This is a genomic window from Parasphingopyxis marina (assembly GCF_014237875.1).
GTDB classification, from domain to species: Bacteria; Pseudomonadota; Alphaproteobacteria; order Sphingomonadales; family Sphingomonadaceae; genus Parasphingopyxis; species Parasphingopyxis marina.
Map to the genome: position 1 here is coordinate 1,171,587 of NZ_JACJVJ010000001.1, position 115,343 is coordinate 1,286,929.

101 protein-coding genes, 2 tRNA genes and 1 pseudogene (2 of these 104 cut by a window edge) are annotated in these 115,343 nt (G+C 62.6%); 55 read left to right on the forward strand and 49 right to left on the reverse strand.

The genetic code is table 11. The annotated features are described in order from the left end of the window. Positions 1–1,763, reverse strand: partial view of an ABC-F family ATP-binding cassette domain-containing protein gene (locus H6P80_RS05850; RefSeq protein ID WP_185800369.1) — the 5' portion only. The gene continues 112 nt to the left of window position 1, outside the view; only the first 1,763 of its 1,875 coding nucleotides appear in the window; it begins with the start codon at positions 1,761–1,763; its stop codon lies beyond the left edge, outside the window. Between the two features lie 78 nt (positions 1,764–1,841). Beyond that, positions 1,842–2,750: a LysR family transcriptional regulator gene (locus tag H6P80_RS05855; protein WP_185800370.1), complete on the reverse strand. Its 909-nt coding sequence runs from the start codon at positions 2,748–2,750 to the stop codon at positions 1,842–1,844. A gap of 107 nt (positions 2,751–2,857) precedes the next feature. Between H6P80_RS05855 and H6P80_RS05860 the strand changes: the two genes are divergently transcribed. From H6P80_RS05860 to H6P80_RS05890, 7 genes are all read left to right on the forward strand, one after another. Then, a complete protein-coding gene (locus tag H6P80_RS05860; protein WP_235973815.1) occupies positions 2,858–3,790 on the forward strand; it encodes a peptidyl-alpha-hydroxyglycine alpha-amidating lyase family protein in 933 nt (310 codons plus the stop codon). A gap of 137 nt (positions 3,791–3,927) precedes the next feature. Further along, positions 3,928–5,430 carry a glucose-6-phosphate isomerase gene (gene pgi, locus H6P80_RS05865; protein ID WP_185800372.1) on the forward strand — a complete coding sequence of 501 codons (1,503 nt, stop codon included), beginning with the start codon at positions 3,928–3,930 and terminating at the stop codon, positions 5,428–5,430. A 123-nt stretch (positions 5,431–5,553) separates the two neighbouring features. Then, a complete protein-coding gene (gene gor, locus H6P80_RS05870; protein WP_185800373.1) occupies positions 5,554–6,903 on the forward strand; it encodes a glutathione-disulfide reductase in 1,350 nt (449 codons plus the stop codon). Positions 6,904–6,942: 39 nt separating this feature from the next. Further along, on the forward strand, positions 6,943–7,440 hold the full coding sequence (locus H6P80_RS05875; RefSeq protein ID WP_185800374.1) for a hypothetical protein: 498 nt from the start codon (positions 6,943–6,945) through the stop codon (positions 7,438–7,440). A 110-nt stretch (positions 7,441–7,550) separates the two neighbouring features. Beyond that, positions 7,551–7,775 carry a hypothetical protein gene (locus H6P80_RS05880; RefSeq protein ID WP_185800375.1) on the forward strand — a complete coding sequence of 75 codons (225 nt, stop codon included), beginning with the start codon at positions 7,551–7,553 and terminating at the stop codon, positions 7,773–7,775. 70 nt (positions 7,776–7,845) lie between these two features. Continuing rightward, a complete protein-coding gene (locus H6P80_RS05885; RefSeq protein WP_328804936.1) occupies positions 7,846–9,165 on the forward strand; it encodes a class I SAM-dependent methyltransferase in 1,320 nt (439 codons plus the stop codon). 2 nt (positions 9,166–9,167) lie between these two features. After that, the gene (locus H6P80_RS05890; protein ID WP_185800376.1) at positions 9,168–10,718 is read left to right on the forward strand and encodes a sulfatase-like hydrolase/transferase; all 1,551 of its coding nucleotides are present in this window, start codon (positions 9,168–9,170) and stop codon (positions 10,716–10,718) included. A gap of 88 nt (positions 10,719–10,806) precedes the next feature. On the opposite strand, the gene H6P80_RS05895 is transcribed toward H6P80_RS05890, so the two are convergent. Both H6P80_RS05895 and H6P80_RS05900 read right to left on the reverse strand, forming a co-directional pair. Next, complete coding sequence (locus tag H6P80_RS05895; protein WP_185800377.1) at positions 10,807–11,712, reverse strand: sulfotransferase domain-containing protein; 906 nt, start codon at positions 11,710–11,712, stop codon at positions 10,807–10,809. Positions 11,713–11,777: 65 nt separating this feature from the next. Continuing rightward, entirely contained in the window at positions 11,778–12,914 is a 1,137-nt protein-coding gene (locus H6P80_RS05900; RefSeq protein ID WP_185800378.1) for an NAD(P)/FAD-dependent oxidoreductase, read from the reverse strand. A gap of 145 nt (positions 12,915–13,059) precedes the next feature. On the opposite strand from H6P80_RS05900, the gene H6P80_RS05905 reads away from it, so the two are divergent. The 3 genes from H6P80_RS05905 (at position 13,060) to H6P80_RS05915 (ending at position 16,845) form a co-directional block, all read left to right on the forward strand. Next, entirely contained in the window at positions 13,060–14,604 is a 1,545-nt protein-coding gene (locus H6P80_RS05905; RefSeq protein WP_221892884.1) for a tannase/feruloyl esterase family alpha/beta hydrolase, read from the forward strand. A gap of 89 nt (positions 14,605–14,693) precedes the next feature. Beyond that, positions 14,694–15,710, forward strand: coding sequence for an SDR family oxidoreductase (locus H6P80_RS05910; protein ID WP_185800380.1), 1,017 nt, complete (start codon positions 14,694–14,696; stop codon positions 15,708–15,710). 73 nt (positions 15,711–15,783) lie between these two features. Next, a complete protein-coding gene (locus tag H6P80_RS05915) occupies positions 15,784–16,845 on the forward strand; it encodes a cupin-like domain-containing protein (protein ID WP_185800381.1) in 1,062 nt (353 codons plus the stop codon). Here the strand turns inward: H6P80_RS05915 and H6P80_RS05920 are convergent. Further along, a complete protein-coding gene (locus tag H6P80_RS05920; protein ID WP_328804937.1) occupies positions 16,842–17,678 on the reverse strand; it encodes a sterol desaturase family protein in 837 nt (278 codons plus the stop codon). The two genes, H6P80_RS05915 and H6P80_RS05920, sit on opposite strands and share 4 nt — an antisense overlap. A gap of 72 nt (positions 17,679–17,750) precedes the next feature. Between H6P80_RS05920 and H6P80_RS05925 the strand changes: the two genes are divergently transcribed. Then, a complete protein-coding gene (locus tag H6P80_RS05925) occupies positions 17,751–18,458 on the forward strand; it encodes a Crp/Fnr family transcriptional regulator (protein ID WP_235973730.1) in 708 nt (235 codons plus the stop codon). Between the two features lie 45 nt (positions 18,459–18,503). On the opposite strand, the gene H6P80_RS05930 is transcribed toward H6P80_RS05925, so the two are convergent. Both H6P80_RS05930 and acs read right to left on the reverse strand, forming a co-directional pair. Then, positions 18,504–19,016, reverse strand: coding sequence for a DUF421 domain-containing protein (locus tag H6P80_RS05930; protein ID WP_185800384.1), 513 nt, complete (start codon positions 19,014–19,016; stop codon positions 18,504–18,506). After that, complete coding sequence (gene acs, locus H6P80_RS05935; protein WP_185800385.1) at positions 19,016–20,959, reverse strand: acetate--CoA ligase; 1,944 nt, start codon at positions 20,957–20,959, stop codon at positions 19,016–19,018. The genes H6P80_RS05930 and acs overlap by 1 nt, the downstream gene beginning before the upstream one ends. A gap of 188 nt (positions 20,960–21,147) precedes the next feature. On the opposite strand from acs, the gene H6P80_RS05940 reads away from it, so the two are divergent. The 11 genes from H6P80_RS05940 to H6P80_RS05990 all read left to right on the forward strand — a co-directional run bounded on the left by H6P80_RS05940 (position 21,148) and on the right by H6P80_RS05990 (position 33,613). Next, positions 21,148–21,924: a type II secretion system protein N gene (locus H6P80_RS05940; protein WP_185800386.1), complete on the forward strand. Its 777-nt coding sequence runs from the start codon at positions 21,148–21,150 to the stop codon at positions 21,922–21,924. A 180-nt stretch (positions 21,925–22,104) separates the two neighbouring features. Next, entirely contained in the window at positions 22,105–23,676 is a 1,572-nt protein-coding gene (locus tag H6P80_RS05945) for a hypothetical protein (RefSeq protein WP_221892885.1), read from the forward strand. Positions 23,677–23,753: 77 nt separating this feature from the next. Continuing rightward, positions 23,754–26,504: a TonB-dependent receptor domain-containing protein gene (locus H6P80_RS05950; protein WP_185800387.1), complete on the forward strand. Its 2,751-nt coding sequence runs from the start codon at positions 23,754–23,756 to the stop codon at positions 26,502–26,504. Between the two features lie 169 nt (positions 26,505–26,673). Beyond that, the gene (locus H6P80_RS05955) at positions 26,674–27,684 is read left to right on the forward strand and encodes an SPFH domain-containing protein (protein ID WP_185800388.1); all 1,011 of its coding nucleotides are present in this window, start codon (positions 26,674–26,676) and stop codon (positions 27,682–27,684) included. A 51-nt stretch (positions 27,685–27,735) separates the two neighbouring features. Further along, a complete protein-coding gene (locus H6P80_RS05960; RefSeq protein ID WP_185800389.1) occupies positions 27,736–28,407 on the forward strand; it encodes a DUF4178 domain-containing protein in 672 nt (223 codons plus the stop codon). Then, complete coding sequence (locus tag H6P80_RS05965; RefSeq protein WP_185800390.1) at positions 28,400–29,800, forward strand: DUF4178 domain-containing protein; 1,401 nt, start codon at positions 28,400–28,402, stop codon at positions 29,798–29,800. The genes H6P80_RS05960 and H6P80_RS05965 overlap by 8 nt, the downstream gene beginning before the upstream one ends. 24 nt (positions 29,801–29,824) lie before the next feature. Beyond that, on the forward strand, positions 29,825–29,992 hold the full coding sequence (locus H6P80_RS05970) for a hypothetical protein (protein ID WP_185800391.1): 168 nt from the start codon (positions 29,825–29,827) through the stop codon (positions 29,990–29,992). Between the two features lie 50 nt (positions 29,993–30,042). Then, on the forward strand, positions 30,043–30,249 hold the full coding sequence (locus H6P80_RS05975; RefSeq protein WP_185800392.1) for a DUF350 domain-containing protein: 207 nt from the start codon (positions 30,043–30,045) through the stop codon (positions 30,247–30,249). 31 nt (positions 30,250–30,280) lie between these two features. After that, positions 30,281–31,774, forward strand: coding sequence for a polyamine aminopropyltransferase (locus H6P80_RS05980; protein ID WP_235973731.1), 1,494 nt, complete (start codon positions 30,281–30,283; stop codon positions 31,772–31,774). Next, the gene (gene speD, locus H6P80_RS05985) at positions 31,764–32,144 is read left to right on the forward strand and encodes an adenosylmethionine decarboxylase (RefSeq protein WP_185800394.1); all 381 of its coding nucleotides are present in this window, start codon (positions 31,764–31,766) and stop codon (positions 32,142–32,144) included. The genes H6P80_RS05980 and speD overlap by 11 nt, the downstream gene beginning before the upstream one ends. A gap of 134 nt (positions 32,145–32,278) precedes the next feature. After that, positions 32,279–33,613: a spinster family MFS transporter gene (locus H6P80_RS05990; protein WP_185800395.1), complete on the forward strand. Its 1,335-nt coding sequence runs from the start codon at positions 32,279–32,281 to the stop codon at positions 33,611–33,613. On the opposite strand, the gene H6P80_RS05995 is transcribed toward H6P80_RS05990, so the two are convergent. Continuing rightward, positions 33,610–34,977, reverse strand: a complete 1,368-nt coding sequence (locus tag H6P80_RS05995; RefSeq protein ID WP_185800396.1) for an MFS transporter — start codon at positions 34,975–34,977, stop codon at positions 33,610–33,612. The two genes, H6P80_RS05990 and H6P80_RS05995, sit on opposite strands and share 4 nt — an antisense overlap. Positions 34,978–35,099: 122 nt before the next feature. Between H6P80_RS05995 and H6P80_RS06000 the strand changes: the two genes are divergently transcribed. The 9 genes from H6P80_RS06000 to H6P80_RS06040 all read left to right on the forward strand — a co-directional run bounded on the left by H6P80_RS06000 (position 35,100) and on the right by H6P80_RS06040 (position 45,600). Further along, complete coding sequence (locus H6P80_RS06000) at positions 35,100–36,398, forward strand: FAD-dependent oxidoreductase (protein WP_185800397.1); 1,299 nt, start codon at positions 35,100–35,102, stop codon at positions 36,396–36,398. A gap of 39 nt (positions 36,399–36,437) precedes the next feature. Further along, positions 36,438–37,013 (forward strand): MarR family winged helix-turn-helix transcriptional regulator, encoded by a 576-nt coding sequence (locus H6P80_RS06005; RefSeq protein WP_185800398.1) that lies wholly within the window; start codon positions 36,438–36,440, stop codon positions 37,011–37,013. Between the two features lie 116 nt (positions 37,014–37,129). Further along, positions 37,130–38,419, forward strand: coding sequence for an aconitase X (locus tag H6P80_RS06010; RefSeq protein WP_221892886.1), 1,290 nt, complete (start codon positions 37,130–37,132; stop codon positions 38,417–38,419). Continuing rightward, on the forward strand, positions 38,416–38,856 hold the full coding sequence (locus H6P80_RS06015) for an aconitase X swivel domain-containing protein (RefSeq protein ID WP_221892887.1): 441 nt from the start codon (positions 38,416–38,418) through the stop codon (positions 38,854–38,856). Before H6P80_RS06010 ends, H6P80_RS06015 begins: the two co-directional genes overlap by 4 nt. Before the next feature lie 159 nt (positions 38,857–39,015). Next, positions 39,016–39,630 (forward strand): beta/gamma crystallin-related protein, encoded by a 615-nt coding sequence (locus tag H6P80_RS06020; protein ID WP_221892888.1) that lies wholly within the window; start codon positions 39,016–39,018, stop codon positions 39,628–39,630. Between the two features lie 161 nt (positions 39,631–39,791). Then, positions 39,792–42,344 carry a TonB-dependent receptor gene (locus tag H6P80_RS06025; protein ID WP_185800400.1) on the forward strand — a complete coding sequence of 851 codons (2,553 nt, stop codon included), beginning with the start codon at positions 39,792–39,794 and terminating at the stop codon, positions 42,342–42,344. 77 nt (positions 42,345–42,421) lie between these two features. After that, positions 42,422–43,333 carry a TauD/TfdA dioxygenase family protein gene (locus tag H6P80_RS06030; RefSeq protein ID WP_185800401.1) on the forward strand — a complete coding sequence of 304 codons (912 nt, stop codon included), beginning with the start codon at positions 42,422–42,424 and terminating at the stop codon, positions 43,331–43,333. A gap of 16 nt (positions 43,334–43,349) precedes the next feature. Next, positions 43,350–44,021 (forward strand): nitroreductase, encoded by a 672-nt coding sequence (locus H6P80_RS06035; RefSeq protein ID WP_185800402.1) that lies wholly within the window; start codon positions 43,350–43,352, stop codon positions 44,019–44,021. Between the two features lie 52 nt (positions 44,022–44,073). Next, the gene (locus tag H6P80_RS06040; protein ID WP_185800403.1) at positions 44,074–45,600 is read left to right on the forward strand and encodes an acetyl-CoA acetyltransferase; all 1,527 of its coding nucleotides are present in this window, start codon (positions 44,074–44,076) and stop codon (positions 45,598–45,600) included. Between the two features lie 12 nt (positions 45,601–45,612). Here H6P80_RS06040 and H6P80_RS06045 read toward each other — a convergent pair whose 3' ends face one another. Then, the gene (locus tag H6P80_RS06045; protein ID WP_185800404.1) at positions 45,613–46,107 is read right to left on the reverse strand and encodes a flavin reductase family protein; all 495 of its coding nucleotides are present in this window, start codon (positions 46,105–46,107) and stop codon (positions 45,613–45,615) included. A gap of 156 nt (positions 46,108–46,263) precedes the next feature. Between H6P80_RS06045 and H6P80_RS06050 the strand changes: the two genes are divergently transcribed. Both H6P80_RS06050 and H6P80_RS06055 read left to right on the forward strand, forming a co-directional pair. After that, entirely contained in the window at positions 46,264–47,145 is an 882-nt protein-coding gene (locus tag H6P80_RS06050; RefSeq protein ID WP_185800405.1) for an amidohydrolase family protein, read from the forward strand. A gap of 222 nt (positions 47,146–47,367) precedes the next feature. Further along, a complete protein-coding gene (locus H6P80_RS06055; protein ID WP_185800406.1) occupies positions 47,368–48,126 on the forward strand; it encodes a hypothetical protein in 759 nt (252 codons plus the stop codon). Between the two features lie 25 nt (positions 48,127–48,151). Here H6P80_RS06055 and H6P80_RS06060 read toward each other — a convergent pair whose 3' ends face one another. From H6P80_RS06060 to H6P80_RS06070, 3 genes are all read right to left on the reverse strand, one after another. Continuing rightward, entirely contained in the window at positions 48,152–49,303 is a 1,152-nt protein-coding gene (locus H6P80_RS06060) for a cobalamin-independent methionine synthase II family protein (RefSeq protein WP_185800407.1), read from the reverse strand. A gap of 167 nt (positions 49,304–49,470) precedes the next feature. Next, positions 49,471–50,016, reverse strand: coding sequence for a VOC family protein (locus H6P80_RS06065; RefSeq protein WP_185800408.1), 546 nt, complete (start codon positions 50,014–50,016; stop codon positions 49,471–49,473). Between the two features lie 31 nt (positions 50,017–50,047). Beyond that, positions 50,048–50,833 (reverse strand): citryl-CoA lyase, encoded by a 786-nt coding sequence (locus H6P80_RS06070; protein ID WP_185800409.1) that lies wholly within the window; start codon positions 50,831–50,833, stop codon positions 50,048–50,050. A 511-nt stretch (positions 50,834–51,344) separates the two neighbouring features. Between H6P80_RS06070 and H6P80_RS06075 the strand changes: the two genes are divergently transcribed. Continuing rightward, complete coding sequence (locus tag H6P80_RS06075) at positions 51,345–54,164, forward strand: TonB-dependent receptor domain-containing protein (RefSeq protein WP_185800410.1); 2,820 nt, start codon at positions 51,345–51,347, stop codon at positions 54,162–54,164. Between the two features lie 120 nt (positions 54,165–54,284). On the opposite strand, the gene H6P80_RS06080 is transcribed toward H6P80_RS06075, so the two are convergent. The 4 genes from H6P80_RS06080 to H6P80_RS06095 form a co-directional block, all read right to left on the reverse strand. After that, entirely contained in the window at positions 54,285–55,097 is an 813-nt protein-coding gene (locus H6P80_RS06080) for an IclR family transcriptional regulator domain-containing protein (RefSeq protein WP_185800411.1), read from the reverse strand. Between the two features lie 71 nt (positions 55,098–55,168). Then, positions 55,169–56,314 carry a CaiB/BaiF CoA transferase family protein gene (locus H6P80_RS06085; RefSeq protein ID WP_185800412.1) on the reverse strand — a complete coding sequence of 382 codons (1,146 nt, stop codon included), beginning with the start codon at positions 56,312–56,314 and terminating at the stop codon, positions 55,169–55,171. A gap of 216 nt (positions 56,315–56,530) precedes the next feature. Next, positions 56,531–57,805 (reverse strand): cytochrome P450, encoded by a 1,275-nt coding sequence (locus H6P80_RS06090; protein WP_185800413.1) that lies wholly within the window; start codon positions 57,803–57,805, stop codon positions 56,531–56,533. Next, positions 57,802–58,467 (reverse strand): hypothetical protein, encoded by a 666-nt coding sequence (locus tag H6P80_RS06095; RefSeq protein WP_185800414.1) that lies wholly within the window; start codon positions 58,465–58,467, stop codon positions 57,802–57,804. Before H6P80_RS06095 ends, H6P80_RS06090 begins: the two co-directional genes overlap by 4 nt. Positions 58,468–58,717: 250 nt before the next feature. Between H6P80_RS06095 and H6P80_RS06100 the strand changes: the two genes are divergently transcribed. Continuing rightward, a complete protein-coding gene (locus H6P80_RS06100; protein WP_185800415.1) occupies positions 58,718–60,019 on the forward strand; it encodes an MFS transporter in 1,302 nt (433 codons plus the stop codon). A gap of 73 nt (positions 60,020–60,092) precedes the next feature. On the opposite strand, the gene H6P80_RS06105 is transcribed toward H6P80_RS06100, so the two are convergent. From H6P80_RS06105 to H6P80_RS06130, 6 genes are all read right to left on the reverse strand, one after another. Next, positions 60,093–61,433, reverse strand: coding sequence for a PepSY-associated TM helix domain-containing protein (locus tag H6P80_RS06105; protein WP_185800416.1), 1,341 nt, complete (start codon positions 61,431–61,433; stop codon positions 60,093–60,095). Then, positions 61,430–62,005 (reverse strand): hypothetical protein, encoded by a 576-nt coding sequence (locus tag H6P80_RS06110; protein WP_221892889.1) that lies wholly within the window; start codon positions 62,003–62,005, stop codon positions 61,430–61,432. Before H6P80_RS06110 ends, H6P80_RS06105 begins: the two co-directional genes overlap by 4 nt. Next, on the reverse strand, positions 62,005–64,098 hold the full coding sequence (locus H6P80_RS06115) for a TonB-dependent siderophore receptor (protein ID WP_185800418.1): 2,094 nt from the start codon (positions 64,096–64,098) through the stop codon (positions 62,005–62,007). Before H6P80_RS06115 ends, H6P80_RS06110 begins: the two co-directional genes overlap by 1 nt. Positions 64,099–64,362: 264 nt before the next feature. Continuing rightward, on the reverse strand, positions 64,363–64,887 hold the full coding sequence (locus H6P80_RS06120) for a MarR family winged helix-turn-helix transcriptional regulator (RefSeq protein ID WP_185800419.1): 525 nt from the start codon (positions 64,885–64,887) through the stop codon (positions 64,363–64,365). Positions 64,888–64,930: 43 nt separating this feature from the next. Then, on the reverse strand, positions 64,931–65,464 hold the full coding sequence (locus H6P80_RS06125) for a nuclear transport factor 2 family protein (protein WP_235973821.1): 534 nt from the start codon (positions 65,462–65,464) through the stop codon (positions 64,931–64,933). Positions 65,465–65,489: 25 nt separating this feature from the next. Beyond that, a complete protein-coding gene (locus H6P80_RS06130; protein ID WP_185800421.1) occupies positions 65,490–66,467 on the reverse strand; it encodes a hypothetical protein in 978 nt (325 codons plus the stop codon). Positions 66,468–66,711: 244 nt separating this feature from the next. Between H6P80_RS06130 and H6P80_RS06135 the strand changes: the two genes are divergently transcribed. The 3 genes from H6P80_RS06135 (at position 66,712) to H6P80_RS06145 (ending at position 71,280) form a co-directional block, all read left to right on the forward strand. Then, positions 66,712–67,677, forward strand: coding sequence for a helix-turn-helix transcriptional regulator (locus tag H6P80_RS06135; RefSeq protein WP_185800422.1), 966 nt, complete (start codon positions 66,712–66,714; stop codon positions 67,675–67,677). A 290-nt stretch (positions 67,678–67,967) separates the two neighbouring features. After that, complete coding sequence (locus tag H6P80_RS06140) at positions 67,968–70,157, forward strand: TonB-dependent receptor (RefSeq protein ID WP_185800423.1); 2,190 nt, start codon at positions 67,968–67,970, stop codon at positions 70,155–70,157. A 4-nt stretch (positions 70,158–70,161) separates the two neighbouring features. Beyond that, positions 70,162–71,280 carry an alkene reductase gene (locus H6P80_RS06145; protein ID WP_185800424.1) on the forward strand — a complete coding sequence of 373 codons (1,119 nt, stop codon included), beginning with the start codon at positions 70,162–70,164 and terminating at the stop codon, positions 71,278–71,280. 175 nt (positions 71,281–71,455) lie between these two features. Here H6P80_RS06145 and H6P80_RS06150 read toward each other — a convergent pair. The 4 genes from H6P80_RS06150 to H6P80_RS06165 all read right to left on the reverse strand — a co-directional run bounded on the left by H6P80_RS06150 (position 71,456) and on the right by H6P80_RS06165 (position 75,066). Further along, a tRNA-Thr gene (locus H6P80_RS06150) sits at positions 71,456–71,531 on the reverse strand. A gap of 25 nt (positions 71,532–71,556) precedes the next feature. After that, complete coding sequence (locus tag H6P80_RS06155) at positions 71,557–72,438, reverse strand: hypothetical protein (RefSeq protein ID WP_185800425.1); 882 nt, start codon at positions 72,436–72,438, stop codon at positions 71,557–71,559. Continuing rightward, positions 72,439–73,689, reverse strand: a complete 1,251-nt coding sequence (locus H6P80_RS06160; RefSeq protein WP_185800426.1) for a mechanosensitive ion channel — start codon at positions 73,687–73,689, stop codon at positions 72,439–72,441. It lies immediately after the preceding gene. Between the two features lie 69 nt (positions 73,690–73,758). After that, the gene (locus H6P80_RS06165; RefSeq protein ID WP_185800427.1) at positions 73,759–75,066 is read right to left on the reverse strand and encodes a replication-associated recombination protein A; all 1,308 of its coding nucleotides are present in this window, start codon (positions 75,064–75,066) and stop codon (positions 73,759–73,761) included. Between the two features lie 284 nt (positions 75,067–75,350). Here H6P80_RS06165 and H6P80_RS06170 point away from each other — a divergent pair, with 284 nt between their 5' ends. Then, on the forward strand, positions 75,351–75,803 hold the full coding sequence (locus tag H6P80_RS06170; RefSeq protein ID WP_328804939.1) for a PadR family transcriptional regulator: 453 nt from the start codon (positions 75,351–75,353) through the stop codon (positions 75,801–75,803). Beyond that, positions 75,800–76,141, forward strand: a complete 342-nt coding sequence (locus tag H6P80_RS06175) for a DUF2218 domain-containing protein (protein WP_185800428.1) — start codon at positions 75,800–75,802, stop codon at positions 76,139–76,141. Before H6P80_RS06170 ends, H6P80_RS06175 begins: the two co-directional genes overlap by 4 nt. 3 nt (positions 76,142–76,144) lie before the next feature. On the opposite strand, the gene H6P80_RS06180 is transcribed toward H6P80_RS06175, so the two are convergent. From H6P80_RS06180 to rpoB, 3 genes are all read right to left on the reverse strand, one after another. Further along, positions 76,145–77,326: a glycosyltransferase family 4 protein gene (locus tag H6P80_RS06180; RefSeq protein WP_185800429.1), complete on the reverse strand. Its 1,182-nt coding sequence runs from the start codon at positions 77,324–77,326 to the stop codon at positions 76,145–76,147. A gap of 112 nt (positions 77,327–77,438) precedes the next feature. Then, a complete protein-coding gene (gene rpoC, locus H6P80_RS06185; protein WP_185800430.1) occupies positions 77,439–81,632 on the reverse strand; it encodes a DNA-directed RNA polymerase subunit beta' in 4,194 nt (1,397 codons plus the stop codon). Between the two features lie 55 nt (positions 81,633–81,687). Further along, positions 81,688–85,851 (reverse strand): DNA-directed RNA polymerase subunit beta, encoded by a 4,164-nt coding sequence (gene rpoB / locus H6P80_RS06190; protein WP_185800431.1) that lies wholly within the window; start codon positions 85,849–85,851, stop codon positions 81,688–81,690. A gap of 421 nt (positions 85,852–86,272) precedes the next feature. Between rpoB and H6P80_RS06195 the strand changes: the two genes are divergently transcribed. Beyond that, on the forward strand, positions 86,273–87,292 hold the full coding sequence (locus H6P80_RS06195; RefSeq protein ID WP_185800432.1) for a hypothetical protein: 1,020 nt from the start codon (positions 86,273–86,275) through the stop codon (positions 87,290–87,292). Between the two features lie 90 nt (positions 87,293–87,382). Here the strand turns inward: H6P80_RS06195 and rplL are convergent, their stop codons facing one another. The 10 genes from rplL to H6P80_RS06245 all read right to left on the reverse strand — a co-directional run bounded on the left by rplL (position 87,383) and on the right by H6P80_RS06245 (position 96,891). Then, entirely contained in the window at positions 87,383–87,760 is a 378-nt protein-coding gene (rplL, locus tag H6P80_RS06200) for a 50S ribosomal protein L7/L12 (RefSeq protein ID WP_185800433.1), read from the reverse strand. A gap of 61 nt (positions 87,761–87,821) precedes the next feature. Further along, on the reverse strand, positions 87,822–88,337 hold the full coding sequence (gene rplJ, locus H6P80_RS06205) for a 50S ribosomal protein L10 (RefSeq protein WP_185800434.1): 516 nt from the start codon (positions 88,335–88,337) through the stop codon (positions 87,822–87,824). A gap of 307 nt (positions 88,338–88,644) precedes the next feature. Beyond that, the gene (locus tag H6P80_RS06210; RefSeq protein ID WP_185800435.1) at positions 88,645–90,261 is read right to left on the reverse strand and encodes an FAD-dependent oxidoreductase; all 1,617 of its coding nucleotides are present in this window, start codon (positions 90,259–90,261) and stop codon (positions 88,645–88,647) included. Positions 90,262–90,421: 160 nt separating this feature from the next. Beyond that, entirely contained in the window at positions 90,422–91,117 is a 696-nt protein-coding gene (rplA, locus tag H6P80_RS06215) for a 50S ribosomal protein L1 (protein WP_185800436.1), read from the reverse strand. Positions 91,118–91,120: 3 nt separating this feature from the next. After that, positions 91,121–91,552: a 50S ribosomal protein L11 gene (gene rplK, locus H6P80_RS06220; protein WP_185800437.1), complete on the reverse strand. Its 432-nt coding sequence runs from the start codon at positions 91,550–91,552 to the stop codon at positions 91,121–91,123. 95 nt (positions 91,553–91,647) lie between these two features. Further along, on the reverse strand, positions 91,648–92,184 hold the full coding sequence (nusG, locus tag H6P80_RS06225) for a transcription termination/antitermination protein NusG (RefSeq protein WP_185800438.1): 537 nt from the start codon (positions 92,182–92,184) through the stop codon (positions 91,648–91,650). 23 nt (positions 92,185–92,207) lie between these two features. After that, positions 92,208–92,405: a preprotein translocase subunit SecE gene (gene secE / locus H6P80_RS06230; protein ID WP_185800439.1), complete on the reverse strand. Its 198-nt coding sequence runs from the start codon at positions 92,403–92,405 to the stop codon at positions 92,208–92,210. A 157-nt stretch (positions 92,406–92,562) separates the two neighbouring features. Continuing rightward, positions 92,563–92,638, reverse strand: a tRNA-Trp gene (locus tag H6P80_RS06235). 85 nt (positions 92,639–92,723) lie between these two features. Further along, positions 92,724–95,057, reverse strand: coding sequence for a putative bifunctional diguanylate cyclase/phosphodiesterase (locus tag H6P80_RS06240; protein ID WP_185800440.1), 2,334 nt, complete (start codon positions 95,055–95,057; stop codon positions 92,724–92,726). A 100-nt stretch (positions 95,058–95,157) separates the two neighbouring features. Beyond that, complete coding sequence (locus H6P80_RS06245) at positions 95,158–96,891, reverse strand: fatty acyl-AMP ligase (protein WP_235973733.1); 1,734 nt, start codon at positions 96,889–96,891, stop codon at positions 95,158–95,160. 156 nt (positions 96,892–97,047) lie between these two features. Here H6P80_RS06245 and H6P80_RS06250 point away from each other — a divergent pair, with 156 nt between their 5' ends. The 6 genes and pseudogenes from H6P80_RS06250 to H6P80_RS16475 form a co-directional block, all read left to right on the forward strand. Beyond that, a complete protein-coding gene (locus tag H6P80_RS06250) occupies positions 97,048–97,581 on the forward strand; it encodes a regulatory protein RecX (RefSeq protein ID WP_185800442.1) in 534 nt (177 codons plus the stop codon). Positions 97,582–97,652: 71 nt separating this feature from the next. After that, positions 97,653–98,249 carry a cold-shock protein gene (locus tag H6P80_RS06255; RefSeq protein WP_235973734.1) on the forward strand — a complete coding sequence of 199 codons (597 nt, stop codon included), beginning with the start codon at positions 97,653–97,655 and terminating at the stop codon, positions 98,247–98,249. 7 nt (positions 98,250–98,256) lie between these two features. Then, positions 98,257–98,787, forward strand: a complete 531-nt coding sequence (locus tag H6P80_RS06260) for a DUF192 domain-containing protein (protein WP_185800443.1) — start codon at positions 98,257–98,259, stop codon at positions 98,785–98,787. A 50-nt stretch (positions 98,788–98,837) separates the two neighbouring features. Further along, the gene (locus tag H6P80_RS06265; protein ID WP_185800444.1) at positions 98,838–99,221 is read left to right on the forward strand and encodes an NADH:ubiquinone oxidoreductase subunit NDUFA12; all 384 of its coding nucleotides are present in this window, start codon (positions 98,838–98,840) and stop codon (positions 99,219–99,221) included. After that, complete coding sequence (mlaD, locus tag H6P80_RS06270; protein WP_185800445.1) at positions 99,218–99,727, forward strand: outer membrane lipid asymmetry maintenance protein MlaD; 510 nt, start codon at positions 99,218–99,220, stop codon at positions 99,725–99,727. Before H6P80_RS06265 ends, mlaD begins: the two co-directional genes overlap by 4 nt. 179 nt (positions 99,728–99,906) lie before the next feature. After that, positions 99,907–100,155: pseudogene (locus H6P80_RS16475) on the forward strand (DUF2155 domain-containing protein); the annotation flags it as partial. Between the two features lie 35 nt (positions 100,156–100,190). Here the strand turns inward: H6P80_RS16475 and aat are convergent. The 7 genes from aat to aroQ form a co-directional block, all read right to left on the reverse strand. Next, entirely contained in the window at positions 100,191–100,895 is a 705-nt protein-coding gene (aat, locus tag H6P80_RS06280) for a leucyl/phenylalanyl-tRNA--protein transferase (protein ID WP_185800446.1), read from the reverse strand. A 59-nt stretch (positions 100,896–100,954) separates the two neighbouring features. Continuing rightward, complete coding sequence (locus H6P80_RS06285) at positions 100,955–101,686, reverse strand: ParA family protein (RefSeq protein WP_185800447.1); 732 nt, start codon at positions 101,684–101,686, stop codon at positions 100,955–100,957. Between the two features lie 79 nt (positions 101,687–101,765). Beyond that, positions 101,766–102,116, reverse strand: a complete 351-nt coding sequence (arsC, locus tag H6P80_RS06290) for an arsenate reductase (glutaredoxin) (RefSeq protein WP_185800448.1) — start codon at positions 102,114–102,116, stop codon at positions 101,766–101,768. 8 nt (positions 102,117–102,124) lie between these two features. Further along, positions 102,125–102,529: an ACT domain-containing protein gene (locus H6P80_RS06295; RefSeq protein ID WP_185800449.1), complete on the reverse strand. Its 405-nt coding sequence runs from the start codon at positions 102,527–102,529 to the stop codon at positions 102,125–102,127. After that, positions 102,529–103,896, reverse strand: coding sequence for an acetyl-CoA carboxylase biotin carboxylase subunit (gene accC / locus H6P80_RS06300; RefSeq protein ID WP_185800450.1), 1,368 nt, complete (start codon positions 103,894–103,896; stop codon positions 102,529–102,531). Before accC ends, H6P80_RS06295 begins: the two co-directional genes overlap by 1 nt. A 9-nt stretch (positions 103,897–103,905) precedes the next feature. Then, entirely contained in the window at positions 103,906–104,394 is a 489-nt protein-coding gene (accB, locus tag H6P80_RS06305) for an acetyl-CoA carboxylase biotin carboxyl carrier protein (protein ID WP_235973735.1), read from the reverse strand. A 61-nt stretch (positions 104,395–104,455) separates the two neighbouring features. Next, a complete protein-coding gene (gene aroQ / locus H6P80_RS06310; protein ID WP_185800451.1) occupies positions 104,456–104,896 on the reverse strand; it encodes a type II 3-dehydroquinate dehydratase in 441 nt (146 codons plus the stop codon). A gap of 81 nt (positions 104,897–104,977) precedes the next feature. On the opposite strand from aroQ, the gene thiS reads away from it, so the two are divergent. Beyond that, positions 104,978–105,973 carry a sulfur carrier protein ThiS gene (gene thiS / locus H6P80_RS06315; RefSeq protein ID WP_185800452.1) on the forward strand — a complete coding sequence of 332 codons (996 nt, stop codon included), beginning with the start codon at positions 104,978–104,980 and terminating at the stop codon, positions 105,971–105,973. A 101-nt stretch (positions 105,974–106,074) separates the two neighbouring features. After that, on the forward strand, positions 106,075–106,257 hold the full coding sequence (locus H6P80_RS06320; protein WP_185800453.1) for a CsbD family protein: 183 nt from the start codon (positions 106,075–106,077) through the stop codon (positions 106,255–106,257). A 241-nt stretch (positions 106,258–106,498) separates the two neighbouring features. Here the strand turns inward: H6P80_RS06320 and H6P80_RS06325 are convergent, their stop codons facing one another. Beyond that, a complete protein-coding gene (locus H6P80_RS06325; RefSeq protein ID WP_185800454.1) occupies positions 106,499–108,166 on the reverse strand; it encodes a thiamine pyrophosphate-binding protein in 1,668 nt (555 codons plus the stop codon). Between the two features lie 50 nt (positions 108,167–108,216). On the opposite strand from H6P80_RS06325, the gene H6P80_RS06330 reads away from it, so the two are divergent. Continuing rightward, positions 108,217–109,134, forward strand: coding sequence for an SMP-30/gluconolactonase/LRE family protein (locus H6P80_RS06330; RefSeq protein ID WP_185800455.1), 918 nt, complete (start codon positions 108,217–108,219; stop codon positions 109,132–109,134). Positions 109,135–109,150: 16 nt separating this feature from the next. Continuing rightward, entirely contained in the window at positions 109,151–110,251 is a 1,101-nt protein-coding gene (locus tag H6P80_RS06335; protein ID WP_185800456.1) for a DUF2855 family protein, read from the forward strand. Positions 110,252–110,258: 7 nt separating this feature from the next. On the opposite strand, the gene H6P80_RS06340 is transcribed toward H6P80_RS06335, so the two are convergent. Further along, entirely contained in the window at positions 110,259–111,161 is a 903-nt protein-coding gene (locus H6P80_RS06340) for a CmcJ/NvfI family oxidoreductase (protein ID WP_185800457.1), read from the reverse strand. Between the two features lie 158 nt (positions 111,162–111,319). On the opposite strand from H6P80_RS06340, the gene H6P80_RS06345 reads away from it, so the two are divergent. From H6P80_RS06345 to H6P80_RS06355, 3 genes are read left to right on the forward strand one after another with little or no spacing between them, the layout of a single operon-like run. Continuing rightward, the gene (locus tag H6P80_RS06345; protein WP_185800458.1) at positions 111,320–111,808 is read left to right on the forward strand and encodes a GlcG/HbpS family heme-binding protein; all 489 of its coding nucleotides are present in this window, start codon (positions 111,320–111,322) and stop codon (positions 111,806–111,808) included. 13 nt (positions 111,809–111,821) lie between these two features. Beyond that, entirely contained in the window at positions 111,822–112,475 is a 654-nt protein-coding gene (locus H6P80_RS06350; RefSeq protein ID WP_185800459.1) for an HAD-IA family hydrolase, read from the forward strand. Further along, positions 112,472–113,737: a cyanophycinase gene (locus tag H6P80_RS06355; protein WP_185800460.1), complete on the forward strand. Its 1,266-nt coding sequence runs from the start codon at positions 112,472–112,474 to the stop codon at positions 113,735–113,737. The genes H6P80_RS06350 and H6P80_RS06355 overlap by 4 nt, the downstream gene beginning before the upstream one ends. Here the strand turns inward: H6P80_RS06355 and H6P80_RS06360 are convergent. Further along, the gene (locus tag H6P80_RS06360) at positions 113,734–114,537 is read right to left on the reverse strand and encodes a universal stress protein (RefSeq protein WP_185800461.1); all 804 of its coding nucleotides are present in this window, start codon (positions 114,535–114,537) and stop codon (positions 113,734–113,736) included. The genes H6P80_RS06355 and H6P80_RS06360 overlap by 4 nt on opposite strands. Before the next feature lie 181 nt (positions 114,538–114,718). Here H6P80_RS06360 and H6P80_RS06365 point away from each other — a divergent pair, with 181 nt between their 5' ends. Continuing rightward, positions 114,719–115,343, forward strand: the 5' portion of a protein-coding gene (locus tag H6P80_RS06365) for a CoA transferase subunit A (protein WP_185800462.1). Its footprint extends 80 nt past the window's final position; the window shows 625 of its 705 coding nt (coding positions 1–625); it begins with the start codon at positions 114,719–114,721; its stop codon lies off the right edge, out of view.

Consider the following 115,343-nt stretch of genomic DNA (forward strand, 5'->3'; position numbering starts at 1 on the left):
TTCTTGAGCGGGCCCTCGGCGGCGGCGGGTTCGAACATCGCGCGGTCGATGGCGCTGCGCTCGTCCGCCAGCTTCGCAATAGCCGCCTCCGCCTCGCGGGCGCGCTTGCGCAAGGCCTGGGTCTTTTCGCGCGCTTCGGCGGCGGCCTTGCGCGCTTCCTTCTTGCTGACCTTGGCCGCGCCCTTGTCACTGCCGGCCGCAGGCTCCTTGGCGAGCACGAAGGCGATATAGTCGTCGAGCGTCCCGTCGAACTCGTTCGCTTCGCCCGAATCGACGAGCACGAGCCGGTCGGCGGTCATTTCCAGCATGTGCCGGTCATGGCTGATGATGATCACGGCGCCGCCATAATCGTTCAGCGCCTGGACGAGGGCCTCGCGCGCATCGACGTCGAGATGGTTGGTCGGTTCGTCGAGGATCAGCAGGTGCGGCGCGTCGCGCGTTATCAGCGCCAGCGCCAGCCGCGCGCGCTCGCCGCCCGATAGCTTGCCGACCTTGGTCGTCGCCTTGTCGCCGGAAAAGCCGAACCGGCCCAATTGCGCGCGCACGACTGCCGGTTTCTCGTCGCGCATCTGCGCGGTCATGTGCTGGAGCGGCGTATCGCCGGGGTCCAGCTCCTCGACCTGATATTGGGTGAAATAGCCGACCCGCATCTTGCCGCTCGCATTGACCTCCCCCTCCATCGGCGCAAGCTGCGCGGCGAGCAGGCGCGCGAGCGTCGTCTTGCCGTTGCCGTTGCGGCCGAGCAGCGCGATCCGGTCGTCGGGATCGAAGCGCAGGTTGAGCCGTTCGAGAACGGGCTTTTCGCCATAGCCGACGCTGGCGAGGTCGAGCGTGATCAGCGGCGGGCGCAGTTCCTCGGGGTCGGGAAAGCCGAAGCTGAGCGAGGGATCGTCCACCAGCGCCGCGATCGGCTGCATCCGCGCGAGCGCCTTGGCGCGGCTCTGCGCCTGTTTCGCGGTCGATGCCCGGGCCGAATTGCGCGCGACATAATCGGCAAGCTTGGCCCGCTGCGCGTCCTGCTTTGCCTTGGCCGCTTCCTGCTGCGCCTGCCGTTCGGCGCGCTGCTTTTCGAAGGCGTCATAACCGCCCGGATACAGGGTCAGCTTGCCGCGTTCGAGATGCAGGATATGGTCGACGACATTGTTCAGGAAATCGCGCTCATGGCTGACGAGCAGGATCGTCGCCCGGTAGCTTTTGAGGAAATCCTCGAGCCACAGCACCGCCTCGAGATCGAGATGGTTGGAGGGTTCGTCGAGCAGCAGCAGGTCGGGCGCGGAAAAGAGCAAGGCGGCGAGCGCGACGCGCATCCGCCAGCCCCCCGAATAGCTGTCGAGCGGCGCGTGCTGCGCGTCTTCGTCGAAGCCGAGGCCTGCCAGGATGCGCGCGGCGCGGGCCGGGGCCGAATGCGCCTGGATCGCGTTCAGCTTTTCGTGGATTTCCCCGAGACGGTGCGGGTCGGCGCCGGTTTCGCTCTCGGCCATCAGCGCTGCGCGCTCGGTATCGGCGGCGAGAACGGTTTCGAAGGGCGTCGCGCTGCCGGCCGGCGCTTCCTGCGCGATATAGCCGAGCCGCGCGCGCCGGGGCATTTCCGCGGATCCCGTATCGGGCTCCAGATCGCCGCTGATCACTTTCAGCAGCGTCGACTTCCCCGCGCCGTTGCGGCCGATCAGCCCGATACGGCCGCCCGGCGGCAGCGCCGCCGTCGCGCCGTCGAGGATGGTACGCCCGCCAAGACGCACGGTTATGTCGGTCAGATTGAGCATGTGCGCGCGGCCTCTAGCATCGGTTGAGGCGAAGCGCGAGACGCTGTTTTCAACCGCGCCTCTCTGACGGTCGGCAGCCTAGCTGTTCGAAGCCGAACCGGCGCGTTCGAGATGATCGAGAAAAGCGTCGAGCTTCGGCGAAAGCTCGCGTCTCTGGTGATAGAGGGCGAAGATATTCTGAACCGGCAGTTCGTAGTCCGGCAATAGCGGGCAGAGCGTTCCGGACTCCAAATCTGCCCCGGCGAGATAGGCGAAGACATTGGCGATGCCGACGCCATCGCGCGCACCCTGCACGATCGTCATATAATTGTTGCTGATGAAAGCCGGTTTCACGCGGACGCGCGCGGCCTTGCCGTGGCGCGTCAGTTCCCACCAGTCGAACAGCTTGTTGCCCTTGAACACCAAGGCGGCGTGATCGGCGAGATCGGTCGGTGCCTTGGGCACGCCCCGCCGTTGGAGATAGGAAGGGGCGGCGACCAACAGGCGGCGTTGCTGGCTTATGCGTTTGCTGAACAGGGCGGAATCGTCGAGGATCGGCGTGCTGCGCAAGGCGAGGTCGATGCCCTCCGAACGGATGTCGAGCAACGCGTCGGTCAACCGCAACTCGACGCTGATATCCGGATAGGCTTCCATGAAGGCCGGCAGCACCGGGCCGATCAAATTCTGGCCGACCGCTACCGAGGCGGTGATCGTGAGCCGCCCTTTGGGCGTTTCGCGAAAGCTTCCCACCGCGCTGCGCACGGACGCGAGCCGTTCGTTCAGTCTCGTGCCTTCGCGATAGAGATATTCGCCCGGCTCGCTGAGGCTCATGCTGCGCGTCGATCGCAATAGAAGCTTTACGCCCAATTCCTCTTCAAGCTTGGCAACCGCCTTGCTGACCGAGGGCGATTTCGTGCCCAGCGCCTGCGCGGCGCCCGTGAACGACCCCTCCCGCACCACGGTGCAAAAGACCTGCATCAAATAGGCGAAATCGGAGCCGCGCCGCATATTCATTCCTAAAAGGAAAAAGAGAAATCATATCTTCGATACATATTTCCGGAGACCAAAGAAATAGGAGGCGCGCATCGACACGATAGGGAGATCGACCGGTGACTATGCGGCGAAAACTGGCGGGAGCGGCTCTCGCATTCCTTCTCATTCACATGGGGCCTGGCAATCCTGTCCTTGCCCAGGATGCGGTGCCTCTCGAGGCCAGCGAACTGGTGCTCGGCCTTCCCGAAGGCTGGTATCTGGGCGAGGTCGCCGGGCTCGAGCTGAATTCGAGCGGTCATATATTCGTCTTCCATCGCGGCAGTCATTCGCTGCTGGAATTCGATGACAACGGCGTTTTTGTCCGGGAGATCGGCCAGGGCCTGTTCCGCGTGCCGCACGGCCTGCGCATCGATGGCGACGACAATATCTGGACGACCGACCAGGAAACCCACCAGGTGCTGCAATTCAGCCCGGACGGGCGAGTGCGCACGATATTGGGAAGGCGCGATATATCGGGGACCGGCTGGTATGATCGGGGATACAGCGTTGCGCTCCTCAATGCCCCCAGCGATGTCGGTTTCGACAGCCAGGGCAATATCTATGTCGCGGACGGCGGGAACTTCCGCGTCGTCAAATATTCCCCGCACGGCGAATTCATCCGCAGCTGGGGAAGCCGGGGCGATCGTCCCGGCGAGTTCGATTTTCCCCATTCGATCGTCGTCGACGGGGAAGACCGCATTTACGTCACCGACCGGGAAAACGGGCGGATCCAGATATTCTCGACCGATGGCGAATTTCTCTCGCAATGGCAGGGGTTCGGGAATCCCTATGTGATCCAGCTGGGGGCGGAGGGCAGTTTCTGGCTTACCGATGCGCGGGCGGGCCGCCTGCTGCATCTCGATGGCGAGGGCCGGCTATTGGGCAGCTTCGGGGAATGGGGGAAAGAAATCGGCGATTTCGGCTTTCCCCACGGCTTCGATTTCGCGCCCGACGGCAGCATCCTTGTCGGAGAGATCCTGAACTGGCGTGTTCAACGTCTGCGGTTGCGGCAATAACCGGCCCGCTAGCGGCGGATCAAGGGCGGGGCTTCCAGCAGCGGCGCCGGCGCCGGATAGACGGCTCGGTTCCACCGGAAGCCAACACCCGTTAAAGCTGGCGGATCTCCGATTCCCCGCTCAGGACAGCCGCGCCCATGACCGATCCCTGGACCGCCATCGAAACGGCAAAGCAGCCCCGTCTTACCGAGCTTTTCGAAGCCGATCCGGACCGGCTGTCCAAATTCTCGCTCGAGGAAGGCGGGCTGTATTTCGATTTTGCGAAAACGCATCTCGATGACGGGCTGCTCGAAGCTTTTGAAAAGCTGGCCGAGGCGCAGGACCTGGCAGGCAAGCGCGAGGCGCTGTTCGCGGGCGAGGCGGTCAATATCAGCGAAGGGCGCGCGGCCGAGCATATGGCGCAGCGCGGGCAGGGCGCGCCGGACAGCGTGGCGCTTGCCACATCCTTCCAGGCGCGGATGCGGGCGCTGATCGAGGCGATCGGCGCGGGCGCGCTCGGCGATATCCGTCATATCCTCCATCTCGGCATCGGCGGATCGGCGCTGGGCCCCGATTTCGTGATCGACGCACTGGCACGCGAAAGCGAGGAGGGGCTCTACAATGTCGCGATCGTTTCCAATGTCGACGGGGCGGCGCTTGAGGGGCCGCTGAGCTTTTTCGAGCCGGAGCACACCTTGCTGGCGATCGCCTCGAAAAGCTTCACGACCAGCGAGACGATGCTCAACGCGGAAAGCACGCTGCAATGGATGCGCGAAGCCGATGTCGCCGATCCCTTCGGCCAGATGGTGGCGCTGACCGCCGCGCCCGACCGCGCGATTGCCTTCGGTATCGACGAAACCCGCGTGCTGCCTTTCCCGGAGACGGTGGGCGGGCGGTATTCGCTCTGGTCGTCGATCGGGTTTCCGATCGCCGCCGCGCTGGGCTGGGGCGCCTTCGAACGGCTGCTGGAAGGGGCTGCGGCGATGGACCGGCATTTCCGGCTCGCCGACTGGCGGCAGAACGCGCCGGTGCTCGCCGCCTTCGCCGATCTCTATTACACCCAGGCGCGGGGCGCGGAGACGCGCGCCGTGTTCGCCTATGACGAGCGGTTGCGGCTACTGCCCGATTATCTCCAGCAGCTGGAAATGGAATCGAACGGCAAGGCGGTGACCGCGGACGGCAAGCCGCTGGGCCGTCCTTCCGCGCCGATCACCTGGGGCGGGGTCGGCACCGATGCGCAGCACGCGGTATTCCAGCTGCTTCACCAGGGGACGCACCTCGTGCCCGCGGAATTTATCGCGGTGGCGGAGGCGGGGGACAAGCTCGACGACGCGCATCACGAGCAATTGCTGGTGAACTGTTTCGCGCAGGGGGCGGCGCTGATGGCCGGGCGCGACAATGACGATCCGGCGCGCGCTTTTCCGGGCGACCGGCCCTCGACGACGATCCTGATGGAACAGCTCGATCCGGCGAGCCTCGGCGCGCTGATCGCCTTTTACGAGCACCGTACTTTCGTCAATGCGGCGTTGCTCGGCATCAATCCGTTCGATCAGTTCGGGGTCGAGCTTGGCAAGGATATAGCCCGCGCCATTGCGGCCGACGACGAGGAAGCCCTGGCGCTCGATCCGTCGACTTTGGCGCTGATCGAAAGGGCGTTGTGAGGGAACGCTATAGCCGGGCGATCACAGTGATCAGATTTCCTTGCTTGCGCGTAACCATTGCCGCCACCAGATCGAACCCAAGGACAAATTCACCCCAATATCGGCAAGAAACAGAGGCTTTCCATGGCGGACTATGATTATGATCTCTTCGTGATCGGCGCGGGTTCCGGCGGCGTGCGCGCGGCGCGCGTGTCGGCGGCGCACGGCGCGAAGGTGGCGATTGCCGAGGAGCACAAGGTCGGCGGCACATGCGTCATTCGCGGCTGCGTGCCAAAAAAGCTGCTCGTTTACGGCGCGCATTTCGCCGAGGATTTCAAGGACGCCAAGCGCTTCGGCTGGGAAGTGCCGGAAGAGTGCGGCTTCGACTGGCCGACCCTGCGCGACAATGTGCTGGCCGAGGTCGACCGGCTGAACGGCCTCTATATCAACACCCTGGAAAGCCATAATGTCGAGATCGTCCACGAGCGCGCGACCGTCGCCGGTCCGCATGAGGTGAAACTCGCCAGCGGCAAGACGGTCACCGCCAAATATATCCTCGTCGCGGTCGGCGCCTGGCCGCACAAGCCCGAATTCCCCGGTGTCGAACACACGATCAGCTCGAACGAGGTCTTCCATCTCGAAAAATTCCCCAAGCGCGTGCTGATCGCCGGTGCCGGTTATATCGCCAACGAGTTCGCCGGCATCTTCAACGAATTTTCCTGCGAAGTGACGCTGATCAACCGTTCCAGCGTAATCCTGCGCCAATATGACGAGTCCATCCGCGACCGGCTGATCCAGATCTCGATGCACAAGGGCATCGATTTCCGTTTCAACTGCGAAATCGAATCCATCGAAAAGAACGAAGACGGCTCGCTCCACGTCGAAATGGGCGGCCATTCGGCGATGGACGTCGATATCGTGCTGATCGCCACGGGCCGAGTGCCGAAGACCGAAGGGCTGGGACTCGAAAATGCCGGGGTCGAACTCGACGACAAGCGCGCGATCAAGGTCGACGAATATTCGAAGACCAATATCGAGAGCATCTATGCCGTGGGCGACGTAACCGACCGCGTGCAGCTGACCCCGGTCGCGATCCGCGAGGGCCAGGCCTTCGCCGACACCATCTTCAACGACAAGCCGACGACCGTCGATTACAGCATGATCCCGTCGGCCGTGTTCAGCCATCCGCCGCTGGCCTCTGTGGGAATGACCGAGGCCGAGGCGAAGAACACGCTCGGCGGCGTCAAGGTCTATACGTCGGATTTCCGGGCGATGAAGAATGTCCTGGCGGGCCGCGACGAGCGCGCGCTTTACAAGATGGTTTGCGATGCCGCGACCGACAAGGTCGTCGGGCTCCACATGATCGGGCCGGATTCAGCTGAAATTTTGCAGGCCGCGGCGATAGCGGTGAAGGCGGGTCTCACCAAGGCCGATTTCGACGATGTCGTCGCGCTCCACCCGACCATGGCCGAAGAGCTTGTATTGCTGAAGTAATACACTATAACACAAGCTCTCGTGTAGCGGAGGTAGGACATGCACAGATTTGCAATGCCGTGCCTGGCTGTCGCCGCCGCCCTTGTTTCGACGCCAGCTGCCGCGCAATCCGTCACTTTGCCCGATACGATCGTCTTCGGCACCTCGCATGACGCGTTGGCCGAAGGGCTGGAGGCGCATTGCACCGAGGCCCGTAGCAGGGTTATCGATCCGCCCTTCCTGCCCGGGGTCGAGGCTGAACAGCTCCAGATCGATTGCGACGGGTTCGCATTCATGGGCGAGCCGCGCTTCGCCGAGTTCGTGATCCGCGACGACAGCCTCGAAATGATCTGGATTCTTGTCGATGAAGACGATGAGGATCGGATCATCGCCGCGATGCGCGAAGCCTATGGCGAGCAGGGAATCGAGGCCGGCGGCATGATCGCCTTCCCCGAACATCGGACGGCCTGGCGGTTCGAGCCGCCCGAAATTCTCTTTTATTCCGAAGCGCTTGCGCCGCTGATGGAAGCCGCGATCGCCGCCGATTCCAGCGAGTAGAGCGCGATTGGGCGACGGCACGGATCGCTGCCATTTTCGCCCACCCATTTATCCATTTCTTAACGATATTCCTTCAATCCTTTCTGCCTGGAACACAGACGGAGGGTTTAATGGGGATTTCGGGACGACATATCGGCGCTTTCGCCGTTCTCGCCGGGCTCGGCACGGCGCCGGCTTTTGCGTATCTCGATCCGGCCACGGGCAGCATGATCATTCAGGCTGTGGTCGGCGCGATCGCGGGCGGGCTGCTCTACATGAAACTGTTCATGCACAAGGTGAAGGCTCTCTTCTCGCGCAAGAACAGCGACACCACGTCCGACAACGCCGAAAACTAGGACCATGATCTCGCCTGATCCGGGTTCTTTCCGGGACCCCGCGGGTCGCGTTTATATACGCGACGACCGCGTGCTTCGCGCCGTCTACGAGATGGGCCGCGAAAATTTCGAAGCCGCCGATAAAGCGGGCGTACTTGATGCGTTGATCGCCAAGGATCTGCTCATCGGGGCGACCAAGACGCGTTCGAAGCTCGTCAAGGAGCTCGATCCGGAGCCCTGCCATGTGCTTTCGCATCCGCTCATCCCGTTCATTTCCTATCCCTATGAATGGACCTTCTCGCAGTTGAAGGCGGCGGCGCTGCTGCACCTCGAACTGCATCTGGAGGCATTGAAACTCGATTTCACGCTCTGCGATGCGACGGCGTACAACGTCCAGTTCCAGGGCACGACGCCGATATTCATCGATCACCTCTCGATCGTTCCCTATGAGGAAGGCGAGATCTGGGCCGGCCATCGCCAGTTCTGCATGCAGTTCCTCAATCCGCTGATCCTCTGGGCGAAGCGGGGCGTGGTGCCCAATAGCTGGTATCGCGGTTCGGTCGAGGGGATTCCGCCGGAAGATCTCGCCGCCGTGCTCAAATGGCGCGACAAGCTGTCCTTCACCGTGCTCGCGCACGTCGTGACGCAGGCCAAGGTGCACAGTCACGCGCTGAAGACCGAGACCAAGGAACGGGTCGTTTCGGCGCGCAAGCTGCCCAAGCGCTCGCTCGTCGCGATGCTCGAAGGGCTCAAGGATTATATCAAGGGGCTGGAATTGCCCGGCGGGCGTTCGGTCTGGTCCGAATATGCCGACGACAACAGCTATAACGCCGACAAACGTGCCGAGAAGCACGAATTCGTCGCCGCCATGGCTTCCAAGGTGAAGCCCAAGATGATGTTCGACATCGGCTGCAACAGCGGCGACTTCACCGCCACGGCGCTCGACGCCGGTGCCAAATCGGTTGTTGCCTTCGATTTCGATTATGGCGCGCTCGAACAGGCCTATTCGCGTTTCTCCCAGTCGAAACAGCCGGTTATGCCGCTCTGGCTGGACGCCGCGAACCCGAGCCCCGCACAGGGCTGGGCCAATGCCGAACGTGCCAGCCTCAATGATCGCGGCAATGTTGACGCGATGGTGGCGCTCGCCGTGATCCACCATATCGCTATCGGCCGCAACGTTCCGCTGGATATGGCGGTCGACTGGCTGATCGGGCTCGCGCCGCAGGGCGTGATCGAGTTCCCGAACAAGGACGATGTGATGGTCCGCAAGCTGCTGGCCAACCGCAAGGATATCTTCCCCGATTATACCGAGGAAGCCTTCCTCCACCATGTCGGCGAACGCGCGAAGATCGTGAAGCAGAAGAAGCTCGGTGAGGACGGCCGCCTGATCGTCCGCTACCGCCGGAACTGACGATGCTCGACCGGCTGGCAAGGAGCCCGTTCGCGCGGCTGCCGCTGGCCGGCTTCGTGATCCCGTGCATCATCTTCTTCAGCCTGTGGCGGAGCAATGCCAATCGCCTCGGCTATGAAGATGCGCTGCCGACTGGCCTCGCGCTGCTGGCGATATTGCTGGTTTTGCTGATCGGCCTGCGCTTCTGGGCGAAGTCCTGGGTGCGGGCGAGCATGATGCTCGGTATCCTCGGTGCCTATATCTTCTATGCGCCGTCGCTGACGCAGATGATTTCCTCGCCCTGGCTCGAGGGCGCGGCGCTCGCCTTTGCCGGGCTGATCGCGCTCGATCTGATGCGCCGCATCCCGCCGCATGACGGCCAGCTCGAACGCACCAATATGATGGTGAACATTGCGGCGTTGCCGCTGATCCTCGTTTTCGCGGGGCAGGCGGCGATGGACCAGCGCACGCTCGAAAGCGGACGGCCGGACGTCTCTACGCCGTTTCCGGCCTTCGAGGCGCAGGCCGACGAGAACAGCCCGGATGTCTGGCATTTCGTGATGGACCGCTATGGCAATCGCGAAACGCTGGCGCAGGTTTACGGCTACGACAATACGCCATTTCTGAATGCGCTGCGCGAGCGCGGCTTCGTTGTCGATGACAACGCTTTCGCCAACTACCAGCGCACCGGCCATTCGCTGGCCTCGACCCTCAACGCTTCCTATCTGGAACCCCTGGCCGAGAACGAACAGCTGATGGGCGGCGATTGGGTGCCGATCTACCGTGCGATGCGCGACAACCGGGCGATCGAGTTTTTCAATGAGGCGGGCTACACGACCGTTTTCGCGGGCACCTGGTGGAACCCCTCGCGCCGCAACCCCGGCGCCGCCGAAAATATCAACCTGCGCGACATGCCCGAACTGGCGCGGCTGCTTGTCGAGCAATCGGTGCCGGGCCGCGTCCTCGATCTGACCGATCTTCCCTATGGCAATGCGCGCCACGATCAATGCCTTCGCGAAGAGCATAAATTCGAAGCGCTGCAGGAACTGGCATCGCGCGACGAGCGCAAATATATCTTCGCGCATTTCCTGCTGCCGCACCCGCCCTATGTGATCAACGCCGATGGCAGCTGCCGGCCGCTCGCGGACGCCGAGGCTGCGACCCGGCGCGACAATTATATCGGTCAGCTGGACTATGCGAACCGCGAACTGCTGGCAACGATCGACGCGATCCTTGCGGGGCCGCGCCCGGCAACGATCATCCTCCAGGCCGACGAAGGCCCTTGGCCCGCGCCGCATTTCGGCGACGAACGGTTCATCGGCCGCGATCCGGTGGAAGTGGATTGGGACAATCTGGACCGCGCGGCGATCCGCGAGAAGATGGGTATTCTCTTCGCCGTCCGCCATGCCGACGGCTCGACCGCCAACATCCCGGCAAGCCCGATCAACATCTATCCCGCGATCCTGCGCCAGAGCTTCGGCTCGGCGATGGAAAACCTGCCCGACCGGCATCTCGTGTTCGTTTCGAACGGGGAGCTATACGACTATGCCGACGTCGACGCGCTCCTAGACTGAGGCGCAAGCCTTTCCGGTTGCGCTATCGCTGCCATTGCGCGGATCGTATCGGAAGCACGGCCCGTCACCGGGTCCGCCGCATCGTCGATCACGCGCCCTCGCCGGTCTTCAGCCAATGAGCGCAGGACTCGCCCAGCTCTTCGCGCGCCCTCCTTTCATATTCCTCGCACTCCTCTTGCGTGAGGATGTCGCGCCAACGGCCGTTGACGCCCTTGTTGATGAACGTCTTGCCGCCTCCTTCCCATGGCATGCCGCCGAGCGGAGCGGCTTTATCGCCATTGATCTTCATATAATCGAAGCTGCAATGCTCGAGGAGTACCGGCCACAGCTCCTCCTCGATCGCGATTTCGAGAAAATCGGCGATGGCACGCATCTGGCCCTCGAGGTCGGCCTTCAAATGGCTGAAATGGAGCAGCTTGACGTTGGGAAGATCCCGAATATCCCACCAGCTGCGGATATTTTCCCAATAGGCCCAGAAGGGCGCGCCATCATTCTCGATCCACTCGCGCCACACGTCGTGTACATTTTCGGACAGTCGCGGCATCGGTGGACCGACGAGCCCGGGCGTGTCGTTGACCATTTCGTAGAGAAAGTCGCTCGCATTCACCCAGTGGTTGTGGAAGCTCCAGACGACGTCGCGCCCGTCGCGCGCGACATAGAGATATTTGGCCTTGGGGCTGAATACGAGTGCGTCGACGGGCAGATGCGTCTTGAGAAAGCGGCGGTTGGTCTGTGCCTCGATCATCGCCAGCTTCTCGGCCTTCGGCGGAGCGCGCAGGTCGACCCAGGGTGAGAGATCGGCGACCGGCACATCCTCGTCGCCGCGAAAGAGGAGCTGGCCGACGATCTGCTGGAGCCAGGTCGTGCCCGATTTGGCGTAGGTGCCGATGACGATGTCGTCGTCGCGGAAGACGAAGTCATTCCAGACGGTCGAATCCATGTGATGATTGTGTAATTCCCGTCTTTTCACGGGCCATTCGATCTGGGCCTGCATCGTACGCACTCCCTTCCTCAAATCGCGCTGAGTCGCGCGTGACGGCGATTTATCACATCCCTAGTTCAGGCCGTGAATCTTTTCGCAGACAGCGTTTCGGGGGAAATGCCATGGGCTGCCAGCTCTTCTGGCCAGTGTAAGCCGGTCGCCAGCGCTTCGGCGGCCATCGCCATGGCGGGCGAGGTCTGGAGGCCGAAGCCGCCTTGCCCCGCGAGCCAGAAAAAGCCCGGCGCATCGGGCGCATAGCCCGCGACCGGGTTCTTGTCGGGCGCGAAAGTGCGGAGGCCCGACCATTTATGTTCAATGCGTCTGATCTCGATATCTGTCGCCTGTTCGACCCTCCAGGCGGCGAGCGCGACCGTCTCTTCGTCGGGCTGCGCATCGCAGGGTTCGGACGGGGTTTCGTCCTGCGGAGAGGCGAGCAGGCGGCCCGATCCTTCGGGCAGCATGTAGAAGCCCTCTTCGCTGACCGTTTTGGTGAATGGCCAGCCGGATACGTCGATGCCCTCGGGTGGGCGGATGACGATGATCGTGCGGCGGAGCGGCTGGAGGCCGAGCGGCGCGACGCCGGCCATTTCCGCGATCACGTCCGCCCAGGATCCGGCGGCGTTGACGATGCGTTTGGCGGCATAGCTTTCGCCGGGCGTGTCGACGATCCAGTCTTCGCCCCCGCGCCGGATCGCGTTCACAGGCGCGTCGGTGACGAGGCTTCCGCCCGCTTCCCGCAGCGCGCGGATATTGGCCTGCAGCATCGCATCGGAATCGAGCTTGTAGGCATCAGGATCGAGGATGCCCGCACCGAAGCCGTCCGCGCCGGTCCTCAGCACGGGCACGATATCGCGCAGCGCCTCGCCCTCGATCCGCCGGGCGCCGGGCGAATGGGCGAGGGTCGTCGCTTCGAGCGTATCTAGCTTCTCCATCTCGTCGGCGCGCGCGATAAACAGCGCCGCCATACGCCGGGCGAGGGGCGGGTGATCGCCTTCGGGCGGCGCGGCAAAGGCAGTCTTGCTGATGGCAGTAAGCTTGTGGACGAGACCGCCGCCGATGCCGAAATGGCAGAAGGTCGCACTGCGGCCGGAGCTGTGATAGCCGGGCGCGCTTTCGCGTTCGAGCACCACCGTCTCGCCATGCCGCGCGATCCGCGCCGCAGCCGAGAGCCCCGCGATCCCAGCTCCTATAATGATGGTGTCGAGCTTGCGCATGACGGCCATCTGGTCATGGCGGGCGGGAAAGTCAAAGCGGGTAGGGTATCTTGCCGATCGGCCGGTCTTGCGGCACATTGACGCTAACAAAAGTTAGACTCGAAAATGAGGTCGGGCGAAAACTGGACAGGGGAGATGTCGGATGATGGGTCGTTGGATTCCTGCCATGCTGGCGATGATCATGGTCGCGAGCGTTTCGAGTGGCGCCAGGGCGCAATCTGTCGCCGAGGATCGCGCGGCAAGCTGCGCCGCGCTTGCCGGGTTTGAGCGCGAAGACCTGACGATCGAGACCGCGGAACAGGTCAACCCGCCGCCGCGCTGGGCCTTTCCGCCCTCGCCCTTCAACTTCTTTGCCGGGCCGAACCCGGGAACCGGGCAGGAATTCTGCCGGGTTGCGGGGATCGTCGAGGACGAGATCCGCTTCGAGCTGTGGCTGCCGGTGCAGTGGAACGGCCGCTACCAGCAGGTCGGCAATGGCGGCTATTCGGGCGCGATCAACTATCCCGCGCTCTCGGAGGGGCTCGATGGGGGCTATGCAGTGGCCTCGACCGATACCGGCCACCAGACGCCCGACAATGTGTTCGAAACCGGCTGGATCGACGATGCCCATCCCCGGCGCGTCGAGAATTTCGGGCATCGCGCCCATCACCTCGTCACCCATGCCGCGCGTGCCCTTACGACCGAATATTATGGCGAAGAACCGCGCTACAGCTATTTCAACGGCTGCTCCTCAGGCGGCTGGCAGGGGATGAGCGAGGCGCAGCTCTACCCCGAAGATTATGATGGCATCCTTGCCGGCGCGCCTGCCAACAATTTCGTCCGGCTGCAGATGCGCGGATTCTGGCTCGACCGGCTGGACCGCGACAATCCCGGCGGCGCTTTCAGCATGGAAATGTCGCAGCTTATTGCCCAGCGCGCGACCGCCTATTGCGACCCGCGCGACGGCGTGACCGACGGCATCATCAGCCATCCCGAACAATGCGATTTCGATCCCGCGATGCTCGCCTGCGGGGATGGCGAAGAGGGCCTGTGCCTGACGCCGGCACAAGTCGAACGCGCGCGTCTCGTCTACGGTCCCGTCACTAGCGTTGGCGGGCAAAGCATGTATCCGGGCAATGCCGTGGGCGTGATCGATCGCTTCTTCCTGCCGGCGCCGCCGGGCGAGGAAAGCCTGCCGATGATCGCCTATCTGATCCCCGGCGCGATACTGGAACGGTTACAGACGGCTTTCGACTTCGACCGCGATACGCCGGAACTGTTCGATCGCTTCTCGGCCATGCTCGGCGCCTATGATCCCGATCTCAGCGCCTTCGCGGCGCATGGCGGCAAGATGATGGTCTATCACGGATGGACCGACGCCCTGCTCTCTCCCTATAACAGCATCGACTATTTCGACCGGGTCGGCGATGCGATGGGCGCCGATGCGCGGGCGCAATTCTACCGTCTCTATATGGTGCCGGGCATGGATCATTGCCGGGGCGGTGTAGGGCCCGATCGCTTCGACATGCTGTCCGCGCTCGAACGCTGGGTGGAGCAGGACAATCCGCCCGACCGGATCACCGCCGAGTATCGCCGTCCGGGCGAAGCGTACCGCACCCGGCCGCTTTGTCCGCATCCGCAGATCGCCGTCTATAGGGGCGAAGGGAATAGCGACGACGCGGCGAGCTTTGCCTGCCGGTTGCCGGAATAGCCGTAAGGCAGGCCGTCCCCGCGCTTGATTCCGTTTCATATTACAACTAATTTGGGAGGCAGGGACAGGCGCGGGAGAGGGAGGAGTGCATGGCAGGCACGGTTCTGGTCACGGGCGGCAGCGGTTATGTCGCGAGCTTCACAATCCGGCAGCTGATGGAACAGGGCTGGACGGTTCACACGACGATCCGGTCGCTGGCGAAGGAAGCACGGCTTCGCGAAATCCTCGCCGTCGACAATGAACGCCTGACGGCTTTCCAGGCCGACCTCGCCGACGATGCCGGCTGGGCCCCGGCCGCGGCCGGGTGCAGTCATGTCGCGCATATCGCCTCACCCTTTCCCGCCAGCGCCGTGAAGGACGAGAATGAGCTGATCGTTCCGGCGCGGGAAGGCGCGCTGCGGGTATTGCGGGCCGCGAAGGCGGCGGGCGTCACCCGCTTCGTGATGACGTCCTCGGCGGCGGCGATCGCCTATGGCCACCCGCGCGGCGATTATACCTTCACCGAAGCCGACTGGACCGACATCACCCATCCGGACGTCTATCCCTATATCAAATCGAAGACGATCGCCGAGCGCGCTGCGCGGGACTGGGTGCTGGCGGATGGCGGCGAGATGGAATTCTGCACGATCAATCCGACGGCGATCCTCGGGCCGGTGCTGAGCGACGATATCTCGGCCTCGATCGAACTGGTGAAGCGGTTGCTGACGGGTTCGCTGCCCGGCTGCCCCGATTTCGGTTTCGGGATCGTCGATGTCCGCGATGTCGCCGATATCCATGTCCGCGCGCTCACCGCGCCGGATATGGCGGGCGAGCGGTTCATCGCCTCCGGGCCGTTCCTCAAGATGATCGAGGTGGCGCATATCCTGAAGGAACAGCTCGGTCCGGAAGCCCGCAAGGTGCCGACGCGCAAGCTGCCGGACTGGATCGTCAAGCTCGTATCGCTGCTCGATCCGGCCGTGCGGCAGGTTTCCGGCGAACTCGGCAAGACGCGCAACATGGATGCGAGCCATGCGAAAGCGGTGCTCGGCTGGGAACCCCGCAGCGAGGCCGAAACCATTATCGCCACGGCGCGCAGCCTGATCGATCTCGGCATCGTCGAGGTCTAGCGCGCAGCACCGCCGCCGCTGTCACCGAATTGTCATCTGGCGATCCTAATCTTCGCGGCAAAGGAGTTTCCCGATGGCTGCGAATCCACCCACCTTGTCAGGTCTCGCCCCGCTGCGCCTCTCGACCCAAAGCGCCTCGGTGATGACCGAAGAACTGCGCGCCGAAATCGCCGACCGGCTGCTGCAGGGCCAGGTGCCCGACGATGTCAGCCGCTGGCTCTCGATCAAGGGCCTTGCGCCGCAGATCATCCGCGAGGAGATGAATATCGCGACCCGCGATCCTTTTTATCGCGGCACAATCCGGCTCCAGCAGCGCCAGCTGAAACGCGACTGGCAGCTCTCGCTTTTCCGCCGGCTCGTTGAGCTCGATCCAGCGCAGCAGGCGGTGCCGGTCGAAACGGCGATCGCGCCGGAAGATTTTCGCAGCCGCTATTATGCCGCCAACCGCCCCGCGCTCTTGAAAGGCGTGATCGACGATTGGCCTGCGATGATGAAATGGTCGCTCGATTATATCGAAGGCCTTGTCAGCGATGGTACGGTTTCGGTGCAATGGGGGCGCGAGGCCGATCCCGATTATGAGCGCAGCAAGGCGGCGTTCAAACGGATCATGCCCTTTGCCACGGTCGCCGAACGGCTGCGCAGCGGCGAGCCGAGCAACGACTATTATGTCACCGCCAGCAATGACGACGAGAATGATGCGCTGCTCGCGCCTTTATGGAAGGATATCGGGAGCTTGCCGGGCATCCTAGCGCCGGAGAAGGAGCGCGACGGCTTTTTCTGGATGGGCCCGCAAGGCACGATCACGCCCTTCCATCACGATCTCACCAACAATCTTCTCTGCCAGATCGCCGGTCGCAAGCGCGTGAAGCTGGTCGCGAGCTGGGACGCGGAACTGATGAAGAACGACCGGCATTGCTTCAGCCAGTGGCAGGGCGAGGAGCTGCCCGCCGGTCCGCCGAAAAAGAACAAGCCGCGCGTGCTCGAAGTGGTTCTGGAACCGGGCGACGCGCTCTTCCTGCCGGTCGGTTGGTGGCATCATGTCGAGGCGCTCGATTTCACCATCGGCATGAGCTTTACCAACTTCGCCTGGCCCAACGACCATGCCGAGGATTATCGGGCCTTCGGCAACTTCTAGGCGCTGGCGGGCTCGGCCGTTTCCGGCACCGTCGATCCGCCGGTCGTGATCAGCGGCCAGAGCAGCTGCTCGCCCAGCGAAGTCTCCGGCAGATTCTCGACCCCGAAGCTCGGCGGATAGCGCCGCGTGATCTTGGCGGTGCCGAACAGCACGTCCCAGAAGAACAGCAGGTTTCCGAAATTGCCTTTATAGTTGGTGACGCCGTCCTCGGCATGGCGGCCGTGATGGGCGTGGTGGGTTGCCGGCGTCGAGATCGTCCGCTCGACCACCCACATGACGGGCGAGAGCCATTTCACCCGGTAGAGCGGCTTGTCCCAGGCGACATCGCTATGCGCGCCGATGATCACCGCCAGCTTGACGACGATATAGCCGGCATAGACCCAGCCGAGCCCGAGATAGATGAGCACGCCGGAAAACCAGATGCCGGGCATCGTCAGATAGTAGAAGATGTTGTTCCGGTAGACGAGCCGCACGCTCATATAGCGGCCATTATGGTGCGGCCGGTGGAGCTTGTAGAGTAAGGGGAAGGTGTGCGCCGCCCGGTGCCACCAATATTGCATCATATCGTCGAAGACGAGGAACAGGAGGATCGCGGCGAAAACGTTCAGCCCGGCCAGCGCGCCCGCATATTGGGGGATCAGCAGGCTGGCGAGGCCCATGGACGAGAGCAGCACGATCGGCTGGGTAACGAAGAGCAGCACCACCGTGCTCACCAGCTCGACCACCCAGTCGGCGCTGGTCTGTTCCTTCTTGCGGAACAGGTCGCTGCGCCACAGCTCGATCAGCCCGAAGGCGAGATAGATTGCGAGTATCGCGATGGTGCTGGTCTTCACGGCCTCTCTCCCTTGCCCTGATCGCCGATTCGTAGCAGAGAGGCGGCGGACAAACTGCAAAGAAGTTGGCAATTGGATCTGTCGCCGCTCTCGCCGCCGCTCGGGCTTTTCATCGGCCGGATGCCGCCGGAGATGCGCGCGGCGGTCGAGGCGGCGGGCGTGCTGCATCGCTTTTCCGATGGCGCGACGATCCAGCAGCGCGGCCAGCATAAGCCCGGTCTGTCGATCATCGCCGAGGGCAGCGTGCAATTGAGCGCGACCGATGCCGAGGGCGAGCGCACGAGCTATACCGTGCTGCGCCCGGGCGACTGTTTCGGGGAGATGACCTTGCTGCTCGATATCCCCCGCACGCTCGACGCGACGGCGCTCGGCGAAACCGCGATCCGCGAGGTGCCGCGCGATCGCTTCTTCCGACTGCTCGACGATCAACCCGCGCTGCGCGATCACCTGCTGGTCGGGCTGGCGCGGCAATTGTCGCAGGCGCTGCAACTACTCGACGACCAGCGGCGGCTGCCAGCGGAGGTGCGGATGGCCAAGGCGCTGGCGGCGCTTGCCCGGACGGAAGGGGAGGGGCATGTCGTTCGCGCGAGTCAAACGGCCCTTGCCGAGGCGATCGCGACCAGCCGGGTGACGGCGGGCAAGGCGCTGCAGGCGCTTGCGGCCGACGGGTTGGCCGAGACCGCCTATGGCCGCGTCCTTATTCCCGATATCGCGCGGCTGAAGGCGTGGATCGCAGGGCATAGTGCGCTGGCCCCGGTCGCGAATTTCGGCGGCGCCTGAGATCGGTGCACCGAAAGCCTGGCCGGCGCGGATCATCGGGCCGGGCTAGTCTCCCACGCCTTCGAGCAGCTCGTCCTCGAGATCATCGCCATGCAACACCGATATGTCTCCGGTGGTTTCGAGAACGACCGCGCGGACGGCGGCCAGATGGAGGACATTCGCTTCGCGCAGCTTGGCAAATATGTCGGACCGGCTGACGCGCGTTTCGTCCAGGGCCGCATCGATGAAACGGCCATCCCGCATCAGCAGCCGCGGGGTATTGTCGATGATGCCCTCGACCCGATCGGACGATTGCCGGGCCTTGGCGATCAGGAACTGCAGCAGAAACAGCGCCGCGATGACGATCAGCGTCTGGGCGAACGGCTTCCACTGCGATGCGGTTCCCGCCTGGGCGAGCAGCGAACCCGTGGCCACGGTGATCACGAAATCGAATGCCGTCATCTTGGAGAAGGATCGCAGCCCCAGAATCCGGACGAGCAGCAGCACCCAGGCCAGTACGACGGCGGTCAACACCAGCCCCCGGACGATGAGATCGTATTCCGGGGGGAGTCCGAACATTATGTCGACACCCGGTTTGCTACCAGATCGTCGACGACCGCCGGATCGGCCAGGGTCGAGGTGTCGCCGAGGCTGCTCACATCGCCTTCCGCGATCTTGCGCAGGATCCGCCGCATGATCTTTCCGCTTCGCGTCTTGGGCAGGGCGGGGGTGAACTGGATGGCATCGGGGGTTGCGATCGGGCCGATCTCGGTACGCACCCATTTGACGAGATCCTGGCGCAGTGCCTCGCTTGGTTCGGTGTTCGCGTTCAGCGTCACATAGGCATAGATGCCCTGGCCTTTCACCTCGTGCGGCATGCCGACGACGGCGGCCTCGGCCACGTCCCGGTGGAGGACGAGCGCGCTTTCGACTTCCGCGGTGCCCATGCGGTGGCCCGATACGTTGATGACATCGTCGACCCGGCCGGTGATCCAGTAATAGCCGTCCTCGTCCCGCCGTGCGCCGTCGCCGGTGAAATATTTGCCGGGGAAGGTCGAGAAATAGGTGTCGAAGAAGCGTTTGTGATCGCCATAGACGCTCCGCATCTGGCCGGGCCAGGACCGGGCGATGCACAGATTGCCCTCGGTCGCGCCGTGCAGGATCTGCCCTTCGCCGTCGACGATCTGGGGTTCGACTCCGAAAAACGGTTTGGTGGCGGAGCCGGGTTTGAGGTCGGTCGCGCCGGGCAGGGGCGCGATCATCGCCGCGCCGGTTTCGGTCTGCCACCAGGTGTCGATGATCGGGCAGCGGCCTTCGCCGGGAACGGCGTGATACCAGCGCCAGGCCTCGGGATTGATCGGCTCGCCGACCGTGCCGAGCAGGCGCAGGCTCTCGCGGCTGGTTTTCGTGACATGCTCGTCGCCCTCGCGCATCAGCGCGCGCAGCACGGTGGGCGCGGTGAACAGCGTATTGACCTGGTGCCGGTCGACGACTTCCCAGATGCGGCTGGCGGTCGGCCAGTTGGGGAGCCCTTCGTACATCACCGTCGTCGCGCCGTTGGCGAGCGGGCCGTAGACGATATAGCTATGGCCGGTGACCCAGCCGATATCCGCCGCACACCAGTAAATCTCGCCGGGCCGGTAATCGAAGCAATAATGATGGGTGAGCGAGGCCCAGAGGAGATAGCCGCCGGACGTGTGCAGCACGCCCTTGGGCTGGCCGGTCGATCCGGACGTGTAGAGGATGAACAGCGGGTCTTCCGCGCCCATCGGTTCAGGCGGGCAATCGGCCTCCACAGTCTCGGCCGCCTCGTGATACCAGAGATCGCGCCCTTCGGTCATGGCAACATCGCCGCCCGTCGCCTGGATGACGACGACCTTGTCGACGCAGCTCGTGTGCTGGAGCGCCGCATCGACATTGGCTTTCAGCGGAATGGCCTTGCCGCCGCGGCGACCTTCGTTGGCGGTTATGACGATCGTGGAATCGCAATCGGTGATCCGTCCGGCCAGCGCCTCGGGCGAAAAACCGCCGAAAACCACCGAATGGATCGCGCCGATCCGGGCGCAGGCGAGCAGCGCGAAGGCGGCCTCCGGGATCATCGGCATGTAAAGCGTGATCCGATCCCCCTTGCGTGCACCCGCCGCCTTCAGGACGTTGGCGAAGCGGCAAACCTCCCGATGAAGCTTGCGATAGGTGTAGGTGCGCGGTTCTTCGGCGGGGTCGTCGGGTTCCCACATGATCGCGACGTCGTCGCCATTTTTTGCGAGATGGCGGTCGATGCAGTTGGCCGAGACGTTGATCTGCCCGTCGGTGAACCAGTTGATATGGAAGTCGGAGGCGTCGAAGCTCCAGTCGCCGGAAATTTCCGGGCGCTTGATCCAGTCCAGCCGGCGCGCCTGCTCGAGCCAGAAAGTACCCGGATCGGCTAGCGAACGGCCGTAAAGCTGGTCATAGGTCTCCTTGTCCGCATAGGCGCGCTTCGCCCATGTTTCGGGTACGGGAAACAGATCCTGTTCGCTCACTGATGCTCTCCTGACTTTCGCCGATAGTGGCGCGAGGGGCGGTCGGAACGCAAGTGCGTTTCACGATTTCGCGCCAGATTCCGGTACTTTCCATCGCGCATTGCCCTGCAAATGGTGTAACATCATCATGTCATCACATTGTCACCCGCGCGGGGTAGCGCGCTGCGATTTTGTTCGGAGGTTCACGGATGGCGGACGGGCAGCCCGGCCTTTTCCACTATGATGCGGGCGGCGAGACATCGCCGAAACGGCTGGCCGTGCTGATCGGCGGCGGCGCGCTGGCGATCATCGCGGCGCTCTGGTTGCTGGGCGGCGACGAAGGCAATGAAGCGCCCGCGCCGGTCGTCGCGCCGGCCCCGGCACCCGTCGCTGCGCCGTCTCCCGCCACGCCCGCGCCCCCGCCCGCCGGCGGGGTCTCGGTCGCCGAATTGCGCCTGCACGGGGTGATGGGCACCGGCGATGATGGCGCGGCGATCCTCTCGGTCGGCCCCGGGCCCCAGCAACTCGTCCGCGTCGGCCGGGAAGCGGCACCGGGGATCGCGCTGCTCGCGGTCGCCGGCGATCATGTGCTGCTGCGCGAACATGGCCGCGAGGTACGCCTCGCCTTTGCCGACGATGCGCCGGGCGCGCTCCCTTCTTCCGCTTCCCCTTCCTCTGCGTCTCCATCGGCGCCGGCAGGCAATGCGCCGGACCGGCGCGAAATCGTCGAGCTGCAGGCCGCGCTGATCCCCTGGCGCGAGGACGGCCGACATGCCGGTTTCGAAGTGCGCGACGGTGCGCTCCCGGCGATCCTCGCCGATGCCGGCATCCAGCCCGGCGATGTCCTGTTGCGAATCGCCGGCAACCGATTGGAAGATTCGAGCGTGGTCGCCGAAGTTCCCGCACGACTCCGGCAGCGCGGCCGGCTTGCGGTTGAAATAATTCGCGACGGCGAAGAACAGACGCTTTTCCTCGAAGCGCCCTAGACCAAGCATTTTAGCCGTCCGGTAAGCTATGTGACAGTTTCGTTTCGCGGACTGTCACAAAACCACAAACTGCGCGTCATCAAGGAATCACAGACCGCCCATAGTTGCACCCCCGAACCCGCGCTGCGAAGGGCGCACGCGGATCGCCACGACCAAACGGTTTCAAGGGGGTCAATCTACATGTCATCTACTCGCCTCATGCTCCTGATGAGCGCTGCCATTCCGCTTGCCGCTTGCGGTGCCGACGATGTTGCCTCGCCCGGTGAGGGCGGGATCGTCATCGTGCAGCCGCCGGCTCCGCCGGCCCCGACGCCGACGCCCACCCCGACTCCGACCCCCACTCCGACTCCGACCCCCACCGGCGCGCGTTTCGAAACGGTCACCCCGGCTGCGGACTGCCCGATGGGAACGACCAATGCCGGCACGATCGACGGCGATGACGACGGCAGCGTCGATTTCCGCGTTTGCCAGCTCTCCGGCACGATCACCGGCTCGCTTACGCTTCAGCGCATCGAGGGCGTCGTCTATTCGATCGTCGGCCGCGTCGATGTCGGCGTCGATGTCGGCGGTGACGGCCTCGCCGCCGGCGGCACGCAGGGCGTGCTCAACATCCAGCCCGGCGTTGTTCTGCTCGGTGCTGGCACGTCGGACTTCATCGTCGTGCAGCGCGGTTCGCAGATGAACGCGCAGGGTACGGCAGCGCAGCCCATCGTCTTCACGGCCCGCGCCAACTTCCAGGACGACGCCACCGGCGCCGGCACGGTCAATGCGGACTCGATCGGCCTGTTCGGCGGCCTCGTGCTGCTCGGCCGCGGCCCGATCAACGATTGTGACGGCGCGGCCACCGGCGGCGCGGCGGATTGCCAGACGGAAGTCGAAGGCACGACTGGCGCCTTTTTCGGCGGCGATCAGCCCAACGATAACAGCGGCATCCTCCGCTATGTCCAGGTCCGCTATCCCGGCTTCGAAGTCAGCACCGGCAACGAGCTCAACGGCATCACGCTGGGCGGCGTGGGCGACGCGACCGAAGTCAGCTACGTCCAGGTCCATAACAGCTCGGACGACGGCATCGAATGGTTCGGCGGCACCGTCAACGGCGATCACCTGCTGATCACCGGCGCCGACGATGACAGTTTCGATATCGACTCCGGCTTTATCGGTACGCTGCAGTTCCTGATTGCAGCCCAGCGTGCCGCCGGCGGCGACCACTATATTGAGGCGGACTCCAAGTTCGACGATCTGCCCCGCTCCGACCCGACCCTCGCCAACTTCACCTTCTATGGCGGCGGCGGTTCGACCGATCACGGCATCCTGCTGCGCGAAGGCATTGGCGGCCAGCTGTGGAACGGTATCGTTACCGACAAGCCCGAATGCCTGAACATCAGCAATGACGAAACGGTCAACGACGGCGTGCCCGATTTCCAGTCGGTCGTACTCGATTGCCCGACCGCGTTCGGCGACGAGGGCGACCAGCTGGTCGCGACCATCCAGACGCTGTTCAACATGGGCGCGAACAACAATGCGGCCTTTACCGTCTCTCTGACCAATGGCTTCGTCAACGGCCCGAATGAAGACGGCGTGACCGCCTTCAACGACGCTTCGATCGACGCGGTCACCTATATCGGTGCGGTCGACATGGACGCGGCGACGCCCTGGACCCAGGATTGGACCTGCGGCGTGTTCGGATCGGACGACCAGGATACCGGCGACTCGCTGCTCTCCTGCCTCGTGACGCCATACTACCCGATCTAGGGACGAATGATGGCTGGGCGGCGGTTCTTCGGGATCGTCGCCCGGCCATGTTTTCATTTCATTCGAAGAGAGTCGCCATGACGAAACACTTTACACTCGCGAGCCTGCTGCTCGTTTCGAGTGCGCTCACTGCTCCCGCCGCCTTCGCACAGACTGGCGAAGAGCCTGCCGAGGCGGCCGAGGAAACGGTCGGCCCGTCCGCCGACGACGCGAGCGACTATGCCGAAGACGACCAGCAGGATGTCGATATCTCGACCGCCGGCGGCTCCAACACGCCGATCGTCGTTACCGGCCAGTATATCCCGCAGCCGATGCGGGAATCCTCCGAAATTCTCTCGGTTCTTTCCACGGAAGACCTGGCGCGGACGGGCGAGGGCGACGCCGCCGCTGCGCTCCAGCGCGTTTCCGGCCTCAGCCTTGTCGGCGGCCGTTTCGTCTATGTCCGCGGTCTTGGCGAACGCTATTCGCTGGCGCTGCTCAACGGTTCGCCGTTGCCTTCGCCCGAACCGCTGAAGCGTTCGGTGCCGCTCGATCTCTTCCCGACCTCGATCCTGGCGAGCACGCTCGTCCAGAAGACCTATTCGGTGAACTATACCGGCGAATTCGGCGGCGGCGTCATCAACCTGACGACCCGCGCCGTGCCCGACGAGGCATTCCTGACATTCAGCGGCAGCGTCAGCGGGAATTCCGAAACGACGCTCGAAACCGGCTATACCTATTACGGCTCGGACTATGACTGGTTCGGTTTCGACGACGGGACCCGCAACCTGCCGACCGTGGTTCGCCGCGCGCTGGAAAGCGGCGTGCGTATCCGCTTCGACCAGCCCGAATTTAGCGATCCCAACGCGCCCGGCTATGTCGCCGATATCGCGACGATTTCGCAGAGCTTCCAGAATGCGAGCATCAACCTCGTCCAGCGCAACGACGACATTCCGTTCAACGGCAGCATCAACCTTACGGGCGGTACCTATGTTGATATCGGTTCGGATTTCCGGCTCGGTTTCGTTGCCACCGCGGGCCTCAGCAACAGCTGGGAAACGCGCGGCGGCATCCGCCAGCAGGGCGAGCTGACCAATGGCGACCAGACGATCACGCCGAACGTTTCGGATTATCGCTTCCTGTCGACCCAGAACCGCATCGTCGCCAACGGCCTGATCGGCATCGGCGCCGAGTTTGGCGAACACCAGATCCGCTTCACCAATCTCTATATTCGCGATACCGCCAAGGAAGCGCGGATCAGCGCTTCGGTATCGCCGGTGCGCAGCACGGGCACGCTCCAGAACAACCAGAATACCGAATGGTTCGAACGGCAGCTGATCAGCACGCAGCTCGTCGGCGAATTCGATTTCGGCGAGCTCAATGTCGATGTCCGCGCAAACTATGCCAATGCCCAGCGCGAGGCGCCGTACGAGCGCGAAATTCAATATGCGTTCAACAATGTCGCCAACGACTATATCCATGACACGCGCACCGGCGGTCAGACCGACCTGCTCAGCTTTTCCAACCTCGACGATAATGTCTATGGCGCGCAGATCGACGTCACCTACAGCGTCCCGATGGGCGGCCGTTTCGATATCAGCGCCGGTTATGCCTATTATCTGAACCAGCGCGATTTCGAGCGCCGGGCTTTCCGCTTCGTGACGCAGAATCCGGGCGGCTTGCCGCTCCCCGTCACCCAGTTGCGTCCCGATTACCTGTTCTCCGACGCGATCCTCGGCTATTACGATATCTTCGTCGAGGAGCGGACCGACGGCCAGGGCGGCGATGCCTATGAGGCGGAGCTCGAGGTCAATGCCGGATATCTCCAGGCCGATATCGAATTGTTCGACGGATTCAGCGTGGCCGCGGGCGTCCGCTACGAGGATGCGACCCAGTTCGTGAACCCGATCACCTTTTTCGGATTCACGGTGAACCCGCTTTTCGTCGCGCCGCCGCTCAGCAACGATTACTGGCTGCCCGCGGCAACCCTGACCTGGAACTTTGCCGAAGACATGCAGCTGCGTTTCGGCGCGTCCAAGACGATAGGCCGTCCGCAATTCCGCGAGCTCGCGGCGCCGTCCTATACCGATCCGGACAATGACCGCTCCTATCGCGGCAACCCGGCGCTGATCGATTCCGAGCTGCTGAATATCGAGGGCCGGTTCGAATGGTATTTCGATCGCGATCAATCGTTGCAGATCGCGGCCTTCTACAAGGATATCGACAATCCGATCGAACAGCTGGCGACGAGCGGCGACAACGACATCAACATCACCTTCCTCAACGCGCCGGCGGCAACGCTTTATGGCTTCGAGGCGGAGGTCGTGAAATTCTTCCCGCTATACGATTGGGGCGGAATCTTCTCGTCGCGGCGGATCCGCACGCAGCTTAACTATACCTACACCAATTCGGAAATCACCGTCGGCGCCAACGATACGGTGCTGGTACCGGGCTTTTCCTCGCCCCAGCCGGCCTCCAACTATTTCGTCGACGGCACCGCGCTGACCGGCCAGTCCGACCATATCGTCAACCTGCAGCTGAGCCTGGAGGACGAGGATGCGCTTTCGCAGCAGTCGATCCTCATCTCCTATGTCAGCGACCGGGTGACCAACCGGTCGCCGATCGGCGATGCGCCCGATATTCAGGAAGAAAGCCGTTTCCAGGTCGATTTCGTCTGGCGCCAGGCGTTCAGTGTGGTTGGCCAGGAATTCCAGGCGACGCTCGAACTGCGTAACATCTTCAACGACGGATATCGCGAATTTTACCGCGCGCCGGACGGTTCGGAGATCGACGCGCTCAGCTACGATCGCGGCCGCAGCTTCTCCTTCGGCCTCAGCACGACCTTCTAGATGTGCCCCTGAAGCGTGGAAAACGGCGAAGGAGCGTGCTTCTTCGCCGTTTTTCGTACGATTTCGGGGCTGCGCCCCTAAAAAAAGCTGTGTTGCCTTCCTATATCGGTAACATGGTTTGCGCTTCCGCGCAGCTTGGGTAATACCTCTAGGGAAGGGAGACACTGCGATGGGCCTCAGGGATTTCATATCCAAACAATTTATCGACGTTATCGAATGGCAGGAGGAGTCCGGCGAACTCGCCGAAAAGCTCGATTTTGCCGACAATGAAATTCAGAACGGCGCCCAGCTGACGGTCCGCGAGACCCAGGCCGCGGTGGTGATCGACGAGGGCGTTCTCGCCGATATGTACGGGCCGGGCCTGCACACGCTCGACACGTCGAACATGCCGATCCTCACCAACCTCAAAAACTGGGACAAGGCGTTCAAATCCCCGTTCAAGACGGACGTCTATTTCTTCTCGCAGAAGGAACAGGTGAACCTCAAATGGGGAACGGCGCAGCCCGTCACCATTCGCGATCCGGAGCTCGGGCCGGTGCGGCTGCGCGCTTTTGGCACCTATTCGTTCCGGGTGAAGGACATCGCGCCCTTCTACGCCTCGCTCGTCGGCACCCAGGAAAAGCTCAGCGTCGGCGATATCGAGCCGCAACTGCGCGCCGCGATCATCACCGCGCTCGCGACCGGCCTCGGCGGGGGCGGGGTTCCGTTCATCGACCTCGCGGCCAACCAGCAGAAGCTTTCCGATGCCCTGAAGGAAGCCGTCGGCCCGGCGTTCGAGCAATATGGCCTCGAAGTGCCGAGCTTCTTCGTCGAAAGCGTATCGCTGCCCGAGGAAGTGCAGAAGCATCTCGACAAGAAGAGCTCGATGCGGGTGCTCGGCGATCTCGATCAGTACGCCAAATTCCAGGCGGCCGAAGCCATCGAGCTTGCCGCGCAGCAGGAAGGCGGCATGGCCGGGATCGGTGCCGGCGCGGGCGTCGGCATGGCGATCGGCCAGACCATGGCCGGCGCGCTGGCGCAGCAACCGGCTCCGGCGGCCCCTGCAGCTCCGGCGGCCCCGGCCGCTCCCGCTGCCGATCCGTTCGAACAGATCGAAAAGCTCCACAAGCTCATGGAGATGGGAGCCTTGAGTAAAGACGAGTTCGAGGCGAAGAAGGCGGAACTGCTCAGCCAGGTTTAATCGGGGCCGGCAGTAGAACAGACAGCTAGCAGAGGGGGGACAGGCGCGGCGATGCAATCGGAGAATTGCCCGAATTGCGGTGCGGAAGTGATTTTCCGCTCGCCCGCGCTCCCCGCGCGCATCTGCGACTATTGCCACGCCACGGTGAAACGGATTGCCGAGGGCGTCGAAAAGGCCGGCGAGGTCGCCGTCCTGCCTTTCGACGTCAGCCCGGTGCAGATCGGTACGACCGGCGAATATGGCGGCAAGCATTTCGACGTGATCGGGCGTATCCGCCTCGGATACGATCAGGGCGCTTGGAACGATTGGCTCTGTTTCTTCACGGACAACAGCTATGGCTGGCTTTCGGAATCCGACGGCCAGTTCCAGATGGTGATCGAACGGCCGATCGACGAAAATAGTCCGGAACTGATCCAGCGGCTCGCCCAAGGCGGCGATGTCGAGATCGGCGAGCGCACGACCATCGACGGTTCCGATTTCGTCGTTGCCGAAGCGCGCTGGGCGAAGTGCATAGGCGCCGAGGGCGAATTGCCCTTCGCACCGGAAACCGATTGGGACGTGTTCAACGTCGATCTGCGCGATGCCCAGGGTTTTGCGGCGAATTTCGAACGGGAAGAGGGCGAGCCCCCGGCTTTCTATGTCGGCCATTATGTAACCCTAGCCGAACTCAAGGCGAAGAATCTGCGCGCCATCCATGGCTGGAAACTGCCCGCCTATGGCTGAGCCGCCCGAAGAGGATCCGCCCCAGCCCTGGGGAGATGGCGGCGGCGAACCGCCCGTGCCTCCGGCTCCGCCGGCGGGGCCGTCCGGCCGTACGGTCGTCGTGCCGCCCGACAGTTCGATGGCGCCGGCGGCCGAACAGTTCAACTGCCCCAATTGCGGCGGTTCGATAGAGGTCAAGGCGGCCGGCTATACGGTTTCGATCGCCTGTCAATATTGCGGATCGGTGCTCGACGTCACCAATCCCGACGTCCAGATCATCCAGCGTTACGAAGAGGAAGTCCGCAAGCTCGAACTGCCGCTCGGTAGCCGGGGCGTGCTGCGGGGCACCGAATGGGAAGTGATCGGCTATATGCGCCGGTCCGAACTTGGCGCCTATCCGTTCGACGAATATCTGCTGTTCAATCCCTATGAGGGCTATCGCTGGCTCGATACCGACGGACGCGGATGGAGCTTCGGCAACCAGCTCGTCGCAAGCCCGACGAAGAACGGCCTGGTCGGCTTCGAGGTCGACGGTGAATTCTACCAGCCCTTTTATGCGCAGACGCCGACCCAGGTCGATTATGTGCTCGGCGAATTCTACTGGCGGGTGGCGGTCGGCGAGGAAGTCATCGCCGCGGATTTCGTTCGCCCCGGCAAGATGCTGAGCTGGGAACGGAATGACCGCGAGTCCGTCTGGACGTTGAGCGAGCTGCTCGAGCCCCATGAGATTACCGATGCCTTCGGTATCGATCCCCCCCGGGGCGGCGGCCTGCCATTGCCGCATCAGCCTTCGCCTTATCGCAAAAAGGCCGGGCTGTTTCTGAAAATCGCGCTGGCCGCCGGCTTTGCGCTGCTCGTCGTGACGTCGCTGTTCGGCGGCATGAGCGACCCGCAGACCGCGACGATCAACCTCGCCACCAATGGTGTCGAACAATCGGCCAAGATCGGCCCGATCACGCTTGATCGGGCACGCCAAGCGGTAACGGTTTCCGCGCGCGCGCCGGGCATCGAAAACAGCTGGGTGGATCTCGGCTATTCGCTGACGAACACCGAAACCGGGGAAGTCTTTGAAGCGGATACCGTCGTCGAGGCCTATTCGGGGCGGGATTCGGAAGGAAACTGGTCCGAAGGCAGCCGGTCCTCGGCGAGCAAATTCTCGATGGTGCCGGCCGGTACCTATCAACTCGATATCTATGCGGCGGGCACGCAGTGGCGCGATAGCGGCTATGCGAGCAGCTCGGGCGCGCAGGTCGAAGTGACGATCCAGAAGGGCGCGACCTTCTATTCGAACCTGTTCCTCGCGCTGCTGGTGATTTTCGCGCCGGCGCTCTGGCAATGGTGGAAGCATCTGAGTTTCGAATCCCGGCGCAAGTCGGACAGCGATTTCGGAGGAGGCGACGATGACGACGATTGAGGCGCCGGCCGGCGAGGCGGGAATATGAGCAAGGGTGCAATGATCTTCGGCCTGTGGTGCCTGATGGTGACGGGCAGCTACAGCTATGCGGCCATGACCGGCTATTCGCCCTTTGCCGACGGCCACCGCGCGGACGGCGCGCGCGGGCCCGGCGGGGTTTTCATCGGCCGCGGCGGGCCCCGCCATAAATAGGGCCGCAAATCGCGCGAAAACGAACGGGACATATTGAGGGAGACTGGCAAATGGATACGACAATTCTCATTAACACGTTGATTTATGCGGGGGTCGGCATCCTGTTGCTGGTCATCGCCTTCGTGATTCTGGATCTCGTGACGCCCGGCAAATTGTGGGAAGAAATCGAGCAGAAGCAGAACAGCGCCGTCGCGATCTTCGCCGGCGCCATTGCGCTTTCGATTGCCATCATCGTCGCCGCGTCCGTGCATGGCTGAACCGGCTATTGCCGGACCACGACCGGGGCCGATGGCCCTGGCGCTTATCGCCTCGGTTTTCGTCGTGGCGACTTGCGGGCTTGTCTATGAATTGCTCGCCTCGACCATCGCCAGCTATCTGCTGGGTGACAGCGTTACGCAATTTTCCACGATTATCGGCGTCTATCTCTTCGCCATGGGGATTGGCAGCTGGTGTTCGCGCTATGCGAAGCGCGACGAGTTGCGCCTGTTCATCCGCGCGGAGATACTGATCGCGTTGATCGGCGGCTGGGCGGCGGCTTTGCTGTTCCTGATGTTCCCGGTGATCGACCAGTTCCGCGTGCTGCTCTACGCGCTGGTCGTCGGCATCGGTTTCCTCGTCGGCCTCGAAATCCCGCTGCTGATGCGGATCCTGAAACAGGATTTCGATTTTCGCGAAACCGTTTCGACCGTGCTGACCTTCGATTATGTCGGTGCGCTTGCGGCTTCCTTGCTCTTCCCGCTTATCCTGATGCCGTTCATCGGCATGATCCGTACCGGCTTCCTGTTCGGCTTCGCCAATGTCGCGGTCGCGATCGCCCTTATCGCGATCCAACCCCGGGGACGGAAAATGCCGGTCGAGATGCTCGCGGGGATCGCGGTTGCCGTGTCGCTGGTGATCGGGTTTATCGGCGCCGAGCGGGTCCAGCGTTTCGCCGAGACGGCGAGTCTGGAAGAACCGATCATCCACGCGACCTCGACGCCCTATCAGCGCATCGTCCTCACCCGGCGCGGCGACAACATTTCGTTGTTCCTGAACGGTAATCTGCAATTCTCCTCGCTCGACGAATACCGCTATCACGAGGCGCTGGTGCTGCCGGCGCTCGGCCGGGTCGCCAATCCGCGCAACATATTGATCCTGGGCGGGGGCGATGGCCTCGCGGCGCGCGAAGTGCTGCGCCACACCTCCGTCGAGCATGTCACGCTCGTCGATCTCGATCCGGCGATGACACAGCTTTTCACGGACACGCCGCTGCTCGCCCGGCTCAACGAGAATTCGTTCAGCGATCCGCGAATGACGGTAATCAACGCCGACGGCTTCAACTGGGTGCGGCAGGATGAGGGCCAATATGACGCGGTGATCGTCGATTTCCCCGATCCCACCTCGCTCTCGATCGGCAAGCTCTACACCACGACCTTCTACCGCGCGCTACGCCAGCGGCTGGCGCCCGGCGGAATCGTGTCGGTGCAGTCGGGCTCGCCCTTCGTCGCGCCGCAAGCCTATTGGACGATCGCCGCGACGCTGGAAGAAGCCGGTTTCTCCACCCGGCCCTATCACGCATATGTCCCCAGCTTCGGCGATTGGGGTTTCATCCTCGCCGCCAATGGACGGGTGCCGGAGACAGCAGATATCCTGCCCGGCGGCCGCTTCGTGACCCGGGCGACCGAGCCCGCCTTGTTCGAATTTCCGCCAGACATGGCGCGCCGCGATGCCGAGCCCAACCGGCTCGACAATCAGCTGCTCGTGCGCACCTTTGCCGACGAATGGCGACGCTATGACGGCTAGCGCGCCGCCCTATGACGGCCGGCATTTGCTGGCGGACCTGCATGGCTGCCGCGCGCCGCTCGACAATATCGGGCTGGTCGAACGCGCGCTGCGCGACGCCGCTCGTATCGCCGGGGCGACGGTCCTCGACCTGCGCCTCCATCATTTCGGCGAAGGGGAGGGGGTGACGGGAATCGCGCTGCTCGCGGAATCGCACATCTCGATCCACACCTGGCCCGAACATGGCTATGCCGCGCTCGATTTCTTCCTGTGCGGGCGACGGCACGATATCGAGGGCGCGCTGGCCGAGGTCGAGGACGCGCTGAAACCGGCCGATGTGCAGACTCGCGCCATCGCGCGCGGCTATGGCGTGACGGAACTGGTCGGCTGAAGCCGCACCCTCTAGCCCCGGCAAGAATATCGACTTAGGTAGGTGTCTATCTATCGCCGGGGGGATGCATCGATGGTTGGTATTTGGCGCTTTGCGGCCCTGGTGAATCGGCTGACACTCGCAGGCATGGCGGCATGATCCTCGCCGCCTCACTGCCCGGCGCCCCGGCGATCAGCCCCGCGCGATCCTGGTGGGCGATCTTCATCTTCACCGTCGCGCTGATGTTCAACTTTCTCGACCGGCAGCTGCTGACCCTGCTGATCACGCCGATCAAGGCGGACCTCAACCTATCCGACACCCAGATCAGCCTGCTCGTCGGCTTTGCCTTCGTCGTCTTCTATGTCGGTGTCGGGATCCCGATTTCGCGGCTCGTCGATCGGGGGCCGCGCAAATGGATCGTCGGGTTCGGCATCGCCTTCTGGAGCCTGTGCACGGCGGGCTGCGGCCTCGCCCAGAATTTCTTTCAGCTGGTGATCGCCCGGATGTGCGTCGGCATCGGCGAAAGCTGCAACGGCCCGGCCACCTATTCGATGACCGCCGACATGTTCCCGCGCGAAAGGCTCGCGACGCCGATTTCGGTGATCAATATCGGCATGGTCGCGGGAAGCGGCATGGCACTGCTGATCGGCGGTTGGCTGATCGTCTGGCTCACAGAGATCGGGCCGCAGACGCTGCCGGTTCTGGGCACGCTCAAGCCCTGGCAGATGACCTTCCTGATCGTCGGCCTGCCGGGCGTTCTCTGGGCGATCCTGCTCGTCGCAACGGTGCCGGAGCCACCCAGGCGAGAGGTAGCCGGCGCGGCGACGCCGTCCTTTGTCGATGTTCTTAAATTTCTCCGTCTCTGGGCCACGGCCTATGGGCCGATGTTCATCGCCTCGGGCGTCAAGGCGATGCTGAGCTTCGGCACAGTGGTCTGGTCGCCGGCCTTTTTCGAGCGGCAGTTCGGCTATGCGCCAGGCGAACCGGGGCCGACCCTGGGCATCATCGCGCTGATCGTCTCGCCGATCGGGCTTCTGCTCGGCGGCTGGATCGCGAGCCGGATGGCGGCGAAGGGGATCAAGGACGCCAATATGCGGATGGTCCTCTACGTCACCATCCCGCTCGTGCCGATTGCGATCCTGTATCCGTTGATGCCGCAAGCCTGGATGGCCTTCGCGTTGCTGGGCTGCTCGCTGTTCCTGGGGTCGCTCGGCGCGGGGCCGGCGAACGCCGCGATGCAGACGATCACGCCGGGCCGGATGCGCGGCACGACGAGCGCGCTCTATATCGCAATCTTCAACGTTCTGGGCTACGGCGCGGGCCCGCTGGTCGTCGCGCTGCTCACCGACAATTTCTATGGCGAGGCCGGGCTCGGCAGCGCGATGGCGAGCGCGGCGATCATCCTCGGCCCGATCGGGCTGATCCTCTCCTGGATGGCGCTGAAACCCTATGGCCGGGCGGTACTCGCCGCCGAGGAACGCGGCGACTAGGCCGCCGCCGGCGCGGCGCTTCCCCGATCATAGCGCTCCATCGCCTTGCCATAGCTGACGCCATAGGGCTTCACGCCCCACCAGGTGACGATGATGGCGAGCGGCCCGAGCACGATCGCCAGCAGTGTCATCGAATAGCGAAGCTGGTCTTCGGCGCCGAACAGGAAATCGGTGAACAGCGCGATGATCAGCGGCCCCATCGCATAGCCGACGATATTGAACACGAACTGGTAGAGCGCGCGGATCTGGCCGCGCATCTCCGCAGGCGTCACGACCTGCAGCGCGGCATTGCCGGCCGGTATGCCCAGTGAGGCGATGAAGATATTGGCGCCGTAACAGGCCAGCGCCCATTCCGCGCTCGGCATCAGCGGATAGAGGATTGCGAAGGGCAGCAGGCCGATCGAGGCGTAAAGCACGATCCGCATATAGGCGTCGTTGCGCCCGGCCTTCGCCCAGCGTTCTGCGATCACCCCGCCCAGCCACAGGCCGAGCGGCGCCAGGCTCAGCCCCAACAGGCCGAGAGAATAGCCGACCTGCGGCGCCGTCCAGCCCCAGGTGCGGATGAAAAGCGCCGGCACCCAGAGCGCCGCGCCGTAGCTCAGCAGCACCTTGACCGCGAGCGAGAGGAACATCGGCAGGAAGGTCCGGTATTCGTCGCGCAAGAAGCCGGCGATTTCGCGAACCGGGATCGCCTTTGCCGGGCCGGTGCCGCGCTTCAACTGGCCTTTGCGCACGGGTTCCTCGACCGTCATCATCAGCATCGCGACGAACAGACCGGGCAGGCCGACCAGGATGAACACCGCCTGCCAGGGTTTGAGTTCGCCGATCAGCGGCACGGTGATGATCCCGATCGCGGTAATGAAGGCGATGGCAGCACCGCCCGCGAGATTGGCGAGGCCGTTCCCGGCGATGAAACCCATAGAATTTATGGCCAGCACCTTGGGCAGTTGCTCGGGTTTGAAACTGTCGGTCAGGATCGAATAGGTGGCCGGGGCGAAGGAAGATTCGCCCGCACCCACACCGACCCGTGCCCAGAAGAGCTGCCAGAAATTCTGCGCCAGCCCGCAGGCCGCCGTGCACAGGCTCCAGAAGGCGATGCCGATGGCAATGATCGCGCGGCGGCTTTTGACATCGGCGAGGCGCGCGATCGGCAGGCCCAGAAAGGCGTAGAAAAAGACGAAGGCAAAGCCGGTGAGCAGCGAAAATTCGGTGTCGCTGATCTGCAGGTCCGCCTTGATCGGCTCGACCAGCAGCGAGATGATGCTGCGATCCAGCGTTGCGACGAGCAGCGCCAGGGTCAATACCGTCAGGCCCCAATAGGCACGGCCCGGCCTGGGCCACAACTCTCCCCCGCGATCGTCCACTGCATCCTCCCTCCCGCCGAAACCGTTGGCGTTCCGTCCGGGCCCATTTCGTCTAGCCAAGTTTGTCGCCTTCGAATAGGTAGGCTTCTACCTAATTTGCAAAATGGCAGGCTGGAACCTTCATGGCCCTCGATCGTCCCTTCGATCCCGAAACCGATATCGTCTCACGCGGCGATGTACCGCCGCGCATCGAACGCGGCTGCGATATCTGCGTCGTCGGGTCGGGAGCTTCGGGAATATCGGCTGCAATAGAGGCTGCGCGGGCCGGGCGCGACGTTATTCTCGTCGACGGCCTGCCGGCGCTCGGCGGCCAGGCGGTCAACTCGATCATCGGCATGTTCTGCGGCCTCTACACGCCGGGCGAAGAGGGCAGGCAGCTGACCCATGGCATCGCCGACGAACTGATCGTCGAGCTCGGCGCGACCGACGACGTCAAGGTCGTCGGCGGCGGGGTGATGAAGGTGGCGATGTATAATGAGGTCGCGCTGGGTCGCTGGGTCGAGAAAAAAGTGCTCGACGAAGGGATCACGCCATTGACCGGCGCGATCATCCGCCGGGTGAACATGGATGGCCGCCGCGTCGCCTCGCTCGATATCGCCACCCGGCACGGCGATGTCCGGATCACCGCCACGGGCTTCATCGATGCGACCGGCGATGCCGCGCTCACCTGGCAGGCCGGGCTCGACTGTCGCGTTCACAAGAACGGCCAGGTCTATGGGTCGCAGATGATCGTACTTGAGGATTTCGACGGATCCAAGCGGCCCGAATGGGACGAAATGGCCACGGCGATCCGCGAAAAGGGGGGCAAGTACGGGTTGATGCGGCGGGACGGTTTTGCGCTGGCCTATCCGGGCCGCAATGTCGCGGTCGCCAATATCACCCATATCGAAACGCCGCTGGACCCCTTCGGCGCGGCGGAAAAGGCGCTGGAAGGCAAGGACCAGGCGGATCGCTCGGTGACGTTCCTCAAAACCGAATTCCCCGATACCTATGGCAATGTCCGCGTGCGCGCCTATGGCCTGCCCGGTATCCGTCAGACGCGCTGGATCGTCGGCCGCCACTATCTGACGGTCGAGGAAGTGCGCGCGGCGACCAAGTTCGACGATGCGGTCGCGCGCTGCTCCTGGCCGCTGGAACAGCATCACAACAAGGAAGGCTATGTCTGGGAAATCTTTCCCGAAGACCATGTCCACACCGTGCCGTTGCGTTCGCTCACCGTCGACGGGGCAGACAATCTGATCGCCGTCGGGCGGTGTATCGATGCCGACTCCACCGCGCTTTCGTCGGTGCGGGTGATGGGGCCGTGCATTGCGATGGGCGCGGCAGCCGCACATGCGCTTGACATTGCGGGCGCGGGGAGCGTTCATCAAATCGACCTTGAAGCGCTGAAAGACCGGATCCGCCCGAACATCGAGGGTTAGCCGGGCCGGACGTGCAGCGGCAACAATATGAGGTAAGGCATGACGGTTGGCATCAACGAACGGGCGCGGAACGGCGGCGAGAAAGACGCCGCCGCGGCGGAGCAGGAGGAGGATTCCTTTTTTGGCGCCAATCATCCCGAACGCCACCTTGTCAGCTTCGAGGCGATGGCCTCTTTCGACGACGACCGGCTGTTTCGCGCGACGCGCGCGATCGTCGTCGCCGCGCGGCGCTGGCGCAAGATCGCCAATGACCGTGTGAAATTGGTCGGCCAGACGATGGCACGCTGGGAAACGCTTTTTCTCGTCGCCTATTCGAAAAAGGAATTCACCCAGGGCGAGCTCGCCCGGATCATCAGTGTCGAGGGCCCCACCATGGTGCGGATGCTCGACCTGCTGGCGAAGGAAGAGCTGATCGAGCGTCATCAGGGCACGGAGGATCGCCGCGTCACGGTGAACCGGATTACGCCGAAGGGGCGGGCGGTGGTCGAAGAAATCATGGCGATCACCGGGCAGCTCCGCGCGGAAATTTTCGCCGATATCGATCCGGACGAGCTCGAAACCTGCGTTCGGGTTCTCAACAAGGTTCTCCTGAAAACCGACGAATATCTGAGCTGAAGCCGGCGTGGCACGCGGCGCTGCGGCGCCGCGGATTTCCAATAGTGCGCCTTGCATACAGATATTGGTAGAATGCTACCGATAAATTTGCCAAGCTGGTCTCGGGAGAGACTCGGATGGTGCAACTGACCGCCGAAGAACGGGCGATGCTCGACGGCGCCGAAGGCGCTGCGACGCAAAAGGCGATGGATCTGCTCGTGCGCTATGCCGATGCGCTGGGCGCGGAACGCTTCGTCGAAACCGACAATGTCGCTGGCGTACCGGGCGCCGCCCATGGTTTCCTGAAAGACTATTATCGCGATCAGGGCGGCGACTATAACGCGATCTTCTCGCTGTTCGATCTCGATAGCGACGAAGTCGTCGAAGTCCCCAGGATGAAAGCCTTTTCCTGCCATCTTCAGGGCGGCATGGACCCCGATCTCTGGCGCGAACAGGGAATGAGCGAGACCGCGCATGACGGCTTCGTCTATGACGAGGAGCAGAATGCCGAGCACGGCGTCCAGCTGCTCAAAACCTGTACGCCCTATGTCGCGGGAAACGTCCCGGCCCATGGCGAACATTGCGCCTGGATGGAAAGCTCGGCCGTCGTCTATTGCAACAGTGTCGTCGGTGCGCGCACCAATACCGAGGGCCGCGAATCGACGAGCGCGGCGATGCTCACCAAGCGCATCCCCTATTGGGGCTATCACTGCCCAGAATATCGCCACGGCCAGCACGCCATCGCGGTCGAGTTTCCGGTCGGCGATGTCTTCGAATGGGGGATGCTCGGCTATTTCGTCGGCCAGTCGGTCGAGGACGGGATCCCCGTCATCACCGGCGCGATTTCCAATCCCAGCCTGATCCGGCACAAGCATTTCGGCGCGGCGGCCGCATCGTCGGGCGGCGTCGAGCTTTATCACATGGTCGGGATCACCCCCGAAGCGCCAAGCGCCGCGGCCGCCTTCGGCCCAAACCTGCCCGAGCAGCATTTCGTTTATGACGCAGCGGAGCGGCGGCGGATCTATGAGACGTTGAACGCCGTCGGCGAGTGCGAAGATGTTGATTATGTAATGCTCGGCTGTCCGCATTATTCGATCGAGCAGATCGCCCATGCCGCGCAGCTGATCGAGGGCCGCAAGGTTCACGAAAATTCGGCGCTCTGGGTTTTTACCTCGCGGGCGGTGAAAGCCGTTGCGGACCGCAACGGCCATACGAAAACGCTGCAGGATGCCGGTGCCTATCTGATGACCGACACCTGTTCGGCGATCAGCCAGGCGATCCCCGAGGGAACCAGGGTCGCCGCGCTCGATAGCGCGAAACAAGTTCATTACCTGCCCGCGATGATGGATATCGAGGGCTGGTACGGGACCACCGCCGAGTGCATCGACGCGGCCTGCACGGGGCGATGGGCGGGGCGGCTGCAATGAGGGTCGATACCGTCGACACCGTTATCATGCTGCAGGGCAGGGGGATCACGCGCGGCATTGCCGAGGGCGAGGCGCTGGTGACCACGCAGACGATTTCCGGCTGGGGCGGGGTCAATCCGATGACCGGCACCGTGATCGAGAGCCGGCACGAACTGAAGGGCCGCAGCTTCGCGGGCAAGATACTGGTTTTCCCGGGCGGCAAGGGTTCGTCCGGCTGGTCGGCGATATTCCACATGACGCGGCTGGCCGGTACCGCGCCGCTGGCGATGGTGTTCACGCAAATGACGCCCAAGGTGGCGCTTGGCGCCGTTGTGATGCGGATTCCCGCCGTTACCGATCTCGATCGCGATCCCTTCGGCCATGTCGAGGACGGCGATCGGGTGCGCGTCGATGGCGACCGGGGCGAGGTGACGATCTGGAAGGGAGGCTGCGGATAAGGGCTTTCCGCGTCCGTGTCTCAAAAGATACAGGCGCGAATAATGTTATAGATACATACAATCTATCTTGGGCGGGCTGACGCAAAAGAGTAATATCCGGCCCACTTCAAGCGAGAACAAGAAATAAAAATGCGGAGAAACCGCTGAGGAGGGGATAAAGTGACGCAAACTGTCCGCGGGCCCGTACGGGTCGCGACCGCTCTGTTGGCCACGGCCCTGGTGTTTCTGCCGGCGTCGATGTCGGCGCAGCAGGGCTCATCGGCCACGGTTTACGGTGAGGTCCGCCAGCGCGGCGAGGCGCGCAGCTATACATCGGCGGTCGGCGATCTGGATGCGGGGATGCGTATCAACAGCGTGCGGACAGAGGGCGGCCCCTGGCAGGTCTGCACCGGCAACAATTTTCGCGGCCGCTGCATGATCGTCGACGGCGATCTCGACAATGTGAAGGGCGAGTTTGGCTTCTTCTCGACCATCCAGTCGATGCGCCCCGCCTCCGAAGCGAGCGCGGCGTCGGCAGCGCCTGCCGCACCGCCCGCCAATGCGACGACCGCCACGCCGCCGGTTGCCAGCGGCGAAGGCATGCGGGGCACAGCAGCGCAATTCTTCCCGCAGCCGCTTTGGAACGGCGCGCCGATCGCCGCGGGCGATGCCGCGGCCCTTTCGGCCTTTTGCCGGGCGGCCGGGTTCGGCCGCGTCGCATCTTCGGGTTCGGCGCTAAGGGGCGGCGCCGACATCGCCGTCGATCTGCTTTGCACGGAACCCGATTCGCCGTGATCGGGCCGCGCGCCTTGATCGCGCCGGTTCCGGCGAACGCTTTTGCGGAGGCCGGGCGGGCCAGGGGGAGGTGCCGCGCGATCCTGAAACCGAGCTATTGTAGAAATAGTAGGAAGCTATCTATTTTTCGTATATCAGGCCAGAGAGGAAAGGGGAGGAAGATGAAAAACACCATAAAATCACCAACGGCATTGCGGGGAGCGGCGATGGTCGGCGCTTCGATCTTTGCGATGGCGGCTGCGTCGCCCGCATTTGCGCAGGATAGCGGCGCATCGGCCCAGCAATCGCAGGGCGGCGTCCAGCAGATCATCGTTTCGGCAACGCGTACCGATACGAACCTGCAGGAAACGCCGATCGCGATCACCGCCGTCACGGCGCAGGATCTCGAACAGCGCGCCTTTACCAGTGTCGAGGATGTCGGGCGGATCGTGCCGAACGCGAGCTTCGAACAAGCCCAGGCCGCCTTTGGCCGTGCCGTTACCGCCTATATTCGCGGCATTGGCCAGAACGATTTCAACCTGGCGTTCGAACCCGGCGTGGCATTTTATGTAGACGATCAATATTATGCGCTGCTTGCGGGTTCGGTGTTCGATCTTCTCGATCTCGAACGCGTCGAGGTGCTTCGCGGCCCGCAAGGCACGCTCTTCGGCCGCAACGCGATCGGCGGCGCGGTGAACCTCATTTCGAGGCAGCCGGGCCCGACGCCCGAAGCCTCGATCGAGGCGACCTATGGCCGCTATAATCGCACAGACCTGCGCGGCAGCTTCAACGTGCCGCTGTCGGACAATCTGTTCCTGCGCGTTTCCGGCGTATCGAAGAATCGCCAGGGCTATCAGCGGGTGCTCGATTTCCGGTGCGACATGTTCCAGCGGGGCACGCCCGAGCTTGCCGGCAACTTCCCGTCGATCGACCCTTCGGGCGGCTTCATCGCCGGCAATGGCGGCGATGACTGCGTTATCGACCGGTATGGCGGCGAGGATGTGCAAGCCGTACGCGGCGCCTTGCGGTATGAAGGCACAGGCTGGGATTTCACCTTTACGGCCGACTACACGAACGATGATTCGCCGGTTGTCGCCGACAAGCAGGTGGCGATCAATCCCGGGCCATCGACCGCTGGCCTCAACGCCAATGTCTATCAGCCGCTTTGGGGTATCGACTATGACCAGCGCTTCCTGACGGACAGCCTCTATACGACCTACGCCACCTATGCCGATCCGATTCCGGCCGGCAGTCAGTTCCCGGCGGGCTGCGCTACGGACCCGTTGGTCAATTGCACCTATTATAACGGTGCGGGCGATCGCGGCGGCATCCAGCTCGATCGTCGTGCTGTCATCGAAACCTGGGGCTTCAGTGGCCGGCTCAATGTCGATCTGTCCGATGATTTCTCGTTCACCATGCTCTCCGGCTATCGTGACGTGTTCACTACGGGCATCAACGATACGGATGGTTCGCCGATCGGCTTCCAGACCGTGAAGACGCAGATCACGCATGAGCAGTTCACCATCGAACCGCGCATCAACTATAGTAGCGACTTCATGGATCTGACGGTCGGTGCCTTCTACTATAATGGCGATGGACAGACGACATCGAACGTGTCGATCCCGTTCATCCCGCTGCAGCAGAACGCGTTGATCACATTCGATAGCGAGGCTTGGGCGGTGTTCGGCCAGGCGGTGCTCCATCCGTTCAGCCCGGACTTCGGTCTCACGCTCGGCGCCCGCTATTCGGACGACACCAAGGACACCTTCTTCAACAACGGTCAGGGCGGGATCGCTCAGCGCGTGCTTGTCGCGGACAATCACTTCGATTGGCGCGTCGGCCTCGATTATCAGGTGACGCCCGATGTGCTGATCTATGGTTCGGCGGCTTCCGGCTATCGTCCGGGCGCCTTCAACCCTCGGCCGTTCCAGGCATCGCAACTTCAGCCGGTCGCTGCCGAAGAGGCCATTGCCTATGAACTCGGCTTCAAAGGCGATCTGTTCGATCGCACGATGCGCTTCAATGTCGCCGGCTTCTATACCGATTACCGGCAGCGCATCACGCCCGCGGGCGGTTCCGAGTGCATCGACAGCGGCGTCAGCGGCGATTGCGTGGTACCGGGCGCGCAGGTCGAAATCGACAACGGATCAAGCTCGCAGTGCCGGGCCTATGATCCGGTCGCCGACGGTCCGGTGAATCTGGGTGCCGGTATCGGCGTGACCTGTATTCCGAAGACGAACTACATCAACACGCCGGGCGAGGTTTACGGTATCGAAGCCGAACTCGAATGGCGTCCGGTGGAGCCGCTGACGATCAACGCCAGCATCGGCTATACCAAGTTCGACGCTCCGGAACTGGAGGCGAACAGCTTCGTCGTGAACACGGTGCCGGTCTATGTGCCCGAGTGGACGGCATCGGCGGGTATCCAGTACGAGATCCCGGTTCCAGGTCTCAGCGGATCGATCACGCCGCGCATGGACATGTTCTACCAGTCGGCGCTGTCGTTCAACTCGACCTCGGCGCTTGCGCAGATCCCGGGCCGGACGACCTTCAACGGCCGGATCACCTACCGGAACGATGATGGCGATTTCTCGATCTCCCTCGGCGCTACGAACCTGTTCGACAGGCAGTATTTCCACAACCTGTTCGATCTGACCCCGTTCGGTCAGCCCACGGCCGAAGGCCAGCCGGCGGCGCCGCGCGAATGGTACATCAGCGTCCGCAAGGAGTTCTAGGACGCCAAAGGCTAGGGGCCGCCGTTTTCTATCGGGGAACGGCGGTCCCTTTCCGTTTCGATTGCAGAGAAGCCGCCATGACCTATTCGGTACATTCGCTCCATCCGCTGTTCGCGGCCGAACTTCTGGGCTTCGATCTGAACGCGCCGATATCCGAAGATGATCGCGCCCTGATCGAAAATCTGATGGCCGAGCATGCCGTGCTCGTGCTGCGCGACCTGGAACCCAATGACGAGGCGCATATACGTTTCGCCCATACATTCGGCTCGATGGAATTGCCGCCGAAAATGTATGGCGAAAAGCCGCCGCCCGGCGCTGCGCGGATCACCGAGGGCCTATACGATATTTCCAATATCGGTGTGGACGGGAACCTCCTGCCCGCCGACGATCTTCGCAACCGTTTCAACAAGGGCAACGAACGCTGGCACACCGACAGTTCGTTCAACGCCCTGCCGACCAAATGGTCGCTGCTGCTCGCCTATGTCGTGCCGCCGACGCGCGGCGATACCGAATATGTAGATACGCGAGCCGTTTATGATGCGCTGCCGCCGGAAATGCAGACAAAGGTCGACGGGCTTCAGGCGGTGCACGATCTGTGGGGCGTGCGCGCCAAGCACGAATATGGCGGCGGCCATGTCGACGAGGAAATGCGCCGGTTGATGCCGCCGGTCACCCAGCCGCTGGTTCGCGCGTCCGTGAACGGCCGCAAGACGCTCTATATAGGGTCGCATATCGATTATCTGCTCGGCCTCGACCGCGAAGAGAGCGACGCGCTGCTTGCCGAACTCATGGAATTCGCGACCCGGCCCGAATTTATCTATACCCACAAATGGCGCGTCGGGGACCTCGTCATCTGGGACAATCGCTGTACGATCCATCGCGGGACGGGCTTCGACCATATGCACGATCGCCGCGACCTGAGACGGGCGACGATCAACGAAGACCGGGGCGAAGATCGCGCCTCGACCGACCTGATAGACGCTGGCTGATCAATAGGAGAAATCTGTGAGCGTTGCCGATACCATCGCCCGGCGAAAGTCGAGCCGCGCCTTTCTTCCCGATCCTGTCGACCAGGCGCTGCTCGAAGCCGTCGTGCGCAAGGCGCTCCAATCCGCGTCGAACAGCAATATCCAGCCCTGGCATGTCTATCTCGTCACCGGCGATCGCCTCGAAAGGCTGAAGGCGGCGACGGCAGAGCGGAGCACGGTGCCGCCCGCCTTCGATGACCGGCCTTATCCCGTCTATCCCGAGCCGCTGGAAGAGCCATATGAGGGCCGACGCTTCCATTGCGGCGAGCGGCAATATGCGGCGATGGGGATCGCGCGCGAAGATCAGGACAGCCGGCTTCGCTATGTCTACAACAACCACCAATGTTTCGGCGCGCCGGCGGCAATGTTCCTCTATATCGACCAGCATGCCGGGCCCTCGCAATGGGCCGATCTCGGCATCTATCTCCAGTCGGTGATGCTGCTGCTGACCGAGGCGGGGATCGACAGTTGCGCGCAGATCAGCTGGAACGTTTTCAACAAAACCGTGCGCAAGCTATTGGAGGTGGAGGATAATCTCACGCTCTATTGCGGCCTTTCGATCGGCTATGCGGATCCCGATGCGCCGGTAAACGCTGTCGTGGCCGATCGCGCGCCCGAGGCGGAAACGCTGACAATCTATCGCGATTGAGCGCCTCGCCGGTAGCGATTGCGCAGCCGGGCCGAGGCTCTAGGGTGCCGGGATGACCGAGCCTCTGCCTCCCTACACGCCCGTCATTATCGGTGTCGGCCAATATGCCGAGCGTATCGGCGAACCCGGTTATCGCGCCCTCTCGCCGATGGACCTTGCGGGCGAAGCGTTGCAACGCGCGATTGTCGACTGCGGCGCGGATGTCGCCGGCACGATCGATACGGTGGCGGCGATCCGCCAGTTCGAAATTTCGACGCCGAACGCGAAGGCGCCCTTTGGCCTGTCGGACAACCCGCCGCGTTCAATTGCGCGGCGCGTGGGCTGTGATCCCGATCGCGCTATTCTCGAAGTCGTTGGCGGGCAGGGTCCACAAAAGCTGGTCGGCGAACTGGCGGCGGAGATCGCGGAGGGCCGATGCGGGATGGCCGCGATTGTCGGCTCCGAGGCGATTTCCACGGCGCTCGCGCTAATGAAAAGCGGCGAGGCGGCCGACTGGTCGGAAGAGGTTGGCGGGGATATCGAGGATCGCGGTTTCGGAATGCGCGGCCTGCTCGACAAGACGCTGATCGTCCATGGACTGGTGACGCCGATTTCCCTCTACGCCCTGTTTGAAAATGCGCGCCGGGCGCAGCGCGGCGTATCGCTCGATGCTTATCGACATGAGATGGGCGAACTGTTCGCGTCGTTCACCGAGGTCGCGGCGGCGAATCCCTATGCCGCCGCTCCGGTTGCCCATAGCGCCGAGACGCTCGCGACGGTTACCGAGCGCAACCGGATCGTCGCCGAGCCTTTTCCGCGACTGATGGTCGCGCGCGATCAGGTAAACCAGGCGGCAGGGATCATCCTGTCGTCGGTCGAAAAAGCGCGCGAAGCCGGAATACCCGAGGAGCGGTGGATCTATATCCATGCCTCCGCCGATGCGAAGGAGCTGTCGGTTCTGGAGCGACCCGATCTTGCCCGCAGCTCGGCCTCGATCGCCAGCGTTCAAACCGCGCTCGAGCTCGTCGGCATCGGCGTGGCGGATATCGGCTATTTCGATCTCTACAGCTGTTTCCCGATCGCCGTTTCCAACATCATCGACGCATTCGGGATCGCGCCCGGCGATCCGCGCGGGCTGACCCTGACCGGCGGCCTGCCTTTCTTCGGCGGCGCCGGAAACAATTATTCGGCCCATGCCATTGCCGAAGCGGCGGCCCGGCTGCGCAAGAATCCCGATGGCTATGCGCTGGTCGGCGCCAATGGCGGGTTCATGAGCAAATATTCGACCGGCATCTATTCACGCCGACCGGCTTGCTGGGAAGGTACGTGTCGATGGAAGACGGTACCGGCAAGCGGCGATAAAGCGACCGTCGTCGACGGCTATTCCGGGTCGGCGATTGTCGAAAGCTATACCGTCGTGCCGTCTGCTTCGGGAGATCGCGGCGCAATTGTCGGCCGCGCGGAAACCGGGGAACGCTTCATGGCCGTGCCGAGCGACGAAAGCGGCCTTGACCGGCTGCGCGAGGGCGAGCCGTTCGGCCGGCGGATATCGGTGACGGCGGGCGAGGATCGCCGCAACGGTTTCGTCTTTTCGGATTGAGTCGGTCGGCGGCTAGTAGAGGTGCAGTTCGCGATAGCCGCCGCGAAAATAGAGCAGCGGATCATATTCGGCCTCATAGCGCACGCCGAGCACATGGCCGACAAGAATGATATGGTCGCCGCCGTCATGCTCGGCATATTTCCGGCATTCGAAATTGGCGAGCGAGTCCGTGAGGATCGGCACGCCGGTCGACCAGCTTTCGCAGGCCGTGTTTTCGAACCGGTCGCCCTCGCGGGTGGCGAAGCGCTGGGCGATGTCCTTCTGCCCGACATGGAGGACATTCACCGCGAAGGAGTCCGCCTCCAGGAAATGCGGGGTGCTGCGCGATGCGCGCGACAGGCAGACGAGCAGCAATTCGGGATCGAGCGAGACCGAGGTGAAGCTGTTGGCAGTGAGGCCGACGGGATCGCCTTGCGCATCGAGCGTCGTCACCACGGTAACGCCGGTTCCGAAACATCCCAGCGCATCGCGCAGGGCCCGACTGTCGGTTTCGAGATCCTTCGACATAGCGCCAGCCTTAGCAAGCGGCTTGCACCGCGCAAACTTTATCCTTGGCCGGGCTTGTCATCCCCCGGGTCGGCTTGACGTAGGGCTCCCCAGCAACCACGAGATCGCGAACTTCGCGCCCATCGACCGATGGCGCGCCGACTAGGGGATATATTTGTGAGCGACATCGACGCCATCGAGATTATCGACACGCAGATCCACGGGCCCAATCCCGGGGTTCCGCTGGAGGAAGATCAGGCGGAGCTGCTGCCGATGGTCCAGGTGGAGCTGGCGCGGGAGGCGATGGATGCCGTCGGCGTCGATATTGCGCTGGCAGTCACCGGAGAGCCCTTTATCGATCTGGCGCATCAGCGTTATCCCGGCCGCTTTCCGGGCGTGGCGACCTTTTCCCACACCCATGCCGATCTCGATTCCGAAGTGCGGCGCATCCGTGCGCATCCGGCGATGGTCGCCGGCCGGGCGCTGGTCGGCGATTTCAAGACGGCGGTCATGCGCGCCGAGTTCGACGAAGGGGTGTTCGACCCGATCTATGCCGCCGCCGAAGAGGTCGGCCTGCCGATTTTCAATTCCACCCATGGCGGCTGCGCGCGCATGGCCGCGATTGCCGAGCGGCACCCGGATCTGACCCTGATCATCGACCATATCGGCGTGGCCCAGCACCCGGTCTCGCCGCCCCAGACGATGCATTGGGGACCGTTCTCCGACCTGCTCGAGCTGGCGAAATATTCTAATATCGCGGTCAAGCTGTGCGGAGCGCCGCTCTTGTCCGAGCAGAATTATCCGTTTGGCGACGTCTGGCCCTATCTGGAAAAGCTGTTCGAGGCCTTCGGGTTCGATCGCGTGATGTGGGGCAGCGATTATACGCGCCTGGGGACGGCCGACCGGCCGAGGGGCGCTCGCCCGCGCCGGCGCGGCGTGACCTATGCCGAAAACCTGGATTTCCTGCGGCGGAGCGACCGGCTCGGTTTCGAAGAGAAACAGGCATTGCTGGGCGGCACCGCGCGGCAATTGCTTCGCCTCGACCGGGACGCCGGATAAAAATTTGGGCCTGCGGAGCAGTTGACCGCGGAGGGGGCTATAGGCGTTTGCAGGCCTGACCGCCCGGTCGGGCTACGCAATTGCAATCGATAACGGCATCTCGTAATTTAATAATCCAAAGGGTGGGGCCGCGATAATATTAGTATGAAAAACCTCGGCAGGACCGTGATTGTGGTGGGGAGCGGCTTCAGGGCTGGGATTCTCGCTCTACTGCTGCAGGAAATGCTCCCGCGAACCGAGATCATGCTGGTCGCGGAGCGACCCACCGTCGGCGGTTCCCTGCAAGTGCCCGTCTTGTTCTCTGCAATTCCCCGCGCCTATTCGGAGATGTTCGAACCGCTCATCGTCCAGTCATGGCCGGGCTTTCAATTTCAGGGACCACGCCGCGCTCAAAGTTTCGATGCGCAAGTCGTGCTGTTGGCCGGCGAGCAGCTTCATATCGAATTGCTGGATCGTATCGGGACGGATCGTATCCGCCTGTTGTCGCGGATCGTCAGCGTCGGAAGCAAATCGCTCGTGTTGGCGAGCGGCGAAACATTGGTCGCGATGGATGTTGTCGATGCGCGGGAAACCCCGGGCGATTTTGCCGGCGCCCAGCCCCGGGATACCTATTCGCGCTCCGTACGCGATATTTCCGTCGCCGCGGCGCACGGGATTTCTCGCCCGATATTGTTCAGGGAATTGCAGCGGACGGACGCCGGGATAATGTTCGCCCAATATCTGCCGCTAACGCCGAACATGATAAGGGAGGTGATCTATGGCCCGTCCTCCCAAGCCGCGCCCGCCCCAACGGCTGGCCATGGAACCGTTGTCAGCGCGGAAAAATCGACGCTGGACGCCGGCGATATCTTTCTCCAATCGGGTAACGACAGACATAGGGCGGAAAGCTTGGACTTTGGCTCGTTCTTCGGGGGATTTCTGAACAGTCTCGTTTCGACGGCGAACGAGATGGCGGCCCGGCAAATTCGGATCGTCGCCTAGCTATCCATCCGCCTGTGTCCGCCGATCAGGAACCGGGCCAATATCGGGCGGACGCGATTCTCGCCCCCTCGGCCAGAGACGCGAGTTTTCGCCAGACGACCATCGGATCGACGCCGCCGCTGCCGGCATGGATGGAGAAGCCGCAATCGGTGCCCGCCATCACATTGTCGCGGCCGACCCTGTCGGCATAGCGGGCGATGCGCTGCGCCACGAGTTCGGGATGTTCGATATAGTTGGACTGGACCTCGATAACGCCGGGGATCAATACCTTGCCCTCGGGCAAGGTTATATCGTCGAAAACCGTATATTCATGGGCGTGCCGCGGGTTCGCAGCTTCGAACTGGATTGCCTGTGGCCGCGCTCGCCACAGCATGTCGACAATGTCCTTCATCGGAACGTCGCAATGGTGTGGCCCCGGATAATTGCCCCAACACAGGTGCATACGGAGCTGCTCGGGCGGGATGTTAGCCGTCGCGCGATTGATCGCTTCGATATTGAGAGCCATCCGGTCGCGAAATTCTGACAGGCTGAGATCGAGAAACTGGGTATGCCGACCCATGGCAAGATCGGGACAATCCACCTGCAGGATGATACCGGCTTCGGCGATCGCCTCATATTCGTGACGCAGCCCGTCCGCGATCGCGAAGACATAGTCTTCCTGGCTGGCATAATAATCGTTGCGGAAGAAGAGCGCCGTCACGCCGGGGGAGGCCGCACTCAAGAAGGGAATCCGGCCGGGACAATCGGCTATCGCTGCCAAGAGGTTATCCGCATCCGTCCGCACCGCTTCCATATCCTTCACCGCGATCGGCGCGTTGCAGGCCGGTGTCCTGCGGTGTTCGCGGCCGGGGTCGGCAAGAATGCGTTCCTTGGTCGCGGGGAATTCCTCGATGTCCTGGAAAACATAGCTGTTGCCGGTGCCGCCAAAGCCATCGAGGCGATCCTTGATATAGGTCGCATAGCTGGGCTTGGACTGTTCGCCGTCGTTGACGATATCCACGCCGCATTCGGCCTGTTTCTCGACAACCTGCTGCACGGCCTTGCGGACCCTGGCCTCGAAGGCCGGCTTGTCGAGCGGCAGTCCGTCCTCGCGCGCGAACATCAGCTGGACGAGATCGGCCGGACGCGGAAGGCTGCCGACATGGGTGGTGAGGAAACGGCTCGGGCCATTGCTCATAGTAAAGTCCTTTCGGGACTAGGAATGCGATGGGAGGAAGCCTCCTCTAGTCCGCCCGTTCGGCGGCTCGCCCGGACATAGGGCGGCGCTGGAAGTGGCCGCCGGCCAAGCTTTCACCGTCCCCACCGGCCCGATAAGCGGGGGGCGGGATGCCGGGACACAGCCGGCTAGGCGGCATGATCGTCCCGGAAATCATTGTTGGTCCTGAGATCCCCGGCAAGCCAGCGTTCGAGTTCAGCCCGTGCCTTTGCGCGCCGATCGGCATCGCCCTCGGACGCCCGCGGATCGTCGCAGGTGAACTCGACGATCATGCCATTGGGGTCCTTGATATAGACGGATCGGCAATAGCCATGTTCGAGAACATAGCTGTCCGGTTCGGCATAGCCCGCTTGTTTGATTCGCTGTTCGATTTCGTTCTGGGTCGTCGCGTCCACGTTGAGCGCAATGTGATTGAACGGCGATTCCGGGATTGCCGGGCCGAACATCGCCTGATCATCCGGATCGGCGAACTGGAAAAAGGCGAGCGCGCTGCCGTCGGCAAGTTCGAAGAAACAATGGCAATAGGTGCGATCGGCACCGAACAGAAAATCCTTTTCGCACCAGGTCGCAACCAGTGGCATTCCGATCACGTCTTCGTAAAATTGCCGTGTCGCTTCCAGGTCCTTGCTGACATAGGCCGTATGATGCAGCCTCGTGGGTCGGTTGCCTGTCATGATCTTCTGCTCCTGCTCCGATAGTTCGATTTTATTCCGGCCCATCATATTCGATCGCCTGCGCGGCTTCGCCCGAAAGGATGAAACCGATAGGCCGTTCCTGCTCCTCTTTGAGATGCGCGATAAGGCTCGCCGTGCGAGCCAGCAACGAAATGCCCTTCAGCGCGCCCGGCGGGAAACCAATATCGAGCATGACAGCCGGGATGGCTCCGTTGACGTTGATCGGCAATGGTCGTCCCAAGGCTTCGGGCAGCGTCGCATGCACGGCGCGCAGCATTGCAATATGCCGGCCTTCCTTGCCCCTTTCCGCAGCCAGCTTCAGTAGCAGGTGGGCGCGCGGGTCCCCGTTCGAATGCTGGGGATGGCCGAAGCCGGGAATGGCCTTTTTCTCGCTCCGCATCGCGGCGATCGCACGAGCCGCAACATCTGCAGGCGACGTTTCGCTTTCCGCAGCTTCTTCGCAAAGCCGGGCGAGGAAGCGGCCGCAATTTTCGGCGCTGCCGAGGACGACGGACCCGCAGCCGAGCAACCCTGCTGCGACGGCGCCCTGAAGAGCTTCGGGGGCGGCGGCATAAGTCATGCGTGCTGCGACCACGCTTGGCACCAGGCCATGTTCGGCGATCGCGGCGAGGACGGCGTTGGTCAGGAAGGACTGGTCCGCGTCGGGCTCGTCGCCGGTGATGAGGAGCCAGAAATAGCTCGTAAAATCCATCCGGCCGATAACGTCGCCACAGAGATCGCGCCCCCGCACCGTGATGGTTTCCGAGTCGGATGTGCAGATCGCGGAATAGCGCTGCTCCTGCTTTCCTATTCTCATGCTTCCTCTCATGGCCCGCTCACGCGGCCGGCCGGTTCGATGCCTTTGGCTTATTGGCCAGCATAATCGGAATTGCACTCTTCCCGCAACAGAAATTCGTAATGTGAAAATATATTCGTATAACGAATTTATATATGCAATGAGCGGGTCCGAGGTTTGCCCACGCCCACCCGGAGTGGGCAGCTCGGCGGCAAGGGGCTGGCCGGGCCCCTGTCGGCCGATCGCCGTTGCTGGAGGGAAAGCGGCATTGCGCGACGGCAAAAGTCATGCTAGGAGTTCGTTATACGAATTAAAATTCGATAATCGAAAATAATCGATATGGCGTTTCGTATAATTCGAAGAATAAATATTTCTGTTTGCAGATAGAATCGTAGAATTTTCAAGTAAAATTACATTCAGATCAAATAAAAAACTATTATTGAATAATATATACATTGGGGAGGTTATAGTGAGGTCAGTGGGTCTAAAGGTTCGGATGCTGTCTACGGCTGCTTGTGTCGCGGGACTGGCGATGCCTGTTGCGGCGCAGACGTCGGCAAACACGGAAGAAACCGAAAATATCTCCTCGGTCAGTGCAGAAGAGACGCCAAGCGAAGCGATCGTCGTTACCGGGACGCGCATTGTTCGCGATGGATATGAATCGCCGACACCGGTAACCATCGCCACGAGCGAGGATCTTACGCGGGCCGCGCCGTCTGGGCTGCCCGACGGGCTGAACCGGTTGCCGCAATTCGTCGGCTCCTCCGGTCCCAATGCCAGCAGCAATACTTTCGCGACTCCCGATCACGGGAATGTTCTCAACCTGCGGGGGCTCGGGCCTATTCGGACCCTCAACCTGATCAACGGGGTTCGGCTTTCGCCGACCACCTATGTTGGTACCGTCAATGCCGACCTTATCCCGCAAGCCCTGGTGGAGCGGGTGGAAGTCGTGACGGCGGGCGCTTCCGCATCCTATGGTTCCGATGCGGTCGCCGGTGTGGTGAACTTTGTCCTGGATACGGATTTCAACGGGTTTCGGGGCTTCGCCCAGGCGGGCATTTCGACGCGCGGCGACAATGAAACCTTGCGCGGCGGAGCGGCAGGGGGCTTCGATCTCGGCGATCGTCTCCACGTCCTGCTGAGCTACGAACATATTGAAAGCGACGGCTATACGCAGGGGCAACGCCCGGCGCTCGACCTGCGCGGGCTCGCGGTTGGCTCGGTGATAGGAGGCGGGCAGTCCGGTACTGCGGCCAATCCGCTGATTTTCCAGACCAATGCGGGTTTCAGCTTTTCCTCGTTCAACGGCCATGCGGCAAACGGCCCCTTTGCGGGGACGCTTTTCCTGCCCGGCGGACAATATCGGCCGCTCGATCCCGGCGCCCCGACCGGCTCGGCCGGCTATTTCGTCGGCGGCGACTATTATTACGGGCCGTCCTCGCAGAGCGCGAGCGCAGCGCTTCGTACCGACACGATTTTCGGCCGTGTCGACTATGACGTGGCCGATACCGTGGCCGCCTATGTGCAATTCATGGGCTCGGAATCGGTGATACGATATGGCTCGCTGCCGAACCTCCTTACGTTCACGCCGGTTATCTTTAGCGGAAACGCGTTCCTGCCGGCTGATCTCCAGGCGCAGCTTACGGCGGGGAATGTCGAATCATTCGGTCTCCGCAAGGCTTTTCTGGAATTCGGGCCGATCCCGGCGCGCGAGAGGATCCGCAACTATCAGGTGTTCGCCGGGCTCGAAGGCGAAATCGGCAACCTGAACTGGAATGTCGATTATACGCACGGCAATTCGGTGTTCAATTTCTCGCAGCCCAACCAGTATCAATATACCCGTTTCGCGGCGGCGATCGATGCCGTCCGCGATCCTGCTACCGGTAATATCGTGTGCCGACCCACGCTCGACCCCGATCCGGACGTCCGGGCGCGCTATGCCGGCTGTGTACCGTTTAATCCCTTTGGGTTCGGCGCCGCTTCTCCCGAAGCGCGAGACTATGTGATGGGCGTTTCGACCTATCGCGCGGAAACCAGCACCGACGACATTACCGTCGGACTATCGGGGGATCTTATCGATCTTCCCGCCGGCCCGATATCCTTTGCCGTGGGTGTCGAATATCGTGAGCAGAGCCTTGACCTGACGTCGAATTCCAACCCGGCCATTGCGGAGGACATTACCGGCCTGCGCGGTCTGCCGCCGACGACACCTCGCTATTATCTGACCAATACCGGCGTAGCCAGCGGCTCGAACAGCGTTCGCGAAGTCTATGGCGAACTTGCCGTGCCCATCCTGGCCGATCAGCCATTCGCCCGGCAGCTGGATCTGAATGGCGCCATCCGCTACACCGACTACAGCACCAGCGGCGGAGTCACGACCTGGAAGCTCGGCGGAACCTGGGCGCCGATCGACGATATCCGGTTCCGCGTCGTGCGGTCCCGGGATATCCGGGCGCCTACGCTGTTCGATCTTTTTGCCGGCGCGCAGGTCACCCAGGCGGCCGCGCTCGATCCCCATACCAACGTTACGTTCGGCGCCAGCCAGCGCGCCAGCGGCAATCCCGATCTGGAGCCGGAAATATCGGACAGCTGGAGCGTCGGCGTTGTGCTGCAGCCGAGTTTCCTCCCCGGTTTCGCGATGTCGATCGATGCCTATGAGATCGATCTTCGGGGCGCGATTTCAACGCTGAGCGCGATCCAGGTGCTGCTCGATTGCGAGAGCAGCGGCGGGACGGCGCCGTCCTGCGACACGATTTCGAGACCCTTGCCGTTTTCCGATACCTCGCCTGCCAATGTGCCGACCGAGATACGGGTCACGCCGATCAACATTTCGACGATCGAAACGCGCGGCATCGACATCGATGCCTCTTACCGGACCGGCTTTGCGGATGGCCAACTCGCGGTTCGGCTGTATGCGACCTATGTCGACCGCTTCCGGCGGCAGTTGAGCGGCAGCCAACCGGTTATCGAATATGCTGGCTACAGCACGTTGGGCGCGCGCGGGGATACCACCGTGCCTCGCTGGAAGGGCGCACTCAGCGTGAGCTATGACAGCGATGACTTCTCGATTTTCGTCCAGGAGAATATGATCGGGGAGATCAAGCTCGGGCCGACGCTGACCTATGCCGAACCGAATATGCCGGCATGGTTCACCACGGATCTGACGGTCACCGCCCGGCCTGGCTTCTTCAATGGAGATGCGGAACTGTTCTTTACCGTCAACAATCTGTTCGATGATACCCCGCCGATCTTCTTCGGGAACCTGGTGCCGGGTCTCGGGCTCGGTACGCTCAACAATCTTTACGACACGACAGGTCGGCAGTTCACCGCCGGCTTCCGCGTCAACTTCTAACCCGTCCTGCCGGCGCGCTCGCATAGCACAGCATCCTGCTGTCGCGAGCGCGCCGGATATTTTAGGCATGATGCCTGCCGCGTTTGAAGCCCGGCGCGATTCAAGCTGGGGGGAGGGCGTTCAAACCTGTTTGAGTGAATGCAGCAGGAAGGGCCAGCGATCGAGAGCGTCGCCGATCTTCCGCGCGGCGGCGCGGAGCTCGGGCAAACGGGTCTCGATCAATTCCTCGCGCGAAACGCGCGTGGTGGACGTAGAGCAATTGATCGCCGCGGCGACCTGATCGCCCGAAGCCATGACCGGAACCGAAACCGACACGATGCCGTAGTCGAGTTCGTCCTGCGCGGAGGCATAGCCGTCCTTGCGCGCCGTCTTCAGCATCTTGCGGAGCGTCGCGGCGCTGGTGATCGTGTGCTCGGTCAGCCGTTCGAGCTTGGCGCGGGACAGATAATCCTCGATGGCCTCGTCGTCCCTGTAAGCAAGCAGGATGCGGCCCAGCGAGGTTGCATAGATCGGGAAGCGGGTGCCCACGCCAGCACGCAGCCGGATGGTGCGGTTGGTCGAGACGTGGAGCAGATAGAGAACATCGTCGCCCGAAAGCACGGCGAGCGAAGCGCTGTCCCCCGTTGAATCCCTGACGGTCTGCAGGGCAGGTGCGGCGACTTCTTCGAGATTCATCGAGGCCAGATAGGCCGAGCCGAAAACGAGCACTTCCGGCCGGAGCAGGAAGCGCCGCCCATGTTGCGCAACATAGCCGAGCTTTACGAGGGTGTTCAGGCAGCGCCGCACGACAGCCGGATTGAGCCCGGTAACGGCCGCGACTTCGCTGAGCTGCATCTCCGGCCGCGTCTGGTCGAACGCACGGAGCACGGAAAGGCCGCGTTCGAGCGTCGACAGGAATTCGGGGTCTCCGTCCCTTCGGCTTTGCGCTTTCATCAATTGGCACCCTTCACAGCGATGCCGCCGCTATACCGTTATCCAAACCCCGTGCACCAGTGGTTCCGAAGTTATTTTGCCGTTGCCTCAGGCGTTTTTACGCCGAGAATTTCCTCATTATGCTCGCCCAGCACCGGCGGCGCTTTCACCTCCAGGCTGCGCTCGCCATCGAAACTGACCGGTGACCGGACCGTCCGGAACCGCCCCATTTGCGGGTGCTCGGCTTCGATCTGCAATTGCAGATGCCGGGCTTGCGGGGTCTCAAGAGCTTCGTTGGAGGCGTAGAGCGGGGCATGGGGGACATCCCGTTCTCTAAGCCTCCCGCACCATTCGGAGAGGCTGCGGGATTTAAACAGCGGGGCAAGCGTTGCGAGAACGCCGTCATAGTTGGCGATGCGAGCGTTGCGGTCCTTGAATTCCGGCCGTTCGAGCATTTCGGGCATCCCGAGCGCATCGGCCAGCTGTTCCCAGAATTTCGGCGGCGACGACATATGGAGGGCGAGCCAGCGCCCGTCCGAACATTCGAACACATAGGATTGCGAGACATGCGGCCGGCTATAGGGCCCCATAACGTCCCCTTGCGCGAAATAATGGGTGAAGTCGTCGAGATTGAAATGGGTCATCGCCTCGAGCATCGAAACCTCCACCACGCGGCCTATTCCCGTGGAGTGGCGTTCGTGGAGCGCGCCCAGGATGCCATAGGCCCCATAGAAGCCGGTGATGGCGTCCGCGATTGCCGGGCCGACCACCCGGGGGTGTTCGGGATTCACCAGCAGGCGCAAAAAACCGCTTGCGGCTTGGGCGACGCTGTCGAAGGCCGGATTGTCGCGGTCCGGTCCCGAAGCGCCGAAGCCCGATATCGAACAGTAGATCAGCGCAGGGTTGAGCGCCTGGAGCCGCTCGGCGTCGACGCCGAGCCGCTCGGCCACGCCCGGACGAAAATTCTGGATGAAAATATCGGCATCGGCGATCAGCGCGTCGAGTTCGGCCAGGCCTTCCTTGGTCTTGCTATCGATCGTCACGCTGCGCTTGTTGCGATTGTAGGTCTGGAAATGCGCGCTGTAGAGACTGCCGTTGAAGGCCCGGAAAGGGTCTCCGTTCGGGTGCTCGACCTTGATCACGTCCGCACCGAGATCGCCCAGCAACATTCCGGTCGCCGGGCCCGTAATGAAGGTTCCCATCTCGATGACACGAACGTCACTGAGCACTTTTGCCATCAACTATCTCCACAAACAGGTGGCGTGCCGACTGCCGTAAAATGTCCGTAAGCAGCACATCCTGTCAAAAAACCGACGCCGGCGCATCAAGCGCCGATATTCCGAATGCAATTTCCAGGAAGCAGGGGGGCCAGCGCCAGTTCCGCCGGACCGGTCCATCTCCCGGAAGAAGCGGACCGGGACAGGCCGGGGCGGCCGCCCTCGCGATTCCCAGATTTAGCGGAACCGGACATGAAGTTCCTTCAGGCCCAGCAGGAAATTGTTTGGAAGCCATTCGACATGGCTGTCCGCGAGGTCCGCGTCGGGAAAGCGGCGCGAAAAGGTTTCCAGGAAGATCTGCAACTCCATCCGCGACAGCGAGGCCCCGAGACAAAAATGAACACCCGAGGAAAAGGCGAGATGCTGGCGCGCATTTTCGCGGCGGATGTCGAAACGGTCCGGATCGTCGAAAACGGCAGCATCGCGATTGGCCGAGGCCAGCAGGCATGTCAGCCTTGTGCCGGCCGGAATCTCGCGTTCGCCGATCACCGTGTCGGTCCGTGAAATCCGATTGACCATCTGGCCGGGGGAGCGCAGCCGCAATACTTCCTCTACCGCATTGGGAATGAGTTCGGGTTCCTCGCAAATCGCTCGCCATTGATCCCGGTCGCCGAAAAGTTCGAGCAGCGCGTTGCCGATCGTATCCTGGGTGGTCTGGTGGCCGGCGATAACCATCTGCGCCACGATCCCCATAATGTCCTTGTCGGTGATGATGCCGCTCTCGTCATTCTCGGCATCGAGCAGCCGTGCCAGCAGATCGGTGGTTTGCTGCCCGCGCCGCGTGTCGAACGTGTGCTGGAGGCGCGATTCCAGTTCGGCCATGCCGGCATGGACCGTGTCGATGACCTCGGGGACGCGCTCGGGCGGATTGCCGATAAGCTGCGTCATGCTCTGCCAGGATTTATGGATGCTCTCTCGCACTTCGATAGGGATATCGAGCATTTCGGAGATGATAGTCAGCGGCAGCTGATAGGCGAATTCGGAGATGATCTCGATACTGTCCCGGGGCTCAAGTTCATCGAGGCGCTCGTCGACTTCCCGCTGGATACGTTCGCGCATATTTTCGATCGCGCGCATCGAGAACACGCGGGTCGCCAGGCTCCGCAACGCCACATGTTTCTCCGCGTTGCTCGAGGTGAGCCAGCGGAGCTGGTGATCGAGCACTTCGCGATATTTGCGCTGCTTTTCCGGGTCGAGGCTCGCCATCACGGCCATCACGCGTTCGCCTTCGGGATCGAAGCCGCTGAGATAGGTCTTGTGATCGCGGAGAATGTTCACGCAATCCTTGTGGCGCGAAAGGAAGGTCTGATCCCCATAATCGAATATCGGCGCTTCCTCTCGAAGCCGTGCGTAAACGTCCCACCGGTCGAGCCGGCTATCGGAATTGAGGGCAAGCCATTCGCTGACGCTGTCTTCCAGCGGGGCGGGTTCGATATCGCTGACGATCGTCATTCTGCATTCCTCTCACTGGGTGTATCGGCCGACCCACCGAGCGCAATCGGGCCGATTTGACGATAGATGCGCATCGCTTCGGGGAAAAACTGCGCCCCGAAGGCGCCGGCAACGGCCTCCGGATCCGCGTCCCGGAACGAGACTTTGGCAAGCTGGCGCCAGGGCAGGGTGATTCCGCCGCGCTGGTCCGCATTCGCCTCGAGCAAATCCACGTTCAGATCGATCCCATCATGGACGATCGAACGCTTGTTCGGCAGGTCGTTGCCGAAGGCGAGCAGCGTATGGGTTCCGTCCCGGTTGCGGGTAGCGTCGCCGAAGATATCGGGGGCCGGAGCATCGCCATCGACCGGTGAATAGACCCAGGCGACATGGTCGTCCTCGAACACGCCGTTGGACGGCGTGAAATCCTTGGCATTCCGGGTAACATCGCGATGGATTGCGGCGACGTCGTTCTCGCGAAGTTCGTATATGGCGAGGCTTGGCCATTGCAGCAGATCCCCGACCGGCCGGTCGTCGGTCGCCCAGGCGCGGAACCCGCGTTCGAACCCCGGGCACAAATCCACCACATCCTGAAGGTGATGGCTATCATACCATTGATGGAATTCGTCTTCGCGACCCGATCGCGGGCGGCTCAATGCAAGGAAGATGTGCTGCCGTTTCAAATCCTGCCCCATGTTTTTTCGATTGACGAATTATATTTCGATATGCGACGAAAGTCAAAGCCGCAAGGGCTTCCATAGGCTGCGGGATAATTTAACGGACTTCCGGGCAACGGAAGCGAACGGAAAGATGGAGTGGGATGTCAGAAACACGCAGGATCGACAGGGTCGTCTTGACCGGCAATCGGCGAGGGCACTTCGTGGCCGTGTCGTCCGGATATGGGCGGTCCATTTCCTCCGTCTTTCCGGCACTATGATCGCCCGCAATACCGTTTCCGAAGATCCGTTGAACAGCGACGAGGCCGAAACGCCGCGCCGCTTTTTCTATGGCTGGACGCTGCTCGCGGTCTTCTGGTTCATCCTGTTCGTCAATCTTGCCTTCCCCATGACGGGAGGGTCGATCATCAATACGGCGATGGCGCAGGATCTCGGCTTTTCACGCGAGGCCCTGGGCGCACCCTTCTCGATCTATTTTGGAATGATCGGACTGAGTTCGCCTTTCGTTGCCATGATGATCGGCCGTATCGGCGTGCGCTGGACATTGACGATCGGCAATTTCTGCCTGCTGCTTGGGTCTGTCGCGATGGCCACGATCGTCAGCACGCCGCTGGAGGCAACAATCTGCTTTGGCGGGATTATCGGCTTCGCGGTGGCGTCGGGCGGTAATTTGACGGCGCAGACGGCCATTCCTCGATGGTTCGTCCGGCGCCGGGCGCTCGCCTATGCGATCATGCTGAGCGCATCGGCGGGCGGAGGCGCGATCATCGCCCCGGCGCTCGGCGTGATCGTCGGCGAAGACGGTTCCGGCTGGCGGACCGGCTGGTGGATTCTCGCCGGACTGGCACTCGTCGTTACGCTGCTGGCGGCAACGCTCGTTCGGGAATATCCGCGCGACCTTGGCCAATATCCCGATGGCAAGGCCAAGCCGGCGGCCATAAAATCCGACGAGACGCCGGCAAAGGCGGTGACCGTCACCCTGGCCCAAGCGCTCGGACGGGCGGATTTCTGGACGATCATTGTCGCCTCTGCCGTCACGACCGCGAGCCTCAGTCTCGTGCTCGCGCATGGGGTGGCGAATGCGATCGATGCCGGGCATCAAACGGCCGAAGTCGGTTACGCGCTTTCCATCTACGCACTGTCGGGCTTGGCCGCAAAGGCCGCGGTCGGCTTCCTGGGGGATCGCTACAATCCTGCCTTTGTCTGGGCCGGATTGCTGGTGCCAACCGCATTGGGACTGTTGACGGCGGCTTATATCGTGGAGGGCAGCGGGCTCTTTCTCTATGCCTTGCTGATCGGCATCGGCACAGGGGGAGCGATCGTCTGCCAGCCCGCAACGATCGCCCACCGGTTCGGCGCTTCGGGCTTTGCCAAGGTCGCCGGCGCGGTGTTCCTGTTACAGGCCGTGGCAGGCATGAGCGCCCCCGCGCTCGCCGGCTGGGCTTACACGAGCGAGAGCGGATATAGTGTAAGCTTCGTCGTGTGCGCCGGCTTTTGTCTGGCGTGCGTTCTGCTGCTCGCCGTCTTTTGCCGGAAGCGAATGACCGGGCTGGACTGATGCATTTCGAGACGCGCGATTTCGCCGTTTCGCAAGGCGGCCGGAATTCGGGCATTAATCGCGGTCGATCGGTTCATAGGGCGATCGCGACGCTCGCGATGACGGCCAACAGGAAAGCCGCCTGCAAGGGGCGCCGTGTGCGGTATCGATTGGCCAGCAGGATGTTCGCGATAACGATGGCGAACCCAAGCAACCAGAAGGTTGCCGTGAACGGGGCACCGTTGCCCATCGCCAATCTTGCCAGGAATGTCGCGGTCAGCGCGATGGGCACGCCCCAGACGACGCCGTCCCATGCCGCCAGCAGGCGCGGTTCGTTGAGGCCACGGCGACGGCGCTTGCCGAGCCAGATATAGGTGCCGGTCGCACAGATCGCGGTCAGCGCCAGCCCGAACAGGAAATAGGCAATCTTGACCGGCAGCCCGCCATAATTGCCGAAGTGGAGATTATAGGTGGAGGCCGCGGCCTGCTGGCCGATCGCGCCGTCTGCCATTCCCGCGGTGCCTTCGAAATTCCCTTCGGCATCGAAAGCGTAATATTCGCCGAAGATCAGCCGGCGCGAATGCTCGGCGACGATCTGGATATGCTGGCCCGCCGTGCCGGGATCGTGGACGATGACGTAAGTCGGCTCCACGGCCGCATAGGCTGTCTGCATATGACGAAGCGCCGCGGCGACGTTCGGGATGCCCGCAGGCGCGGGATCGGCCTCGGCCTCGCCGCCGAAGATCGGTGCATAAAGCGCCTCGATATCGCCGTCATAATAGTGCGCGGCCATGCCATAGCCGGTCACAGTCGCCAGGCCGATGATCGACCCGGTCAGCGCGACCGCGACGGAAAAGGGAAGGGTCCACACGCTCAGCCGGTTGTGCCAGTCGGCCAGCGCGACGCCGCCCTTGCTGCGCGTGCGCAGGCGAAAGGCGTCGCGGAAGATGCGCGGATGGGCGACCACGCCCGAAAGCGCCAGCGCGAGGATCATCACGCCCAATATGCCCACGATCGTAATGCCGATCAGTACGGGAAGGTTCAGCGTATAATGCAGGGCCAGCAAGAATTCGGACCAGCCATTCTCCTCCGGCGCGGCGATAGTCCCATCGCGATCGACATGAACGGCCTGGGTGTCGGTCGTGATAGTCGTGCGCGGCAGATCGGCGACCGGGATATGGACGTAGAGATGCGTCGTCGGCGTTTGGCCCGCTTCGCTGGCCAGCACGGCCTCGACGGCGCGCTGGACTGCGCCGGGATCGACCTCGGCCATTTCCGGCGCGTCCTGCTGTTCGATCCGGTGGAATTCTTCGTAGAAGACGACAATGGTTCCGGTCAGGCAGACGAGGTAGAGCAGCGCGCCGCCCAGCAGGCCGATTGCCGCATGGGCCGAAAGCGCCCGCTTCACGAGCGAGAGGGAGGGCGCTTGGGTCATCGAAGGGCTCCCGTGGCAAGGACGAGGAGGACGGGCGCGGCGCTCCCAAGCAGGATCGCCCATTGCACCTTGCGGCGCGGCTGGATCAGGATCGCATAGGCGAGAACCGCCCAGAGGAAGGGCATCATCAACAGCGCGAAGGCGTTTGCATTTGCCTCGCCCCACCCCGCGGCGTGGGCTAGGCCGCGGACCACAACGGCGAGGCCAATCGAGATGAATAGCCCGGCGACAATCACGAGCAGGAAGGTGAGGCTGCGGCCCAACAGCCGCCGGGGTTCACTGCCTTCGGGAAGCATCCGGACGCGGGCATTGGAGGCGGGGGCCTTGCCCGGTCGGGCTTGCGCCCCCGCAAGGCCCAGTGCCAACCCCGCCGCAGCCATGGCCACAAGCGCGGTAACCGAACTTCCCCAGGCGCCGGAATCCGACCAGCCGAAAATCATTGCGAGCGCAAGCGCGGCCCAACCCGCCGCATTCAGCGTGGGGGATCGTTTTGGCCGCCCCCAGGACAGGCGGAGCAGCGCCACGCCGCCCGCCGCCATCGCCGCGGCTATCCAGAGCAGCGGATAGCCCATCAAAAGCGGTAGCTCACCGTACCGAAAACATTCCGCTGGGCGCCGTTGAAACAGTCGCCCCGGGCGAGGCAGGCCGAGTAATAATCTTCGCCCAGCAGGTTGGTCGCGTTGATCGCGAAGCTCCACCTGTTCCAGTTCAGCTCGGCGACCGCATCCACCAGCGTATAGCTCGGAGTTACGATGCCGTCCGGGAAGGCGGGGCCATAGGAGCGGTTGGCGCTCGTATGCCGCACGCCGCCGCCCAGGAGCAGCGAGACTTCGGAAGAAAGCTGGAACGGCCGGGTTACCCAGAGCGAAGCATTATGCTTGGGGACATTGTCGAGCTGCTGGTTGGTGCCGTCGATCTCCGCTTCGTTATAGCTGTAATTGGCGATGACCTGGAAATTGCCGGGCAGGGTTGTCCGCGCTTCGATTTCGAAGCCTTGCGAACTCAGCGAACCGGCCTGCATCTGATCGAACGGATCGGGCGTCGAGGGATCGTCGACGGGGCGGTTCGATTCCTCGATGTCGTAACCCGTGATCGTGATCAGCGTGCTGTCGTCCGGGTGGATCTTCACGCCGACTTCGAACTGTCGGCCGCTTTTCGGGACGAAGGGGTTGCCGTTGCTCGCGACGCCGGAGATTGGCTCAAAGCTCTCGGTATAGCTGAAAAAGGGCGAAACACCGGGAATGATCTCGCCGATGATGCCGGCACGGAACGATGTCGCGCTGGAATCGATCGCCTCCACACTGAAGCTGTCCGACGTGACATTGTCGTGGCGCACGCCGAGCACGATCGAGACGCGGTCGAAGAAGCGGATCTGATCCTGCAGGTAGAAGCCGAGCTGTTCCTGCTCGACATCCTCGTTGGGCCCGAAAGGCGCCGGCAGGCCGCCGCCATAGTCGGAGAGTGCATCATAATCGACATTGTAGATGTCGATGATTTCATAGCCGAAGCCGCCGGTCTTGCGGACATGGTTCCAGCTATAGTCGACGCCGGCAAGCAGGACATGTTCGACGGCTTCGCCGGTGTTGAAATCGAACCGCAAATTGTTGTCGGTCGAGAATATTTCCATTCGCGCGATGCTGCCGTCCGAATAAAGCCCGATCAGTCTTTGGTCTGGATCGAGAAACGGGTTGGTCGGATTCGCGTAATTGTCCGGATAGTGGGTGAAATAATCGAGATCGCTATCGATGTAGCGCGCGCGCATATTGATCCGGACCCGATCGCTGAACCGATGTTCGATCAGGCCGGTTCCCTGGAGCAGCCGCCCGTCATAGCGGTCCCAGCCCGGCTTGCCGATGAACCGGTCGAACGGCAGTTGCCCGTTGGGGTTGTCGAACAGCGTCCCGACCAATGGGAGGAACTGGGAGGTCGAACCGCCGTCATCCTCCTGGTAGAGGCCGATGACCGTAACGTTGGTGTCCGGCGTCGGCGCCCAGCTGAGCGACGGTGAGATCAGGATGCGATCGTCGGGGACATAATCGACCTGCGTGCCGGAATCGCGGACTCGCGCGACCAGGCGTGCGGCGAGCGTGTCCGTGATCGGACCGGTAACATCGGCGAGCGCCTCGAAACGATCGAAGGAGCCGTACCGCAGCGAAATTTCGCCGCCGGGTTCGAACTCGGGCGTTTTCGAAACGAGATTGACGATGCCTCCCAGCGAACCCGCGCCGAACAGCACCGAAGAAGGGCCGCGCACGACCTGCACCTGTGAGAAATTATAGGGATCGGCCCGGATGCTGGCATAGTAGCTGAAGACATCTCGCATGCCGTCGCGGAATTGCAGGCCGTTCACACCCCGAATAAATCCGCCGTCGACGCGGCTGTCCGGCCCATAGGGATTGGCCTGGACGCCCGCGACGTAGCGCAGCGTATCGCCGACCGAGATCGCACCCTGCTGGAGATAGACATCGTCCTCGATGATGGTGACCGGCTGCGGCACTTCGATTGCCGGCGTGTCGGTCTTGGTCGCGGCGTCGCTTTCCAGTTGTGCCCCGGTCACGATGATCTGGGTCCGGTTGCGAATGCTGTCCTCGACCTCGTCGAAGGCCATGGCCTGGCTGGCTGTGAGTGCGGTGCAGGTCATGAGCAGGACTTTGGAAATTTTCATCGATATCCCCCGGAGGCATGAGTGACTGAATCCGCCCGAGCCAATAATGCGAATCATTTGCATTAGCAAGTAAACTCTGGGGAAAGGCTTGTTCCTTGTAGAAATTCGGTGACCAGAGGCCTGTCGAAAGGCGAAAAATAGGGAAAATAACGGGCAAGCCGTCATCCGGAAAAGGCCGGTTTCTGGCTGAATTTGCCGACTTCTACCCTGGGATTTCAGGAAGGCCTGGAATCGTTATGGGAGGGGGCTGCGGCGAGCCTATTGCTACCGCGGAAACAACGGTCCGTATGCAATGTCGAGCTGGTGTATTTTTTGCAACATACCCAGCAACTGTAGGCGTTCATCCGCAGAAAACTGGGATGCCAGCCATTGCTCGTGCATCTCTGTCGCCTTCTTCCCCTGGCCGAGCGCGTCTTGCCCCGCTGCCGTTACCCGAAGCAGCATCCGGCGCCGGTCGGCCGGGTCTTGCGAGGCTTTGATGTACTTCTTCTCGAACAGTCCGGTCATTTGCGCCGATACCGATGCGCGCGCCACTTTCAGAATTTTGGCCAGTTCGGCCTGCAGCGTGTCGGGGCTGTCGTCGAGGATCCACAATATCGCGACCTGCTTTTGCGTTAGTCCCAAATGGGAGCAATGCGTGTCGAAGTGCCGACGAATGGTGCCGATAGCGAGGGACATTTGATAGCCGACAATGTCGCCCAGATCGGGAATCGCTAGCGGGCGATCGCCCGTCTCGCGTGATCGTTCAGCCGGGCTGCGGGAACTGCCGCTTTCGCGCGCATCTGCCATGATCGGGCGCCCTTTGTTCCTGTTTTGCGCGATTGCAAGCGGGCTAGGCGGGGGGGATGGTCATCGGCCGCAAATAGGAAGGATCCGTTTTGTCGCGTTCGCCTTTGACGCCGGACCATTCGTCGCCGAGCCATTTGTCTTCCGGCACCTGGAAGGTCCAGTCCATGAGCAGCCGTCTCAGGCTGACCTTCCATTTCCCCTCCCGCCGTTCCAGCTTGTCGATATAGCGGCCGCCGCCGGCTCCGATCTTCTCGCCGTCTGGCATCTGCACGAACCAGAAGACATAGCTTTCGGCGTGGGCGGTATCGCCCTTGATCTCGCAATTGTGGCTGGTGATGCCGTGATGGGTGTTGAGGAAGGCCGCTTCGCAGTCGATCGCGAAGGGCACGAACGCGTCGACGCCGCCGAGAAACGGCCCGTGATTGTCGGTGGCGTCAGGGTGGAAGGCATCGCGGATCAGATCCGCGTCGAGCCGGTCGAGCCCGCGACCGTAATTGTTGATGCAATCGAGGATATCCTGCCGGTCGCGCAGATAGCGAACCTCGCGGACCAGCGCCGCTACCTCGTCCTTGTCCATGTCCACCAAAATCTCTCCTGCTCTGCTACCAGACACCGCGAAGTCGGACGGTCGGCAGCGCTGTGAATACGGCCTCGACACCCTGGATCTCTCCGTCGCTCAGCCGAAAGGCTTCGGCCAGCACGAGCGTGAAGGGTTCGACATGGGCAGGTGGGCACACCGTACCATAGTCCACGACATTGGCGCACGGCGCGCGCAGATATTGGTGATACATGACGAAGGCGAAGACGATCCCGCGCTCGCGATCGACGATCGGATAGCGCCGGTCGGTCACTGTATCGGTATCCCAGATATGGGTGTTGAACTGGTCGCGGCATCCGAAGGACGAAAAGTTCGGCAACTCGCGCCCGCTCGGCGAGGCGGCGGGGAAGGGGAAATCCGGATTGCGGATCAATTGCACCCCGTTTTCGATCTTCAGGCAATCATTGGCGAAGGGCACGATATCACCATTGCCGCGCTCGACACCTTCATAGTGAAGATCGGATTGGAAGATCAGCGTACCGCGATCGCGGCGCTGCGCAGGTTCCAGAGTTTGGGAATAGATGGCGCGCGGCGTCGCGAGATTGGCGGCGGCGTCGCCGAAACTGAAACCGGCGCTGCTTGGCGCGGGGCCGGGGATCACGCTCTCGACTTCGACAATGCGGCGGCCGCGAATCTTGAGGCGCAGCGCGATCATCGTCCAGCCGCCTTCAAGCCGGATATTGCCGATAAAGCCGACCTGGCCGACACCCGGGTCGGCGACATAGATACGGTAATCGCCAAGTTCGCGCGCCGTCTGCCAGGCGCCCTCGCCGACGCGGAGCAGCGATTGGTTCTCGCTATATTTGACGTCGGCATCCATCGGCAGGGCCGAGGGATCGTTCGCGATCAGCGCATCGAGATAGGCGTTGGCGAAACCGTCAAGGCATTGGCGGTCGCAGGCCCCATCCTGCAAGGCATGGGCGGGGACGGCGGCCAGCAATGACATGAGACCCAGTGCGACGACGCGTTTCCATCCCACCATCGATTTTCCCCTGCAGAGTTGGCGAAGGATAAGGGAACGACTCCGCGCGCTACTTTCGCTTTTCCGAAGCAAAACTTTGCCGAGAACCGAAGGAGCTAGGCATTTTTCGCCGTAAACCAAGGCTTTGGCGAACGGCTTCGCGGCGGCGACTTGCTCTTTCGCCGTGTAAGGGCAATTATCCGTGTCATAAGATAAAGCCGGCGGCGGCCCTTCGGGCCAGCCGACCGCATGGGAGGGGAGTGCTATGCAGGAGACGAATTCACTCGAATTCGAACGCGCAAGGCCGTCCGAACGCGGCGCGATTATCGGTGATATGCTTTCATCGGCCTATTCTTCGGACTGGACAGCGCGACTGCTCGATCGGGACGATAATTGCCTCAAGGTCGGCGGCGAGACGGTGGACGGAATAGGCATCGCAAGCGCATCGCTGCCGCCGCTTTCGATCCGCAACGACCCGCCCCCGCGCCGCAAGGAACGGAAATATTATATCTATGTTGCCGATCAGGTTCAGAAACTCGAGCTTCCCGACGGCGAGGCGCTGATCCTCAACCCCGAACAGCTGACCGTGCTGAGTTCGGACATGCCGATCAAGATCACCATTCCCAAACCCTATCGCACGACATCGCTGATTATCGACCGCGATATTTTCGAAACCAGTATCCCGTGTTCGCGGATACTGGTCGGTCGCAGGCTTACCTTTCCCGACCATGTCAATTCGGTGTTGAAGGAAATGCTCGAATCGGCGTTTCTGATCTCGCATGCAGGAAAATTCGGGGATGCAGCGCCGCATCTCGCCCGGTCCTTTCTCGAATATCTGCTGATGAGCATCCATTTCGATAAGGCGATTCCGGCGGATTCGCCCAATGCCCTGGAATTTCGCCGCAAGCAGGTGATGGCCTATATCGAACAGAATTTCGGACAGCCCGAATTGTCGGTCGAGCATATCGCCCGCCGGCTGGGCGTTTCGGCGCGCTATGTGCAGATGGCCTTTGCCGGTTTCGAGATGAGCCCTTCGCAATGTATCAAGAAATGCCGGCTTGAGGCGACGGCCAAGCGCCTGCGCGATCCACAATGGAGCGGCATCAGCATCACCGAAATCTCGTTCCGGTGCGGTTTCAACAGCTCGGCGCATTTCTCGAACGAGTTTCGCAAAGCCTACGGAATGGCGCCGCGGGAATATCGCCTCGCGCCTACGACCGCCGCCAACTGATCGCTGCTTTTCCAGCTTTTCGGCCTTCCGAATTGCGCAAATCTTCGTTTCGCGTCTCGGCAAGCGGTTTCCTGTCTTCCCTCGCTAAACAAGCATTGGGGCATCGCCTGCCACGGCTGGCCTTGCCTTGATATTGTAAGGCCGGGGAGAGCGGAATGATCGATGGGTTGTACAAGGGATTTCGGATTGGGCGCCGACGCGCGGCCTGCCCGTGGCCGAGGCGTTCTTGGTTGCTGTCGGGACTGATACTCCCGGCCATGCTTTGCAGCCCCGCCCATGCTGAAGACGCGATGGCGGCAGAAGACGAGGCGCAGGCGCAATCCGGATCGGCCGGCAGCGGCGCCGAACGCGGCGCTCAGGAGCTGGTCGAAACCGCCGATTCCGCGCAATTGGGCACGATTGTCGTCACCGCGCAGCGGCGCACCGAAGATCTGCAGCGCACACCGGTTTCGATCACCGCGATCGGATCCGACGAGCTTGCGAGCCGGGGCATTTCCGATCTCGCCAATGTCCAGGGGCTCGTTCCCGCCGTCGAGTTCCAGCCGATTTTCAATCTGCTCGTCTATATTCGCGGCGTCGGCAATTACGATCTTCAGCCCGGCGTCGATCCCTCGATCACCTATAATGTCGACGGTAACTATGTGGCCCACCAATATGGGCTGACACCGATCCTGTTCGATCTTCAGCGCGTCGAAGTTCTGCGCGGGCCCCAGGGCACTCTCTATGGCCGCAATGCGGCCGGGGGCGCGGTTAATCTGATCACGAATCGCCCTGTCTTCGACAATGAAGGCAGCGTGTCTCTGGAAGCGGGCAATTACGATCTTCGCGGCGGCGAGGCGATGCTCAATGTCGCGCTGTCTCCGCAAGTCGCGCTACGCGGTTCCTTCGCTTTCAGCCAACATGACGGCTATCTCGACAGCGGTTTTAACGATGCGAACAATTGGGGCGGCCGCCTTCGTCTGCTGGCCGAACCGACCAGCAATCTCAGCATTTTGGTGACGGCGGAATATTCTGAGAAGGATGAAATGGGCGGCGGCGTCAGCTTCTGTCCGCCGGGCACCGATATCACCATCTATCCGGCATGCGCTGGTGTCGAATGGGACCCGTTCCTCGGCAATGTAGGGCAGGGCGAACTCGATATTGCCCGCGAAAATTACTGGGAGGCCGAGAATTTCGCGATCTATGCTGAGGTCAACCTGGAGTTCGATTGGGGCACGATCACCTGGCAGCCCGCCTATCGCTATGTCGATTATCGCAATCTCCAGACTTACAGCCCGTTCTTCGGCTATGCGCCCTCGGCCCGTAACAAGCTCCACAGCCAGGAATTACGCGTATCCTCGCCTTCCGGTTCTTCGATCCAGTGGGTCGCCGGGCTATACTATGCCCGGGAGAGATCGCGCGATCATACCGAGGTTCTGTCCGCCTTCGCGCTCGGCCCGGACTTCATCGCGAACAGCTATGACCTCTTCCCGTACATCACGGAATCGCGCTCCGCCTTCGGCCAGATAACCGTGCCGATCACGAACGACATCCGGCTGACCGGTGGACTTCGCTATACCGACGATCAGAAGCGGACGACGGGCCAGGCGGTCGGCTATTGCCAGAACGCGACGCCCGGCGCCGACCCGACCTGTCCTTCGGATTTTCCCGCGCCTCCTGCCACGGTGGTGGTTCCTACGGGCAGTACCCAAAATTATGAAACCGTCACATGGCGGGCGGGCTTCGAGGCCGATGTCGGGCCGGAATCCATGCTCTACGGATCGGTCAGCACGGGCTTCAAGGCTGGCGGCATCAACCAGATTCCGGCCGGGTTCACGGCGCCGGCAACCTATGGCCCCGAAGAAATCACGGCCTATGCGCTGGGCATCAAGAACCGCTTTCTCGACAATCGGTTGCAGCTCAATGCCGAAGCCTTTTACTATGACTATCGCGGCTATCAGACCCTCGGCATCACGATATTGCCGGGCGGTATCCTCGGGTTCGTGACGTTGAATTCGCAAACCGCCGAATTCTATGGCGGCGAAATCGAGTCGCGTTTCCTCATCACGCCCGACGACCGGCTCGATATCAATATCTCGCTGCTCCATGCGGAGTTCACCGAATTCAATGTGCCGTTCGCTGGCCAGAATTTCACTGGCTTCCGGGTGCCCAATGCGCCGGGCGTAACGGTTTCGGCCGGTTATCAGCATGAATTCGACCTTGGCCATGGCAGCCTGACCGCGCGCATCGACGGCAAATATACCTCGTCTCAATGGGTCGATGTCGGCCATAATTCAGGTTCGCGTCAGGGCGGCTATACGCGCACCGATCTGACGCTCACCTATCGCGACGATGACGATCGCTTCTCGATTTCCGCATGGCTGCGGAACCTGGAAAACAATGCGGCGATCGCGTCCTACAATAATGCGGTCGGCCTCCAGCCCTATGGCTCGCCGTTGCCGCCGCGGACGTTCGGGGTGCGCGGTACGGTGAACTTCTAGGGCGATGGCGGAGCAGGCCGCGACGGGGTCCGATGAAACCGGGGGGGGCCTGTTCCAGCCCTTCTCCATGCGGGGGCTGGAACTGGAGAACCGGATCGTCATGTCGCCGATGTCGCGGCACCGGGCATCGCCCAAAGGCCTGCACCATCCGCTTGCGACGCTTTACTATCGGCAACGCGCCAGCGCGGGGCTGATAATATCGGAAGGCACGCAAGTGTCGGAAACCGCCAAGGGCTTCCCCGGCATTCCCGGCATCTATCGCCCTGAACATGTCGAGACGTGGAGGGAACCTATCGCGGCGGTGCATGACGAAGGTGGCCGTATCTTCATCCAGCTTTGGCATTGTGGCAGGATCGCGCACGGATCGCATCTTCCCGAGGGGCAGATGCCGGTCGCGCCTTCCGCGATCAGGGCGGAAGATGGTATGGTGATGCTTGACGATCTGTCCTTCGCCAAGCCTGATATGCCACGCGCCTTGGAAACCCGGGAGGTGGAGGCGCTGGTCGAAGACCATGTCCACGCAGCGCGGATGGCGCTTGCGGCCGGCGCCGACGGCGTGGAGATTCATGCCGCCAACGGCTATGGCGCGGCGCAATTTCTATGCGACCGGACGAACCAGCGAACCGACCGCTATGGAGGGTCGCCCGTCAAACGGTGCCGCTTCGTCATCGAAACCGCCGAAGCCATCGCCAGCGCGATCGGCGCGGATAAAGTGGGTATCAGGCTGTCGCCGGTTTCGACCTACCAGGACGCCTGGGACAGCGATCCCACCGCGCTTTACGGCGTACTGCTACCAGCGTTGAGCATGTTGGATCTCGGCTATGTCCATATGGTCGAAGGGTCTCCCGGAACCTCCCGCGATCCGTCCGGTTTCGATTTCGCCGGCGCGCGGCGGTTGTTCGACGGACCCTGGATCGTCAACAATTTATACGATCGGGCGCTGGCGGAGGCAGCGTTGGCGCGCGGCGATGCCGATCTCGTCGCCTTTGGCCTGCCATTCCTCGCCAATCCCGATCTGGTGCGCCGATTCCGCGAGCATCGCGATCTCAATCCGGTCGAGAAAGAAACACTCTACGGCGGTGGAGAAAAAGGCTACACCGATTATCCGTTTTTCGCGGGCTAGAGAATGGCCTGCTTGACGTCATCCTGCGCAATATCAAACGCATTTTCGTGGCGGCCTTCGCATAACAACCCATCAAGGGCACCGGATGGTGCGCGACGCAGTCTGCAGTAAACCGCTTTCCGGAGCAGCTAAGGTCAAGCGGGTCTTCAGCGGCAATTCTGTTCTTTCGACGGCGTGGTGCCGGATGTCCGACTCGAACGGACGACCTACCGCTTACAAGGCGGTTGCTCTACCAGCTGAGCTAATCCGGCTCACCGTCAGCGCTGCCCCCATGCTTTATCGTACGCCGAAGGTCCAGCCCTCTTGTTGGGCGATGCTGTCGGTGCAAGCGGCTGGCTTCCAGAATGCAATATCCCCGGCCGCTTGGCGCATCCAGGCCGCGGTGAGGAGCGCATCGGTGCTGTGATCGTCATAGCGGCCGAGCGGGGCGTGAGCGGAACTGCCCAAGGCGTCCAGCGCTGCATCCAGCGCGATGGCATCGCGCATTTTCGTCCGCCCCGTAAGCCCGGCATCTCGGGCGGCGATGCTCGTATAGATCTCCAAGATCATCGGCCCGGTGTCCGGAACGGGATCGAAAGGCCAGACGGGTATCGCGCCGTCGAGCCGATGCAAAAGTCTCATGCCCGTAAGGCTCGATTTTCCGACCTGCGCCGCGCCGACAAGGTTGAAGCAGGATACGGCATTGCCGCGCTGTTGTTGGCGGCAGTGTTTCTCCGTGATGCGCAGGCGGCCCCGGCCTCCTTCGAAGCCTTCTCCGGTGATTGTCGTGCGGCCCTGCTGATAGCGGAAATGGCGGGCGAGGTGGCGATGGCCGGTCAGGCGCGAGGCGGAGAGATGGGGCTCGGCATTGCACAAGGCATCGATTGCCGCCCAGAGGCTGCGGGCGTTGCCGGGGCTTTCCGGCCAGCTGGGGAAATAGCTGCCATGGTCGACAAAGGGTAAAGCGGCGGAGAAATCGAAACCGATCAGTAAGTCGGCCTTTTCCGCGGCTCGATCAAGCAGCCAGCCGAGCGCATCCTCACGCGACCAGCCGTTGGCGGACATGGCAAGGGCGGGAGCTTTCGCGCCCGCCCCTGCGATTGCCAGGGCTATGCCCTTGGGCCTCTCTACCGCCTGTCCCGACCAGTCGAAACAGGCGAAGCGCGAAAAGCGCCGCACCTAGATACCCGGAGGTGTCTTGTCCCCCGGATTGGTGTGGGTGGCGCCGCCGCCCGTCCAGCGTTCGAGCAGCTTGTGCGCGGTCGGCCGCCCGCCAAGCCCGAAGGCGATCGCCGCTGCGATGGCCGCCGAACCGAGGATCGAGCCGAAGGCGATGACCACGATTTCGTCCGCGATATTCATGAACTTGAGGCCCATGGCGGCGAACAGCGCGATAATCAGCCATTTGAGTATCGTGGAGAGCAGGCCGGACTCGCCGGTCGAGCGCTCCATGATCCCGGTCAGCAGGCGCGCGAGCATGATACCGACGCCGATGATGACGAGGCCGAAGATCACGCGGCTGCCGAGCGCCACGACTTCGGTGACCATCGCCTGTAGCGACCGGATCTCCAGCACTTCGACGGCGGCGACCGCCGCGACCAGCACGATCGCGGTCAGTGCGACCGTGCCGATGGCGCGGCTGGCGCGGACATTTTCGGGAACGAGGCCCGATCCGCTAGCCGCACTGTCGACGCCGAAAGCTTCGAGCAGCTGCTGCAGCCAGCCCTTGACCCAGCGGCCGATGAAATAGGCGACGCCGAGAATCAGCGATGCCGCGATGGCGCGCGGGATGAAGAAGGCGACGTCCCGAAGGATCGATACCAGCGGGTCCGAGATCGAGTTCAGCTGGAGCGTCTGCAGTGCGCCGGTAGCGACCGGAATGATGATCAGCACAAAAGCGATCACGCCGGCGGCGGTGCTGAGCGTCGTGCGCCCTTCGCCGGGGGCAGCGGTTTCGGTGTCGCCGCCGGTGATTTCCGTCGCGCCGGCCCTAGCCAGCCACTCATCGGCGTTGACCGCCATAAGCGCGGTTTCGACGATCCGGCGGATGATGGTGGCGGCGATAATGCCGACGAACAGGATAACGCCTGCGCCCACGATATTCGGGACAAAGCCGGCGACGTCATTCGTCAGTGTCCGTACCGGTTCGAGTACGTGCGAAAGCTCAAGCGGTTGCAGCGCGACGACGAGACCGACGAGCCAGACGATCCAATAGGCGAGGGTGCCGATCTGGCTACCCACGGTTTCCCCGGGCTGCGCCGCGCTGTGCTTCTGCAAGACCGGGATGCGGTCCACCATCCGTGCGATGGCCCATTTGACGCCCTTGGCGATGAAATGGGTGATCAGCAGGATCAGCAGCGCGGCGCCGATTTTCAGCGACCACTCCCAGACCAGATCCCAGTTGATGTTCTGGTTGAAATCGAATTCCACGTCCGTTCCCCTTTCACAGAGCTGGATGATCTTTTCGCCAAGATACCGGATTCCGCTCGGCTTGGCCAATTATTGCTGCCGCTCGCTCCGCAGTTTCTCCCAAAAAGCAAGGCGTTCCGCGATTTTCGCCTCGAAGCCGCGCGAAGAGGGGCGGTAATAATCCTGTCGGCTCATCTCTTCCGGCCAGTAATCGTCGCCCGAAAAGGCTTCGTCTGCTTCATGGTCGTACGCATAATTCTTGCCATAGCCGATATCTTTCATCAGCCGCGTCGGCGCATTGAGGATGTTCTTGGGCGGCATCAGGGACCCGGTCTCTTTCGCGCTGCGCCAGGCGGCGCTCGCAGCCTTGTAGGCGGCGTTGGATTTGGGCGCGGTCGCGCAATAGAGGCAAGCCTGGACGATCGCGAGTTCGCCCTCGGGGCTGCCGAGAAACTCATAGGCGTTCTTGGCGGCGAGGGACTGGACCAGTGCCTGCGGGTCGGCGAGGCCGATATCCTCGGAAGCGAAGCGGACGATTCGCCGCAGCACGTAGAGCGGCTCTTCCCCGGCGACCAGCATCCGCGCCAGATAATAAAGCGAGGCCTGCGGATCGGACCCGCGCATTGCCTTGTGGAGCGCGGAGATCAGGTTGTAATGGCCCTCGCGGTCCTTGTCGTAAACCGCGACGCGGCGGTGGAGCATCTCGGCGAGACCCGCTGGATCGAGTGGCGCTTCAAGATTGACTGAGAACAGCGTCTCGGCTTGGTTCAGCAGGAAGCGGCCGTCGCCATCCGCCGAGGCTATCAGCGCGTCGCGCGCGTCCGGAGTGAGGGGCAGGGGCCGTTCTTCATGCTCCTCCGCGCGGTCGAGCAGGGTTCCCAGCGCCTCATGGTCGAGCCGGTTAAGGATCAGCACCTGGGCCCGGCTGAGCAGGGCGGCGTTGATCTCGAAGCTTGGATTTTCGGTCGTCGCGCCAACCAGGGTGACTGTGCCATTTTCGACATAAGGCAGGAAGCCATCCTGCTGCGCGCGATTGAAACGGTGGATCTCGTCGACGAAAAGCAGCGTGCGTTTACCAGCCTTGGCCATTTGCGCGGCTTCCGCGAACGCCTTTTTGAGATCGGCGACGCCGGAAAAGACCGCCGACAGCGCCACGAAGCGCAGGCCGACCGCGTCGGCGAGCAGCCGGGCGATGGTTGTCTTGCCGGTCCCGGGCGGCCCCCAGAAGATGATCGAGGCGAGTCGGCCCGCTGCCACCATCCGTCCGATCGCGCCGTCGGGCCCGGTGAGGTGCTCCTGGCCTATGACTTCGTTGAGAGTCTTGGGGCGTAGTCGGTCCGCGAGCGGGGCGGGCGGCGTCCCAGCTTCGGGGGTATCGGAGACGAAAAGGTCGGCCATGGCCGGACTTTAGCCCAATTCCCCGCGCGATCCATCTGCAGTGTTTGGCTATCCGGGTTGACAGCGCTCGGCAAAGATATATCTTAGACACATCAAAATACATTGGAGTTTGATGCAATATGACGATGAAAGATAGGGGCGGCCATGGGGGCCGCTGTGAAGGTGGGCGCGGCAAGCGCCGTTTTCCGGATGCCGTCCGTGCCATGGGCATGAGGCGTTCCGGCGGCGGGCATTGGGGCCCGGGCGGCGGCAGGCATCGCGGCGGCGGCCGAGGCGGTCGCCGGATGTTCGAATCGGGGCAGTTGCGGCTCGTGCTGCTCAAGCTGCTCGATGACGAGCCGCGCCACGGCTATGACCTGATCCGAGCCATCGAGGAACTGACCGGGGGTGGGTACACGCCGAGCCCTGGGATCGTTTATCCGACGCTGAGCCTGTTGCAGGACAGCGGCGATATCGAGGAGCTCGAGGCCGAAGGCGCCCGCAAGGCGTTTGCGATCACCGATCAGGGCCGGGCAGAGCTGGAAGAAAAGAAAGGCGAGGTAGCAACGCTGTTCGAACGCCTTTCCAGTTTCGGGGAACGGCATCGTAAATCGGACGGCGCGCCGATCCGCCGGGCGATGGGCAATCTGGGCGCGGTGCTCGAACACCGTCTGTCGCGCGAGGGCGTCGAGGACGAACTCGTTCATCAGGTCACGGCGATTATCGACGAGGCCGCGCAAAAGATCGAACGGCTATGAGCGGGTCAGCAAGCATCCCCGCCACTAGCAAGGCTGCGGTGCCGACAAAGAAGGGCAGTCGCTATCTCCAGCAATTGTGCAAGCATTGGTCGCACAATCTCGCCGTAGAGTTTACGCCCGAGCGCGGCACGGTGACCTTTCCGCGCGATGCGAGGGGCGCCGACTGGCCCGATGACGCCGTGGTCACCATGGTGGCCGGCGCCGAAACGCTGGATTGTCAGATCGACGCGAGCGTTGCGGAGCAGCTGGAAGGGCTCAAGGGCGTTCTCGCTCGCCATCTTGATCGCTTTGCCTTTCGCGAGGCGCCGCTCGCCTTCGACTGGAAGGACGAAGCGTAGCGGCTAGGGTACGGGGCTACGGGGAGGGCCCTGCACACCCTCGGCGCGCTGGCGGATGACCCGCAGATAACCGTCGACCAGCGCCTGATTCACCTGGTCCCAGCCATAGCGCTCGCTCGCCGCGCATCCCGCTGCTCCGGCGGCTTCGCGCGCGCCCTTGTTCTCGCAATAATGCTGAAGCGCATCGGCAAAGGCCTCGATCGCACCGGGGCGGATCAGCCGCCCGGTCACACCGTCTTCCACCAGGCTTTCGCTTCCGGTCGCCTTGGCCGCTATCACGGGAAGCCCCGCGGCCATCGCTTCCAGCGTGACATTGCCAAAGGTCTCGGTAACGCTGGGGTTGAACAGCATGTCGAGCGAGGCAACCGCCCGGCCGAGATCGGGGCCCTTCTGGAACCCGACGAACACCCCCTGGGGCAACCGCTTTTCGAACCAGTCGCGTGCGGGACCTTCGCCGATCACAAGTACGCGGTGGCGGACCTGCCGACGCTCGAGACTGTCGATCGCGTCCGAATAGACGTCGAGACCTTTTTCCATCACCAGCCTGCCGACAAAGCCGATTACGACCTCGTCGTCCGCGATGCCGTGGCCCTGCCGCCAGCCGAGGTCGCGGTGGCGGGGATCGAAAATATCGCGGTCGATCCCGCGAGACCAGATGCCGACATCGTAGCTCATCCGCTGTTCGCGCAGGATCTGGGCCATCGATTCCGACGGCGCGAAGATCGCGTCGCAGCGGCGGTAGAAGCGCCGCAGGATGGCGACCAGCAGGGGCTCGAGGAAGGTGAGGCCGTAATAGCGCGGATAGGTTTCGAAGCGGGTGTGGACCGAGGCGATTGCCGGGACGTTCCAGCTCCGTGCGAGGCTCAGCGCGCGATGGCCGAGAATTTCGGGGCTCGCAATATGAAAGATGTTCGGCGCGAACTGGGCGATGTCTCGCCGGACGCGGCCGGGCAGCCGGATTGGCGCACGATATTCGGCGCGGCCGGGAAGGGCGAGCGCGGGGACATGGATGAGATCGCCGGTAGGTTCGAAATCGGGGTTGTCCACCGTCGGCGAATAGACGCGCACGGCGGCGCCCTGACGCAGCAGATAGCCGACCAGGCGATTGAGCGCCTGGTTCGCGCCGTCGCGGACATAATTGTAATTGCCGCTGAACAGGGCAATGCGGAGGTCGGTTGCGTCCATCGCGTCGGAATATAGGCTCGGGGGTAAAAGGCCAATGGCCGGGTTGATGGCGTGAAAAAGCCCCGCCGGATTGCGCCGGCGGGGCTTTGTTCCTTTGCGAACGGCGAAGCGCTTAGTCTTCGCTGCTCTCGGCTTCGGCCGGGACCTTTTCGGCCTCCGGTTCCGCCGTCGCTTCCTTCGCAGCCAGCATCGCTTCCTGCAGCTTTTTCTGCTGGGCGCGAAGCGCGGCATCGCGCGAGGAGGCGGTGATGCGGGCGCGGTTCATGCCTGCGCCGGTACCCGCCGGAATCAGGCGGCCGACGATGACGTTTTCCTTCAGCCCTTGCAGCGTATCGACCTTGCCCTGAACGGCCGCCTCGGTGAGGACGCGGGTCGTTTCCTGGAAGGACGCGGCAGAGATGAAGCTGCGGGTCTGCAGCGATGCCTTGGTGATGCCGAGCAGCACCGGTTTGCCTTCCGCCTTCTTCTGCTTCTTGTCGAGCATAGCGTTGATCTCGTCCATCTCGGCTTCGTCGACCTGTTCGCCGGCGAGCAGCGTGGTGTCGCCGCCGTCGGTGATCTCGACCTTTTGAAGCATCTGACGAACGATCGTCTCGATATGCTTGTCGTTGATCTTCACGCCTTGCAGACGATAGACCTCCTGGATCTCCGAAACGAGATATTCGGCCAGCGCTTCGACGCCCAGAACCTCGAGAATGTCATGCGGATCGGGCGAACCGGCGACGAGATCGTCGCCCTTCTTCACGAAGTCGCCTTCCTGCACGTCGATGATCTTGGTCTTGGGGATCAGATATTCGACCGGATCGCCTTCTTCCGGAACGATCGCGATCTTGCGCTTGGCCTTATAGTCGCGAATGAACTCGATTCGACCATCGATCTTGGCGATGACCGCATTGTCCTTCGGAATCCGGGCTTCGAACAGCTCCGCGACCCGCGGCAGACCGCCGGTGATGTCGCGGGTCTTGGCAGCCTCTCGCGGCAGTCGGGCGACGATATCGCCCTCGTGCAGCTCCTGGCCGTCGTCGACCGAGATGACCGCGCCGGGGATCAGGCGATAGACGCCCGCCTCGCCGCTCTGGTCGTCGAGCAACGTGATACGCGGCTTGAGATCGTCCTTCTTGGTCTTGGCCTGGTCCTCCGTGATGACGCGCTGGGTGATGCCCGTCGCTTCGTCGGTCTCTTCCTTCACGGTGCGGTTGTCGACAATGTCCTGGAACTTCGCCGTACCGCCCTTTTCGGTGATGACCGGCGCGTAGCTCGGATCCCATTCGGCAATCCGCTCGCCCTTTTCGACGGTGTCTCCGTCGGCCTGGAGGAGGCGGGCACCGTAAGGGATACGGAACACACCGAGTTCGCGGCCGTCCTCGTCGAGGATCGCCAGTTCGCCCGAACGCGACAGCGCGAGTGTGCGCTTCTTGCTGTCGACGATGGCATTGAGCTCGCGATATTCGAGCTTGCCGTCGGCCGGCGATTCCAGGTTCGACTGCTCGTTGAGCTGCGCGGCGCCGCCGATGTGGAAAGTCCGCATCGTCAGCTGCGTGCCGGGTTCGCCGATCGACTGGGCGGCGATGACGCCGACCGATTCACCGATATTGACCGGCGTACCGCGCGCAAGATCGCGGCCATAGCATTTGCCGCATACGCCGATCTTGGATTCGCAGGTCAGCGGCGAACGGATCTGGACCGACTGGACGCCGGACTCTTCGACCGCCAGCGCGGTCGGCTCGTCCATCGTCTCGCCAGCCTTGACGATCACTGCGTCCTTGCCGTCGAGAATATCTTCGGCAGCCGTGCGGCCGAGAATGCGTTCGCTGAGCGTCGCGATGGTCGAACCGCCCTGGACGATCGCCTTCATTTCGAGCGAATTCGTCGTCTTGCAATCTTCCTCGACGATCGTGCAGTCCTGCGACACATCGACCAGACGGCGGGTCAGATAACCCGAGTTTGCCGTCTTGAGCGCCGTATCCGCGAGGCCCTTGCGGGCGCCGTGGGTCGAGTTGAAATATTCAAGGACGGTCAGGCCTTCCTTGAAGTTCGACAGGATCGGCGTTTCGATGATTTCGCCCGACGGCTTGGCCATCAGGCCACGCATGCCGGCAAGCTGCTTCATCTGGGCGGGGCTGCCGCGGGCGCCGGAGTGCGACATCATGTAGATCGAGTTGATCGCGGCTTCGCGGCCGTCATCGTCCTTCGGCGTCGCCTTGATCTCTTCCATCATCGCGTTGGCGACCTGGTCAGAACAGCGGCTCCAGGCGTCGATCACCTTGTTATATTTTTCCTGCTGGGTGATCAGGCCGTCCTGATATTGCTGTTCGTAATCGGCGACCAGCGCGCGGGTCTCGTCGACCAGCGGCTCCTTGGCATCCGGAATGATCATATCGTCCTTGCCGAACGAGATGCCGGCCTTGAAGGCGTGCTGGAAGCCCAGCGCCATGATGCCGTCGGCGAACAACACCGTGTCCTTCTGGCCGGTGTGGCGATAGACGATGTCGATAACGTCGCCGATCTCCTTCTTGGTCAGCAGGCGGTTGATCGTCTCGTAAGGCACCTTGTGCGATTGCGGCAGTTTCTCGGCGATCAGCATCCGGCCCGGGGTCGTCTGAACCCGTTCCAGATAGGTGTTGCCCTCTTCGTCGGTCTGCGGGACGCGGGTCGTGATCTTCGAGTGGAGCGTCACCGCACCCACTTCGAGCGCCTGGTGGACCTCGGTAATGTCGGCGAGGATCGAACCTTCGCCGGGCTCGCCTTCACGATCCATCGAGAGATAGTAGATGCCGAGCACCATGTCCTGTGAGGGGACGATGATCGGTTTGCCGTTCGCGGGCGAGAGGATGTTGTTGGTGGACATCATCAGCACGCGTGCCTCGAGCTGAGCCTCGAGGCTCAGCGGAACATGGACGGCCATCTGATCGCCATCGAAATCGGCGTTGAACGCGGCGCAGACAAGTGGGTGAAGCTGGATCGCCTTGCCCTCGATCAGGACCGGCTCGAACGCCTGGATGCCGAGGCGGTGAAGCGTCGGGGCGCGGTTCAGGAGCACGGGATGTTCGCGGATAACCTCGTCGAGAATATCCCAGACTTCCTTGCGCTCTTTCTCCACCCACTTCTTGGCCTGTTTGAGCGTCATCGAGAGGCCCTTGGCGTCGAGACGGGCGTAGATGAACGGCTTGAACAGTTCGAGCGCCATCTTCTTGGGCAGGCCGCACTGGTGCAGCTTGAGTTCCGGGCCGGTCACGATGACCGAGCGGCCCGAATAGTCGACGCGCTTGCCGAGCAGGTTCTGGCGGAACCGGCCCTGCTTGCCCTTGAGCATGTCGCTGAGCGATTTCAGCGGGCGCTTGTTGGCACCCGTGATGGTCCGGCCGCGGCGGCCGTTGTCGAACAGCGCATCGACCGATTCCTGCAGCATACGCTTTTCATTGCGGACGATGATGTCCGGGGCGCGCAGCTCCATCAGGCGCTTGAGGCGGTTGTTGCGGTTGATCACGCGGCGATAGAGATCGTTGAGATCCGACGTCGCGAAGCGGCCGCCATCGAGCGGCACCAGCGGGCGCAGTTCGGGCGGGATGACCGGAACGATGTCGAGGATCATCCATTCGGGGCGATTGCCCGAATTGATGAAGCTTTCGACGACCTTGAGTCGTTTGATGATCTTCTTGGGCTTCAAGGTCGATTTGGTTGTCGCCAGATCCTGGAGAAGATCCTCGCGTTCCTGCTCCAGGTCGAGGTCGATCAGCATCTGCTTGACGGCCTCGGCCCCGATACCGGCCGAGAAGGCGTCTTCGCCATATTCGTCCTGCGCCGAGAGCAGCTCGTCCTCGGTGAGCAGCTGGAACTTCTCGAGCGCGGTCAGGCCCGGTTCGATGACGACATAATATTCGAAATACAGGATCCGCTCGAGCTGCTTGAGCTGCATGTCCAGAAGGAGCCCGATGCGCGAGGGCAGGGACTTCAGGAACCAGATATGGGCAACCGGGGCCGCGAGGTCGATATGGCCCATCCGCTCACGGCGGACTTTGGAAACGGTAACCTCGACGCCGCATTTTTCGCAGACGATGCCCTTGTATTTCATGCGCTTATACTTGCCACACAGGCACTCATAATCCTTGATCGGGCCAAAGATGCGCGCGCAGAACAGGCCGTCGCGTTCGGGCTTGAACGTCCGGTAGTTGATGGTTTCCGGCTTCTTGATCTCGCCGAACGACCAGGAACGGATCTTCTCCGGCGACGCCAGGCCGATCTGGATCTGGTCGAACGTCTCCGGCTTTTGGGCGGCGGGGTTCTGGAAGTTGGTCAGTTCGTTCATGTCTGATCCTTGTCTGCCCCCGCCCGCATCCGGGCGGGGGGCTGGATATTCTTGATTATTCGGCAGCTTCGGGAAGCGCGTCGGGATCGTCTTCGGCGTCGTCGACGATCGACTTGAGGTCGACGCTCAGGCCCAGCGAGCGCATTTCCTTGACGAGCACGTTGAAGCTCTCCGGAATGCCCGCCTCGAAGGTATCGTCGCCCTTGACGATCGCTTCGTAGACCTTGGTGCGGCCGACCACGTCATCCGATTTCACCGTCAGCATTTCCTGCAGCGTATAGGCGGCGCCGTATGCCTGGAGCGCCCAGACCTCCATCTCGCCGAAACGCTGTCCGCCGAACTGCGCCTTACCGCCCAGCGGCTGCTGGGTGACCAGGCTGTACGGGCCGATCGAGCGGGCGTGAATCTTGTCGTCCACAAGGTGATGCAGTTTGAGCATGTAGATATAGCCCACCGTCACCTTGCGATCGAACTTGTCGCCCGTGCGCCCGTCGTAAAGATCGACCTGGCCGCTGGTGTCGAGCCCGGCGAGTTTCAGCATTTCGGTCACGTCGGGCTCGCGGGCGCCGTCGAATACCGGCGTGCCCATCGGCACGCCGTTGGTCAGTCGGCCCGCCATTTCGATGAGACCCTCATCCTCGATCGAAGCAATCGCTTCGTGATAGGGATCGCCATAGGCGGTTTTCATCGCATCGCGCACCGCGGTGGGGGGCTTGCCCGCCTTGGCGTCCGGGTTGGTCTCACGCCAATCTTCGAGAGCGTCCTTGATCTGACGGCCAAGTCCGCGTGCGGCCATGCCCAGATGGGTTTCGAAGATCTGCCCCACATTCATGCGCGAGGGCACGCCCAGGGGGTTGAGTACGATATCGACCGACGTCCCGTCTTCGAGGAACGGCATGTCCTCGATCGGCAAGATTCGGCTGATAACGCCCTTGTTGCCATGGCGGCCGGCCATCTTGTCGCCCGGCTGCAGCTTGCGCTTCACCGCGACGAACACCTTGACCATCTTCAGCACACCCGGCGGCAGTTCGTCGCCGCGTTCGAGCTTTTCGCGCCGATCTTCGAACTTCGCTTCGATTTTTTCAGCCGCTTCGTCATATTGCTGACGAACCAGTTCGAGCTCGGACTGACGCTTGTCGTTCTGGACCGCGAACTGCCACCATTCATGCTTCTCGACCTCGTCGAGCATCGCGGCGGTGATCTTCGAGCCTTTCTTGACGCCCTTGGGAGCTGCCGTCGCCGTGTGGGCGGTCAGCATTTCCTTGAGTCGGCCATAGGTGGCGCGGTTCAGGATGGCGCGTTCATCGTCGGCATCCTTGCGGAGGCGTTCGATTTCCTCGCGCTCGATCGCCATGGCGCGTTCGTCCTTGTCGATGCCGTGGCGGTTGAACACCCGTACCTCGACGACCGTACCGGCAACGCCCGGCGGCAGCCGGAGCGAGGTGTCGCGCACGTCGCTGGCCTTTTCGCCGAAGATCGCGCGGAGAAGCTTCTCTTCCGGCGTCATCGGGCTTTCGCCCTTCGGCGTGATCTTGCCGCACAGGATATCGCCCGGATGCACTTCGGCGCCGATATAGACGATGCCCGCTTCGTCGAGGTTGCGCAGGGCTTCCTCACCGACGTTAGGAATGTCGCGGGTGATGTCTTCGGGGCCCAGCTTCGTGTCGCGCGCCATGACTTCGAATTCCTCGATATGGATCGAGGTGAATTCGTCGTCCTTCACGATGCGCTCGGAGATGAGGATCGAATCCTCGTAATTATATCCGTTCCACGGCATGAACGCGACGAGCGTGTTCTTGCCGAGCGCCAGTTCGCCATATTCGGTGGACGGGCCATCCGCGAGGACGTCGCCGGCCTCGATATTCTCACCGACCTTCACCAGCGGACGCTGGTTGATGCAGGTATTCTGGTTCGAGCGCTGGAACTTCATCAGCGTGTAGATATCGACGCCGCTTTCATTGGCTTCGACATCGCCCGAGGCGCGGATAACGATACGCGTGGCGTCCACCTGGTCGACGATCCCGGATCGCCGTGCGACGACCGCGGCACCGGAATCCCGGGCGACGGTCGCTTCCATGCCGGTGCCGACGAGCGGCGCTTCGGCCTTTACCAGCGGCACGGCCTGGCGTTGCATGTTCGAACCCATGAGCGCGCGGTTGGCGTCATCATTTTCCAGGAACGGGATCAGCGAGGCCGCGACCGAAACGAGCTGTTTCGGCGAAACGTCCATCAGAGTGATCTGTTCGCGCGGCGCCATCAGGAATTCGCCGGCTTCGCGCGAGGAGACGATTTCCTCGACGAATCCGCCCTTGGCATCGAGCTCGGCATTGGCCTGCGCGACGGTGTGCTTCTGCTCTTCCATCGCGGAGAGATAGACGACCTCGTCGGTCACCTTGCCGTCGATCACCTTGCGATAAGGCGTTTCGATAAAGCCGTATTTGTTTACCCGGCTGAAAGAGGCGAGCGAATTGATAAGGCCGATATTCGGGCCTTCGGGCGTCTCGATCGGGCAAATCCGGCCATAATGGGTCGGGTGAACGTCGCGGACTTCGAAGCCGGCACGCTCACGGGTGAGGCCGCCGGGCCCAAGCGCCGACACGCGGCGTTTGTGGGTGACTTCGGACAGCGGGTTGGTCTGATCCATGAACTGCGAGAGCTGCGACGATCCGAAAAATTCGCGAACCGCGGCAACCGCCGGCTTCGCATTGATGAGATCGTTCGGCATCACGGTCGATACATCGACCGAGCTCATGCGTTCCTTGACCGCGCGCTCCATGCGGAGAAGGCCGACGCGATACTGGTTTTCCAACAGTTCGCCGACCGAGCGGACCCGGCGGTTGGCGAGATTGTCGACATCGTCGACTTCGCCCTTGCCGTCTTTCAGGTCTACCAGTTCCTGAACAACCGCAAGAATGTCTTCCTTGCGCAAGGTCGTCAGGTCTTCGGGCGCGTCGAGATCGAGGCGCATGTTGAGCTTCCAGCGGCCAACGCCAGAAAGGTCATAGCGCTCGGGGTCGAAGAACAGGCCCTCGAACAGCGCATCGGCGGTTTCGCGCGTCGGCGGTTCGCCGGGGCGCATGACGCGATAGATATCGGCCAGCGCCTGGTCGGTATCCTCGGCCTTGTCCGCAATCAATGTGTTGCGGATCCACGGGCCGGTCGTGACATGATCGATGTCGAGAAGCACCAGCTCGTTGATCTTGGCATTGTCGAGGCGCTCGAGATTTTCTTCCGAAACCTCGTCGCCCGCCTCGATATAAATCTCGCCGGTCTTCTCGTTGATCAGATCGAACGCATTGTAGCGGCCGAAGATTTCCTCGGTCGGGATGAGAAGCGTCTTGAGCCCGTCGGCCTCGGCCTTGTTGGCGGCGCGCGGCGTAATCTTGGTGCCGGCCGGGAACACGACTTCGCCCGATTTGCCGTCGACCATGTCGAAGGTCGGTTTCAGGCCGCGCCAGGCATCGGCGACGAACGGAATTTCCCAGCCGTCCTTGGCACGCTTGTAGGTGACGGTCTCGTAGAATTGCTGGAGGATTTCCTCGGTCGTAAGGCCGAGCGCATGAAGTAGCGCCGTAACCGGCAATTTCCGCTTACGGTCGATACGGACGTTGACGATGTCCTTGGCGTCGAATTCGAAATCGAGCCACGAGCCGCGATAGGGGATGACCCGGGCAGCGAAGAGATATTTTCCCGAAGCGTGCGTTTTGCCCCGGTCATGATCGAACAGCACACCGGGCGAACGGTGCATCTGCGACACGATCACGCGCTCGGTGCCATTGATGAGGAAGGTGCCGTTCTCGGTCATGAGCGGCATGTCGCCCATATAAACGTCCTGCTCCTTGATATCGAGGACGGAGCGGGTTTCGGTGTCGGGATCGACCTCGAAAACGATCAGGCGCAAGGTAACGCGCATCGGCGCGGCATAGGTGATCCCGCGCTGGCGGCATTCTTCGGTATCATATTTCGGATGCTCGAGTTCATAGTGCACAAAATCGAGCTCGGCGGTGCCGGCGAAATCGCGGATCGGGAAAACCGAGCGGAGCGTCTTCTCCAACCCCGAGACATAGTCGATCTCGGGCTGGGAGCGCAGGAACTGCTCATAGCTTTCGCGCTGAACCTCGATGAGGTTCGGCATTTCGATCACTTCGTGAATATCGCCGAAAATTTTGCGAATGCGTTTGGTGCGGGCTTCGGTAACCGCTTTCGACTTGGTCGCCATGGAGTGTTTTGCCTCGATCTGTATCGAATCGCTTCGAATTGTCAGGGGCGCGAAAACGACAAAAAGCCGCAAGACTCCCTGTCCTCGAAACCGGGGAATCCGCAGCTTTCAGCGTCTATGAAACCGTCCCGATCCATTCCTTTGATGCGGCGCGCAAATTCGCATCATTGCTCGAAAGGTGACGGTGTTGACGGGGATATAGGGACGAAGGGGGGGCGTGTCAAAGGGGCCGGAGCGGGACAGGACCGATTTTCGGCTTCGGCCAAGGGCTAAAGCCGAGAGCGGGGCCGGCACCCCACTTGTTCACATAATTGGCCAGTAAGATGAATATTGTCGGTTCGTCGGTACCCGCACACCGCCGGACCCGGAATCCGCAACCTTCCATAAACCTTTTCTGCGGCCGTCGGTTGGAAAGGCTGTTATGAAAAACAAACCCCACCCCGTCCGCCCCGCCATGGCAGTGATTGCAACCGTCATCGCGGCCACCTCAACCCCTCTTGTAGCCCAGGATTCGATGTTTTCCGATCCGGTTGCGCCGCCACCTATCGTGGCGCCGCCCGAACTCGCCCCTGCGCCGACGACATCGGCGCCGGTAGAATCCCCGGCGCCGGTCCAGATGCCGACTTCTCAGGTACCGACGACGCCGGTCATAGCCCCCGCAAGGCCGCCGGTCGCCGCGAACCGGCCGATACCAGGCGCGCCGCCCGAGCGTCAGGCTGCTCCTGCAGCCTCGGCCGAAACGGCGACGCCGCCCGAACCGGCGCGTACGGCCAGTCGCCAACCGGCTCGCGAGCCAGCCGCCGCGATTCCTGAGGAGCAGGCCGCGCGCGAATTAACCGGCTCCAAGGCCTTCGATGAGTTGAAGGCCGAAGAAACTGCGGCAATGCAAACTGTTCCGCCGTTGCCGGTTCAGCCGCTCCCCGTAGACGAAGGCGCCGCCCAAAATGCAGACCGGGGCATCGACGCCGAGATAATCCTTGCCGGACTGGCGGGCCTGCTCGGCATCGGCGCGATCGGGGGCGCAATTGCCCTTGGCCGGCGCCGGAAATCCCGCACGGCCGGTGACGACCGTCCTCCGGTTGCTGCCAAACCGCTAGTTTCGCGCGAGCCGGCCCTTTCGGAACCCGCACGTGTCGAGCCTGTTCATGCCGAGCCGGAGGTCGTGGCGCCCACAGCGACGCGTCGCCGGAGGCCCAGCGAGAGCCGCAGGGTCGCCATGGCGCCCGCATCGTCGCTTGCCGATCGGATCGATTACAGCAAACCCGCGGGCTATTATGCGTCCACGGTGGATGACGGCCCAACAGCAATCAATCCGTTTCTCACCCGCAAGTATCGGCTGCGCCGCGCGCATTTCCTCGATCGTCAGCTGAGCCGCGCAGGCGGCCAGCGTCGGGAGAGACCGGCCGTCCGCAATATGGTGCGTGAACTCGAGCCGGCCTAGGCCAGGCGGCGCATCATCCATTGCGCCATTAGAAAAGGGGCGGCTCCTTGCGGAACCGCCCCTTCGCTTTTCCGGATCGGAAAAGACCGACTATTTGAGTTCGACGGTACCGCCGGCCTCTTCGATCTTGCCCTTGATCTCTTCGGCTTCCGCCTTGTTGACGCCTTCCTTGATCGGCTTGGGCGCACCTTCGACGAGCGCTTTGGCTTCGCCGAGGCCGAGGCCGGTGATGGCACGGACTTCCTTGATCACCTGGATCTTCTTGCCGCCGTCGCCGGTCAGGATGACGTCGAATTCGTCCTTTTCTTCGACCGCAGCAGCTTCGCCGCCGCCGCCAGCCGCAGGCGCAGCCGCGACAGCCGCCGCGGCCGAAACGCCCCATTTGTCTTCAAGCATGGTCGCCAGTTCGGCGGCCTCGAGAACGGTCAGCTCCGAAAGGCTGTCCACGAGTTTTGCAAGATCTGCCATTTGTAAGTCTCCAAATCGGGGCCGCGGCCCCCTTCAATTCAGTGTTGAGCCAAAACGAAAATCAGGCGGCTTCCGACGCGCCATAGGCGCCGAAAACACGGGCAAGCTTGGATGCCGGCGCGTTGGCGAGCTGGGCGACCTTGGTCGCGGGCGCATTGAGCAGACCCACAATCTTGGCACGCAGTTCGTCGAGCGACGGCAGTTCTGCCAGAGCCTTCACGCCGGCAATGTCGAGGACGGTATCGCCCATCGCGCCGCCGACGATTTCGAGCCGGTCATTCGCCTTGGCGAAATCGGCAACCACTTTCGTGGCTGCTACCGGATCGTCCGACCAGGCCATAGCCGTCGGCCCCGTGAACAGGTCACTGATGGGGCTGTAGGGCGTGTCCTCGATCGCAAGCTTGGCAAGCCTGTTTTTCGCTACTTTGAAGCTGGCACCGGCTTCGCGCATCTTCATCCTCAGCTCGCCGGATTGGGCGACCGTGAGGCCGAGATTGCGGGTGATGACAATCACTCCGGCCTCGGTGAAGGTGCGGTTCAGTTCGGCAACCGCCTCGGTCTTCTGAGCTCGATTCATATCGCAACTCCTTCATAGGCTCGCGGATTGCTCCGCCAGCCAAACGTCAGGAACCTTGGCGATAAACGCCGCAGATCCATTCACAATGTCCGAGGGGTCGGTTGCCTGATGCGCCATCGGTGCAACAGACCGGGCCTCCATCGCACGGGATGGCCCGTCAAAAACTTTCCCCGTCTTGGCTGGAAATTAAGACGGCCATATTGCCATCACCAACTGTCTCGGACGGTACTCCGCCGCGGACGATGTCCGCGATCGGAAGAGGGCGCTGATAGCGATAGCGGACGAAATGTCAATCGGGGAGGGGGCTTCAGGCCGCCCGGTCCTGCAGATACTGCCAGACCGATGCGATGACGACCGATCCTTCGCCGACCGCCGATGCGACGCGTTTCATCGATCCGGAGCGGACGTCGCCGACCGCGAAGATCCCCTCCGCGCTCGTTTCGAACGGCGAATCCCTGCCGATGTCGCGGCCGGACAGCACGAAGCCCTTGGCGTCGAGTTCCACCAGCCCGCACAGCCAGCCGGTATTGGGCGCCGCCCCTATCATTACGAACAGCGCGTTGGTCGCGATCCTCTGACGGCCCTGCGGGCCCTCAATTTCCACCTCTTCGAGTTGGGCGTCGCCCGACAGCGCGCTCGCGCGGGACCCATAATGGACGGTAATCGCCGGGTTGGCGTCCAGCCGGTGCGATAAATAAGCCGACATCGAGGCTGCAAGGCTGTCGCCGCGCACGAGCAGATGGACGTGCCGGGCGACGCGCGAAAGATACATGGCCGCCTGGCCGGCCGAATTGCCGCCGCCGATGACGACGGCCTCGGTTTCATGGCAGAAGCGCGCTTCCATCTCGGTCGCCGCATAGAAAATGCCGGCGCCCTCGAATTCCTCGAACCGGTCGATCGGAAGCGTGCGGTACTGGACCCCGGTCGCGATCAGCAGCGCCCGGGCGCAAACTTCCTCGCCATCGTTAAGGGTCGTGCAGAACAGTCCGTCATCCCGCCGTTCGAGCCGCTCGGCGCGGCGTGGCATCGCGAAGCGGGTGCCAAATTTCAGTGCCTGGATTTCGCCCCGGTACACGAGATCGGCCCCCGAAATGCCAGTCGGGAATCCCATATAATTCTCGATCCGGCTGGATGTCCCGGCCTGGCCGCCGATCGCCAGATCCTCGACGACGAGCGCGCATAGGCCTTCGGCCCCGGCATAGACACCGGCCGCAACGCCGGCCGGGCCGCCCCCCACGATCAGCAGGTCGAATATCTGCTCGTCGCATATCTGCAGATCGAGCCCGAGCAGGGTTGCAATCTTGCGGGGGGTTGGATCATCGATGACGATGGTGGAATCGAAGATCACCGAGGGCCTGTGCGCGGCGACGGTGCACAGGCGCGAACTTTCGGTGTCGGTCGCGTCGAGATCGTAGGACCGGAAAGGGATGCGGTTGCGGCTCAGGAAGCTCTCGCAGCGCTGTACGGCGGGATCGCGGTCGGCGCCGACCAGCTTGATCGAACTGCGCGCTTCCTCGAAAATACGCCGCCTGCGGGCCGCGAACACCGTGATGACATGGTCGGAAAGCTCGGGAATTTTCGCCATCAAAGCGAGCATCGCGGTGCGCGGCGCCTCGATCGTCCGGGTCGGTTTCCTGGCGCGCATCGCAAGCACCATGGTCCCGGCATTGAGAAAGGCGAGGTCGCCGAGAAACTGGGTTGGGCCGAGCGTCGTATCGAACACCGGGCCGTCGGTCTGGGGGTCGACGACTTCGATCTCGCCGTCGAGAATATAGACGAACCGATCGAGCGGGTCGCCGACCGCGGCGACGATATCGCCCGTCTCATAGGTGCGAATAGCGCCGATCTCGTGGATCGCGGTCACGTGATCCTCGGCAAGCGGTACGCGCCGCATCGTCTTCAGGTCGTCACCGAAATTTTCCACGACGAATCTCCCACCGGGGCAATTTGTCCTTACGCTTTCCGAAACCCGCCCGCGATGGGGATATTTCAAGTTTGCGATTGGCCGAGCGGCGTACGAAAAAGGGGAGGCCGGACGATCGTCCGGCCTCCCCGAATATTCGGCTCGGGATTCGGAAAGCGCGTTAGGAGCCGACTTCCGAAATATCGACCTTCACGCCGGGGCCCATGGTCGAGCTGACGGCGATCTTCTGGACATATTTGCCCTTCGCACCCGACGGTTTGGCCTTGACGATCGCGTCGACAAAGGCGTCGAAATTCTTTTTGAGATCGGCTTCGGAGAAGCTCGCCTTGCCGATCGTCGAATGGACGATGCCAGCCTTTTCGGCGCGGAATTCGACCTGGCCGCCCTTGGCATCCTTGACCGCTTGGCCAACGTCCGGGGTGACGGTGCCGAGCTTCGGATTCGGCATCAAGCCCTTGGGACCGAGCACCTTGCCGAGCCGGCCGACGACACCCATCATGTCCGGCGTCGCGATGACGCGGTCATAGTTGAGATCGCCGCCCTGCATCGCTTCCATAAGGTCGTCGGCGCCAACGATGTCGGCTCCGGCTGCCTTGGCCTCGTCGGCTTTGGCGTCCTTCGCGAATACGGCGACGCGGACATTCTTGCCGGTGCCCGAAGGCAGCGAGACGACACCGCGGACCATCTGGTCCGCATGGCGCGGATCGACGGCAAGGTTCATCGCGATTTCGATGGTCTCATCGAATTTCGACGTGGCGTTCGCCTTGACGATCTTCAGCGCCTCATCCGACGAATGCATGGCTTCGCGGTCGACATTTTCGATCTGCGCTTTGCGCTTCTTTGACATCTGCACCATGATTTAGCCCTCCACCACTTCAAGGCCCATCGAAACGGCAGAGCCCTCGATGATGCGGGTTGCGGCGTCGATATCGTTCGCGTTCAGGTCGGCCATCTTGGTTTCCGCGATTTCCGCAAGCTGCGAGCGCTTGATCTGGCCGACGATCTGGGTGCCGACTGTGCTCGCGCCCTTTTTGAGCTTGGCGGCCTTTTTCAGCAAATAGCTGGCCGGCGGCGTCTTGGTGATGAAGGTAAAGCTGCGATCCGCATAGACCGTGATCTTGGTCGGGATCGGTGCGCCTTGCTCGAGCTGCTGCGTCTGGGCGTTGAACGCCTTGCAGAAGTCCATGATGTTCACGCCGCGCTGGCCCAATGCGGGCCCGAGGGGCGGCGAAGGGTTGGCCTGGCCTGCAGGGACCTGCAGGTTGATATAGCCATCAATCTTCTTTGCCATAGTTTCTGTTCACTCCATTCAAAGTTTAGCGGTCCAAACGGCAGTGGCTCTGCCTCCCGCATATTTCCCGGCTCATGCCGGAAATCCGTAAATCGCTATTTGACCAGTTCGACCTGCTCGAATTCCAGTTCGACCGGCGTTGCGCGGCCGAAGATCGAAACCGATACCTTCACGCGGGCGCGATCGAAATCGAGTTCCTCGACGGTACCGTTGAAGCTCGCAAACGGGCCGTCCAGCACCTTGATCTGGTCGCCAATCTCGTAATCGACATTGATCTTCTGCTTGGGGGCCGAGGCCGCTTCCTCCTTGGTGTTGAGGATGCGCGCGGCTTCGGCCTCGCTGATCGGCTGCGGCTTGCCGCTCGAACCCAGAAAGCCGGTCACCTTGGGCGTGTTCTTGACGAGGTGATAGACATCGTCGGTCATGTGGAGCTTGGCGAGGACGTAACCGGGGAAGAATTTCCGCTCGGTTTGCACCTTCTTGCCGCGCTTGACCTCGGTCACTTCCTCGGTCGGCACCTCGACTTCCTCGACGAGCTGCTCGAGGCCCATCCGCGCGGCTTCGGCCAGGATCGAATCCCGGACCTTGTTCTCGAAGCCCGAATAGGCATGAATGATGTACCAGCGCAACATGCTGTGAAATCCCCAGAAATTGCCTAGCTGACGAGGCCGATAAGGAAGCGGACGATCATGCTGAAGAACGAATCCACACCCAGAAAGAACATCGCCAGGATCGAGGTCATGATGATCACGAGGATACCCGTCTGGATCGTTTCCTGACGCGTCGGCCAGACGACTTTGGACGTCTCGGCGCGCACCTGCCGCATAAACTCGCCCGGATTGACCTTCGCCACGTCCTAATCCCCAACAATACCCCGAAGGGCCAAAACCAAAAACAGCCACACGCCGCCATCGGCCCTTTCGGCCGACACCGGCGTGAGCATTAAACTCTATCTCGGACCCGCAAGCCGTCCTTTCAAGACGTGCCTGCCGGACCAACTCGGGGCCGGATGGCAGGAGCGGAGGGACTCGAACCCACGGCCCTCGGTTTTGGAGACCGATGCTCTACCAACTGAGCTACACTCCTCCGAGTCCGAGATGGGCGCGTTTAACGGGCGGGGCAGGGGTATGCAAGGGGCAACTCGCCGGATTTCCCCGGCGGTCCGCTGCGCTTACGCAGCGGCTTCGTCACGCGGATCGCCGATAAGGGTGTGGACCTCGCTGGCGGACATCGGCCGGTCGACGAAATAGCCCTGCACCTGGGCACAACCCAGCCGTTCGGCGAGCTTGAACTGCTGGTCATTCTCCACGCCTTCGGCGATCGTGGCGATGCCGAGGCTGTCCGCCATGGCGATCACGGCCCGAATGACGGCAATGCTGGTTTTCGATCCGCTCTCGGCGTTGCGGATGAAGCTCTTGTCGATCTTGATCGAGCTGAAGCGGGTGCGGCCGATAAAGCCCAGCGTCGAATAGCCGGTGCCGAAATCGTCGAGCGCGACGGTCACACCGAGCCCGCGCAGCTGTTCGAAGGTCTTGATCGGCTGATCGCTATCGTTGCTGAGGATCGCCTCGGTGGTCTCGACCTCGAGCCGGTGCGGTGCCAATCCCGATTGCGAGAGGGCGGAGACGATCGCCGTGCAGAGCCGCGGATTGCGAAGCTGGCCGGAGGAAAGGTTGACGGCAAGGCGATAATTTTCGGGCCAGGTAACGGCTTCCGCGCAGGCGTTGCGAAACACCCATTCGCCGATCGGATCGATCAGCCGGGTTTCTTCGGCGATCGGGATGAATTTTTCGGGCGGGACTTCGCCCAGCTCCGCGCTCGTCCAGCGCAGCAATGCCTCAAAGCCGGCTATCTCCTTGGATGCCAGGGTAACCACCGGCTGATAGACGAGATGCAGTTCGCCATTTTCGAGGGCCTGGCGGAGCGCGCTTTCGATGGCGCGGCGTTCCTCGGCCTTTTGCAGCATCGCCGGTTCATAGGCGTAGTGCACGCCGCGACCGCTTTCCTTGGACTTGTAAAGGGCAAGGTCGGCGTTGCGTAGCAGCGTGGAAGCCGTGCGGCCATCCTTCGGATACATTGCCGATCCGATGCTGGCGCCGATATGCAGGATATGGTCGGCGACATGATAGGGCGCGGACAAGGCGACGATGATTTCGCGGGCGCGGCGATCGAGATCGGTCGCGGAGGCGCTATCGGCGATGATCATCGCGAACTCGTCGCCACCCAGCCGCCCGCATTTGTCGCCGGGCGCCAATATGCCTTCGAGGCGCTTGGCGACCTGTTCGAGCAGCTTGTCCCCGATCGGGTGTCCCAGCGTGTCGTTGACCGACTTGAACCGGTCGAGATCGATCATCAGAAAGGCGCAATAGACATTGGCCTCGGCCGACCGGACGATGCGGTCGCGCAGCAGTTCGTTGGAATAGGCGCGATTGGGCAAGCCGGTCAGCGTATCGAAATGGGCCATGCGATGGGTGCGCCGCTCGACGGCCTGGCGATCGGTCACATCGGATATAACGCCGCGATAGCCGATCACATGGCGGTCGCCGCGCAAACGCGGGGTGCCCGATATCTTCCACCAGCGCTGGACGCCGGCAACGCTGACGGGAAGGGCGCGTTCGCTGAATGTGCGGCCCCGCTGGATAGCGTCGATAAGGGCCCGGACATCCTCGCTGACATCGCCATTTTCCCATTCGGGCCCGGCCAGCAACCGGAAGAATGGCATTCCGTCGAGCAGCTCGGGGTCCATCGCAGCGGCCATCGCGAAGCGGGGAGAGGGATCGGTGATGCATTTGCGGGAGTCGATCTGCCAGATCCAGTCGCTGGTCGTCGCGTCCTCTTGGCGCAGCAGAAGATTGACCATGTCGCGCTGCTCGTCGAGCGTGATGTCGTTTCGCAGCCGGGTGATGACGGCGCGACCGTTGGTCAGGATCGTATAGGCGAGGCAGAGCGTGTAGGAGACGGTGAGCGCCGACAAAAGGATGAAGCCCAGACGGAAGAGCATGAAGGAGAGGCTGAGCCCGATCAGCGTGCTCAGGACCATGCCGGCGAGCGGTACGGCGGTCAGCATCAGTGCAGCCGCGCCCATCAGGGCAAGGCTGAAGGCGGCGATGGTCAGTATCTGCTCGAGATTGCCATATTGGGCGTAGAATAAAGGCGGCACCGACCAGAAAAAGCCGAGGATTGCGCAGTTGGTTGCGGCGCGCATCAGATCGGCGCGGCGTGCGCCGCCTTCACGCGCGAGATTGTGCGCGCGGGCGGAGAAGATCGAGATCGTGGTGGCGATAAGGAGGACGAGCCACGCGAGCATCAGGGATCGCGGCACGGTTCCCCAGAACTGGATGAAGGCAGAGATGGTGGCGAGCAGGACGGCGGCCATCGGCAGCAGCGAATTGCCGCTGAGCTCGCGCAACTGCGCGGCCCGGACGAGCTTCCACTCGCCGTCCTTGGGTTCTCGCAAACCAAGAATTTCCAGCCAGCTTAACTGGTTGGTGTCCATACCCGCCATTACCTTCCCTCTTGGCAAATTAGGGTATGGTGAAAGCGTTTCGGAAGTCCGGAACAGCGCGGTTAATCGGTATTTTACCCTGAAACGGGCGCAGACGGGGTCAGGCCGCGATGGCGTAGGGCTGGATCTCACCCGATAGATAAAGATTCCGCGCTTTTGCGCGGCTCAGCTTGCCCGAACTGGTGCGCGGCAGGGTCCGCGGCGGCACGAGTTCGACCACGCAATTCATGCCCGTAATGGAGCGAACCTTGTCGCGGATCAGGCCGTGAAGTCTTGCGCGTTCGTTAACGTCGCTTGTTCTGCACTGCACAAGAACAGCCGGTGTTTCTTCGCCACCAGCAGCAGTAATTGCGAAAGCGGCGATGTCTCCCGACTTGAATCCCGGCAATTGTTCGACCGCCCATTCAATATCCTGCGGCCAGTGATTCTTGCCGTTGATTATGATCATGTCCTTGGCGCGGCCGACGACATAGAGATAACCGTCCGAAAGATAGCCCATGTCGCCCGTATCGAGCCAGCCATCGACGAGGCACGCGTCGGTTGCTTCTTGGTCTCGAAAATAGCCTTCCATGATCGCCGGGCCGTCGACCCATACCTGGCCGATCGCCTTGTCCGGAAGCGGGCTCCCATCCTCGCCTCGGATCTCGATGGTGGTGTCGCGCACCGCCTTGCCGCAATTGACGATCGCGCGGTAACGGACCGGTTCGTCGTTATCGGGGCGGGGCGCGCCCGAAAGTTCGCATTCCTCGACAAGATCGACGACGATGCCTTCGCCCGCGGGCATCAATGTGACGGCGAGCGTCGCTTCGGCCAGGCCATAGCTGGGTACGAAGCATTTGGGATCGAAGCCGGCATCGGCAAAGGCGTCCGTGAACGCCTGCATCACGTCCGGCCGGATCATGTCCGCCCCGTTGCCGGCCAGCCGCCAGCGCGACAGGTCGAACCGTTCGGCGACATTGCTCTGGCTGCCGATGCGGCGTGCGCAAATGTCATAGCCGAAGGTCGGCGAATAGCTGCAGGAGGTACCGGGGTTTCGGCTGATGAGATCGAGCCAGGCGAGCGGGCGGCGAGCGAAATCCGCCGTTTTTAGATAGTCGGTCGAAACCTGGTTCGCGACCATCGAGAGCATGCAGCCGACCAGCCCCATGTCATGATAGAAGGGCAGCCAGGATATGCAGCGATCCTCTTCACCGATCAGCATGCCGTTGGCGTGGGATCCGAGATTGTGAAGCAGCGCCTTGTGGCTGATGATTACGCCATGGGGAAAGCGGGTCGATCCGCTCGAATATTGCAGATAGCAGATATCGTCGCCCGTCGCTTCGGGGAGCGCGGTTTCGGGCGCTTCGCGCTCGGCAAAGGCTTCCCAAGCTTCGCCGGGCACGCCGCAGGCGTCGGCGGCGGCCTGGGCCATGTCGGCGATTTCTTTCGGATAGAGGAGCATCGCCGGTTCGGAGCTGTTGAGCTGCACCGCCAGCTGGTCGACATAGCCTTCCTTCCCCCCGAACGATGTCGGCAGGGGCAGGGGGACCGGCAGCGCTCCGGCATATACGGCACCGAAGAACAGCGCGCAGAATTGCGGTTCGGTATCGGCGATCAGCGCGACCCGGTCGCCCGGCATGATGCCGATCGCGATCATTCGGCGCGCGGCCATCACCGCATCTTCGCGCAGTTCCGAATAGGGATAGACGCGCGCCAGATTGCCGCGGGCGTCGTGAAAGTTGAATCCCCGTTTGCCGCTTGCCGCATAGTCGAGCGCGTCGCCCAACGTTTCGAAATCCGCATAGCGGCGCGGTAGATCGTCGTGGATCGGGGTCGGTTGCATGGTTTCGGCCATAATCGGTACTCGCCGTTCAATCCTCAATCGGGACCAGGGGAACTGCTTCTCTTGGTGGCGATCGGTGCGCTTGTGCCGCAGTTTCAATTTCCTGCTCTCGATTTGCCGCTGGGCCGCGTTCAAAATCCGGCTCGACTATGGCACAAAGATGGCGCGATGAACGAGCGAACCCGCAAGAAACCCCGACCGCCGCTGGACGCGGCCAGTCTTGAGGAGCTCGCGCTCTTCTATGTCGGCCGCTACGCGACGACGCGGGCGAAGCTGAGAAGCTATCTGGGGCGCAAGATCCGCGAACGCGGCTGGCAAGGCGAACGCGAACCGGAAATCGGCGCGCTTGCCGAAAAATGCGCGGAACTGGGCTATATCGACGATGCGGCCTTTGCGAGCGCGCGGGCGGTATCGCTGGGGCGCCGGGGCTATGGCGCGCGCCGGATCGACCAGGCACTGTTTGCCGCGGGGATCGACGAAGCAGACGGCGCCGAGGCCCGCGCCCTAGCCGAAGATAATGGCTGGGATGCCGCGCTCGCCTTTGCCCGCAAGCGCCGGATCGGCCCGTTCGCCGCCGAACCGCCCGATCCCGACCGGAAACGCAAGGTGATGGCGGCGATGCTGCGGGCTGGGCACAGCTACGAGATCGCGCGGAAATTCATCGATTCCGAGCCGGGGAACGTCCCCGAGCGGGAAGACTGAATCGCTGTTGCTAGGCTCTTTCGCGGTCCCGTTGTTATATGTTAGACATACGATCAACAGGGGGCGCACGGATGACGACCGATCGCAACGCGGTGGCTTTTGCTGCGTCGGGGGACGCGATGCATCACGACGCCTATTCAGCCGGTAGCGACGCAGACGGGCTTTCCCGGGCTTCGGGCGTTGTCAAATGGTTCGATGGTACGCGCGGCTACGGGTTTCTCGTCGCCGATGACGGCGAAGGCGATATTCTCGTCCATTTCTCGGTGCTGCGCGATCACGGACGGCGGACGCTTCCCGATCGGGCGCGGATCGAATGTATCGTCGCGGAGCGCGATCGCGGACGCCAGGCGACCGAAATTCTTTCGATAGACGTCGAGGGTTGCGAAGATGCCGGACCGTCGCAGGGCGCCGAGGAAAGCGGTCATGGCGTGCCCGACGAGTTGCTCGAAGACGCCGGCGATTTCGAAACGGTCACCGTGAAATGGTTCAACCGCTTGAAGGGCTATGGTTTCCTCGTGCGCGAACATGAAGACCGCGACGTGTTCGTCCATATGGAGACCGTCCGCCGTTCAGGCTTCGCGGAAATCGATACGGGCGACGAATTGCGCGCGCGGATCGCCGATGGCCGCAAGGGACCGCTTGCGGTGGTGCTCGCGCCCTGCGAATAGCGTTTCCATGACCAGATCAGTATTGCACCTGTTCGGCCTGGCGGCGTCCCTGATGCTGGTGACGGGCTGTCGCGCCGAGCCACAGCTTCCGCAAAACCCACCAATAGAAACCGCAGAGACGGTCGAAACCGCGCCGGCGGCAGCACAGGCCGAGACCATAGCGGTCACGATCCGCACGGACGCCGGCGAACATCTGTTCGATGCAGAACTGGCGATCACGCCCGAAGAGCAACGGCGTGGCCTGATGTTCCGCGAATCGCTGCCCGAAAATGGCGGCATGCTCTTTCCGTTCGAATATCCGCGCTATGCAAGCTTCTGGATGCGTAACACGGTGATCCCGCTCGATATGATCTTCGTGATGCCGGACGGACGCATCAGCAACATCGCGCGCGAGACGGTTCCCTATACGCTCGATTCCCACATGTCCGACGATCAGGTGATCGCGGTGCTCGAGATTGCCGGCGGCCGTGCCGAGGAACTGGGCATCGGTCGCGGCGATCAGGTGAGCTGGGAGGGCGGCCCCGCGCTGCCCCAATAGCGAAGTTACAGTTGGCGTCTCTGCCAAGAGGCGTTAAACGCGAGCGCGCTATGGGACTTTTCAAAAATATCTTCTGCTGGTGGGACGGTGCCACGATCGGGACAGCGTTGCATTCCGCGCTGAGGGGCCGTTCGGTCGGCGAGGACGCTTTCGGCAACCGCTACTATGAGAGCAAGAAGGCGCCGCGCCGCCGCTGGGTGATCTACCAGGGCCAGAACGATGCGAGCAACGTGCCCGCCGACTGGCATGGATGGCTGCACCAGACGATCGAGGACGTGCCCGAGGCGGGCCTGCCGCCCGCGCGTGCCTGGGAAGCGCCCTATGTTCACAATCTGACCGGCACCGACGATGCCTATCGGCCGTCCGGTGCGCTCGAATCGGGCGGCAAGCGCGCTGGCGCGAGCGGCGATTACGAGGCGTGGAGCCCGAATTGAACATCGCCCGCAGCCATTATTTCGAAGCCGCCGTCGGGCTGATCGTCGTGATCGCTTCGGTCTGGCTCGTCTTCGCCTTTCTCGGCCGGACGGCCAACGGCGCGGGCAGCGATGCGATCGAGATCTCGGCCCTGTTTCCCAATGTCAGCGGCGTCGATGTCGGCACCGATGTACGGGTTGCCGGAATGTCGATCGGCGAGGTGACGGCGATCTCGCTTAGTTCCGATGGCTATCAGGCCGATGTCCGCATGGCGATCGATCCCGCCGCCAATATTCCCAATGATTCGAGCGCCGCGATCAGCAGCGAAGGGCTGCTCGGCGGCAGTTATATCGCGCTTCTCCCCGGTGGTTCGCTGGAGCCGATGCAGGAAGGCGATGTGATTTTCGATACCCAGGGGGCGCTCGACATGAGCAGCCTTATCGGCTCTTTCATCAATGATTCCGGCGGCAGCGACGATGGCTTCGATACGATGGCCGAGCCCGACGCCGACGGGACGACGCCGTGACGCGCTGGCTCGCGCTTTCCACGATGCTGGCGCTTGCGGCTTGCGGCACGGCGGAGGAACGCGAAGCGCCGCCGCCCAGCGAACTGGCGCTCGATCAGGGCGGCGGGGGCGATGCCGAGAATGTCGACAATATCGAGGTGGTCGGCGAGCTGATTGCCGATGTCAGCGGCGTCACGCCGATGGAAGAGCGCGTCGCCGTTCTTGGCCTGCTCAACAAACGCAACGGTTTGTCGCGCGAAATACGGCTGCGGCCGGGCGAAACGACGCGGGTCGGCGACGTCATGGTCCGGCTGCGTGCCTGCGAACATACCGCGCCTTGGGAGCCGCAAGAGCTCACCGGTGCGTTCGTACAGTTGTTCGTTCGCCAGGTCGCACAGGGTGACAACGAGGAAAGCTGGGAGAGGGTTTTTTCCGGTTGGCTTTACAAGGAGCGCCCGGCGCTCAATGTCGTCCAGCATCGTCTCTACGATGTCTGGCCCAAGGCTTGCGAGATGACATATCCGGAAATCGCACCGTCGTCGCCGGCATCGGCTCGCGCCTCCAGCGCGCCGAGCTCCGCGCCTTCGCCGGAAGCCGAGAGTCCGGCACCGAGCGCCGACAACGCCGAGTCCAACAACGACGCATAATCGTTCTTGCTGATTTCCACTGCGCCCAGCGAGGCGAGGTGGTCCGTCATGAACTGGCAGTCGAGCAGGGCGAATCCGCCGACCTTCATCCGCGCCACCAGATGGGCGAGGGCAACCTTGGAGGCGTTGGAAACGCGGCTGAACATGCTTTCGCCGAAAAAGGCGCGGCCCAGCCTTACGCCGTACAGTCCGCCGACCAGGGCGCCGTCTTGCCAGCATTCGATCGAATGGGCATGGCCGCGCCGGTGGAGCTCTCCATATGCGCGCTCGATCGAGGGGTTTATCCAGGTATCGGGACGTTCGGGCTGGGTTTCCGCGCAGGATTTCAGGACATCGGCAAATGCCGTGTCGCGGGTAACCCGGAATTTGTCGCTGCGGATCGTCTTGTTGAGCGAGCGCGAGACATGGAAGTCGTCGAGCGGCAGAATCGCCCGCTTCTTGGGCTCTACCCAGAAGACATCTGCGGCGTCCCTGCCGTCGGCCATCGGAAACACGCCGACGGCATAGGCGCGCAGCAACAGGTTGGGATCAAGAAGGTCCACATTGGCAATTTAGCGGTTCCCGCGGGCGGCGTCATCGGTCATCGTCGACCGCCGGTGAATCAACCCCTGGCGATCTTCCTTTCGACGCCGCGCCACAATTTGGCGAAGGCCTGGCCCGCCGGCGTGCGGAGTCCGAAATCCCCAAGCGGTTCGCGCCGCCGTGCCATCTGTTCGACGACGCTGGCATAGGGGATGACCGGCCAGCGCTTTTGCGCGTCGAGCGCTTCGCGATGCAGGGTACGCCGCATATCGACCATCGTGAAAACCGGAAGGATCGCCGTGCGGCCCTTATGGTGCCGCTCGATATGATCGACGACGGTGTCGAAGGCGCGCACCGAAAGCGGCGAGGGGATTACCGGCACGAGCACAAGGTCTGCGGCGCGGATGATCTGGTCGCTGGTTTCGCTAAGGCCCGGCGGGCAATCGAGGATGATCCGGTCATAGTCGCGCGCGACATTTTCGATGATCTTGGCGAGCCGCTTCTTCTTGCCGAAGGAGAAGAACATCCGGTCGAGATCGCGCAACGAGGCGTCCGCGGCCAGCAGATCCAGCCGTTCGGTCGCGGTCGACCGGATCAGCTTTCCCGGCTTCACTTCCTGTTCGTAGACGCTTTCGGCAAGGCGCTTGGGGCGCTTCCCGTCTTGCGTGAGGAAGGTCGCCGCGGCTTGCGGATCGAGATCCCAGAGCAGCGTACGGCGCGAGGACAGCATCGCCGCGCACCAGGCAAGATTGACCGCGAGCGTCGTCTTACCGACGCCACCTTTCATGCTGTAGATCGCGATCGTTGCCATGGCCGGTTCTTAGCGAGCCCGCATGATCGCGCCAAATTCCGAAAGTTGACCCCATCCCATTTTGGGACGGGCGGCCAAATCAGATGATTTCCTTCACCAGATCCTGCGGCCGGCACAGTCGCACGCCCTTTGTGGTCTCGACGATCGGCCGGTTGATGAGGATGGGGTTCTTCACCATCGCGTTGAGTATCTGATCGTCCGTGACGTCGGGATCGTTGAGCCCGAGTTCCTTCGCGAGCGGTTCCTTGGCGCGCAGACCGTCACGCGGCGTGATGCCCGCCTTCTTGTAGAGATCGGCAAGTTTCTTCTTCGTCGGCGGGTTTTCCAGATACTGGATAACGCGTACCGCGATGGCCGGTGCCTTCTCCAGAATCTCCAGCGTCTTGCGGGACGTGCCGCAACGCGGGTTGTGGTAGATAATGGCCTGCATCGAACCGGTTACTCCTGGTTAGCTGACAATGTTTCGAGGGCTTCCATCGCCGCTTCGCGCTTGTCCCAGGGGACGAAGACATGATCGTGGTGATAGGCCGCCACTATATTGGCACTGATCCCGATTTCGGCAAGCGCGGCGGCGATCGCCGCGGTCAGGCCGATAGAATCGAGCGCGCTATTAGCGCCGATCGTGATTTTTGCCCAGCCCGATTCGTGTTCAATTCCGATCCCTTCGAGAATCGCGGCAAGCGCGATCACGCTGGCGCCTTCGGCTTCCGCGAAAGTCGCAACGGGGACGAGCCCCTGCGGCCATCCCTGGCCCATCGGGATGGTGGCGAAACCGTGCTCCTCTTCGGCCAGCATCGGTTTCAGGTCGCGCAGCAATGCGCCAAGATCGCGCGTGGCAGCCATTAGGCGGTCTCGTTCTTGGCCTGGCTTCGCTTCTGCAGCCACTCTTCGAGCCATTTGATCGTATAGTCGCCGGCCCGGAATTCGGGATCGTCGAGCAAGGCCTCATGCAGCGGGATGGTCGTTTTGACGCCGTCGATCACCATTTCCTCGAGCGCCCGTTTCAGGCGCATGATGCAGCGTTCGCGGTTGGTGCCGTAGACGATCAGCTTGGCGACCATGGAATCATAATAGGGCGGGATCGAATAGCCCGAATAGAGCCCGCTATCGACGCGGACATGCATGCCCCCGGCCGGGTGATAGCTGAGAACCTTGCCCGGCGAGGGCGCGAAGGTTTCGGGGTCTTCGGCGTTGATTCGGCATTCAATGGCATGGCCGTGGATTTGCACTTCGTCCTGCGTCACCGACAATGGATGCCCGTCCGCGACGAGAATCTGTTCGCGGACCAGGTCGATGCCGGTGATCATCTCGGTCACCGGATGTTCGACCTGAAGCCGCGTGTTCATCTCGATGAAATAGAAGCCGCCATCCTCGTACAGGAATTCGATCGTGCCGGCGCCGCGATAGCCCATATCGCCCATTGCCTTGGCCACCACGCCGCCCATTTCCACGCGTTGTTCGGCGCTGATGACGGGGGAGGGGGCCTCTTCCAGAACTTTCTGGTGACGGCGCTGGAGCGAGCAATCGCGCTCGCCCAGGTGAATGGCGTTGCCCTTGCCGTCGCCGAAGATCTGGAATTCGATATGGCGCGGATTGCCGAGATATTTCTCCAGATAGACGGTGTCGTCGCCGAACGCGGATTTCGCTTCGGAGCCCGCCTGCTTCATCAGCGTTTCGAGCTGGCCGGCCTCGGGCACCAGCTTCATGCCGCGCCCGCCGCCGCCCGATGCGGCCTTCACCATCAGCGGATAGCCGATTTCCTCGGCGATCTTTTTGGCCTCGGCGATGCCGCGCACTGCGCCGGGTGAACCGGGCACCAGGGGCAGGCCGAGCTTGCCGGCGGTGATCTTGGCCTCCACCTTGTCGCCCATTACCCGGATATGTTCGGGCTTCGGGCCGATCCAGATGATGTCATGCTCTTCGACGATCTTGGCGAATTTCTCGTTTTCCGAGAGAAAGCCATAGCCGGGGTGGATCGCGTCGGCGCCGCTGATCTCTGCTGCCGAAATGATGTTGGGGATATTGAGATAGCTCTCGCTGGCCGGCGGCGGGCCGATGCATACGGTTTCGTCGGCAAGCTTCACATGTTTGGCATCGCTGTCGGCGGTCGAATGCACGGCGACCGTCTTGATGCCCATCTCATGGCATGCCCGGTGGATGCGCAATGCGATCTCGCCGCGATTGGCAATCAGGACTTTGTTGATGGTCACGGCGGCGGCCTATTCGATGACGGCGAGCGGCTGTTCGAACTCCACCGGCTCGGCATCCTCGACCAACAGCGCCGTCACCTTGCCCGATTTCGGCGCAACGATCGGGTTCATCACCTTCATCGCCTCGACGATCAACAAGGTATCTCCTTCCGCAACCGTGTCGCCGACCGAAACGAACTGCGCCGCGCCGGGTTCGGGCGACATATAGACCGTGCCGACCATCGGCGATTTGACGGTTCCGGGATGGTTTTCGGCGCTGGCCGGCGCGGCTTCGGCGGCAGGCGTTGCTGCGGGCGCGGCGGCGGCCGGCGCGGCAACCGGTGCCGGCGCCGCGACCACAGCGGCAGGCGCGGCAGTGCGCGCGACACGGATCTTCCGATCCCCGTCCTCTACCTCGATTTCGGTCAGTTGCGTTTCGTCCAGCATCTCGGCGAGCTGGCGTACGAGATCGGTATCGACGTTCATGGAGCCGTTGCCGGCGCCCTTGTCGGTGGTCATGGCGAACCCTTTATTCCTGTTAGCCGGCGCGTGCCGGATCGCGATAAGTCGCGGCTTTTACTCAAAGGCGTAGGGCCGCGTCCAGCGCCAGCAGATAGGAAAGCGCACCGAAACCCGCAACGGTTCCCTTCGCGGCTTCGCCAACATAGCTTTTCCGGCGGAAATCCTCGCGGGCGTGCGGGTTGGAAAGGTGAACCTCGATCACCGGTACGGAAATCGCCTTAATAGCATCATGCAGGGCTACGGAAGTGTGTGAAAAGCCTGCGGAATTCAACAAGATAGCCTTTGCTCCCTCAGCCTGCGCCTCATGCATCCAGTCGATCAGATGGCCTTCATGGTTGGTCTGGCGCACCTCGACCTCCGCGCCCAGTTCCTGCGCCCGGTCTTCCAGCTGGCCTGCGATATCGTCGAGCGTGTCCGAACCGTAGATTTCCGGCTCGCGCGTGCCAAGCAGGTTCAGATTCGGCCCGTTGAGAACGTAGATGACGGGATTTTCGGCCATAAGCCCAAGCCTTTCGGTTGCAGCATTGCAGGGCGCACACCTATATGCGGACCGGCCCGCAACGCAAAGCAGGATAAGCGCATGACCGGCGACGGTACGATCTCGATCCGCATCAATGGCGAGCACCGCCGGGTGCATAGCGGCATGACCTTGGCGCAGTTCGCCAGCGAGGAACTGGGGCTTGATCCCGCGAAGGTCGCTGTCGAGCGCAACCTCGAAGTCGTGCCGCGCTCGACCTTGGGCGATGTCCATGTCGAGGATGGCGACGAACTGGAGATCGTGCACTTTGTGGGCGGTGGCGATGGCAGCGACGACCGATGGAGCGTGGCGGGGAAAAGTTTCACTTCGCGGCTGATCGTGGGCACGGGAAAGTACAAGGATTTCGAGGAAAATGCTGCGGCGCTCGAAGCTTCGGGCGCGGAGATCATCACGGTTGCGGTACGCCGGGTGAATGTGTCGGATCCCAAAGCGCCGATGCTGACCGACTTTATCGATCCGAAAAAATATACCTATCTCCCGAACACCGCCGGCTGTTTCACGGCCGACGACGCGATCCGCACCTTGCGGCTGGCGCGCGAGGCGGGCGGTTGGGACCTCGTAAAGCTCGAAGTGCTGGGCGAAGCGAAGACGCTTTATCCCGATATGCGAGAAACGCTGCGCGCGACCGAAATCCTGTCCAAGGAAGGCTTCAAGCCGATGGTCTATTGCGTCGACGATCCGATCGCCGCAAAGCAGCTGGAAGAGGCGGGCGCGGTGGCAGTGATGCCGCTCGGCGCACCGATCGGCTCGGGGCTCGGTATCCAGAATCGTGTGACTATCCGGCTCATCGTCGAAGGCGCTGGCGTGCCCGTGCTCGTCGATGCCGGGGTCGGCACGGCGTCCGATGCTGCCGTGGCGATGGAACTGGGCTGCGACGGCGTGTTGATGAACACGGCCATTGCCGAGGCGAAAGAACCGATCCGCATGGCCCGCGCGATGAAGCTCGCCGTAGAGGCGGGCCGCGAGGCCTACCGTTCGGGGCGGATGGTGACGCGCAAATATGCCGATCCCTCAAGCCCGCTGGCGGGGCTCATCTGAATCCGGGTTGCGGCGAGCGGTTCGTCCCGATTGTTGGAACTTTAAAAAACGCTATTCGTTTCAACTACATGGCCAATGACGGCCGTGGAAAGGAATATGTAATGGGAGAATTGAAAGACAAGATCAAAGGCAAGTCCAACGAAGCCGCTGGACAGGCCAAGGAAGCTGCCGGCAAGGCGACGAACAATCCCGAGCTGAAGGCCGAAGGCGAAAAGCAACAGCTCAAGGGCAAGGGCCAGCAGGTGAAAGGCGCCGTCAAGGGCGCGTTGGGCGATAAGGTCTGAGCTTTTCGACCTTCGCTAAAAAAAGAGCCGCTCCATCCGGGGCGGCTTTTTTTTGGCGGTTATCTAACCCAGGCAACCGTTCGTCGAAAACGGGGGCTTTCCCCTTTACGCGCCGCCGATTTTCAGTTTTACGACACTCGTCGGAGACACTCGGTTGCCCCCAAGCCCCTGTGGGTCAACTGGGTCGCATTGGGCCATCGTCGGGATAACCGGCGGTGGCCCTTTGCGTGAAACGCCCGATTCAGGCTGCCCCGGATGCGGCGTGGATCTTGGCGATCGAATTGCCCGCGCCGATCTGGTCGGCAACATCGATGGTAAGGTGAATGAGGCGCACGCCGTCCTCCTTCATTGCCCGTTCCAGCGCGGGGCCGAACTCCGCGGTTTTCTCGACCCTGTCCGACCAGCAGCCATAGGCTTGCGCCAGCGCCGCGAAATCGGGGTTGGAAAGCCCTGTGCCCGAAACCCGCCCGGGATAGTTGCGTTCCTGGTGCATGCGGATCGTGCCATAGCTGCCATTGTCGACGACGAAGACGAGCATCGAAGCGCCATGCTGGACGGCGGTCGCCAGTTCCTGTCCGTTCATCAGGAAATCGCCGTCGCCCGCGACGGCTACGATTTGCCGGTCGGGATGGCGCAGCGCCGCGGCGACCGCCGCGGGGACGCCATAGCCCATCGCTCCGGCGGTCGGCGCGAGCTGGCAGACCGGTCCGCCATAGCGCCAGAAACGGTGCCACCAGCTCGAGAAATTGCCCGCGCCGTTGCAGATGATCGTGTCGACCGGCAGCGCCTCGCGCATCGTGCCGACGCATTGCGCGAGGTCGAGCGCGAGATCGTCGTTCGGCTGCGGCGTGCTCCATGCCTCCCATTCGGCATGAGCGTCCTTGCCGCAATCGAAATCGATAATGTCATGCTCCCACAGCGCGGCCTCTTCGGCGAACTCGCGCATATCGGCACAGATCGGCAAATCGGTGCGATAGACCTTGCCCAGTTCTTCCGGATCGGGATGGACGTGGATCAGGATCTGGTCGGGATGATCGGGCGTCACCAGCGTATAGCCGTCGGTCGTCGCTTCGCCGAGGCGTGGGCCGACGATCAGCAGCAGGTCCGCCTTCCGGATCCGTTCGAGCAGCTTGGGGTTCGGGCCGTAACCGAGATTGCCGGCCCAGACCGAGGAATCGTTGGGAATCGCATCCTGCCGGCGAAAGCCGCAGGCCACGGGCAGGCCGATATCTTCGGCGAATTGCCGGAAATAATGGGCGGTGCCCGCGCACCAGTCCGCGCCGCCGACAATGGCCACCGGCGAGCTCGCGTCTTTCAAGAGCCCCATCATCGCGGCCATCGCATCGGGATCGGGATGTTGGGTGGGCCGAACGACCTTGGGCCGGTCCACCGCCTCGACCGCATCGCGCAGCATGTCTTCGGGCAGCGCGAGCACGACGGGGCCGGGCCGCCCTGCCATCGCCGTTGCATAGGCGCGGGCGATATATTCGGGGATGCGTTCGGCGCGGTCGATCTTCGCCGCCCATTTGGCGACCGGGGCGAACATCGCGGTAAAGTCGATCTCCTGGAAGGCCTCGCGGTCTTTGTCCTCGCGGCCGACATCGCCGATGAAATAGATCATCGGTACCGAATCCTGCCGGGCGACATGGACGCCGATCGATCCGTTGGTCGCGCCAGGCCCGCGCGTGACGAAGGCGATGCCCGGCCGCCCGGTCATCGCGCCGTCGGCGGCGGCCATATAGGATACGCCGCCTTCCTGTCGGCAGACGACGAGATCGATCTCTTCGCAATCGTGGAGCGCGTCCAGCACGGCGAGATAGCTCTCGCCTGGGACGCAGAAAATACGGTCGCAGCCTTGGGCCACGAGGTTGTCGACCAGGATTTTGCCGCCGGTGCGTAACTGTGTCATGCATCCGCTCTAGCGCGCAAAAAGACGCGGAGAAAGGGAGAGAACAAGCAATGGAGATAGTGACCGACGGATTGCGGTTTCCCGAAGGGCCGGTGGCAATGGACGATGGCAGCATCATCCTTGTCGAGATCGCCGACGGGAAGATCACGCGGGTACTGCCCGACGGCAGTAAGCAGACGGTCGCCGAGCCGGGCGGCGGACCCAACGGCCTTGCGATCGGCCCCGACGGCAAGCTCTATTGCTGCAACAATGGCGGCTTCAGCTATATCGAAAGCAACGGGATGCTCGCGCCGCACGGCATCGCTGCCGACTATTCGGGCGGCCGGATCGAGCGCATCGACATCGCCACCGGCGATGTGGAAGTCCTCTACAAATCGGGCGATTTCGGCTGCGTCCTGCGCGGCCCCAACGATATCGTCTTCGACGAGCATGGCGGCTTCTGGTTCACCGATCACGGGAAGGTCGATTATGAAAAGCGCTGCCATGACATCGTCGGCATCTTTTACGCCAAGGCCGATGGCAGCCATCTCGAGGAAGTGATTTTCCCCTCACAAAACCCCAATGGCGTCGGCCTCTCGCCCGACGGCAAATCGCTATATGCGGCGGAAACCTACACCTGCCGCCTGACCAAGTTCAACGTGATCGCGCCGGGCAAGGTCGACGATGCGGCGGGGCCGGGCGGGCAGGGCATCCCGCTCTATCGCCCCGCGGGCTACAAATTCTTCGACAGCCTCGGCGTCGAGGAATCCGGCAATATCTGCATCGCCACGATCGGCGAATGCGGGATCACGGTCGTCTCTCCCGCCGGCGAAGAGGTCGAGTTCGTGCCGACCGACGACATCTTCACGACCAATATCTGTTGGGGCGGGGCCGACATGCGCACCGCCTATATCTGCCTGTCGGGGACGGGGCGGCTCGCCAAGATGCAATGGGCGCGCCCTGGCCTGCGCCTTGCGCATAATAGTTGAGGGAAGGGAGAGAGTGATGGACAGCTGGGTGATAGAGATCGACCGGGGCGACCTTAACGACGCGAAAATCGTGCAAACCGGGCCGCCGGCGTTGGACGAGGGGCAAGTGCTGGTCGCCATCGACGAATATGCGATGACCGCGAACAACATCACCTATGGTGTCTTCGGCGAACCCGCCGGGCTGTTCGGAAACGACCAGGGCTATTGGGATTTCTTCTCCGAGCGCGGCGAGCCGGGGCGGCTTCCGGTCTGGGGCTTCGCGACGGTCGTCGAGAGCCGGGCCGAGGGCATCGCCGCAGGGGATCGCTTCTACGGCTATTATCCGATGGCATCGCATACGGTGCTAACGGCGTCCGATATCCGCGAGACCGGTTTTGTCGACGCCACGCCGCGTCGCACGACCCTGCCGCCGATCTACAACAATTATCAAAAGCTAGACCGGATCGTCGACTATCGTCCCGAACATCATGACTACTGGCCGGTCTTCCGCCCGCTATTCCTGACCGGCTGGCTGATCGCCGACCAATATGAGGACGAAAGCGATTATGGCGCCGAGCAGATCGTCATCGCCAGCGCATCGAGCAAGACCGCGATCGGGCTCGCTTTCGCGCATCGCCAGCGCGGCGAGGCACGGCCGAGCAGCATCGGCCTGACCAGCGCGTCCCATGTCGACGCGCTCGCGGCGACGGGAATTTACGATACGGTGGTCGCTTATGACGATATCGGTACGCTCGATGCCTCGAAGCCGACCGGCTATGTCGATATGGCGGGCAATGGCGCGGTGACCGCCGCCGTCCACCGCCATTTCGGCGACAATCTCCGCAATTCGATGATCGTCGGCAAGTCGCATTGGGATGCGCCGCGGGTCGAACCGGACCTTCCCGGCGCTCCGCCGACCGGCTTTTTCGCGCCCGCGCGCAGTCAGAAGCGGCTCGCCGACTGGGGCCCGGCCGAATTCGGGCAACGCATCGCCAGCGCCTGGCTCGGCTTCATGGAGATCGCGCCCGATATCGCCGGGATCGACCGGCGCTCGGGATCCGAAGCGGCGCTCGCCGCCTATCGCGAAATGCTGTCGGGCAAGGCCGACCCGAAAAAAGGGATAGTCGTTACGCCCTGAACGGCGGCTATTCGAAAAAGGCCACCGAGCGGCATTCGATGCTCTCGCGGACGTTCGCATCGGGGAAGCTCGGATCCCAAAACGCCGTATGCGGCACGCGCCAGGCGACGCTGTGATCCGAGTCGTGAAATTTCAGCAGCAGCGCCTCGTCGCGCGTCATTTTCGAGAAATACCACCAACGGTGATCGGGATTGTAGCGGAAGATAGCGGCGGCCATCTGCTCGTCATCGGGCATGGGCGCGAACATCGCCTCGCCCTCGGGAATCTCGTCGACGATGTAGAGCACGTTGGGTAGGCCTTCCTCGTCGCCGACGCTGCGATGATCGCAGACAGCGAGCGGGCAATCCTGCGGCGGCGGTGAGAAGGTGCGCCAGAAGCTCGTATAGATGAAGCGCGAATAGCCGGGGCCGTCTGGTCGCACCTTTTCGTAGAGCGCTTTCGCCATGCGGTCGGCGCGCGATGGTTCGGTGTCGATATGCGCCTCGCCGGCCGGCGGCTGGACCCCGCCCTGATGCTGATAGGGCTCGTCCGTGTTCTTCTGGTACTTCGCGATGTCGCCCGAATTGCGGATCATCCAGCCCATCGGATGGACGAAGCTCGCGCCGGTCAGCGCCTTCACATGGCTCGCGACCTCGTCCTTGTAGAGCCGGTCGACCTCGTCGCTGTCGTAGAAATCCGCAATGGCGGTCGGGCAATCGCCGAGGACGAAGCCCTGTCGCTCAAGCGTGAAATGCTCGCGGATGGTGCGCGCATCGCGGATCGCCACCTCGAACGGGCCGTAGCTCCCGGTGTTGACCTCGACGCCCGCCGACACGAAGCGGCGGTTGATATCCGGTCCGGGTAGCAGATAGTTGATTTTCGCTTCGATGCTGCGGGCTTCGTCTTCGATATGCGCCTCTGCGACCGGCATCCTGTCCTCCTATCCGATTGTTTGTACGCGATTATGCTTATTTTAGGGCGCGCCGCCAGCTTGAATGTCACCGTCACGTAACTTGACCCTGCGCGGCGGGAACCGCAGACGGGCCCTCTCTCCGACGATCGATACCTGAACAATAATGGAGAAGGCCTGTGAATACGAAACAGATTGCCGCCCTATCGGCGGTTGCCACGATCGCCGGAATTTCGACCTCCGCCCAATCCCAGACGCTCGACGCCGAAGCCGCGCAAACCATCGTCCAGTCGTGCGCGGCCCGGGCCACGGCGCGCGGGCAGAGCCACGGCATCGCCGTTGTCGATCTCGGCGGTCATCTCGTTGCTGCGCTGCGGATGGACGGCAATGGCTGGGGCATCCAGGCCTTTGCCGAAGAAAAGGCGCGCGCCGCGGCGGCTTGGGGTTTCCCGACTGCAGGCATGGCCCGCGCGGTCGAAGAAACGCCCGGTTTTGCCGGTGCGCCCGATGTCGTAGCGGTTGGCGGTGGCGTGCCGATCTTCGATGCCGAGGGGAGGGAACGGATTGGCGGGGCGGGCGCGTCGGGCGAACCGCCCGAGGATGATGCCGCCTGCGTGATCGCCGGGATCGCGGCCGCGGGCCTGCGATCCTCGCGTGCCGAAAACTGATCGCCGGCTAGCCATGTCTTATTCAGCAGTCATCTGGGATTTCGGCGGGGTGATCACGACCTCGCCTTTCGCCGCGTTCAACCGCATGGAGCGGGAACGGGGACTGCCGGAAGACAGCGTCCGCCGGATCAACGCCGCCGATCCCGATAGCAATGCCTGGGCCCGGTTCGAAAGATCCGAGATCGACGCCGATGCGTTCGACGCGCTGTTCGCGGAAGAGGCCGCACGGACGGGCGTCGCGCTTTGCGGCAGGGATGTGCTCGCTTGCCTGGCCGGCGATGTCCGTCCGCGCATGGTCGCGGCGCTCGACGTCCTCAAGGTCAAGGGCTTCCGGCTGGGCTGCATTACCAACAATGTGCCGTCGGGGCGCGGAGCGGGGATGGCGGTCAGCGAGGAAAAGGCGTTGCGGGTCGAAGATATCATGTCGCGCTTCGATCATGTCATCGAAAGCTCGAAGGTCGGCGTGCGCAAGCCCGATCCGCGGATATATGCGATGATGTGCGAAGCCTTGGACGTGGTGCCGAAAAGCTGCGTCTATCTCGACGATCTCGGGATCAACTGCAAACCGGCCGCCGCTATGGGGATGGTGGCGATCAAGGTAAGCGGGGAAGAACACGCGCTGGCCGATCTCGGTTCGGTGCTCGGGTTTGAGGAAGGATGGTTGTGACGCGGTTCCTGGCCTTCGCCTGCGCAATATTGTGCGTGGCGCTCTCCGTTCCCGCGGGGGCGCAGACCGTCCCTGAATCGGCACCGGCCGAAGGCGGGCGGCTGGTGATCGTCGGTGGCGGGCTCTCGCTCGACAATGCCGATGTCTATCACGCCTTTATCGACAATCGCCTCGCAGGATCGCCGGGCATCGCGATTATCGCGGCGGCTTCGGCCAGTCCGTCCGGCAGCGGGGCGACTTTCGCCGGAGAGCTGATGTTCTACGGCGTGGCCGCCGAAGACGTTGCCATCGTCCAGCTCGCTATGCTTGACGATCCCGACACGCCGGACGTCGACGAAAGCGAATGGACGGGCGGCGCCACCGATCCCGATCAGATCGCGACGATCGAGAATGCCGGGGCGATCTGGTTCACGGGCGGCGATCAGATGCGCCTGCGCCAGCTGTTGATCGCCGAGGACGGCACCGATACGCCGATGCTCGCGGCCATCCGCACGCGGCTCGAAGTTGGCGCAGTTGTCGGTGGATCGAGCGCGGGGGCGGCCGTGATGAGCGATCCGATGATCGCGGGCGGCGATCCCTTTGGTGGCCTGTTCGGCGAAGTGCTCGCAGCCGCGCCGTCGCAAAGCGGCGAAAGCGGGAGCCTCGTCCTGGACCGCGGCCTGGGCTTTTTCTCGCCCGGCCTAGTCGACCAGCATTTCGCGCAGCGCGGCCGCTTCGGGAGGCTGGCGCGGGCGATCATGGCACAGCCCGCCACGTCACGGATGGGGCTCGGTATCGACGAAGATACGGCGCTGCTTGTCGATCGCGGGGATCGGGCGGCCTGGGTTGTCGGACGCGGCACCGTGACAGTGCTCGACGGGCGCCGCGCGACGGTTTCGGCGACGGGCTTTGCCGATATCCGGCTGTCGCGGTTGCATGGCGGCGACATGCTGAACCTTTCGACGCTGGCGGTGACGCCGGCGAGCGGGCGCGAGCCAGTGACCGCGCGGCCGTCGGTCTTCGGCGGACTATGGCCGAGCGTGCGGCTCGCCGATCCGCTGGAAAGCGAGACGCGCCAGTTGTTCACCAGTGAGCAGCGCCGCGCCGCCACGGCCCGGTTCGAGGTCAACCTGGCCGAGGACAAGCGCGGCGCGATTTTCGTCTTCGCCGCCGATGCGCGTACCCGCTACTGGCGGAGCGCCGAGGAAGAAGGCTGGAACGGCACGCTTTCGGGTGTTCGCCTGTCGCTCACCACCGGCGCGCCGCAACCCTATCGCCATTAATGCGCCATCAGCACCGGCACCGGCGATTGCCGGATGAAGTGCTTCGAAACGCCGCCGAACAGGGTTTCGCGCAAGCGACTGTGGCCGAACGCGCCCATCACCAGATAATCGGCCTCGCGGTCGACCAGCAGATTGTGCATCGCCTCCGCGACATCGCCGGCCCGGTCGCGCAGCGTGACTTCGGCCGAGATGCCGTGGCGCGAGAGATAGCTGGCCGCCGCCTCGGCCGGGAAATTTTCGGGGTCCTGGCCCAGCGTCACGATCTCGACTTCGCCGGCGATCGCCAATAGCGGGACGGCCTGGCGCATGGCATTGGCCGCGGGCACCGATCCGTTCCAGGCGATGACGGCCTTGCCCGTGCAATCGAGCGCCTTGGCCGATTGCGGCACGGCAAGAACCGGGCAATGGCTCGCCATGACGAAATAGCTGAGCGCGGATTCCAGATCGTCATGATCGTTTTCGGGCGGTTCCGACAGCACGGCAAGATCGGCGAGCCGCGAATAGCGGACGAGCGCATCGTCGGGCGTGCCATTGAGCCGGGCGAAATCCCACGGCACGTCTTCGGCGGCCATATGGTCGCGCATCCTGGCATGTTTGGCCTCGGACGCGTCCTCGGCGGCCTTGTGCTGCTCGGCCACATAATAGGAACCGCCGAACGGATCGAGCGCGACATAGGCGCTGGTTGGAATGCCGTGGAGGAAGGTCAGGTGCCCGCTGGTCGCGCGGCAGATGTCGAGCGCCGCCTGCATTCGCGATTCGAGGCCGTGCTCGTCACTCACCGGGGTTATCAGGGATTTCATGGTGCGGTTCCTTTCGCTGTTGTAAAAAAGGAAAGCACGAAATGCTCGCGGCCGCATTGATCCGCGTCAAATCGCCCATGCCTTATAGCATTGCCGATAGGACAATTGCAGAAAACGAAACGCAATTGACCCGGCCCCCGCCCGCCGCCTATCCGGGCAGAAACCCCAGCGGAGCAAAGACATGGACAAGATCTACCCCGATGCCGCATCGGCGCTCGACGGCCTGCTGTTCGACGGCATGCATATTTGCGCTGGCGGTTTCGGCCTGTGCGGCATCCCCGACCGGTTGATCGACGCGATCCGCGATGCCGGGGTGAAGGATCTCACCATCGCCTCCAACAATGCCGGGATCGACAATGAAGGGCTGGGCAAGCTGCTGCGCACCGAGCAGGTCAAGAAGATGATCTCCTCCTATGTCGGGGAGAATAAGGAGTTCGAACGGCAATATCTGGCGGGCGAGCTGGAGGTCGAATTCTGCCCGCAGGGCACGCTCGCCGAGCGCTGCCGGGCAGGCGGCGCGGGCATTCCGGGCTTCTATACCAAGACCGGCGTCGGCACCGTCGTCGCCGAGGGCAAGGAAACCAAGGAATTCGACGGCCAGGACTATGTTCTCGAGCGCGGCATCTTCGCCGATCTGTGCATCGTCAAGGGCTGGAAGGCGGACAAGTCGGGCAATCTCGTCTTCCGCAAGACGGCGCGCAACTTCAATCAGCCGATGGCGACCGCGGGCAAGATCTGCGTCGCCGAGGTCGAGGAAATCGTCGAGACGGGCGAACTCGATCCGGACTGCATCCATCTGCCGGGCA

Coding starts and splice junctions, on each gene's coding strand:
- H6P80_RS05855 (WP_185800370.1), bottom strand. CDS start 2,750: ATGCGGCGCGGCTCCGATTTCGCCTATTTGATGCAGGTCTTTTGCACC.
- H6P80_RS05860 (WP_235973815.1), top strand. CDS start 2,858: ATGCGGCGAAAACTGGCGGGAGCGGCTCTCGCATTCCTTCTCATTCAC.
- pgi (WP_185800372.1), top strand. CDS start 3,928: ATGACCGATCCCTGGACCGCCATCGAAACGGCAAAGCAGCCCCGTCTT.
- gor (WP_185800373.1), top strand. CDS start 5,554: ATGGCGGACTATGATTATGATCTCTTCGTGATCGGCGCGGGTTCCGGC.
- H6P80_RS05875 (WP_185800374.1), top strand. CDS start 6,943: ATGCACAGATTTGCAATGCCGTGCCTGGCTGTCGCCGCCGCCCTTGTT.
- H6P80_RS05880 (WP_185800375.1), top strand. CDS start 7,551: ATGGGGATTTCGGGACGACATATCGGCGCTTTCGCCGTTCTCGCCGGG.
- H6P80_RS05890 (WP_185800376.1), top strand. CDS start 9,168: ATGCTCGACCGGCTGGCAAGGAGCCCGTTCGCGCGGCTGCCGCTGGCC.
- H6P80_RS05895 (WP_185800377.1), bottom strand. CDS start 11,712: ATGCAGGCCCAGATCGAATGGCCCGTGAAAAGACGGGAATTACACAAT.
- H6P80_RS05900 (WP_185800378.1), bottom strand. CDS start 12,914: ATGCGCAAGCTCGACACCATCATTATAGGAGCTGGGATCGCGGGGCTC.
- H6P80_RS05905 (WP_221892884.1), top strand. CDS start 13,060: ATGGGTCGTTGGATTCCTGCCATGCTGGCGATGATCATGGTCGCGAGC.
- H6P80_RS05910 (WP_185800380.1), top strand. CDS start 14,694: ATGGCAGGCACGGTTCTGGTCACGGGCGGCAGCGGTTATGTCGCGAGC.
- H6P80_RS05915 (WP_185800381.1), top strand. CDS start 15,784: ATGGCTGCGAATCCACCCACCTTGTCAGGTCTCGCCCCGCTGCGCCTC.
- H6P80_RS05930 (WP_185800384.1), bottom strand. CDS start 19,016: ATGTTCGGACTCCCCCCGGAATACGATCTCATCGTCCGGGGGCTGGTG.
- H6P80_RS05940 (WP_185800386.1), top strand. CDS start 21,148: ATGGCGGACGGGCAGCCCGGCCTTTTCCACTATGATGCGGGCGGCGAG.
- H6P80_RS05945 (WP_221892885.1), top strand. CDS start 22,105: ATGTCATCTACTCGCCTCATGCTCCTGATGAGCGCTGCCATTCCGCTT.
- H6P80_RS05950 (WP_185800387.1), top strand. CDS start 23,754: ATGACGAAACACTTTACACTCGCGAGCCTGCTGCTCGTTTCGAGTGCG.
- H6P80_RS05955 (WP_185800388.1), top strand. CDS start 26,674: ATGGGCCTCAGGGATTTCATATCCAAACAATTTATCGACGTTATCGAA.
- H6P80_RS05960 (WP_185800389.1), top strand. CDS start 27,736: ATGCAATCGGAGAATTGCCCGAATTGCGGTGCGGAAGTGATTTTCCGC.
- H6P80_RS05965 (WP_185800390.1), top strand. CDS start 28,400: ATGGCTGAGCCGCCCGAAGAGGATCCGCCCCAGCCCTGGGGAGATGGC.
- H6P80_RS05970 (WP_185800391.1), top strand. CDS start 29,825: ATGAGCAAGGGTGCAATGATCTTCGGCCTGTGGTGCCTGATGGTGACG.
- H6P80_RS05975 (WP_185800392.1), top strand. CDS start 30,043: ATGGATACGACAATTCTCATTAACACGTTGATTTATGCGGGGGTCGGC.
- H6P80_RS05980 (WP_235973731.1), top strand. CDS start 30,281: ATGGCCCTGGCGCTTATCGCCTCGGTTTTCGTCGTGGCGACTTGCGGG.
- speD (WP_185800394.1), top strand. CDS start 31,764: ATGACGGCTAGCGCGCCGCCCTATGACGGCCGGCATTTGCTGGCGGAC.
- H6P80_RS05990 (WP_185800395.1), top strand. CDS start 32,279: ATGATCCTCGCCGCCTCACTGCCCGGCGCCCCGGCGATCAGCCCCGCG.
- H6P80_RS06000 (WP_185800397.1), top strand. CDS start 35,100: ATGGCCCTCGATCGTCCCTTCGATCCCGAAACCGATATCGTCTCACGC.
- H6P80_RS06005 (WP_185800398.1), top strand. CDS start 36,438: ATGACGGTTGGCATCAACGAACGGGCGCGGAACGGCGGCGAGAAAGAC.
- H6P80_RS06010 (WP_221892886.1), top strand. CDS start 37,130: ATGGTGCAACTGACCGCCGAAGAACGGGCGATGCTCGACGGCGCCGAA.
- H6P80_RS06015 (WP_221892887.1), top strand. CDS start 38,416: ATGAGGGTCGATACCGTCGACACCGTTATCATGCTGCAGGGCAGGGGG.
- H6P80_RS06025 (WP_185800400.1), top strand. CDS start 39,792: ATGAAAAACACCATAAAATCACCAACGGCATTGCGGGGAGCGGCGATG.
- H6P80_RS06030 (WP_185800401.1), top strand. CDS start 42,422: ATGACCTATTCGGTACATTCGCTCCATCCGCTGTTCGCGGCCGAACTT.
- H6P80_RS06040 (WP_185800403.1), top strand. CDS start 44,074: ATGACCGAGCCTCTGCCTCCCTACACGCCCGTCATTATCGGTGTCGGC.
- H6P80_RS06045 (WP_185800404.1), bottom strand. CDS start 46,107: ATGTCGAAGGATCTCGAAACCGACAGTCGGGCCCTGCGCGATGCGCTG.
- H6P80_RS06055 (WP_185800406.1), top strand. CDS start 47,368: ATGCTCCCGCGAACCGAGATCATGCTGGTCGCGGAGCGACCCACCGTC.
- H6P80_RS06060 (WP_185800407.1), bottom strand. CDS start 49,303: ATGAGCAATGGCCCGAGCCGTTTCCTCACCACCCATGTCGGCAGCCTT.
- H6P80_RS06065 (WP_185800408.1), bottom strand. CDS start 50,016: ATGACAGGCAACCGACCCACGAGGCTGCATCATACGGCCTATGTCAGC.
- H6P80_RS06070 (WP_185800409.1), bottom strand. CDS start 50,833: ATGAGAATAGGAAAGCAGGAGCAGCGCTATTCCGCGATCTGCACATCC.
- H6P80_RS06075 (WP_185800410.1), top strand. CDS start 51,345: ATGCCTGTTGCGGCGCAGACGTCGGCAAACACGGAAGAAACCGAAAAT.
- H6P80_RS06080 (WP_185800411.1), bottom strand. CDS start 55,097: ATGAAAGCGCAAAGCCGAAGGGACGGAGACCCCGAATTCCTGTCGACG.
- H6P80_RS06085 (WP_185800412.1), bottom strand. CDS start 56,314: ATGGCAAAAGTGCTCAGTGACGTTCGTGTCATCGAGATGGGAACCTTC.
- H6P80_RS06090 (WP_185800413.1), bottom strand. CDS start 57,805: ATGACGATCGTCAGCGATATCGAACCCGCCCCGCTGGAAGACAGCGTC.
- H6P80_RS06100 (WP_185800415.1), top strand. CDS start 58,718: ATGATCGCCCGCAATACCGTTTCCGAAGATCCGTTGAACAGCGACGAG.
- H6P80_RS06105 (WP_185800416.1), bottom strand. CDS start 61,433: ATGACCCAAGCGCCCTCCCTCTCGCTCGTGAAGCGGGCGCTTTCGGCC.
- H6P80_RS06110 (WP_221892889.1), bottom strand. CDS start 62,005: ATGGGCTATCCGCTGCTCTGGATAGCCGCGGCGATGGCGGCGGGCGGC.
- H6P80_RS06115 (WP_185800418.1), bottom strand. CDS start 64,098: ATGAAAATTTCCAAAGTCCTGCTCATGACCTGCACCGCACTCACAGCC.
- H6P80_RS06120 (WP_185800419.1), bottom strand. CDS start 64,887: ATGGCAGATGCGCGCGAAAGCGGCAGTTCCCGCAGCCCGGCTGAACGA.
- H6P80_RS06125 (WP_235973821.1), bottom strand. CDS start 65,464: ATGGACAAGGACGAGGTAGCGGCGCTGGTCCGCGAGGTTCGCTATCTG.
- H6P80_RS06130 (WP_185800421.1), bottom strand. CDS start 66,467: ATGGTGGGATGGAAACGCGTCGTCGCACTGGGTCTCATGTCATTGCTG.
- H6P80_RS06135 (WP_185800422.1), top strand. CDS start 66,712: ATGCAGGAGACGAATTCACTCGAATTCGAACGCGCAAGGCCGTCCGAA.
- H6P80_RS06140 (WP_185800423.1), top strand. CDS start 67,968: ATGGCGGCAGAAGACGAGGCGCAGGCGCAATCCGGATCGGCCGGCAGC.
- H6P80_RS06145 (WP_185800424.1), top strand. CDS start 70,162: ATGGCGGAGCAGGCCGCGACGGGGTCCGATGAAACCGGGGGGGGCCTG.
- H6P80_RS06165 (WP_185800427.1), bottom strand. CDS start 75,066: ATGGCCGACCTTTTCGTCTCCGATACCCCCGAAGCTGGGACGCCGCCC.
- H6P80_RS06170 (WP_328804939.1), top strand. CDS start 75,351: ATGTTCGAATCGGGGCAGTTGCGGCTCGTGCTGCTCAAGCTGCTCGAT.
- H6P80_RS06175 (WP_185800428.1), top strand. CDS start 75,800: ATGAGCGGGTCAGCAAGCATCCCCGCCACTAGCAAGGCTGCGGTGCCG.
- H6P80_RS06180 (WP_185800429.1), bottom strand. CDS start 77,326: ATGGACGCAACCGACCTCCGCATTGCCCTGTTCAGCGGCAATTACAAT.
- rpoC (WP_185800430.1), bottom strand. CDS start 81,632: ATGAACGAACTGACCAACTTCCAGAACCCCGCCGCCCAAAAGCCGGAG.
- rpoB (WP_185800431.1), bottom strand. CDS start 85,851: ATGGCGACCAAGTCGAAAGCGGTTACCGAAGCCCGCACCAAACGCATT.
- H6P80_RS06195 (WP_185800432.1), top strand. CDS start 86,273: ATGAAAAACAAACCCCACCCCGTCCGCCCCGCCATGGCAGTGATTGCA.
- rplL (WP_185800433.1), bottom strand. CDS start 87,760: ATGGCAGATCTTGCAAAACTCGTGGACAGCCTTTCGGAGCTGACCGTT.
- rplJ (WP_185800434.1), bottom strand. CDS start 88,337: ATGAATCGAGCTCAGAAGACCGAGGCGGTTGCCGAACTGAACCGCACC.
- rplA (WP_185800436.1), bottom strand. CDS start 91,117: ATGGTGCAGATGTCAAAGAAGCGCAAAGCGCAGATCGAAAATGTCGAC.
- rplK (WP_185800437.1), bottom strand. CDS start 91,552: ATGGCAAAGAAGATTGATGGCTATATCAACCTGCAGGTCCCTGCAGGC.
- nusG (WP_185800438.1), bottom strand. CDS start 92,184: ATGTTGCGCTGGTACATCATTCATGCCTATTCGGGCTTCGAGAACAAG.
- H6P80_RS06240 (WP_185800440.1), bottom strand. CDS start 95,057: ATGGCGGGTATGGACACCAACCAGTTAAGCTGGCTGGAAATTCTTGGT.
- H6P80_RS06245 (WP_235973733.1), bottom strand. CDS start 96,891: ATGGCCGAAACCATGCAACCGACCCCGATCCACGACGATCTACCGCGC.
- H6P80_RS06250 (WP_185800442.1), top strand. CDS start 97,048: ATGAACGAGCGAACCCGCAAGAAACCCCGACCGCCGCTGGACGCGGCC.
- H6P80_RS06255 (WP_235973734.1), top strand. CDS start 97,653: ATGACGACCGATCGCAACGCGGTGGCTTTTGCTGCGTCGGGGGACGCG.
- H6P80_RS06260 (WP_185800443.1), top strand. CDS start 98,257: ATGACCAGATCAGTATTGCACCTGTTCGGCCTGGCGGCGTCCCTGATG.
- H6P80_RS06265 (WP_185800444.1), top strand. CDS start 98,838: ATGGGACTTTTCAAAAATATCTTCTGCTGGTGGGACGGTGCCACGATC.
- H6P80_RS06285 (WP_185800447.1), bottom strand. CDS start 101,686: ATGGCAACGATCGCGATCTACAGCATGAAAGGTGGCGTCGGTAAGACG.
- arsC (WP_185800448.1), bottom strand. CDS start 102,116: ATGCAGGCCATTATCTACCACAACCCGCGTTGCGGCACGTCCCGCAAG.
- H6P80_RS06295 (WP_185800449.1), bottom strand. CDS start 102,529: ATGGCTGCCACGCGCGATCTTGGCGCATTGCTGCGCGACCTGAAACCG.
- accB (WP_235973735.1), bottom strand. CDS start 104,394: ATGACCACCGACAAGGGCGCCGGCAACGGCTCCATGAACGTCGATACC.
- aroQ (WP_185800451.1), bottom strand. CDS start 104,896: ATGGCCGAAAATCCCGTCATCTACGTTCTCAACGGGCCGAATCTGAAC.
- thiS (WP_185800452.1), top strand. CDS start 104,978: ATGACCGGCGACGGTACGATCTCGATCCGCATCAATGGCGAGCACCGC.
- H6P80_RS06320 (WP_185800453.1), top strand. CDS start 106,075: ATGGGAGAATTGAAAGACAAGATCAAAGGCAAGTCCAACGAAGCCGCT.
- H6P80_RS06325 (WP_185800454.1), bottom strand. CDS start 108,166: ATGACACAGTTACGCACCGGCGGCAAAATCCTGGTCGACAACCTCGTG.
- H6P80_RS06330 (WP_185800455.1), top strand. CDS start 108,217: ATGGAGATAGTGACCGACGGATTGCGGTTTCCCGAAGGGCCGGTGGCA.
- H6P80_RS06335 (WP_185800456.1), top strand. CDS start 109,151: ATGGACAGCTGGGTGATAGAGATCGACCGGGGCGACCTTAACGACGCG.
- H6P80_RS06340 (WP_185800457.1), bottom strand. CDS start 111,161: ATGCCGGTCGCAGAGGCGCATATCGAAGACGAAGCCCGCAGCATCGAA.
- H6P80_RS06350 (WP_185800459.1), top strand. CDS start 111,822: ATGTCTTATTCAGCAGTCATCTGGGATTTCGGCGGGGTGATCACGACC.
- H6P80_RS06360 (WP_185800461.1), bottom strand. CDS start 114,537: ATGAAATCCCTGATAACCCCGGTGAGTGACGAGCACGGCCTCGAATCG.